At 51.1% G+C, this 115,343-nt stretch carries 107 protein-coding genes and 2 tRNA genes (2 of these 109 cut by a window edge); 77 read left to right on the top strand and 32 right to left on the bottom strand.

Annotated elements, in window-relative coordinates; translation table 11 throughout:
• Nucleotides 1-239, top strand: partial view of a type VI secretion system contractile sheath domain-containing protein gene (locus G006_RS0107195; protein WP_020482506.1) — the end only. Its footprint begins 1,120 nt before the window's first position; only the last 239 of its 1,359 coding nucleotides appear in the window; its start codon lies off the left edge, out of view; the stop codon is at nt 237-239.
• Here G006_RS0107195 and dctA read toward each other — a convergent pair.
• Together dctA and G006_RS0107185 are read right to left on the bottom strand one after the other, a co-directional pair.
• The gene (dctA, locus tag G006_RS0107190) at nt 222-1,532 is read right to left on the bottom strand and encodes a C4-dicarboxylate transporter DctA (RefSeq protein WP_020482505.1); all 1,311 of its coding nucleotides are present in this window, start codon (nt 1,530-1,532) and stop codon (nt 222-224) included. The genes G006_RS0107195 and dctA overlap by 18 nt on opposite strands.
• 223 nt (nt 1,533-1,755) lie before the next feature.
• Nucleotides 1,756-2,337: a hypothetical protein gene (locus G006_RS0107185; protein WP_020482504.1), complete on the bottom strand. Its 582-nt coding sequence runs from the start codon at nt 2,335-2,337 to the stop codon at nt 1,756-1,758.
• A gap of 272 nt (nt 2,338-2,609) precedes the next feature.
• Between G006_RS0107185 and G006_RS0107180 the strand changes: the two genes are divergently transcribed.
• The 10 genes from G006_RS0107180 (at nt 2,610) to G006_RS0107135 (ending at nt 12,217) form a co-directional block, all read left to right on the top strand.
• Nucleotides 2,610-3,122: a hypothetical protein gene (locus tag G006_RS0107180; RefSeq protein ID WP_020482503.1), complete on the top strand. Its 513-nt coding sequence runs from the start codon at nt 2,610-2,612 to the stop codon at nt 3,120-3,122.
• Nucleotides 3,123-3,406: 284 nt separating this feature from the next.
• On the top strand, nt 3,407-3,619 hold the full coding sequence (locus G006_RS0107175; protein WP_026146908.1) for a hypothetical protein: 213 nt from the start codon (nt 3,407-3,409) through the stop codon (nt 3,617-3,619).
• Entirely contained in the window at nt 3,612-3,899 is a 288-nt protein-coding gene (locus G006_RS0107170; protein WP_020482501.1) for a type II toxin-antitoxin system RelE/ParE family toxin, read from the top strand. Before G006_RS0107175 ends, G006_RS0107170 begins: the two co-directional genes overlap by 8 nt.
• A gap of 157 nt (nt 3,900-4,056) precedes the next feature.
• Complete coding sequence (locus G006_RS0107165) at nt 4,057-5,520, top strand: bifunctional ADP-dependent NAD(P)H-hydrate dehydratase/NAD(P)H-hydrate epimerase (RefSeq protein WP_020482500.1); 1,464 nt, start codon at nt 4,057-4,059, stop codon at nt 5,518-5,520.
• Nucleotides 5,520-5,990, top strand: coding sequence for a tRNA (adenosine(37)-N6)-threonylcarbamoyltransferase complex ATPase subunit type 1 TsaE (gene tsaE / locus G006_RS0107160; protein ID WP_020482499.1), 471 nt, complete (start codon nt 5,520-5,522; stop codon nt 5,988-5,990). Before G006_RS0107165 ends, tsaE begins: the two co-directional genes overlap by 1 nt.
• 35 nt (nt 5,991-6,025) lie before the next feature.
• Nucleotides 6,026-7,585: an N-acetylmuramoyl-L-alanine amidase gene (locus G006_RS0107155; protein WP_020482498.1), complete on the top strand. Its 1,560-nt coding sequence runs from the start codon at nt 6,026-6,028 to the stop codon at nt 7,583-7,585.
• 84 nt (nt 7,586-7,669) lie between these two features.
• Nucleotides 7,670-9,550, top strand: a complete 1,881-nt coding sequence (mutL, locus tag G006_RS0107150) for a DNA mismatch repair endonuclease MutL (protein WP_020482497.1) — start codon at nt 7,670-7,672, stop codon at nt 9,548-9,550.
• Nucleotides 9,551-10,489 (top strand): tRNA (adenosine(37)-N6)-dimethylallyltransferase MiaA, encoded by a 939-nt coding sequence (gene miaA, locus G006_RS0107145; protein WP_020482496.1) that lies wholly within the window; start codon nt 9,551-9,553, stop codon nt 10,487-10,489.
• The gene (locus G006_RS0107140; protein ID WP_020482495.1) at nt 10,482-11,081 is read left to right on the top strand and encodes a 5-formyltetrahydrofolate cyclo-ligase; all 600 of its coding nucleotides are present in this window, start codon (nt 10,482-10,484) and stop codon (nt 11,079-11,081) included. Before miaA ends, G006_RS0107140 begins: the two co-directional genes overlap by 8 nt.
• Nucleotides 11,078-12,217, top strand: coding sequence for a hypothetical protein (locus tag G006_RS0107135; RefSeq protein ID WP_020482494.1), 1,140 nt, complete (start codon nt 11,078-11,080; stop codon nt 12,215-12,217). Before G006_RS0107140 ends, G006_RS0107135 begins: the two co-directional genes overlap by 4 nt.
• A 22-nt stretch (nt 12,218-12,239) precedes the next feature.
• Here G006_RS0107135 and G006_RS0107130 read toward each other — a convergent pair whose 3' ends face one another.
• From G006_RS0107130 to G006_RS0107110, 5 genes are read right to left on the bottom strand one after another with little or no spacing between them, the layout of a single operon-like run.
• A complete protein-coding gene (locus G006_RS0107130; RefSeq protein WP_020482493.1) occupies nt 12,240-12,650 on the bottom strand; it encodes a hypothetical protein in 411 nt (136 codons plus the stop codon).
• A 5-nt stretch (nt 12,651-12,655) separates the two neighbouring features.
• Nucleotides 12,656-13,573, bottom strand: a complete 918-nt coding sequence (locus G006_RS0107125; RefSeq protein ID WP_020482492.1) for a methyltransferase domain-containing protein — start codon at nt 13,571-13,573, stop codon at nt 12,656-12,658.
• A gap of 56 nt (nt 13,574-13,629) precedes the next feature.
• Nucleotides 13,630-14,031, bottom strand: coding sequence for a hypothetical protein (locus tag G006_RS0107120; protein ID WP_020482491.1), 402 nt, complete (start codon nt 14,029-14,031; stop codon nt 13,630-13,632).
• Nucleotides 14,024-14,779 carry a tRNA threonylcarbamoyladenosine dehydratase gene (locus G006_RS0107115; RefSeq protein WP_020482490.1) on the bottom strand — a complete coding sequence of 252 codons (756 nt, stop codon included), beginning with the start codon at nt 14,777-14,779 and terminating at the stop codon, nt 14,024-14,026. Before G006_RS0107115 ends, G006_RS0107120 begins: the two co-directional genes overlap by 8 nt.
• Nucleotides 14,772-15,473 (bottom strand): TatD family hydrolase, encoded by a 702-nt coding sequence (locus G006_RS0107110; RefSeq protein ID WP_020482489.1) that lies wholly within the window; start codon nt 15,471-15,473, stop codon nt 14,772-14,774. The genes G006_RS0107115 and G006_RS0107110 overlap by 8 nt, the downstream gene beginning before the upstream one ends.
• Before the next feature lie 93 nt (nt 15,474-15,566).
• On the opposite strand from G006_RS0107110, the gene ettA reads away from it, so the two are divergent.
• The 7 genes from ettA to G006_RS0107075 all read left to right on the top strand — a co-directional run bounded on the left by ettA (nt 15,567) and on the right by G006_RS0107075 (nt 23,747).
• The gene (gene ettA / locus G006_RS0107105) at nt 15,567-17,231 is read left to right on the top strand and encodes an energy-dependent translational throttle protein EttA (protein ID WP_020482488.1); all 1,665 of its coding nucleotides are present in this window, start codon (nt 15,567-15,569) and stop codon (nt 17,229-17,231) included.
• Nucleotides 17,232-17,422: 191 nt separating this feature from the next.
• A complete protein-coding gene (gene hfq, locus G006_RS0107100) occupies nt 17,423-17,665 on the top strand; it encodes an RNA chaperone Hfq (protein ID WP_020482487.1) in 243 nt (80 codons plus the stop codon).
• A gap of 11 nt (nt 17,666-17,676) precedes the next feature.
• Nucleotides 17,677-18,942: a ribosome rescue GTPase HflX gene (gene hflX / locus G006_RS0107095; RefSeq protein WP_020482486.1), complete on the top strand. Its 1,266-nt coding sequence runs from the start codon at nt 17,677-17,679 to the stop codon at nt 18,940-18,942.
• A gap of 167 nt (nt 18,943-19,109) precedes the next feature.
• Nucleotides 19,110-20,303 carry an FtsH protease activity modulator HflK gene (gene hflK / locus G006_RS0107090; protein WP_020482485.1) on the top strand — a complete coding sequence of 398 codons (1,194 nt, stop codon included), beginning with the start codon at nt 19,110-19,112 and terminating at the stop codon, nt 20,301-20,303.
• Nucleotide 20,304: 1 nt separating this feature from the next.
• A complete protein-coding gene (gene hflC, locus G006_RS0107085; protein ID WP_026146907.1) occupies nt 20,305-21,159 on the top strand; it encodes a protease modulator HflC in 855 nt (284 codons plus the stop codon).
• A 71-nt stretch (nt 21,160-21,230) separates the two neighbouring features.
• The gene (locus G006_RS0107080; protein ID WP_020482483.1) at nt 21,231-22,427 is read left to right on the top strand and encodes an ATP phosphoribosyltransferase regulatory subunit; all 1,197 of its coding nucleotides are present in this window, start codon (nt 21,231-21,233) and stop codon (nt 22,425-22,427) included.
• A 24-nt stretch (nt 22,428-22,451) separates the two neighbouring features.
• Nucleotides 22,452-23,747 carry an adenylosuccinate synthase gene (locus tag G006_RS0107075; protein ID WP_020482482.1) on the top strand — a complete coding sequence of 432 codons (1,296 nt, stop codon included), beginning with the start codon at nt 22,452-22,454 and terminating at the stop codon, nt 23,745-23,747.
• Between the two features lie 128 nt (nt 23,748-23,875).
• On the opposite strand, the gene G006_RS0107065 is transcribed toward G006_RS0107075, so the two are convergent.
• Both G006_RS0107065 and G006_RS0107060 read right to left on the bottom strand, forming a co-directional pair.
• Complete coding sequence (locus G006_RS0107065; protein ID WP_026146906.1) at nt 23,876-24,721, bottom strand: sulfurtransferase; 846 nt, start codon at nt 24,719-24,721, stop codon at nt 23,876-23,878.
• A gap of 2 nt (nt 24,722-24,723) precedes the next feature.
• Nucleotides 24,724-25,701, bottom strand: coding sequence for an NAD(P)H-quinone oxidoreductase (locus G006_RS0107060; protein WP_020482479.1), 978 nt, complete (start codon nt 25,699-25,701; stop codon nt 24,724-24,726).
• A gap of 78 nt (nt 25,702-25,779) precedes the next feature.
• Here G006_RS0107060 and argC point away from each other — a divergent pair, with 78 nt between their 5' ends.
• On the top strand, nt 25,780-26,808 hold the full coding sequence (argC, locus tag G006_RS0107055) for an N-acetyl-gamma-glutamyl-phosphate reductase (RefSeq protein ID WP_020482478.1): 1,029 nt from the start codon (nt 25,780-25,782) through the stop codon (nt 26,806-26,808).
• A gap of 83 nt (nt 26,809-26,891) precedes the next feature.
• Here the strand turns inward: argC and xdp1 are convergent, their stop codons facing one another.
• The gene (gene xdp1 / locus G006_RS0107050; RefSeq protein ID WP_160167663.1) at nt 26,892-27,767 is read right to left on the bottom strand and encodes an exosortase-dependent surface protein XDP1; all 876 of its coding nucleotides are present in this window, start codon (nt 27,765-27,767) and stop codon (nt 26,892-26,894) included.
• Nucleotides 27,768-27,976: 209 nt separating this feature from the next.
• Nucleotides 27,977-30,778 carry an XrtA/PEP-CTERM system TPR-repeat protein PrsT gene (gene prsT, locus G006_RS0107040; RefSeq protein WP_020482475.1) on the bottom strand — a complete coding sequence of 934 codons (2,802 nt, stop codon included), beginning with the start codon at nt 30,776-30,778 and terminating at the stop codon, nt 27,977-27,979.
• Between the two features lie 207 nt (nt 30,779-30,985).
• Between prsT and G006_RS0107035 the strand changes: the two genes are divergently transcribed.
• From G006_RS0107035 to G006_RS28765, 23 genes are all read left to right on the top strand, one after another.
• Nucleotides 30,986-32,191: a sensor histidine kinase gene (locus G006_RS0107035; RefSeq protein ID WP_020482474.1), complete on the top strand. Its 1,206-nt coding sequence runs from the start codon at nt 30,986-30,988 to the stop codon at nt 32,189-32,191.
• On the top strand, nt 32,178-33,560 hold the full coding sequence (locus G006_RS0107030) for a sigma-54-dependent transcriptional regulator (protein ID WP_020482473.1): 1,383 nt from the start codon (nt 32,178-32,180) through the stop codon (nt 33,558-33,560). Before G006_RS0107035 ends, G006_RS0107030 begins: the two co-directional genes overlap by 14 nt.
• A gap of 55 nt (nt 33,561-33,615) precedes the next feature.
• Nucleotides 33,616-33,927 (top strand): flagellar hook-basal body complex protein FliE, encoded by a 312-nt coding sequence (gene fliE / locus G006_RS0107025; protein ID WP_026146905.1) that lies wholly within the window; start codon nt 33,616-33,618, stop codon nt 33,925-33,927.
• 18 nt (nt 33,928-33,945) lie between these two features.
• Nucleotides 33,946-35,697, top strand: a complete 1,752-nt coding sequence (gene fliF, locus G006_RS0107020) for a flagellar basal-body MS-ring/collar protein FliF (RefSeq protein ID WP_026146904.1) — start codon at nt 33,946-33,948, stop codon at nt 35,695-35,697.
• A complete protein-coding gene (gene fliG, locus G006_RS0107015; protein ID WP_020482470.1) occupies nt 35,690-36,700 on the top strand; it encodes a flagellar motor switch protein FliG in 1,011 nt (336 codons plus the stop codon). The genes fliF and fliG overlap by 8 nt, the downstream gene beginning before the upstream one ends.
• Nucleotides 36,687-37,391, top strand: coding sequence for a flagellar assembly protein FliH (locus tag G006_RS0107010; protein WP_020482469.1), 705 nt, complete (start codon nt 36,687-36,689; stop codon nt 37,389-37,391). Before fliG ends, G006_RS0107010 begins: the two co-directional genes overlap by 14 nt.
• Nucleotides 37,388-38,737 (top strand): flagellar protein export ATPase FliI, encoded by a 1,350-nt coding sequence (gene fliI, locus G006_RS0107005; protein ID WP_020482468.1) that lies wholly within the window; start codon nt 37,388-37,390, stop codon nt 38,735-38,737. Before G006_RS0107010 ends, fliI begins: the two co-directional genes overlap by 4 nt.
• Entirely contained in the window at nt 38,737-39,189 is a 453-nt protein-coding gene (gene fliJ, locus G006_RS0107000) for a flagellar export protein FliJ (RefSeq protein WP_020482467.1), read from the top strand. The genes fliI and fliJ overlap by 1 nt, the downstream gene beginning before the upstream one ends.
• A 27-nt stretch (nt 39,190-39,216) precedes the next feature.
• Nucleotides 39,217-40,581: a flagellar hook-length control protein FliK gene (locus G006_RS28770; protein ID WP_020482466.1), complete on the top strand. Its 1,365-nt coding sequence runs from the start codon at nt 39,217-39,219 to the stop codon at nt 40,579-40,581.
• A 141-nt stretch (nt 40,582-40,722) separates the two neighbouring features.
• Nucleotides 40,723-41,148, top strand: a complete 426-nt coding sequence (rpsF, locus tag G006_RS0106990) for a 30S ribosomal protein S6 (protein WP_020482465.1) — start codon at nt 40,723-40,725, stop codon at nt 41,146-41,148.
• A gap of 25 nt (nt 41,149-41,173) precedes the next feature.
• A complete protein-coding gene (rpsR, locus tag G006_RS0106985) occupies nt 41,174-41,404 on the top strand; it encodes a 30S ribosomal protein S18 (protein WP_020482464.1) in 231 nt (76 codons plus the stop codon).
• Between the two features lie 65 nt (nt 41,405-41,469).
• Complete coding sequence (locus G006_RS0106980; protein WP_235048839.1) at nt 41,470-42,333, top strand: hypothetical protein; 864 nt, start codon at nt 41,470-41,472, stop codon at nt 42,331-42,333.
• 46 nt (nt 42,334-42,379) lie between these two features.
• Complete coding sequence (gene rplI, locus G006_RS0106975; protein ID WP_020482462.1) at nt 42,380-42,826, top strand: 50S ribosomal protein L9; 447 nt, start codon at nt 42,380-42,382, stop codon at nt 42,824-42,826.
• A 5-nt stretch (nt 42,827-42,831) separates the two neighbouring features.
• Nucleotides 42,832-43,773, top strand: a complete 942-nt coding sequence (gene rfaD, locus G006_RS0106970) for an ADP-glyceromanno-heptose 6-epimerase (RefSeq protein ID WP_020482461.1) — start codon at nt 42,832-42,834, stop codon at nt 43,771-43,773.
• A gap of 138 nt (nt 43,774-43,911) precedes the next feature.
• Nucleotides 43,912-45,072 (top strand): nitric oxide-sensing protein NosP, encoded by a 1,161-nt coding sequence (gene nosP / locus G006_RS0106965; RefSeq protein WP_020482460.1) that lies wholly within the window; start codon nt 43,912-43,914, stop codon nt 45,070-45,072.
• Nucleotides 45,065-46,201, top strand: a complete 1,137-nt coding sequence (locus G006_RS26965) for a sensor domain-containing diguanylate cyclase (RefSeq protein ID WP_020482459.1) — start codon at nt 45,065-45,067, stop codon at nt 46,199-46,201. The genes nosP and G006_RS26965 overlap by 8 nt, the downstream gene beginning before the upstream one ends.
• Nucleotides 46,202-46,510: 309 nt before the next feature.
• Nucleotides 46,511-47,065 (top strand): sigma-70 family RNA polymerase sigma factor, encoded by a 555-nt coding sequence (locus tag G006_RS0106955; protein ID WP_020482458.1) that lies wholly within the window; start codon nt 46,511-46,513, stop codon nt 47,063-47,065.
• A gap of 86 nt (nt 47,066-47,151) precedes the next feature.
• Entirely contained in the window at nt 47,152-48,117 is a 966-nt protein-coding gene (locus G006_RS0106950; protein WP_026146903.1) for a FecR family protein, read from the top strand.
• Between the two features lie 95 nt (nt 48,118-48,212).
• A complete protein-coding gene (locus G006_RS0106945; RefSeq protein ID WP_020482456.1) occupies nt 48,213-50,648 on the top strand; it encodes a TonB-dependent siderophore receptor in 2,436 nt (811 codons plus the stop codon).
• Nucleotides 50,649-51,140: 492 nt separating this feature from the next.
• Nucleotides 51,141-51,350 (top strand): CopG family transcriptional regulator, encoded by a 210-nt coding sequence (locus G006_RS0106940; RefSeq protein WP_020482455.1) that lies wholly within the window; start codon nt 51,141-51,143, stop codon nt 51,348-51,350.
• Nucleotides 51,347-51,589 (top strand): hypothetical protein, encoded by a 243-nt coding sequence (locus tag G006_RS26600; protein WP_020482454.1) that lies wholly within the window; start codon nt 51,347-51,349, stop codon nt 51,587-51,589. Before G006_RS0106940 ends, G006_RS26600 begins: the two co-directional genes overlap by 4 nt.
• A gap of 208 nt (nt 51,590-51,797) precedes the next feature.
• Nucleotides 51,798-54,191: a phosphoenolpyruvate synthase gene (gene ppsA / locus G006_RS0106930; RefSeq protein WP_020482453.1), complete on the top strand. Its 2,394-nt coding sequence runs from the start codon at nt 51,798-51,800 to the stop codon at nt 54,189-54,191.
• A gap of 391 nt (nt 54,192-54,582) precedes the next feature.
• Entirely contained in the window at nt 54,583-55,491 is a 909-nt protein-coding gene (locus G006_RS28765; RefSeq protein ID WP_020482452.1) for a hypothetical protein, read from the top strand.
• A 476-nt stretch (nt 55,492-55,967) separates the two neighbouring features.
• On the opposite strand, the gene G006_RS27620 is transcribed toward G006_RS28765, so the two are convergent.
• Entirely contained in the window at nt 55,968-58,742 is a 2,775-nt protein-coding gene (locus G006_RS27620; protein ID WP_020482450.1) for a methyl-accepting chemotaxis protein, read from the bottom strand.
• A gap of 637 nt (nt 58,743-59,379) precedes the next feature.
• On the opposite strand from G006_RS27620, the gene waaA reads away from it, so the two are divergent.
• From waaA to G006_RS0106900, 3 genes are all read left to right on the top strand, one after another.
• Complete coding sequence (gene waaA, locus G006_RS0106910) at nt 59,380-60,639, top strand: lipid IV(A) 3-deoxy-D-manno-octulosonic acid transferase (RefSeq protein ID WP_020482449.1); 1,260 nt, start codon at nt 59,380-59,382, stop codon at nt 60,637-60,639.
• A gap of 97 nt (nt 60,640-60,736) precedes the next feature.
• A complete protein-coding gene (locus tag G006_RS0106905) occupies nt 60,737-61,948 on the top strand; it encodes an argininosuccinate synthase (protein ID WP_020482448.1) in 1,212 nt (403 codons plus the stop codon).
• 144 nt (nt 61,949-62,092) lie between these two features.
• The gene (locus G006_RS0106900) at nt 62,093-62,707 is read left to right on the top strand and encodes a hypothetical protein (RefSeq protein WP_020482447.1); all 615 of its coding nucleotides are present in this window, start codon (nt 62,093-62,095) and stop codon (nt 62,705-62,707) included.
• A 78-nt stretch (nt 62,708-62,785) separates the two neighbouring features.
• On the opposite strand, the gene G006_RS0106895 is transcribed toward G006_RS0106900, so the two are convergent.
• Nucleotides 62,786-63,121: a c-type cytochrome gene (locus tag G006_RS0106895; protein WP_020482446.1), complete on the bottom strand. Its 336-nt coding sequence runs from the start codon at nt 63,119-63,121 to the stop codon at nt 62,786-62,788.
• Nucleotides 63,122-63,328: 207 nt separating this feature from the next.
• Nucleotides 63,329-64,720, bottom strand: a complete 1,392-nt coding sequence (gene cysG, locus G006_RS0106890; RefSeq protein WP_020482445.1) for a siroheme synthase CysG — start codon at nt 64,718-64,720, stop codon at nt 63,329-63,331.
• Nucleotides 64,721-64,794: 74 nt separating this feature from the next.
• Here cysG and G006_RS0106885 point away from each other — a divergent pair, with 74 nt between their 5' ends.
• Nucleotides 64,795-65,025, top strand: coding sequence for a sulfurtransferase TusA family protein (locus G006_RS0106885; protein ID WP_020482444.1), 231 nt, complete (start codon nt 64,795-64,797; stop codon nt 65,023-65,025).
• A gap of 60 nt (nt 65,026-65,085) precedes the next feature.
• On the opposite strand, the gene G006_RS0106880 is transcribed toward G006_RS0106885, so the two are convergent.
• A complete protein-coding gene (locus tag G006_RS0106880; protein WP_020482443.1) occupies nt 65,086-65,742 on the bottom strand; it encodes an HAD family hydrolase in 657 nt (218 codons plus the stop codon).
• Nucleotides 65,743-65,895: 153 nt separating this feature from the next.
• Between G006_RS0106880 and G006_RS0106875 the strand changes: the two genes are divergently transcribed.
• Nucleotides 65,896-66,423: an RNA pyrophosphohydrolase gene (locus G006_RS0106875; protein ID WP_020482442.1), complete on the top strand. Its 528-nt coding sequence runs from the start codon at nt 65,896-65,898 to the stop codon at nt 66,421-66,423.
• Here G006_RS0106875 and cpdA read toward each other — a convergent pair.
• From cpdA to G006_RS0106830, 9 genes are all read right to left on the bottom strand, one after another.
• Nucleotides 66,420-67,208: a 3',5'-cyclic-AMP phosphodiesterase gene (gene cpdA / locus G006_RS0106870; protein ID WP_020482441.1), complete on the bottom strand. Its 789-nt coding sequence runs from the start codon at nt 67,206-67,208 to the stop codon at nt 66,420-66,422. The genes G006_RS0106875 and cpdA overlap by 4 nt on opposite strands.
• A gap of 3 nt (nt 67,209-67,211) precedes the next feature.
• On the bottom strand, nt 67,212-67,664 hold the full coding sequence (locus tag G006_RS0106865; RefSeq protein WP_020482440.1) for a GDP-mannose mannosyl hydrolase: 453 nt from the start codon (nt 67,662-67,664) through the stop codon (nt 67,212-67,214).
• 38 nt (nt 67,665-67,702) lie between these two features.
• Nucleotides 67,703-69,016 (bottom strand): amino-acid N-acetyltransferase, encoded by a 1,314-nt coding sequence (argA, locus tag G006_RS0106860; RefSeq protein ID WP_020482439.1) that lies wholly within the window; start codon nt 69,014-69,016, stop codon nt 67,703-67,705.
• A gap of 78 nt (nt 69,017-69,094) precedes the next feature.
• The gene (locus G006_RS0106855; RefSeq protein WP_026146902.1) at nt 69,095-69,922 is read right to left on the bottom strand and encodes an AlbA family DNA-binding domain-containing protein; all 828 of its coding nucleotides are present in this window, start codon (nt 69,920-69,922) and stop codon (nt 69,095-69,097) included.
• Between the two features lie 135 nt (nt 69,923-70,057).
• Nucleotides 70,058-70,822 carry a hypothetical protein gene (locus G006_RS0106850; protein ID WP_020482437.1) on the bottom strand — a complete coding sequence of 255 codons (765 nt, stop codon included), beginning with the start codon at nt 70,820-70,822 and terminating at the stop codon, nt 70,058-70,060.
• A 64-nt stretch (nt 70,823-70,886) separates the two neighbouring features.
• Nucleotides 70,887-72,734: a dihydroxy-acid dehydratase gene (gene ilvD, locus G006_RS0106845; RefSeq protein WP_020482436.1), complete on the bottom strand. Its 1,848-nt coding sequence runs from the start codon at nt 72,732-72,734 to the stop codon at nt 70,887-70,889.
• Nucleotides 72,735-72,828: 94 nt separating this feature from the next.
• Complete coding sequence (locus G006_RS0106840; RefSeq protein ID WP_020482435.1) at nt 72,829-73,467, bottom strand: TIGR04211 family SH3 domain-containing protein; 639 nt, start codon at nt 73,465-73,467, stop codon at nt 72,829-72,831.
• Between the two features lie 47 nt (nt 73,468-73,514).
• Nucleotides 73,515-74,414 carry an ornithine carbamoyltransferase gene (gene argF / locus G006_RS0106835; RefSeq protein ID WP_020482434.1) on the bottom strand — a complete coding sequence of 300 codons (900 nt, stop codon included), beginning with the start codon at nt 74,412-74,414 and terminating at the stop codon, nt 73,515-73,517.
• Nucleotides 74,415-74,416: 2 nt separating this feature from the next.
• Nucleotides 74,417-75,592 (bottom strand): acetylornithine transaminase, encoded by a 1,176-nt coding sequence (locus G006_RS0106830; protein ID WP_020482433.1) that lies wholly within the window; start codon nt 75,590-75,592, stop codon nt 74,417-74,419.
• 272 nt (nt 75,593-75,864) lie between these two features.
• Here G006_RS0106830 and G006_RS0106825 point away from each other — a divergent pair, with 272 nt between their 5' ends.
• Nucleotides 75,865-76,377 (top strand): hypothetical protein, encoded by a 513-nt coding sequence (locus tag G006_RS0106825; protein WP_152428819.1) that lies wholly within the window; start codon nt 75,865-75,867, stop codon nt 76,375-76,377.
• 165 nt (nt 76,378-76,542) lie between these two features.
• Entirely contained in the window at nt 76,543-77,190 is a 648-nt protein-coding gene (gene dhaL, locus G006_RS0106820; RefSeq protein WP_020482431.1) for a dihydroxyacetone kinase subunit DhaL, read from the top strand.
• A gap of 13 nt (nt 77,191-77,203) precedes the next feature.
• On the opposite strand, the gene dhaK is transcribed toward dhaL, so the two are convergent.
• Nucleotides 77,204-78,190, bottom strand: coding sequence for a dihydroxyacetone kinase subunit DhaK (gene dhaK, locus G006_RS0106815; protein ID WP_020482430.1), 987 nt, complete (start codon nt 78,188-78,190; stop codon nt 77,204-77,206).
• Between the two features lie 33 nt (nt 78,191-78,223).
• The gene (locus G006_RS0106810) at nt 78,224-79,045 is read right to left on the bottom strand and encodes an HAD-IIA family hydrolase (protein ID WP_020482429.1); all 822 of its coding nucleotides are present in this window, start codon (nt 79,043-79,045) and stop codon (nt 78,224-78,226) included.
• A gap of 192 nt (nt 79,046-79,237) precedes the next feature.
• On the opposite strand from G006_RS0106810, the gene G006_RS0106805 reads away from it, so the two are divergent.
• From G006_RS0106805 to G006_RS0106755, 11 genes are all read left to right on the top strand, one after another.
• Nucleotides 79,238-79,313 (top strand) — tRNA-Phe (locus G006_RS0106805).
• A gap of 23 nt (nt 79,314-79,336) precedes the next feature.
• Nucleotides 79,337-79,412 (top strand) — tRNA-Phe (locus G006_RS0106800).
• Nucleotides 79,413-79,965: 553 nt separating this feature from the next.
• Nucleotides 79,966-80,451, top strand: coding sequence for a ribosome maturation factor RimP (gene rimP, locus G006_RS0106795; RefSeq protein WP_020482428.1), 486 nt, complete (start codon nt 79,966-79,968; stop codon nt 80,449-80,451).
• Nucleotides 80,441-81,952: a transcription termination factor NusA gene (nusA, locus tag G006_RS0106790; protein ID WP_020482427.1), complete on the top strand. Its 1,512-nt coding sequence runs from the start codon at nt 80,441-80,443 to the stop codon at nt 81,950-81,952. The genes rimP and nusA overlap by 11 nt, the downstream gene beginning before the upstream one ends.
• A gap of 14 nt (nt 81,953-81,966) precedes the next feature.
• Complete coding sequence (infB, locus tag G006_RS0106785; RefSeq protein WP_020482426.1) at nt 81,967-84,675, top strand: translation initiation factor IF-2; 2,709 nt, start codon at nt 81,967-81,969, stop codon at nt 84,673-84,675.
• A complete protein-coding gene (rbfA, locus tag G006_RS0106780) occupies nt 84,675-85,091 on the top strand; it encodes a 30S ribosome-binding factor RbfA (RefSeq protein ID WP_020482425.1) in 417 nt (138 codons plus the stop codon). Before infB ends, rbfA begins: the two co-directional genes overlap by 1 nt.
• Complete coding sequence (gene truB, locus G006_RS0106775; RefSeq protein ID WP_020482424.1) at nt 85,091-86,008, top strand: tRNA pseudouridine(55) synthase TruB; 918 nt, start codon at nt 85,091-85,093, stop codon at nt 86,006-86,008. The genes rbfA and truB overlap by 1 nt, the downstream gene beginning before the upstream one ends.
• Before the next feature lie 110 nt (nt 86,009-86,118).
• A complete protein-coding gene (rpsO, locus tag G006_RS0106770) occupies nt 86,119-86,388 on the top strand; it encodes a 30S ribosomal protein S15 (protein ID WP_020482423.1) in 270 nt (89 codons plus the stop codon).
• Nucleotides 86,389-86,472: 84 nt separating this feature from the next.
• Nucleotides 86,473-88,551: a polyribonucleotide nucleotidyltransferase gene (gene pnp, locus G006_RS0106765; protein ID WP_020482422.1), complete on the top strand. Its 2,079-nt coding sequence runs from the start codon at nt 86,473-86,475 to the stop codon at nt 88,549-88,551.
• 205 nt (nt 88,552-88,756) lie between these two features.
• Entirely contained in the window at nt 88,757-90,412 is a 1,656-nt protein-coding gene (locus G006_RS0106760; RefSeq protein WP_020482421.1) for an alpha-keto acid decarboxylase family protein, read from the top strand.
• A 190-nt stretch (nt 90,413-90,602) separates the two neighbouring features.
• Nucleotides 90,603-91,496, top strand: coding sequence for a GNAT family N-acetyltransferase (locus G006_RS0106755; RefSeq protein ID WP_235048838.1), 894 nt, complete (start codon nt 90,603-90,605; stop codon nt 91,494-91,496).
• 104 nt (nt 91,497-91,600) lie between these two features.
• Here the strand turns inward: G006_RS0106755 and G006_RS0106750 are convergent, their stop codons facing one another.
• Nucleotides 91,601-92,665 carry an OmpA family protein gene (locus G006_RS0106750; protein ID WP_020482419.1) on the bottom strand — a complete coding sequence of 355 codons (1,065 nt, stop codon included), beginning with the start codon at nt 92,663-92,665 and terminating at the stop codon, nt 91,601-91,603.
• A 406-nt stretch (nt 92,666-93,071) separates the two neighbouring features.
• Between G006_RS0106750 and G006_RS0106745 the strand changes: the two genes are divergently transcribed.
• The 6 genes from G006_RS0106745 (at nt 93,072) to G006_RS0106720 (ending at nt 99,093) form a co-directional block, all read left to right on the top strand.
• The gene (locus G006_RS0106745) at nt 93,072-93,719 is read left to right on the top strand and encodes a uracil-DNA glycosylase (RefSeq protein ID WP_020482418.1); all 648 of its coding nucleotides are present in this window, start codon (nt 93,072-93,074) and stop codon (nt 93,717-93,719) included.
• Nucleotides 93,712-95,550: an excinuclease ABC subunit UvrC gene (gene uvrC, locus G006_RS0106740; RefSeq protein ID WP_020482417.1), complete on the top strand. Its 1,839-nt coding sequence runs from the start codon at nt 93,712-93,714 to the stop codon at nt 95,548-95,550. Before G006_RS0106745 ends, uvrC begins: the two co-directional genes overlap by 8 nt.
• Nucleotides 95,540-96,100 carry a CDP-diacylglycerol--glycerol-3-phosphate 3-phosphatidyltransferase gene (gene pgsA / locus G006_RS0106735; protein WP_020482416.1) on the top strand — a complete coding sequence of 187 codons (561 nt, stop codon included), beginning with the start codon at nt 95,540-95,542 and terminating at the stop codon, nt 96,098-96,100. The genes uvrC and pgsA overlap by 11 nt, the downstream gene beginning before the upstream one ends.
• Nucleotides 96,101-96,163: 63 nt before the next feature.
• Nucleotides 96,164-96,769 (top strand): TetR/AcrR family transcriptional regulator, encoded by a 606-nt coding sequence (locus tag G006_RS0106730; RefSeq protein WP_020482415.1) that lies wholly within the window; start codon nt 96,164-96,166, stop codon nt 96,767-96,769.
• A gap of 45 nt (nt 96,770-96,814) precedes the next feature.
• Complete coding sequence (gene tviB / locus G006_RS0106725; RefSeq protein ID WP_020482414.1) at nt 96,815-98,086, top strand: Vi polysaccharide biosynthesis UDP-N-acetylglucosamine C-6 dehydrogenase TviB; 1,272 nt, start codon at nt 96,815-96,817, stop codon at nt 98,084-98,086.
• A gap of 2 nt (nt 98,087-98,088) precedes the next feature.
• A complete protein-coding gene (locus G006_RS0106720) occupies nt 98,089-99,093 on the top strand; it encodes an NAD-dependent epimerase (protein ID WP_020482413.1) in 1,005 nt (334 codons plus the stop codon).
• A gap of 54 nt (nt 99,094-99,147) precedes the next feature.
• On the opposite strand, the gene G006_RS25100 is transcribed toward G006_RS0106720, so the two are convergent.
• From G006_RS25100 to G006_RS0106700, 4 genes are all read right to left on the bottom strand, one after another.
• Entirely contained in the window at nt 99,148-101,223 is a 2,076-nt protein-coding gene (locus G006_RS25100) for a sulfatase family protein (protein ID WP_081607895.1), read from the bottom strand.
• Nucleotides 101,224-101,267: 44 nt separating this feature from the next.
• Nucleotides 101,268-102,521 carry a putative O-glycosylation ligase, exosortase A system-associated gene (locus tag G006_RS25095; RefSeq protein ID WP_051067671.1) on the bottom strand — a complete coding sequence of 418 codons (1,254 nt, stop codon included), beginning with the start codon at nt 102,519-102,521 and terminating at the stop codon, nt 101,268-101,270.
• 58 nt (nt 102,522-102,579) lie between these two features.
• Complete coding sequence (locus G006_RS0106705) at nt 102,580-103,539, bottom strand: glycosyltransferase (RefSeq protein WP_020482410.1); 960 nt, start codon at nt 103,537-103,539, stop codon at nt 102,580-102,582.
• 171 nt (nt 103,540-103,710) lie between these two features.
• Nucleotides 103,711-104,340 (bottom strand): polysaccharide deacetylase family protein, encoded by a 630-nt coding sequence (locus G006_RS0106700; RefSeq protein ID WP_235048837.1) that lies wholly within the window; start codon nt 104,338-104,340, stop codon nt 103,711-103,713.
• A 372-nt stretch (nt 104,341-104,712) separates the two neighbouring features.
• On the opposite strand from G006_RS0106700, the gene G006_RS0106695 reads away from it, so the two are divergent.
• The 5 genes from G006_RS0106695 to sufD all read left to right on the top strand — a co-directional run bounded on the left by G006_RS0106695 (nt 104,713) and on the right by sufD (nt 110,194).
• Nucleotides 104,713-105,162 carry an SUF system Fe-S cluster assembly regulator gene (locus tag G006_RS0106695; RefSeq protein ID WP_026146901.1) on the top strand — a complete coding sequence of 150 codons (450 nt, stop codon included), beginning with the start codon at nt 104,713-104,715 and terminating at the stop codon, nt 105,160-105,162.
• A 14-nt stretch (nt 105,163-105,176) separates the two neighbouring features.
• Nucleotides 105,177-106,625: a Fe-S cluster assembly protein SufB gene (gene sufB / locus G006_RS0106690; protein WP_020482407.1), complete on the top strand. Its 1,449-nt coding sequence runs from the start codon at nt 105,177-105,179 to the stop codon at nt 106,623-106,625.
• 366 nt (nt 106,626-106,991) lie between these two features.
• Complete coding sequence (locus tag G006_RS26960; protein WP_152428818.1) at nt 106,992-107,681, top strand: hypothetical protein; 690 nt, start codon at nt 106,992-106,994, stop codon at nt 107,679-107,681.
• 477 nt (nt 107,682-108,158) lie between these two features.
• Nucleotides 108,159-108,908, top strand: a complete 750-nt coding sequence (gene sufC, locus G006_RS0106675) for a Fe-S cluster assembly ATPase SufC (protein ID WP_020482404.1) — start codon at nt 108,159-108,161, stop codon at nt 108,906-108,908.
• Nucleotides 108,905-110,194 (top strand): Fe-S cluster assembly protein SufD, encoded by a 1,290-nt coding sequence (gene sufD / locus G006_RS0106670; protein WP_020482403.1) that lies wholly within the window; start codon nt 108,905-108,907, stop codon nt 110,192-110,194. Before sufC ends, sufD begins: the two co-directional genes overlap by 4 nt.
• Here the strand turns inward: sufD and G006_RS0106665 are convergent.
• The gene (locus tag G006_RS0106665; RefSeq protein ID WP_235048836.1) at nt 110,189-110,761 is read right to left on the bottom strand and encodes a Uma2 family endonuclease; all 573 of its coding nucleotides are present in this window, start codon (nt 110,759-110,761) and stop codon (nt 110,189-110,191) included. The two genes, sufD and G006_RS0106665, sit on opposite strands and share 6 nt — an antisense overlap.
• 68 nt (nt 110,762-110,829) lie before the next feature.
• Between G006_RS0106665 and G006_RS0106660 the strand changes: the two genes are divergently transcribed.
• The 6 genes from G006_RS0106660 to prfB all read left to right on the top strand — a co-directional run.
• Nucleotides 110,830-112,053, top strand: coding sequence for a cysteine desulfurase (locus tag G006_RS0106660; RefSeq protein WP_020482401.1), 1,224 nt, complete (start codon nt 110,830-110,832; stop codon nt 112,051-112,053).
• Nucleotides 112,053-112,505 carry a Fe-S cluster assembly sulfur transfer protein SufU gene (sufU, locus tag G006_RS0106655; protein WP_020482400.1) on the top strand — a complete coding sequence of 151 codons (453 nt, stop codon included), beginning with the start codon at nt 112,053-112,055 and terminating at the stop codon, nt 112,503-112,505. The genes G006_RS0106660 and sufU overlap by 1 nt, the downstream gene beginning before the upstream one ends.
• A 61-nt stretch (nt 112,506-112,566) precedes the next feature.
• Nucleotides 112,567-113,286: a class I SAM-dependent methyltransferase gene (locus G006_RS0106650; protein ID WP_020482399.1), complete on the top strand. Its 720-nt coding sequence runs from the start codon at nt 112,567-112,569 to the stop codon at nt 113,284-113,286.
• Nucleotides 113,287-113,322: 36 nt separating this feature from the next.
• Nucleotides 113,323-113,637 (top strand): non-heme iron oxygenase ferredoxin subunit, encoded by a 315-nt coding sequence (locus G006_RS0106645; RefSeq protein WP_020482398.1) that lies wholly within the window; start codon nt 113,323-113,325, stop codon nt 113,635-113,637.
• A gap of 86 nt (nt 113,638-113,723) precedes the next feature.
• Nucleotides 113,724-114,512: a prolipoprotein diacylglyceryl transferase gene (gene lgt, locus G006_RS0106640; RefSeq protein WP_020482397.1), complete on the top strand. Its 789-nt coding sequence runs from the start codon at nt 113,724-113,726 to the stop codon at nt 114,510-114,512.
• 88 nt (nt 114,513-114,600) lie between these two features.
• Nucleotides 114,601-115,343, top strand: partial view of a peptide chain release factor 2 gene (gene prfB, locus G006_RS0106635; protein ID WP_026146899.1) — the 5' portion only. It continues 355 nt past the right edge of the window; 743 of the gene's 1,098 nt are visible here — the first part of the coding sequence; the start codon lies at nt 114,601-114,603; its stop codon lies beyond the right edge, outside the window.

The raw sequence follows: 115,343 nt of genomic DNA, 5'->3' as shown, positions 1-115,343 counted from the left end.
TGCCGGCCAGGGTGTTGCTTAGGGCAGCGCAGGACCAAACAACAGCGGAGCAATTCTTTTTTGCCGATGCGCCGGCGTTTAGCTACGAACTGGACGGCGAACAGCTACTGCAGCCGGCTACCGAAGTGGTGTTGAACGAAGCGCAAGCCAACAATTTACTAGCGCAAAACATCATGCCGGTGATTGGCTATCGGCAGCGTCAAGGCCTACGCCTGCTGGGTTTAGAAACTTTGATTTGACAGATCTGGATGTAATTGCGCCTGCATCTTTTCTCGGTCCAGTTCGCCTTCTGAATGCGACACCACTATCGTCGCCACTGCGTTGCCGACGATGTTGGTCAAGGCACGGGCTTCCGACATAAAGCGGTCTATGCCAAGGATTAACGAAAGCGCCGCGACCGGCACCGCAGGCACCACCGCCAAGGTTGCGGCCAGCGTGATAAAGCCGGCGCCGGTGACACCGGATGCGCCTTTGCTGGTCAACATCGCTACCAATAGCAAGGTCAATTGCTGCATCAGGCTTAAATCGACATTCAGGGCCTGAGCGACAAACAACGCGGCCATGGTCAGGTAAATATTGGTGCCGTCCAGATTGAACGAGTAGCCGGACGGTATCACCAAACCCACCACCGAGCGGGAGCAGCCCAGTTTTTCCAGCTTAGTCATCAGCGGCACCAGCGCCGATTCGGATGATGAGGTGCCCAGTACCAAGAGCATTTCTTCCTTGATATAACGCAGCAGTCGAAAAATATTGAAGCCGGTCAGCGCGGCGATACTGCCCAGTATCAAGACGATGAACAAAGCGCAGGTCAGATAAAAACTGCCCATTAGCGCAGCCAGCGGTTTTAAAGCAGCGACGCCGTATTTGCCTATGGTGAACGCCATCGCCGCGCCGGCGCCGAACGGCGCCAGTTTCATGATCACATTCATCATTGCAAAAAAGATATGTGAGCATTCCTCTATAAACACATATACCGATCTGCCGGCGCTACCCATTTGTTGCAAGGCAAAGCCGAAAAGTACCGCTACCAGCAATACTTGCAGCAAATCGCCGGAACCGGTGAAGGCATCGGTAAAGGTTTTGGGGATGATATGCAGCAGAAAGTCGGCGGTGCTTTGCTGGTTGGCTTGTTTCACGTAGCCGGACACCGCCTGCGCATCTAGCGTGGCCGGATCGACGTTAAAGCCCTGGCCGGGCTTGATCAGGTTAGCGACTAGCACGCCCAGCGCCAGCGCGAAAGTCGAGACAATCTCGAAATACAGCAAGGCTTTTACCCCAACGCGCCCGGCTTTTTTCATATCATCGGCGCCGGCGATGCCCAGCACGATGGTGCAAAATACCACCGGGCCAATCAGCATCTTGATCAGGCTGATAAAGCCGTCGCCGATGGGTTTTAGTGTCACGGCATGTTCGGCGTCCAGATAACCGAACACGCCGCCGGCAACGATAGCCAACAATACCCACAGATAAAGCCGGGCGGGGGGACTCGCAGGTTTTGGCGATAGCGGGGTACTGAGATCTTCCGAGTTCATGGTTTAGCACAGGTTTTGAGTGCAATATCGTTTAAAAGCTACGCATAACGCAAGGATAAGTTACGAGTCCAACAGCCCGGCTTACGATGGCAGTGAACCAGTCGCCGACATCTGTTCCAACTTAAACTACGAGGCTATGGCGGGCTCAAATAGCGGTGGATCCCGATTAAAAGGATACCAGAATCTTTTCAACTTCGACAAAGCGGCTATTAGCGCGTTCCGCTTATTTTTCTTCTTTCTTGTCAAACACCCCGCTAAAACTAAAACCAATATCGATTTTGCCGATTTCTTCGATCACTTTCTGGCTCAATTCAGCCGCCGGCTTATCGGAAAACACCGCGTAGCGCATCAGGTTTTCTGTATAGGTTTGCTTGTCTTTATACTGGCTATAAAACGCGAACATCAACGCCGCGATGCCGGTAACGGTGGTTTGCACTATCGCCGATTTATACCATTCGCGCTCGCCCAGGCGGTCTTTCATCAACACCCCTAGCGACGGCCACAGAAATACCGCCACCGCGGAAATCAGCGACAGCCAGAAAAATACTTTATTTAAAATCGCATAGCTTCTGGCTTTGGCATACAGATCATAAATCAACACTAGCTTGCGTTCTTCGTCTACTGTTGTAGGCTTTGTCGTGCCAGTTGAATCGGTCTTACAGACGGCGGTTTTGGCGTAATCCATCAGCAATTTCGCACTGGTTTGATTGGGATTAAGGATGTTGATGACATCCTTATCGCAGGATTCCGATGCGCACCCGCTTAGCGCAATCAGGGTCACGATGATCAACAGAAACTGACGCATGGTTTTGCTCCGTATCGATTTAGTGGGGTAATTGTGACATAAGCGGGATGATAGATTGTTCGTAAAATTATGTCCGGCGAGGATCGACAGAGTATTTTCCGGAAGTCTTCTTCTGCGATGGGATGTCAAGATTTCCTGGTGATCGATAATAAGCGGATGATCAGCTCAATTGATTGGATTGCTGCATCTGGTAATTTCCACGCCATGTTGCTTAGCGCTGATGATGTACATATACAATTGACTACCTAAATCCTTATTAAATCGAAAACTACATGCCGATAGTCTTCCGAATTATGTTGTTACTTTTACCCCTAGTGGCAGCACATGCCGATGAACTCCACAAACTAATCGGCTACAAATGCGATGCTGATCTGAATGTCCTTGTGCTCTCTTACGCGGCCGGCTATAACGAAGTTGGCGAAGAAATGATCAAGAACAAAAGCCTATTTCAATGGGACCCTTGGTCACTTCTTGTTACAGATGAGCGAGACACTCATATGTTTGTCATCGAGACCAAAACGGCGAAAGGTCAATGCAAGCTAAAAGATGGGCTCTACGAAATAGCTATTGGCCCAGTACCAGGTAATCACAATCTTGAAAGTCGTTGCGGTTCCTATATGTCAGTCTGGGCGGAGGTTAGACGGGGTGAGAAAATCATCTTGCCACCTTACCAGTTCGATCCACCATGCTTTGATGATGGGCCGATAACATCTGAGATCGTCATAAAATCCGGTAGCGACAAACCCGAAACAAAAAAGCTTTCTCCAACCGAATTTTATCAATGAGGTTTCATTCATATCTAACGTATTTTCTGCACCTGAGCAATTTCGGGGCTAAACCGACCACCAGGAGATATGCTGAGCAGGACCGGTTTTGTTAACCCGTTCTGAACGTTTCAACGATGTGTGAAAGTTTGGCAAAACTTTTGGAGCGGGTTGTACAACTCACCCGACCTATGTTCAGAATTGGCTATGCAATGGTTTGGCGTTATGCTTTACAAGCTTCCTTGGCCGGATGGGACAAATTTGGCCTGGAAAACAGTGCAATAACTGAATCTTTGGAATTCATCATGTTAAATATCGAAATCGATAACCCTGAGTTGGAAGCCAGCCTGCAGCAGTTGTTTGGCAATAATCAGCAGTCTATTGCCAGTGCCTTCGCCGAGTTTGTACAGCATCGTAAAATCAAGCAGGACATCGGCGTGTCGATTACTCAATTGGCTGCTGGCGAAGGCCTGCCGCTGCAAGAGGTGATGCAGGACATTCGCCGGAAATATGAGTGAGTACCGCATTGTCTTTTCGCCGCGCGCCGGACAGCGCTTGGCGGAAATAGCCGACTATCTTTATCGGCAAAACCTATCGCAGCGCTTTGTGCTGGATTATCTGCAACGCTTTGAAGATTGGCTGAATACCTTGCTGGTGCAGTTTCCCGAGTCGGGTACACCGATGCCGGAGTTTGGTGACAACATTCGCCGGGTGGTCTATCAGCAATACAGCTTTGTTTACCGTCTAAACGGCGACGCCATTGAGATATTAACCGTTTACCGTGAAAATCAACCCTGAACGCGGGTCGATTTTATCCAAACGGCAGTATGTTGGACTTTAGTTTGATTTGCCGACAGGCAATACATAATTGGCCGATAGGCGTTAGAGCAACCCCTTTAAGCAATCCCCTCAAGATCGGCGACAAGAATCCTATTGATTTCCCAAAGGCTAAGCCATGCAAACACCCGCAAGCAAGCTCTACTGCACCGCCCAAATCCGCGAGGCTGAACGTTATGCGATCGACGAACTGGGGATTCCGGGCCGGGAATTGATGCGCCGGGCTGCGTACGCGCTATTCGAGCAGTTAAGACAGCGCTGGCCGGAACAACAAGCAGTCACTGTGCTATGCGGCGCCGGCAATAACGGCGGCGATGGTTATGTGGTTGCGACGCTGGCTTTGCAGGCTAATTTTCAGGTAACCGTTTATGCCTTGGCCGATCCAGACGGTTTGCCGGGTGACGCTCTGAGTGCCTATCAAGATTTTTTACAGGCTGGTGGACGTGTCAGCGACTTCGAAGCCGGGCAATCCAAGCTGCAAGGTGTCATAGTCGATGCTTTGTTCGGGATCGGTTTGAGCCGTGAGGTCGGGCAAGATTACGCGTTAGCCATTAAGGCGATAAATGCCTCCGGCTGTCCGGTGATTGCGGTAGATGTACCGTCCGGCTTGCACGCCTACACTGGCTCGGTCCTAGGGTGCGCAGTCAAGGCTGATGTGACGGTGACCTTCATCGGTTTGAAGTGTGGCTTGTTTACCGGCGAAGCAGCCGAATATTGCGGCGAGATTATTTGTAGCACCTTGGAACTCCACGCAACAGTGTTGGCGGCGATGCCGCCAATCGCGCTATTGCTGAAAAAAATCGACTTGCCGCGCCGCGCCCGGGTTGCTCACAAAGGTCGTTTCGGGCATGTGTTGTTGATTGGCGGCAACCTGGGTTATACCGGGGCGATACGTTTGGCGGGCGAGGCGGCCTTGCGTTCCGGCGCCGGTCTGGTTAGCATCGCCACCCGCGCATCGCATAGCGGGTTGATCAACATCGGTCGACCGGAGTTAATGTGCCACGGCGTGGAATGCGGCGAAGCGCTACATGCCTTGCTGGAGAAGGCCAGCGTCATCGTGATCGGGCCCGGTCTGGGCCAGGACGATTGGGCCAGGGAGATGTTCGGCGCGGCGCTGGCCATTGATAAGCCGTGCGTGATCGATGCCGATGCCTTGAATCTGTTGTCCTTGCAACCCAAGCGGCGCGCGAATTGGATATTAACGCCACACCCCGGCGAAGCCGCGCGCTTGCTGGGCTGTAGCGCCGGACAAATCTCTGCTGACCGCTTTGCGGCGTTGGCGGATTTGCACAGTCAATACGGCGGCACTTGTTTGTTAAAAGGCGCCGGTACCTTGATTACCTGCGGCGATACGGTCTATGTCGGCACTACCGGCAACCCCGGCATGGCCAGCGGCGGCATGGGCGATGTGTTGTCGGGTTTGATCGGCGGCTTGCTGGCGCAGGGTTTGAGCTTGGATGAAGCGACGCGGTTGGGTGTGTATGTGCATGGCGAAGCGGCTGACAGTCTGGCTTTGGAATTTGGCGAGCGCGGCTTGCTGGCCGGCGATTTGCCGGCACGAATCAGGAAATTATTAAATTAATGAACATCACTCTGGAAACCTCCGAAGATACCGAAGCGCTGGGTGCCGCACTCTGGAAAGCACTGCCGGAAAAATGTCTGCTGTTTTTGTACGGTGAATTGGGTGCCGGCAAAACCACGCTGGTCAGGGGCTTGTTGCGCGCCGCCGGCCACGATGGCGCGGTAAAAAGTCCCACTTATACTTTGGTAGAGGAATACGAAGTCAACGGCCGGCGTTTGTTTCATTTTGATTTGTATCGGCTCAAAGACCCGGAAGAACTGGAATGGATGGGCATGAATGATTATCTGAATCAAAACGCGTTGTGCTGTATCGAATGGCCGCAAATGGGCGCGGGGTTTTTGCCTATGGCCGATCTGGAAGTAAGGTTGAATTATTTTCAGCAACAACGTACCGCTGAAATCAAGGTGTTAGCAAAAAATCGGCTAAGCGATATAAAACTAAACTGGAAAAACAATAACCTACTGCTATAATTTCAACGAAGTTGTCACTAGTGGAAATGTGGGGTATGCAGCAGATGTCTAAAATTTTCTGGATATGGGGTTTGTTATTGCCCACGTTTTCCGCATTCGCGGCTCAGACTGAACTGGGTGCGGTCACTTATTCATCGGCCAATCAACTGCTGGTCAATTTGCCGAGCACGGTCAAGCATCACGCGTTTGTGTTGAAAAGTCCTAACCGGTTGGTCGTGGATTTTGTCGATGCCAAAATGGCGCAGGGTTTGAATCAACCTGCCGCCGATCATCCTTTGTTCGGCTTTGCCCGGAGCGCGATGCGGAACAACAAAGATTTGCGTATCGTCGTTGAATTGAAAGCCGATGCGGACGCCAAGGTGGCGATGGTCGGCAAGAATTTGCAAATTGATTTGGCGGCAAAAGACCAGCCGGTGCAACCTCAGTTGGCAGCCAAGCCAGCGGAAAGAGCGTTTACTCCGGTTGCGGCGCTTAAAACTGAAAAGCCGGCAGCTACCCCAGTGGTTGCCGTTGCCGAAAAAGTCGATAAATCCAGCAAGAAATCGGAGACCATTGCCAAACCTGTCGCGGTTAAATCCGTATCCAAAGCCAAAGGTCGTAACATCATCGTTGCTATCGATGCCGGCCATGGCGGTAAGGACGTCGGTGCGCAGGGCGCAAACGGCACCCAGGAAAAAGACGTGGTCTTTGCAATTGCCAAGAGTCTGCAAGGTATGGTCAATAGCCAGCCGGGCATGAAAGCGGTGATGATTCGCGACGGCGATTATTTTGTGAAATTAAACGAACGCCGCCGCATTGCCCGAGCCGCCAAAGCCGATTTGTTCGTGTCCATCCACGCCGATGCGTTCAGCGATAGCCAAGCCCATGGCGCATCTGTCTATACCTTGGCCAGCAAGGGCGCTTCCAGCGCAGGCGCCGGGTGGTTGGCAGCCAGCGAAAACGCAGTCGATGGCGGCGGTGCCGGCGAGGACCGGGATGACACCTTGACCTCGGTATTGATGGACTTATCTAACAAAGCCGCAAAAGAAGCCAGTCAGAATGTCGGTAACAAGGTGCTGAAAAGCGTAAAAAGCGTTGGGCATCTGCACAGAAGTGCGGTGCAAAAAGCCGGTTTCGTGGTGTTGAAGTCTGCGGAGATTCCGTCAATTTTGGTGGAAACCGCCTTCATTTCCAATCCGGAAGAAGAGCGTCGCTTGAACACCAAGGCCTATCAAAACAAAATGGCATCGGCGGTATTTAGCGGTATTGTCGGCCACTTTAAACAATATGCGCCGGCCGATACGATGATGGCCCAGCTGAATCGTTCCGGCAAATCCAAAGCCGTGCAATTGGCTGCGTTGGATGTGGATGATAATGAACCGGTGGCTAAAGCAAAACCGGAACAAAAACCGGTGTTGGCGGCTAGAGAGCTGGATGCTGCTCCGACCATGGTGGCGAGCAATGCCGGCACTCATCATGTGATCAACCGCGGCGAAACGCTGTCCGGTATAGCGCAGCAATACGGCATCAGCATGCGGGCTTTGCGTATGGCCAATGCGATGAACGACGGCAACGTGCGCATCGGCCAAGTATTGCAGATTCCGCGAGACAGCTAATAATCCAATCTAAAACGGGGTGAATCATTTCGCCCCGTTTCATTTCCATCCGCTAAAATACGCGCTTTTCTTTGAGCGCAGCCGATGCGGATTCATGCTTTACCCACTCAATTAGTCAATCAAATCGCAGCCGGCGAGGTGGTCGAGCGCCCGGCGTCCGTGGTCAAAGAATTGGTGGAAAATTGTTTCGATGCCGGCGCCACTCAGATTCACATCGATGTGGAGCAGGGTGGCACTCGGCAAATCCGGATTCGCGACAATGGTTGCGGCATCGTTAAAGATGATTTGGCGCTGGCCTTATCTCGGCATGCCACCAGCAAGATTGCCTCCTTGGACGATTTGGAGCATGTGATCAGCATGGGGTTTCGCGGCGAGGCTTTGCCCAGCATCAGCTCGGTGGCGCGTTTGACTTTGATCTCTCGTACCGCTGACGCCGAATGTGCCTGGCAAGTCAGCGCCGACGGCACCGAGCGAAACTTTGATCCGCAACCCGACCCGCATCCGCCCGGCACGACTGTGGATGTGCGCGACCTGTTTTACAACACGCCGGCTCGCCGCAAGTTCTTAAAAGCCGAGAAAACCGAGTTTACCCACATCGAGAGCCTGATTCAAAAACTGGCTTTGGCGCGTTTCGATGTCGGTTTTGTGTTGAATCACAATCAGCGCGAAGTGCTGAACCTGAAGCCGGCGGCAACTCAGGAGGCTCAGGAAAAACGTATCGCTGCAATTTGCGGCTCGGCGTTTGTCGAGAACAGCGTAAAGATCGACTTTGCCGCCTCCGGTTTACATCTGCACGGCTGGGTCGGCTTGCCGACTTTCTCCCGCAGCCAGCAGGATATGCAGTTTTTTTACGTCAATGGCCGTTTGATCAAGGATAGGTTAGTCGCCCATGCGGTGAAACAGGCTTACCAGGATGTGTTGTACCATGGCCGGCATTCGGTGTTTGTGCTGTATCTGGAACTCGATCCGGCCTTGGTCGATGTCAACGCCCACCCGACCAAACTGGAAGTGCGGTTTAGGGAAGGGCGGATGGTGCATGATTTTCTGTTTCAGGCGCTGCATCGCAGCTTGGCCGATCAACGGCCCGGCGGGACGCAAGTTGCACAGCAGATCGAAACTGTGGGTGATTATTCGGCAGCGCAAACGCCGACAGCGCCGTTGCGGACACCTTTGAATCAACAAACCTCTTTACCGCTGACGATGCCTGAGTCGGGTTTGGATAGCGTGTCACAACGCGTGGCCCCCGAAGCATTCGACGCTTATCGCTACCCGCCCGAACGAGCCAACTTGTCCGACGTGGCCGAGCAAATCAAAGCTTACGGCAAACTGTATCCGCAAACCGACCATGCTGCCCCAACCCAGGCTGCTGTGGAATCAGCGATCCCACCCTTGGGCTTTGCGCTGGCGCATATTCACAATATTTATATCCTGGCGGAAACTGCCAACGGCATTATTTTGGTGGATGCCCACGCCGCCCATGAACGGGTGACGTATGAACGGCTGAAACAGCATTATCACAATCGCGCAATTGTTTCCCAGCCGTTGTTGCTGCCGATCAAGTTGCAAGTCACCGCTGCCGAGGCCGACTTGGCCGAGCAAGAACACGAGTTTTTCACGGGGCTTGGCTTTGAGATCAACCGTTCCGGCCCGGAAACGGTGGTGCTGAGAGCCACGCCGGCTTTGCTGGCAAAAGCCGATGTCGATCAGTTGGTGCGCGATATTCTGGCCGATCTGGCCACCCACGGCGTCAGCCACAAAGCCCAGGAAAGTCTTAACGCGATTTTGGCGACCATGGCTTGTCATAGCTCGGTGCGCGCCAAGCGCAAACTCAGCATCGAAGAAATGAACGCCTTGCTGCGGGATATGGAGCAGACCGAGCGCATCGGTCAATGCAATCACGGCCGGCCGACCTGGGTGGCACTGAGTCATCAGGATTTGGATCGATTCTTCATGCGCGGTCAATAGATGATTGACATAAATAAACCGTCGGCCATCCTGTTGATGGGACCGACCGCATCCGGCAAGACCGCGCTCGGCGTGGCGATGGCCCAAGCCTTGAATGCCGAGATTATCAGCGTCGATTCGGCCTTGGTTTATCGGGGCATGAACATCGGTACCGCCAAACCGACCCTCGCTGAGCGCGGCGGCGTGCCGCATCATTTGATCGACATTCTCGATCCCAGTGAGAGTTTTTCCACCGGCCAATTTCGCGACCGCGCTTTGGCCTTGATGCTGGACATTACTGCGCGTGGCAAGTTGCCGGTTTTAGTGGGCGGTACGATGTTGTACTTCAGCGCCTTGACTCAGGGTTTGGCGCAATTGCCGGCAGCCGATCCGGCGATTCGCCAGCGACTGGACGACGAATTGCAAACCCTGGGCAAAGACGTGTTGCATGCCCGCCTGGCGCAAGTCGATCCGCAAGCGGCGGCGCGGATCCACGTCAACGATCCGCAACGCGTGCAACGCGCTTTGGAAGTTTTTGAAATCAGTGGTCGGTCGCTATCCAGTTTTTTCGACACCGATCAGCAAGCCGAACATCCGTATAAGTTTATCAAGTTGATCATTGCACCGGAGCAGCGCAGTACCTTGCACGATAAGATTGCCGAGCGCTTCGATCTAATGCTAAAACAAGGTTTTCTCGATGAAGTCCAGGCTTTATGGCAACGCGGCGATCTGGACGAAAGCATGCCGTCGATTCGCTGCGTCGGTTACCGGCAGGCTTGGTCCTATCTCAACGGCGAATACGACCTGACAACAATGCGGGACAAAGCCATCATCGCCACCCGGCAACTGGCCAAACGCCAATTTACCTGGCTGCGCAAGGAGCAGGATGCCCAGCATTTGATCAGTGGCTCTGAAGACCTGCTTGGACAATCCTTGGCATATTGCCGTACGCATGAATAAACTCGAACAACGCCTAATTGCCTATGCGGCGCGTAATGCGCAGGCCGATAAGGATGCGGTCAGCGCCGAAATTTGCCGGCGTGTTTTAGAGCAGCCCTGGTATCAAGCCGCGCGGACGGTCATGTGGTATCTGCATTGCCGTTCCGAGGTGCGGACCCTGGCAACCGTCGTCGCCGAGCTGGATAGCGATAAACGCATCGTTGTACCTTATTGCGCGGTCGATGCCGAGGGCCAGAAGCAACTAGGACTCTGGCATTTGCAATCAATCGGCGAGCTGCAGCCCGGAATGTGGAATATTCTCGAACCGCCTCGCGAACGCTGGCTAGAGCCCGCAAAGCAAGTGGGCGCCGCAGAGCTGGATGTGATCATCGTGCCGGGTGTGGCGTTTGATAAGCAAGGCGGACGCTTGGGCAATGGTGCCGGTTATTACGACCGACTACTGCAAAAAGTACGTGCCGATACGATGTTAGCGGCGGTTTGTTACGAAGCGCAATTACTGCCGCAGGTCGAGATGGCTGCTCATGATGTGTTTATGGACTATGTGGTTACCGAGCGCGCGATTTATGCGGGCAACAGGCATGCTCGGCGATGAAGTGGGAAGAGTTAAAACGACAGATTCCAACCAGCCCTGCCTTGGTGTTGGACGAAGCGCGAATTCTTGCCAATCTAAAACCTCTGCAAACGATAAGGCAAGCAAGCGGCTGCAAAATTTTGTATTCGATGAAGGCGTTGCCTCTAGCGGCATTGTTGGCGCTGATAAAAGATCAAGTCGACGGCTTTTCGGTCAGCTCCCTGTTCGAGGCGCGATTGGCAAGCGAGGTGTTGGCAGATGCGGGGGCTAGCATCCATTTGACCACGCCGGGCATGCGCCCCGACGAGTTCGCTGAGTTGGGTCGACTTTGTAGTCATATCAGTTTCAACTCCTTGCCGCAGCATCAGCGGCTACAGGCGTCAGTCCGCGATTATTCGCCAGGGCTACGCGTCAACCCCAAGCTGTCTTTTGCCGATGATCAACGCTATGACCCTTGCCGGCCGCATTCCAAATTGGGGGTCGATATCGAACTGCTGCGGGATGGTTTGCCGGCCGATGTTGAAGGATTGCATTTTCACACAGTCTTTGCTTGCCGGGATTTTAAGCCCTTGCAACAAACGCTGGAAAAGTTGCGGCCCATTCTAAAATGCAGTCGGCTTAAGTGGCTGAATCTGGGAGGAGGGTATTTGTATAACGCCATCGCCGATCCCCAGGATGTTGCCGAGTTGATTAGGCAGGTGTGTGTCGAATTTGGCATTGATGTGTATGTGGAGCCGGGAAAGGGGGTGGTCGGTAATGCCGGTTATTTGTTGACCACCGTGTTGGATCGGTTTGTCAGTGACGGCAAGGATGTATTGATTTTGGATACCTCGGTGAATCATCATCCGGAGGTGTTCGAATACCAGATGAAACCGCATTTGCGCGAAGAAGATAGTGCCGGTGAACAGTCGGCAATTTTGGCTGGCTCGACCTGCTTGGCCGGCGATGTGTTCGGCGAATATCGGTTTGGTCGGATTCCCGAGGTTGGCGAGCGCTTAGTGTTTGCCGATGTGGGGGCGTATTCGCTGATCAAGGCCAACCGGTTCAACGGTTATAAGCTGCCGGATGTTTATGGCGTTAATCCGGCCCGCTGGGTACTGCAAAAACGTGACAGCTATGCCGATTATCGCCGGCAATGGACGAACAGCGGCGACTAGCGTTTAGTAGACTGCTTTACGTTTAAGGGTGGGCGTGCGGCGGCGCTGACTCTTGGTCCAGGCCACTCATTAGCGCTTCCATCTTCTGAATGCTGGCATCGCAGCCTTCGATGCTGGCTTGTACTTTGGCTTTAAAGCGCAAGCCCATGTGTTCGCCATCGCTTTCCCGTTCCGCGTATTCGTTCAACAGATGACAGGCATCGTGCATGGCTTGTTCGGTATTTTCGAAGTCCTCATTATCCGGCAATTGCTCGGCTTCACTGAGCATCATGAGTCGACTTAATACCGTGCTCTGGTGACGGAATACCGATTCGGCGTAGTCGGCAAAGCTGTCATGCTGGCTATTGGCTGGTACGCTGGCGCAACCGATTACGCCGCAGCTAACCAGTGTAAACAGAGTCAGAAACTTCAAACGTGGTAAGACCGTCGGCATCGTGTTTAAGCCTTTTGCGCAGTAAAAATGCAATATTCGGTGAGTTTTTCGGTAAACAACTGATGTTGGGCCAAGCCGACCAAATAGTTGGCGGTTTGTGCCTTGGAACGCAGTCCCAGCCATTGGCTGATGGTTTGTACCGGTTTCAGGCGTTTGGCAACTTTGTACATATGTTCGACGGATGCTTGGGTTTGCGCGGTGATGTCGTGGCAAATGATGTCTTGAAAACCTTGTTGTGCCAACAAGCCGCTGAATTCATCCCGCGCACACAGATTCGGCACGGCCCAACCGTTCAAACAGGTGACTACCGCCTGCCATTGCTGTTCGTTAAATTGCCGCTGCAATACAAAGCCGTCGCAGACCACAATCCGGCCGCCGGGACGCAATACCCGCCAAGCCTCGCGCAAAAAGTCGCCTTTGTGCAGCGCATGACATGAGCTTTCCAAAGCCCAGACTACATCAAATGAAGCGTCAGGAAATGGCGTGGAGCAAAAGTCGGCGACTTCGAAATCGACCCGTTCCGCAACGCCGTGGCGTTTAGCGTGTTGGCGGGCATAATCGGCTTGCTTGGCGCTGATGGTGATGCCGGTTACCCGGTTGCCATGCCGTTTGGCCATCCAGATGGTGCTGCCGCCGATACCGCAGCCGGCGTCCAGAACTTTATCGCCGGCTTGAATGCCGGCCTTTTCATAAAGAATCTGATTTTTGTTCAGCAAGGCTTGATGCTGATCGTAGGGCTTGGTCTCGTCCCAATAGCCGTAATGTAAGGCCAAATTGTCGCGGTTGCACCAGGCCACCAGATAATCGTTGTAGCAATCGTCGTAGTGTTTCGCGGCGTCCGCTTGCAGTTCGGTGCTGGATAATTCGGCGTTATCGCGCAGGCTTTGGTCGCGGTAATCTTGATTGGGTTCTAGGTTGTACATCGTAGCGGGAATCGAGGAACGGGACGACTGAGCGTAAGGCAAGGTAAACGGCCGGATTAGTTGGGTTGCCGGCCATTATAATTCAGATCGGCGATTCGCTTCATGCTAGCCGACAGATTGTTTAGTTGCGGGTGATTGATTTCCAGCGCGGCGAATAATTGTTTTATGGCTAACTCTTTGATTTGCTCGGGTTCCATGCCAAAGCGAATCTTGAACAAGCGCCGCTGTTTGCCGACCGGTAGCGCTGCCAGAATTTCGCTTAAACGTTGATCGATCAATTGACGAGCTAGAGCAAGTTCGGGACTTAAACCTTCGTCCTTGGCTTGGAAAGCGGGTTGGGTGGGCACGGGGATTGGCTGATTTGCCGTGGCCGCGCGCTGACGCATCTCCTGTAAACGCGAACTTTTGCCAGGATTGACCAAGAGCGAATCCGCTGGGCGGGTGGGTGATTTAGCCATGATGTTTGTGGTGGGTTGAATGCGCGGGATCGTGAATCAAATTGCGTATCACCACCGAGGCGCAGACGCCGCCGAAAGCTGCCGGCAAATAAGAAATGGTGCCGTATGCCGACTTTTTATAATTGCTGCCGTCGGTAAACATTAACGAATCCTTGTTGACCACTTCCGGGGAAAACACCACCTTCACACCGCGGCTGATGCCGTGTTTGCGCAAACGTGTGCGAATGAATTGCGCAAACGGGCAGTTATACGTTTTGGAGATGTCCACGACCTTGAGATGCGTCGGATCCATCTTGCCGCCGGCGCCCATCGAACTGACGATTTTCATGTTGCGGGCCTTGGCGGCGCGGATCAAAGTGATTTTCGGGGTCAGGCTGTCTATCGCATCGATCACGTAGTCGTAGTGCTGGCTCAACAGCTCGTCGGCGGTATCGGGGGTGATGAATTCGTGCTTGATCGTCAGTTTTAAGTCCGGATTGATCGCCAGTAAGCGCTCACCCATGATGTCAGCCTTTGACTGGCCGTGCGTGGTCGATAGCGCCGGCAACTGCCGATTGCGATTGCTGGGATCGACTACATCGCCATCGACGATAGTCATCTCGCCAACCCCGGCCCGGCAGATAAATTCGGCGGCAAACGAGCCCACGCCGCCCATGCCCACTACCAGCACATGAGATTGCTGGAGCTTGTCAAGTTTGGGCTTGCCTATCAGCAGTTCGGTGCGGGAAAGCCAGCTTAAATCAGTCATTAAGAAATACTCGTTTGAAATTGCTCAGGATTTGTTGGCGCAAGGTCGCGATGTCTAAGCCAAGCATTTTAGCCGCAGCGGCGTATATTGCGTCAATGGATACGTTTGCGGCGTCGGTTTCCAGGAACAAGTGATCAGCTGGCGTGCCGCTTAGCGCTTTGCCGGCATGGCTACGAGGATTCAGCAACGCCGCGCCAAAGGATAGATACACCCCGTGTCTTAGTAATTGTTCAGCCAAGGCAGGTTTGCCGTTAAAGCCGTGGATGATCCAGGGTGTCTCGGTGTTTGGTGTGGATTTTTTAATCTGTATCAGCTCATCAAAGGCGCGCACACAATGGATGATCAGCGGTTTGCCAAGTTGGCTGGCGAGCTTGATCTGGTGAATGAATGCTGGGATTTGCATGGCCAACGGCGTGGCAATAGCTTTATCCAGTCCGCATTCGCCGATTGCCAGTAGGTGTGGATCCTGGCTTGCCGCGCTGATTTTCCCTAAAGCTGTTTCGGCGTCTTCTTCGTCGAGATGCCAGGGATGTAAACCCAAGCTGTAAAAACTGTTGTGTGTTGCCGTGACGTCGAAATCCTGGGTGGTGATGCTGAGTATTTCAACGGTCTGAAGGGCGCCGGTTTGGTGGCAATGGATGTCAATGTAGGCATCGGCCAAGCTCAGCGCCTCGTTAGCTGTTTCAATTTTCACTGAATTACCATCTGTTACTCGATAAAAATTAACACCCTTAAAAAACCGTTATCGCACGGTATAATGCTATTTTATTTCTTCAGCAGAAAAACAATGGCGCAATATATTTTTTCGATGAACCGGGTCGGCAAGATCGTACCGCCCAAAAAGTACATCCTTAAAGACATTTCCTTATCGTTTTTTCCAGGCGCCAAAATAGGTGTGCTCGGTTTGAACGGCTCCGGTAAATCCACGCTGCTGCGCATCATGGCCGGCATCGACAAGGAAATCGAAGGCGAAGCGATTCCGCTGAAAGGCACGAAGATCGGCTATCTGCCGCAAGAACCGCAACTGGATCCGAACAAAACCGTGCGCGGCAATATCGAAGAAGCTGTCGCGGAAATAAAGGATGTATTGGCCAGATTGGATGCGGTCTACGCCGCTTACGCCGATGCCGACGCCGATTTCGATGCGCTAGCCGCCGAGCAGGCCAAGCTGGAAGATATTATCAACGCTTGCGACGGTCATAACCTGGATCGTACGCTGGAAGTCGCTGCAGACGCCTTGCGATTGCCGGATTGGGATGCCGATGTCACCAAATTGTCCGGCGGGGAAAAGCGCCGAGTGGCGCTATGCCGTTTGTTACTGTCCAAGCCCGATATGCTGCTGCTCGACGAGCCGACCAACCATTTGGATGCCGAGTCGGTGGCGTGGCTGGAGCGCTTTCTGCATGACTATCCTGGTACTGTGGTAGCGGTAACCCATGACAGATACTTCCTAGATAATGTGGCCGGCTGGATTTTGGAGTTGGACCGTGGCATGGGTATTCCGTGGGAAGGCAACTATTCGTCTTGGCTGGAACAAAAGGAAAAACGCCTGGAGTTGGAGGAGAAGCAGGAATCCTCTCGGCAAAAAGCCATGAAAGCCGAGTTGGAATGGGTCCGTTCAAACCAAAAAGGCCGGCACGCGAAGAGCAAGGCGCGTTTGGCGCGCTTTGAAGAATTGTCGTCAGTCGAAACGCAAAAACGTAACGAGACCCAGGAAATTTATATTCCACCAGGTCCACGTCTGGGCGATGTGGTGATTGACGTTGAGAACATCAGTAAGGGTTTTGGCGACAGACTTTTGATCAATAATTTGAGCTTCAAATTGCCGCCGGGTGGGATTGTAGGCATCATCGGTCCTAACGGTGCCGGTAAAACCACCTTGTTCAGGATGATGGCTGGTTTTGAAAAACCGGATGCCGGCGACATCAAATTTGGTCAAACCGTGCAGATGGCCTATGTCGATCAGTTGCGCGACGACATGGACAACAACAAAACGGTTTGGGAAGAAATCTCCGACGGCTTGGACATGATCACCGTCGGCAAATACGAAACGCCATCGCGGGCTTATATCGGCCGATTTAACTTTAAAGGCGGGGATCAGCAAAAACGTATCGGCGAACTATCTGGCGGCGAACGCAACCGGGTGCATTTGGCCAAGCTGTTGAAAAGCGGCGGCAACGTGTTATTACTTGACGAACCGACCAACGATTTGGATGTGGAAACCTTGCGAGCACTGGAAGAGGCTTTATTGGCTTTCCCCGGTTGTGCAGTGGTGATCTCGCATGATCGCTGGTTCCTGGATCGTATCGCCACGCATATGCTGGCATTCGAAGGCGATAGCGAAGTGGTCTGGTTTGAAGGTAATTATGCCGACTACGAAGCTGATAGGCATCGTCGATTGGGTACCGATGCCGATAACCCGCATCGTCTCAAATATAAAAAAATCGGCTAAGCTGAACTTAAGCAGCCGTTGGTATTTTTGCAACGGCTTTGCGATTAAAGATCTGATTGAACTTGAAATAGCGCAGACCAGTCCCAAACTCATTAAAAGTTTTTTATTGATCCGCAGCCCGCGTGTTGAAATTGGTGGGTGTAGCGGGTAATGTATTAATAGCGCACCGAACAATAATAAGGAGAAATAGGATGTCGAAAGCACAAAACTTGCAGGACAACTTTTTGAATGCCCTCAGAAAAGAACACACCCCCGTGTCGATTTTTTTGGTTAACGGTATCAAACTGCAAGGCCGCGTCGATTCTTTCGACCAATACGTGGTGATGCTGAAAAACACTGTGAATCAAATGGTTTACAAGCATGCCATATCCACTATCGTTCCCGGCAAAAATGTCACAATGCACCGTGATCCCGACGTTAGCGATGAAAGCTAAGAGGTTATTTTTTGTTTGAACGTCCCGATGCGGGTGAACGAGCCATTCTCGTTCACCTCAATTTGCAAGCTGGTCAAGAAGATCTCGACGAGCTGAAAGAACTAACCAAATCCGCAGGCGCCCAACCGACTTATGTAGTAACCGGAAGCCGGTATCGGCCTGATCCGAAATATTTCGTTGGCACCGGTAAGGTCGAAGAAATCAGGTCGGCGATCATCGAGCACGAAGCCAATATCGTTATCGTCAATCATCCGCTAACACCCAGCCAAGAGCGCAATTTGGAAAAAGCGCTGGAAGTCAGGGTGGTGGATCGTAACGGTCTAATCCTGGATATTTTTGCGCAGCGGGCGCAAACCTTTGAAGGTAAATTGCAGGTCGAACTGGCGCAGCTCAAACATCTGTCTACCCGATTGATTCGCGGCTGGACGCATTTGGAGCGGCAAAAGGGCGGTATTGGTTTGCGTGGTCCCGGCGAAACCCAGTTGGAAACTGACAGGCGGTTGTTGGCGGTGCGTATAAAGCAAATTCAACAGCGCCTGGGTAAGGTGGAAAAGCAGCGCCATCAAGGTCGTAGCAAACGCAAAAAAGCAGAAATTCCTACCGTATCTTTAGTTGGCTACACCAACGCCGGTAAGTCGACGCTGTTCAACACCTTAACCGGTGCCGGTATTTATGCGGCTGATCAATTGTTTGCGACGCTGGATCCTACCTTGCGGCAATTGTCGCTCAGTAATGGCGGCGAAATCATTTTGGCGGATACCGTCGGCTTTATCCGGCATTTACCGCATGAACTGGTGGCGGCATTTCGTTCCACTTTGCAGGAAGCCAGCGAAGCGGATTTGTTGTTGCATGTGATCGATGCGGCTGCCGAAGATCGTGAAGACACGATCTATCAGGTAAACCAAGTCTTGAGCGACATCGACGCCGCTAAAATTCCACAGTTGATGGTTTTCAACAAGATCGACTTACTCGAGGATGTGGCGCCGCACATTGATTACGATGCTGACGGGAAACCCGTCAGCGTCTGGATTTCCGCGCAAAACGGGGTAGGCTGTGATTTGTTGCAGCAGGCCTTGTCCGAGTTATTTGCTAGCAGCAAGGTGATTCGAAAATGCTATTTGCCAGCCGGCCAAGCGGGATTAAAAGCAAAGTTATTCACTTTCGTGAAAATAATCGACGAAGTCAATAACGATAGCGGCGATTGCGAATTGACGATAGAAATCGACAAAAAGCATTTGGGCTTGTTGAAGGGTATTGATGTCCATGAGCAGGTTTGATCGGCCGATTGCCGGAACAATCACCTAGTTATTTGCTCGGAAATGGCTAACTTACGATAGAATGGCGGTTTTTCGGATAGACAAGCCAACGCTTCGAGTCATCGAACAGGCTGTCCATACGAGATGCAGCTTTAGAGTTTTCAAATCCAATTTTTGGAGTGTTTGGTATGTCTTGGAATGAACCCGGCGGTGGTAAAAAAGACCCCTGGAGTGGTCGTAATGATAAGAATGATCCACCCGATTTGGACGAGGTAATTCGTTCGCTACAGGACAAACTCGGCGGTATTTTCGGCGGCGGTTCCAAAGGCGGTCTCGGCAGCGGGCCGTCAATGAAAGGCGTGGGTTTACTGGCTGCAGGCGCCGTTATTCTCTGGGGTTTGAGCGGGTTTTATACCGTGGACGAAGGTACGCGTGGCGTGGTCACCCGTTTTGGTGCCTATGTCAATACTACTCAGCCGGGTCTGAACTGGCATATCCCGTCGCCTGTAGAGCAGGTGGCGGTCATCAATGTCGAGCAACAACGCTTTATCGAAGTGGGTTACCGTTCCGGCGGTGGGCAGGGTATGGGCTCAGTGCCCAAGGAAGCGATGATGCTGACTAAAGACGAAAATATCGTCGACGTTCGTCTGGCTGTCCAATACCAAGTCAAAGATGCCAAGGATTATGCGTTTAACGTGCTGGATCCAGCCTCAACTCTGAAACAAGTCACCGAAAGCGTGCAGCGTGGCGTGATCGGTCGTAGCGACATGGATTTTGTGCTGACCGAAGGCCGTAGCGACATCGTGCTGGCGATCAAATCTGAAATTCAGTCGGTAATGGATGCGTACAAAACCGGCATATTGATCACTAGCGTCAACTTGCAAGACGCTCAGCCGCCCGAACAAGTGCAAGGTTCTTTCGAAGATGCCATCAAGGCGCGGGAAGACAAACAGCGCTTGATTAACGAAGCGGAAGCGTATTCGAATGACGTGGTGCCTAAAGCCCGCGGTGCGGCTTCGCGTATCGTGCAAGAATCCGAAGGTTACAAAGAAAAAGTAATTGCCCGCGCGAACGGTGATGTCAGCCGCTTCTCGCAATTGTTAACGGAATACAAAAAAGCGCCGGCGGTAACCAAGCAGCGGATGTATATTGAAGCGATGGAGTTGGTTTTGGGTCGCTCCAACAACGTACTGGTTGATGTGAAAGGCGGCAATAACATTATGTATCTGCCGCTGGAGAAGTTGGCGAATAAGGCCGTCGAGGACGCCGCGCCGGCACCAGTAATCAGCCATGAACCGGTTTCTTTGCCTTCGCAGCCTGTGAAAGAAATTAAAACCGATGTGCGCGCGTCAAGCCGTGAACGCGATGTGAGAGGACGCTAAGATGGGAAATAAGATTTTAGTCGCCGTTGGCGCAGTAGTAGTCTTGCTCTCGATGTCGGTATTTACCGTGGCCGAAACCGAGCGGGTAATTAAGTTTCAATTAGGCGAGATTGTAGGTGCGGATTTCCAACCGGGCATGCATTTTAAACTGCCGTTTATCAATAATGTTAAAAAGTTCGATGCGCGTATTCTGACCATGGATTCCACGCCGGAGCGCTTTTTAACGGCGGAAAAGAAAAATGTTATCGTTGATTCGTTTGTGAAATGGCGGATAGGTGATGTGAAGACCTTTTATACCACTGTTGCCGGCGATGTGAATCAGGCTAATATTCGTCTCGATCAAATCATCAAAGATTCCGCACGCAGCGAGTTCAGTAAACGCGAGATTAAGCAATTAGTGTCCACAGATCGTAGTGCGATTCGTGATGCCTTGATTACCAATGTGTCGCCGCATGCCGCGAAACTGGGTATCACTATCGTCGACGTGCAAGTCAAACGCATCGATTTGCCTGCGGAAGTCAGTACCTCTGTTTATCAAAGAATGGAAGCCGAACGGGCCCGGGTTGCTCGCGAGTTTCGTTCGCAAGGTTCTGAAGCCGCCGAGCGGATTCGCGCGGATGCCGATAAACAGCGGGAGATCATTTTGGCGAATGCTTACCGCGATTCCGAAGTGATGCGCGGCGAAGGCGACGCTAAAGCCGCCGATATTTTCGCCAAAGCGTATAGCGAGGACAGCGATTTCTTTGCTTTCTATCGCAGCCTGATCGCTTATAAGGAAAGTTTGGGTAAGTCTGGCAACATCATGGTGCTAGAACCCAATTCCGACTTCTTCAAATATTTCAAGAATCAGAAATAAACTCCTTTTGGATTATATATAGTCAAACGCCCCGCCACGCGGGGCGTTTGCTGTGTTTGAGATAGACAAAAATGCAAAAAAAAGACACCTGGCTGTTGCCGGAAGGGATTAGCGAAGTATTGCCGGAACAGGCAGCGCATCTCGAGACCTTGCGTAGAAAACTTTTGGATACTTTTGCCTGCTGGGGCTACCAGTTGGTTATTCCACCGTTCGTAGACTTTCTGCATTCCTTGCTCATCGGTTCCGGCCATGACCTGGATCTACAGACGTTTAAGCTGACCGATCAATTGAGCGGAGAAATGTTGGGAGTGCGGGCGGATATGACGCCGCAAGTTGCAAGAATCGATGCACATCACTTTCAGCACGATGGCCCGACCAGGCTGTGCTATGCCGGTACCGTGCTGCACACCTTGGGTGATCCGTTGGAAAAGAGCCGAAGCCCAATGCAGATCGGCGCTGAACTATACGGTCATGCAGGCCTGGAAAGCGATTACGAAGTCATCCAACTGATGCTGGAAATGTTGGCAATTAGCGGTTTGCAAAATGTGCATTTGGATTTAGGGCATGTCGCTATCTACCGGGCTTTGGCCGAACATGCCGGTCTTAATCCGCAACAGGAAGCCGAATTGTTCGACGTTTTGCAGCGCAAGGCTAGAACAGAATTGGCGGAATTGCTTGCCGAGTTTGAGATTGACGCACGCTACAAAGACATATTCAATGCCTTGCCGAAGCTGAATGGCGGTAGGGATATACTGGACAAAGCCAAAGCATTATTAACCGGTTTTGCCGGTGCAGATGAGATTGTCGGTGCTTTGGCCGATTTACAAGGTATATCCGATAAATTGCGTCGTGATTTTCCGGCGTTGACGGTGAGTTTCGATCTGGCCGAGTTACGTGGTTATCACTATCACACCGGCATGGTGTTCGCGGCTTTTGTGCCTGCTCTGGGCAAAGAAATCGCCCGCGGTGGTAGATACGATAATATCGGCGAAGTATTCGGCCGAGCGCGAGCCGCTACCGGTTTCAGCGCGGATTTAAAAGTATTGGCAGGCATGTATAAAGTCGATGATGAAGCGGCGCAGGTGGTGTTTGCCCCCTTTGCGGAAGATGCCGATTTGCGGGAAGCCGTCAGAGATTTACGCGCGCAAGGTGTGGCGGTGATTCAACATCTGCCGGAACAACAAGGCGGCGCCGAACAGCAGGGCTGCAACGCTATTTTAGAAAAACACAATCAACAGTGGGTCGTTAGATCAATAAGCTGTCGTTAAACCACTAGTTCAAGGTTAGATAATATGGGAAAGAATGTTGTTGTTATCGGCACGCAATGGGGCGATGAAGGTAAAGGTAAGCTGGTCGATCTTTTAACCGAACAAGCCGCTGCGGTGGTGCGCTTTCAAGGCGGCCACAATGCCGGTCACACCTTGGTGATTAATGGCGAAAAAACCGTGTTGCATCTGATTCCTTCCGGAGTTTTGCGCGAAGGCGTGCAGTGCATGATCGGCAACGGCGTGGTGCTGTGTCCGGAAGCGTTGTTGAAGGAAATCGAGATTCTGGAAAAATCCGGTGTTCCGGTTCGACATAGATTGCAAATCAGCGAAGCGTGCGCATTGATTCTGCCGATACACGTCGCTATCGATCAGGCCCGCGAAAAAGCCAGGGGTAGCAAAGCTATCGGTACTACCGGTCGCGGTATTGGTCCAGCTTACGAAGACAAGGTGGCCAGACGCGGCTTGCGAGCCGGTGATTTGCGCAACAGCGAGGAATTCGCCGCTCGCTTAAAAGAGCTGGTCGATTATCACAACTTCATGTTGACCCATTATTATCACGCCGAGCCTGTGGATTATGACGCGGTGCTGGCGAATACCTTGCGTTTGGGTGAGATCATCAAGCCGATGCTGACCGATGTTGGGGAGGCTATCTACAGCTATCAAAACCAAGGTGAGAACGTGCTGTTCGAAGGTGCGCAGGGCGCACTGCTGGACATTGACCACGGTACTTATCCCTATGTCACTTCGTCCAATACGACGGCAGGCGGCGCTGCCACCGGTACCGGCGTGGGACCTTTGGCGCTGGATTATGTGTTGGGTATTACCAAAGCCTATTCCACTCGAGTGGGCAACGGTCCGTTTCCAACCGAATTGCTGGATAACTATGGTGAGCATCTGGGCGTGAAAGGTCACGAGTTTGGTGCCACCACCGGTCGCAAGCGCCGTTGCGGCTGGTTCGATGCGGTATCGATGCGTAAATCGGCTCAATTAAATAGCTTGAGCGGCATTTGTCTGACCAAACTGGATGTGCTGGATGGCCTGGACAAAATTGGTATCTGCACCGCTTATAAGATAAACGGTCAGATTACGGAAACTGCTCCGCTGGGTGCTGATCAATACGCTGCGTGTGAAGCGGTCATTGAGGAAATGCCAGGTTGGACAGGCACTACGGCCGGTGTTACCGATTTTGCGCAATTGCCGGAAAACGCCAAAGCCTATATCGCCCGCCTCGAGCAGTTGGTTGGGGTAAAAGTCACGATTTTATCTACCGGTCCGGACCGGAACGAAACCATAGTCTTGGAAAATCCGTTCCAGGCTTAACGGTTAAGAAGCAATCCTGCATTAAAACGCTGAATATATTCGATGAATGTATTCAGCGTCTTTTCAAAGTTATGCTCAGCTATTAACTGGCTCATAGCAATTTCCCCAAATCCCTTATGATGATGTAATCAATCCGTTGCGACGGGTCTATTCCGATTGGTGATCCATTCGCTCCACGAGCCGGCGTAAAGTTTCGAGCCGCTTAATCCTGCGATTTCCATTGCTAACAGATTGTGACAGGCTGTCACGCCGGAGCCGCACATATGAACCACCTGCTCGGCAGGGCAAGGGGCTATCAGTTTGCTAAATTGCTGGCGTAGCTGGTCGGCGGGTAAAAATAAGCCGGATTTATCCAGATTTCTTTGCAATGGCCTATTTAAAGCTTTGGGTACATGGCCGGCTACTGGGTCTATCGGTTCTTGTCGGCCATGGAAGCGCTCTGGTGTTCTAGCGTCTATTAGCGCGATTTTTCGGGTCGCCAAACCGTCTGTTACTTGAGCGGCGTCCAGCCATTGCTGATTGTCCAGATAGACTCGGAATTGGCTGGTGGTAATTTTCGGAAGTGCGGTGGTGATCGGCAAGCCTTGTTTTTGCCAATACCCCAAGCCTCCATCCAACACTGCGATTTGGGTATGGCCTATAGTGCGTAGCAGCCACCACATCCGGCCGGCAAACGCGCCGCCGGCATCGTCATAAACCACGATTTGACTACGATTGTTAACGCCCCACTCGCCCAGCTTTTTGCCTAATAATGCAAAGTCCGGTAACGGGTGGCGGCCGGTGTAGGATCGCACAGGCGAAGACAAACCCTGGTTTAAATCAGCATAGCGCGCGCCGGGAATATGGCCTTGCCTGTAGGACTTATGACCGGCTGTCACATCGGCGAGCGAGAAACGGCAGTCGAATATCTGCCAATCCGGGTTGTTCAGGTTGGCAGCTAAAATGTCTTTGGAAACCAACGTGGTGTAGGACATGCTCATACCTCCAAAATAATTTTACCGATATGTTGGCTGCTTTCCATGCGTTCGTGGGCCTGGGAGGCCTGATCTAGCGGAAAAACCGAATCGATGATGGGTTTGAGTTGGCCGGATTCCAGTAGCGGCCAAACCTTTGCAAAAAGTTGTTGGGCTATTTTAGCCTTGAACTCGTCGTTGCGGGGGCGCAAGGTGGTGCCGGAAATGGTAAGGCGTTTCATCAGCACGGATGCTAGATTGATTTCGCTCTTGCCGCCGTTCTGGATGGCAATCTGTTGTAGTCGGCCGTCGATAGCCAGGCATTTCAAGTTACGGGGCAAGTAGTCGCCGCCGATTATGTCTAAAACGACATTAACGCCTTTGCCGCCGGTGTGATGCATAACGGCTTCGACAAAGTCCTGCTGTCGATAATTTATGGCCAGGTCCGCGCCCAGTTCTCGACAAAATTGACATTTTTCATCGCTGCCGGCCGTCACTATCACCTGGTTGCCAAAGGCTTTGCTGAGTTGAATAGCGCTGGTGCCGATACCGCTGCTGCCGCCATGCACCAATATACTTTCGCCGACTTGCAGTTTTGCACGGTCGAAAATATTACTCCAGACCGTAAAAAAAGTTTCAGGCAATGCGGCGGCTTGAATAAAACTCAAGCCTTTCGGTAATGGTAGGCAGCAACAGGCGCTTGCCAGGCAATATTCCGCATAACCGCCGCCCGTCAGTAAGGCGCAAACCGAATCGCCCACTTTAAATTCATTTACTTCGCTCCCTACCGCTTCGATGGTGCCGGACACTTCCAAACCCAGAACGGTGGATGCGCCTGGTGGTGGCGGATACAGGCCTTTACGCTGCATTAGGTCTGGGCGGTTTACCCCGGCTGCTACAACTTTTATCAATACTTGATCTGAGCCGGGAGAGGGTAGTGGCTGATCCGTTTCGACTAAATCGGTTAACTCTGCGGAGCGATAAATCTCGATGGCGCGCATGGTGTTAAGCTTTGCGGGAAGAGTGGCGTATTATATGCGCCGCATTGGACTAACAGTATTTTTTCAACGAGAGCATTCATGATACGTGCAGGTATTGTCGGCGGTACCGGGTATACCGGCGTCGAATTATTAAGAATTTTGGTGTTACATCCTCAGGTGGAGGTTAGCGTAGTGACTTCCCGAGCTGATGCCGGCTTGCGTGTGGATCAGTTGTATCCGAGTCTAAGAGGCTACTGCGATGTGAAATTTACGTTGCCGGAGTTGGATAATTTAAAAGACTGCGATGTAGTGTTTTTCGCCACGCCAAATGGCACCGCCATGCTGATGGCTGAGGCGCTGCTGGCACTCGGTATCAAGGTTATCGATTTATCTGCCGATTTCCGGATCAAGGACCAGCAGGAATGGGAAAAGTGGTACGGCATGCAGCACGCCAGTCCGGATTTGATCGCCGAAGCGGTGTATGGTTTGCCGGAAGTCAATCGCGAGCAAATCAAGCAAGCCAGTTTGATCGCTTGTCCTGGCTGCTATCCGACTGCCGTGCAGCTCGGCTTTTTGCCGTTATTAGAGTCTGGAGCGATAGATAAGCAGCACTTAATCGCCGATGTAAAATCCGGCGTCAGTGGCGCAGGACGCAAGGCGGAAATCTCTTCCTTGATGAGCGAGGCGGGTGAAAGTTTTAAAGCCTATGCGGTCAGCGGGCACAGACATTTGCCGGAAATCACTCAGGGTTTGCAAAATGTTGCCAAGCAGGCGATTGGTTTAACTTTCGTGCCGCATCTGACGCCGATGATACGCGGTATTCACGCGACGCTGTATGCGCGTCTAAACCGGAACCTGGATCTGCAAAAACTGTTTGAAGAGAAGTATCGCGACGAAAAATTTGTGGATGTGTTGCCGAGTGGCAGTCATGCCGACACTCGTAACGTGCGGGGCAGCAATCGTTGCCAAGTTGCGGTGCATCAACCGCAAGGCGGCGATACGGTAGTGGTGTTGTCGGTGATTGATAACTTGGTGAAAGGTGCGTCTGGGCAGGCGGTGCAAAATATGAATTTGATGTTCGGGCTGCCTGAGTATCAGTCTTTAGAGACCGTAGCTCTATATCCTTAGATTGCATTAACGCGTGGGACATAAAAAAACCGCCTTCCGGTTTTATTCGGAAGGCGGTTTTTTATTTTTGAGCCTAAGTCGTTTTAAGCGGCCAAAACTTGAGTTTTGCGATTCATTCTCCAGCCCAATATGCCGCCGGCGAGTAACAACAAACTGGTTGGCTCAGGAACGCTGCCGACGCCACCGCCACCGCCACTGGTAACCTTGTTGCCACCAATCCCGGAAATCTTGAAGTAGTCTGAATTTCCATCGACAGTCCCGCCAAATGCGGAAGACGCGGCAGTAATCAACCAATAACTTGACGATACATTGCCTGCGTTGATGTTGGTGTTGCCTGCACCATTAACAGTGGAAATGCTGTAGTTGCCAATCCACTGCCAACCACTGGTGATCAAGCTCGCCAGGGTTTGTCCTACCAGAGTAGCCGGTGTGCTCGGATTTCCGCCGGTAGGTTTGTAGGCCAATACCGATATATCTCTATCAGTCTGGCTCCAGCCAATCGCCACATTTTGCAGGTTTACATCTGTGCTGAATTTGAATAGGCCGACGTCGGTGCTGGTGTTATTGTCGAAAGCGTGTTCAGGAGCGTCTTGAATATTTCCGTCTACGGTGCTGGATGCGCCCAGGCCGCCACCGTAAAGTGCCAGAGTTGCAGTGCCCAGTGTGGTTGATCCGGAAAATGCAGAGACGTTAACGGTAGCAGCCAAACCAGAGGATTGATTGAACGTTTGGCTATTTCCTTTGCCGTTCGAGTCCACACCGGCAACATATTGGGAATCTCCTCCGGAAGGTTTAGTGTTGTCTAGATAACCTCCATTGGAACCGTCATTGACTAGTATAGGCTTACAGTTCGAAACACATGTGGCCGTGTTGGTGAAAGTCCATTGGTAGTCTACGGCTGCCTGGGCAGATAACGGTGCTAGCGCCAGTGGAAGAAGTAAATATCGTAATTTAAGCATTTTTGTCACCATTTTGTTGTTCTGGCCCAATTATCATGAGGTAGCTTGTTCCACACAATAGTACTTAAGTCTGGGTGTCAGGCGTTGGAATCATTTTTAATTAAGCAAATGGTGGGCCATGTTAAAAATATTTTTAAAAACAAATGGTTATGCGTCATTGGTTTGCCTTCCGCATGGCGAGTGTAAAAAAAGTCGACGGCTGATTTCACTCACTTTTTGAGCTTTTCCATTAGGGATTTAGCTTGATCTATCCCAGGAAAATTGCTGTTAGCATTCAGGGCCTTTTCAAGCTCTTGTTTTGCTTCTTCCTTACGCTGCAATTGATCAAGTGCAAAAGCAATGTGGTAACGGATTTCCGGGTTTTGCGATTGCCTGGAATGCGCATTTCGCAAGTAATTCAGCCCTCGTTCGGCCTGGCCTTGGTTTGCCAAAATCCAGCCAAGCGTGTCGTTGGTGCTCGCTTGGTCGGGGGCCAGTTTTTGCGCGTTTTCGGCCGTCGAGAGCGCTTTATCGTTGCCGGTTTGAAAATATATATTGGCCAGGTTGTTCAGGAATTGCGGATTGTCGGGGGTGATTGCCAGCAATTTTTCATACTGTTTCTCGGCTTCCTTTATTTTTCCCGCAACCAACAGCTCTTCGGCATAGGCGGCAGCCGGCGTAGCATCGCTCGGATTTTTTTTGATCCATCCCTCGAGTAGCGTAAATGCTTTCTGATTTTGGTTGCTCATCTTCAGTGCGCTGTATAGCTTCATAAGCGCGATGCTATTCGGCTCCAACGCAAACGCCGATTGAAAATGATCAGCAGCCAAGTCTGGTTTTTTGTCGCGGAGCGCAATATCGCCCAGCAGGTGGTGCGGGAATGCCTGTTGCGGATATTGCTTTTGCAGGGTTTCCGCGCGTTTTACCGCGAATACCGCTTCCCCATGATTCAATTCCATTTCGACAAGGGCCACTTGCGACGGGATGTGGTTTTCATCGACTAAAACCGCCCTTTTTAGGGTTTTTATGGCCTCATTGTAGCTGCCAAGGTCGATTTGATACCGCGCGGCCCGGAATAGATTATTAGCATTCAATTTCGCTTGTTCAGCCATTCGAATGGTTACCGCAAGCGCTTCGTCTTTGTTGTTGGCGGCCAAATGGCAACGGAGGAGCGCTTCCATGACCGATGGGTCATTCCGATTCAATCTTTCAGCAGTTCTGGCCAAGCTCAATGCCTCAAGCACTTTGTTGGTTTTCAGTTTTACGTCCACCAAAGCCAGCACGGGGGTTAGGGCATTTTGGTCTAATTTCTGGGCCCGCTCCAGCAATACGATTGCTTTGTCGTAGTTTCCGGCTGCTTGTTCGACGGTGGCCAATTCAGTGACTACATTGATTTCGTCGGGATATTTTTTCAGTAGAGTATCCAATCGGTTTCTGGCGTCATCGAATTTTTTTTCCGCAACATCCAATTTGCTCAAATTCAGATGACCAGTCAGAAAAGCCGGGTCGATCTCCACCGTGCTTTCGAAGCTTTGGCGCGCTTCTTTGAATTGTTTAGCACTGACTTGGGTCATACCTAACAGATTCAAAAGTGTAAGATTTCTCGACACTTTATCTTGCATGGCTTTGGCGACCGGCAGTGCCTTTTCCGATTCGCCGCGTGTGATGTATAACGCTACCAAGCGTATGCCGGCTTGAGTGTCGTCAGGGTTCTGCTTGAATGCGGCTTCCAGGTCTCGCAAGCCAGCCTGCTCCTGGCCCATGAACAAGCGGTTAAAACCGATTTCGGCTTGTAACGAACTGTCGCCGCCGCCCATTTTCATGGCCTTTTCGAACATGGCGTTTGCCATATCGTGTTTGCCTACCTGCATAAACGCGTTCCCCAGTATCAAGGCCAAACGCTGGTCCTGCGGATTGCGGATTTGGACCGGTCGAAGCAAGTCGATGGCCTGTTCCGGTTCGTTTTTCTGCAAAAGGATGGTCGCCAGCAATTTGTAGGGGCCGGGTTGTTCCGGGTATTGGTTGACGTACTGACGCAGGTATTCCGCGGCGACATCAAGTCTCTGCAGACTGTAGTTGACCAAGCCGGAAAGCATCAGGGTAGGCCCGTGCGCGGACAAATACTCGGGTTTGATGGAGGAAATAATATCACCAGCCACTTCCAATTCCTTGGTTGCCGATTCCTTCTGATTATTGCGTTCAAGTAAAACTGCGTGCAAATAGGCGGCTTTGGGTTCGAACGGGTAAGCCTTCCGCAAATATTCTAGATCTTGCCGTGCCCGTTCATCCTGCTTCAAGTCCATTAAAAGCCCGGCTCTGGCGAGTCGGGTGTCAACATGATCGGGATTCAGTTCAATTGCCTTGTCGTAAAACCTAAGCGCGTCATCTAATTCCATAGTGGCATGTTTGATTGAGCCTTTCACAAACCAAGCGCCTGGGTCGTTGGGTTGGATTTGCATAGCCTTTTCAGCTGCCTGATCGGCGCCTTTAATGTCACCACGTTTTAGCAATGCGTTGGCGCGCCCAATTGCGGCATCAATATGGTTAGGAGCAATTTGTAACGCAATGTCGAACTCGTTGAGCGCTTCGCTAATTAAGTTAGTTTGCAGGAACGCGTTACCACGGTACACGTGTAAAACCGGGCGTAACTCGGTAGCAAAAAGTACCGGATCGATTTCCTTGAGCAAGTCCTTGTAGCGAATTTGGTAGGTATATAGTTTGGCCAGATTTTCCACCAGTAAAGATGGATCCGCGCCGAGTTGTTTGGCCAAGCTAAGTTCAACTTCTGCTGCTGACAAAGATTTCTGTTGTAAATAAATGTCTCCTAGCAACAGGTGGGCTGCGACATACCTTTCATTTTGCTGTAACGCATTTTTTAAATTGATTATCGCTTCGGCGTTATTTTGACTTCTGTAAGCCTGTAACGCCTCTTCGTAAAACTTGCCGGCCTGGATGTCATCGGCAAAACTTATCTGCACGGGGTTAAGCGCCAGAATCAGCAGTAGTTTATTTAACGGGAAATTGGGTTTCATCGGATTTTTGCGCATAGCGAAGATGGGGTTGCTCAAGTGTGCACATAGCATAGTCGCAAAGCCAATTCGTCACCAGTCCGGAACTAGCAGCCGGCTTCTTGTCGTCAAAAACTTGACTGTGCGTATTTAAGCAGCTGTTTTTAAATGTAAATTTAAATGGTCTAAATTTTGCTTTTAGCGTCTAGACAATCAATTAGGCGACTAAATATGGGGACTATAGAGCTGCATCAACAACAAAAAACCGAGCGCTTAACGGATGCATTCCGGATCTTTAACGAACTTTCGGAGAATCTGGCGCATTCCTATCAGGGGTTGGAAGAGCAAGTAGCCAAGCTCAATCGCGAGTTGCAGGCCGCGCGTAGCGAGCGTCTGAACACGTTGATCGAGAAGGAAAAGCTCGCCAGCCGCTTGCAACAGATTCTGGCGGCCTTACCGGCGGCGGTGGTTGTGCTGAATGCGCAAGGAATGATCGTAGATTGCAATGTCCATTCCGTGGACTTTTTGGGCGAACCCTTGCTGGGCCAATTATGGTCGAGTGTGGCGGCGCGCAGTTTGCAACCGGTTTTCGAATCGCCGCACGAACGCCAACTCAGAGACGGCCGTAAAGTGAATATTACCCACAGCTCGTTGGGTAACGACGCGGAGCAAATCATTCTGTTGTCGGATGTCAGCGAACTGCGTTCCTTGCAAGATACGCTGGCGCAGCAAAAACAACTAAGCGCGATGGGGGAAATGGTGGCCAGTCTCGCGCATCAGGTCCGTACACCGCTGGCGACCGCGATTTTGTATGCATCACAAATGAGCAAACCCTCGATTCCCGACGAAAAGCGCCAACAGTTCTCCGAGAAAATTTTAGAACGTCTGCATTACCTGGAGCGCCAAGTTAACGACATGCTGATCTTTGCCAAACAGGGTCGGATGGCGATGCAAAGTTTTTCATTACAACGGCTGCTAATACATCTCGCCGAAGCGGCCGATAGTTTTGTGGGCGAATTTAGCATCGAAAACCGCATCAGCACCGATCAGTTGCTTGGCAATGAAGATGCATTGCGCGGGGCAGTATTGAACTTAATCAATAACGCGGCCGAGGCTGGCGCGCACAAAATTGCATTAACGGTCCGTCGGAGCGATTCAGGCTGCATAGACATCACCGTGACGGATGATGGGCCAGGTATCGTCGAAGCGCAGCAAACTAAATTATTCGAACCGTTCTACACCACCAAGTCCAATGGCACCGGCTTGGGTTTGGCGGTGGTCGATAGCGTGGCGCGCGCGCATGGCGGTAGCGTCAAATGTCGTTCGACGCCGGGGCAAGGTACAAGTTTTACCTTGAATCTGCCCTGTACCAGCCAATACACCCTCGGCTTGTCCGCCGGTATTGCCACAATGGAGCAAAATTATGAAACAGTATGATGTGCTTATCGTCGAAGACGACATGGCTTTGTGCGAGGCGCTCTGCGATACCTTGGAAATTGAAGGCTATCGGGTAATCTCCGCAAAAAACGGTATCGAGGCACTGAGCCAGTTGGCCAAATACCCGGTCAGGCTGGTGGTCAGCGATGTACAAATGCCGGTGATGGACGGTTTTCAGCTGTTGCAGAATATTCAGCAAAAATTCGAGCAGTTGCCGGTGTTGCTGATGACGGCTTACGGCACCATCCCCAAAGCGGTGGAAGCCATGCAGTCCGGTGCGGCTGATTATTTGATCAAACCCTTCGAAGCCGGAATGTTGGTCGATAAGGTAGCATCATTAATTACGCTGCAAGCCCCAGTAATTAACGAGCGGGTAGTGGCTGACGAGCGGATGAAAAAGCTTTATGCATTGGCCAGCAAAGTAGCCAAAACCGATGTGACCATGTTGCTGGAAGGCGAGAGCGGTACCGGTAAGGAAGTGCTGGCCCGCTATGTTCATCGGAATTCGCATTATCATGCGGGTCCGTTCGAGGCCATCAATTGCGCGGCGATTCCGGAAAACATGCTGGAAGCGATGCTGTTCGGCTACGAAAAGGGCGCTTTTACTGGCGCCATTCAATCGGCGCCGGGTAAATTCGAACTGGCACAGGGTGGTACCTTATTGCTGGACGAGATTTCCGAGATGGATATATCGCTACAAGCCAAATTACTGCGTGTGTTACAGGAAAAGGAAGTCGAACGTTTGGGTAGTCATCGCAAGATAGCCTTGAACGTCAGAATTTTGGCAACTACCAACCGCAAATTAAAAGACTATGTGCAGGATGGCCGGTTTCGCGAAGATCTGTATTTTCGCTTGAGCGTATTTCCGCTCAGAATTCCGCCGCTGCGGGAGCGGCCTGGCGATATTTTGCCGCTGGCGCTGGAGTTATTGAGCAAGCATAGTCCGGCAGGGAAAGCCGCTTGCAGCTTTGATGATGCGGCAATGACTAAGTTATCTGCATACAACTGGCCGGGTAATGTCAGAGAGTTGGAAAACGTGGTGCAGCGGGCGTTGATCCTGCAAAGCCGGAGTCTAATCGGCGCCGACGACCTGATTTTTGAGGAAGATATGTTGGTTTTGCCGAGTTTGCCCGCTGCTGTGCAAAGTCTTGCCGTAGAATCGCGGCAAACCGATAGCGACAATAGCCAATTCGAGCTCGGCAGCTTGGGCGACGGCGTGCGTTCGGCCGAGGAAAAAATTATTTTGCAAATGTTACGCGATGTCAGCGGCAGCCGGAAAACCACAGCCGCCAAGCTGGGTATCAGTCCGCGTACCCTGCGCTACAAAATTGCGCGGATGAAGGAAGCAGGAGTGATGGTACCAGGTTAAATCTTGGCTTGAAAAATGCTTGTGCTAAGCAAGGCAACCTAAAAGAGTCATTATCATGTCAGATATGAATGTTAACCAAGTGCTCGCGCAGATGCGGGCAATGTCCATAGAGGCCGGCGCCAAGCCACAGCCTAGCGACACGTCCGGCGATTTTGCCGCCATGTTGAAACAATCCATCGACGCCGTGAACAATACCCAGCAAACTGCCAGCGGTATGGCTAAATCCTTTGAGATGGGTCAGAGTGACGTCAGTTTGGCGGAAGTGATGATTGCCTCGCAAAAAGCCAGCGTTTCTTTTCAGGCCATGCTCCAGGTGCGTAATAAACTGGTGGATGCTTATAAGGACGTGATGGGCATGTCAATGTAGGCTAGCGGAATATAAGCCATGAGCGAACTAGACAGAAATCTACCGATGGAGGCCCATAGCCAATCAAGTATGGCAAACGCCGACAAAATGCACCCTGCTTTGAAAAGCCTGAGCAAAATGCCGATGGTGCGTCAGCTTGGTTTGATGTTGGGTTTGGCACTCAGCGTGGCGATTGGCGTGGCGGTGGTGTTGTGGTCGCAGGCCCCATCTTACGATTTACTGTTTTCCGGCGTGGCCGAAAAAGATTCCGCGGAAATTCTCGATGCGTTGACCAAGTTAAATGTCGATTACAAGGTCGAAACCGGCTCCGGCGCGATCATGGTGCCGGCGGATAATGTCCGGGAACTGAAATTGAAATTGGCCGCACAAGGCCTGCCGCGCAGCGCGAGCCTGGGTTACGAACTGCTGGATAAAGACAACGGCTTCGGCGCCAGCAAAAATGTCGAGCAAATGCGGTTTCAACGCGCATTGGAAGGCGAAATCGCCCTGACTATTCAAACTATCCAAAACGTCAAATCCGCGAAAGTATTGCTGGCTATTCCAGTCCAATCGGTGTTTGTCCGCGAACGTAAAAAGCCCAGCGCCTCAGTGGTGGTGGAGCTGTATCAAGGCCGCATCCTCGAAAAAGAACAAATCGAATCCATCATCCACTTGGTTGCCTCCAGCGTACCGTTAATGGAAGCCAGTCAAGTGACGGTCGTGGATCAAAAAGGTCGTTTGTTGAACAGCAAGGAAGGCGGCGAAGATATGTCCTTGTCCAGCAAGCAATTCGAATATAAGAAAAATATAGAAGAACACCTGCGGGGACGGATCGAAAACATCCTGACGCCACTGGTAGGCGGTGACGGCATGCGGGCGCAAATTTCCGCCGACGTCGACTTTACCGTCACCGAAAAAACCCAGGAAATGTTTAACCCGGATTTGCCGGCCCTACGTAGCGAGCAAACTCAGGAAGAAAATAACTCCTTATCCAAAGTGCAAGGTGTGCCCGGAGCCTTATCAAATCAACCTCCACCAACGGGTACCGCTCCGGAAGTCGCCAGCGGCCAGGAAAAACAAGCTGCCGCGGAATCCGGTTCCGGCTCGTCCAACAAAACCGCCACCCGTAATTACGAATTGGATAAAACCATTACCCATACTAGACTCGCCACCGGTGCCTTACGCCGCTTGTCGGTGGCGGTCGTGGTTGACGATAAAAAAGTGGTGCAAGCCGACGGTAAAGCTACGCTAGTTGCATACTCGCAAGAAGATCTGAACCAACTTCGCGATTTGGTCAAACAGGCAGTCGGTTATGATAATAGCCGTGGCGACCAAGTGACGGTTACCAACGTAGCATTCAGATTGCCCGATGCACTGGAAGAAGTCCCTTCCGAACCTATCTGGGAACAAGCCTGGTTTGCCAATGCGCTGAAACAGTTGGCTGCGGTTGCTGTCGTCTTGCTGCTGATCATGGGGGTGTTGCGTCCCGGTCTGCGCACCTTGATCGCCAAAGAAGAACAGTTAGAGGCACTTGAACAAGCCAAGGCAATCGCGGAAGCAACCGGCGGTGTGGTGCGTTTCGATGAGACCGGCAAGCCGGTGGCTGTCGCGGTGTCGGTCGATGAGGAAACCGGCGAAGTGCGCACCATCACCACTGGTGTGGAAGATTTATTGTTACTAGAAGCCCCACAAAGCTACGAAAAACGTTTGGAATATGTACAAAAACTGATCGACGAAGATCCTAAATTGGTCGCGCAAGTGATCAAAACCTGGTTAAAAGACGATGGCTGATCAAGAGAAATTAACGCATGCGCAACGGGCTTCGCTGCTGTTATTGGCGGTGGGACAGGATAGGGCGGCCTCGGTGTTGAAGCATATGGGACCGAAAGAAGTGCAATTGATCGGTTCGAACATGGCGCAGCTCGGGCCGATTAGCTCGGGTATGGTCGATGAGGTGCTGGAAGAGTTCATCATCGAAATCAAAAACGAAACCGGCCTGGGTCTGGATTCCGACGAGTACATCCGCAATATGCTGACCAATGCTCTGGGCGCGGATAAAGCCGGCAGCATCATTGATCGAATTCTACTGGGTGCGAACAGCAAGGGTATCGAACAGTTGAAGTGGATGGATACCCGTTCCATCGCCGATTTGATCCGTCTGGAACATCCGCAAATCATCTCCATTATTTTGTCCTTGCTGGATGCCGATCAGGCCGCCGACGTACTGACTTTGTTGCCGCAAAACATGCGTTCGGATATTTTGATGCGCATAGCCACTCTGGAAGGCGTGCAGCCCGCCGCCTTGCGCGAGCTGGACGACATCATGGAAAAACAGTTGACCGGCAGCGATGGGGTCAAATCCTCGCAAATCGGCGGTATCGACGCGGCGGCCAATATCCTCAACTTTATCGAAAGTGGTGTCAGCGATCCGATGATGCAAGACATCAACGAAGCCAACGCCGATTTGGGTCAACGCATCCAGGATAAAATGTTCGTGTTCGGCGACTTGATCAACGTCGATGATCGCGGTATTCAAACCCTGTTGCGCGAAGTGTCCACCGATCAGTTATTGCTGGCCCTGCGTGGCGTGGAAACCGGTTTACGTGACAAAGTCTTTGCCAATATGTCCAGACGCGCGGCGGAAATGTTGCGTGACGATTTGGAAGCCGCGCCGCCTGCGCGCTTGAGCGAAGTGGAGGCCGCGCAAAAAGATATTCTGGCGATAGCCAAACGCTTGTCCGATGCGGGTGAAATAGCTTTGGGCGGCGGTGGCGGTGGCGATGAGTTCGTCTAAGAGCAATAAATTTTCCGAGGCCGAACTTCAGGCTCTGGATCGGTGGACTAATCTGCAGGATTTCAGCACGCCGCGCTCCGAATCGGTCGAATTGGAAGAAGTCACCGAGGTGCTGACCGCCGAGCAGATTGAAGAAATTCAGAAACAGGCCTACGCAGAAGCCTTCGAACAAGGTAAGCAGCAAGGTTATGCGGACGGACAAAAAGCAGGCTTTGAGGCCGGGCGCAAACAAGGCTATGAAGAAAGCTTGCATTTGCTGCAAAAGCAGGCAGCCGAACTTACAACTTTGCTGGAAGCGCTCAGCGAGCCCTTCAAACAACTCGACGAATCGGTCGAGCAGGAATTGGTGAAATTAACTATTGCCATTGCCAGTCAATTGATTCGCCGGGAATTGAAGTTGGAACCCGGCGAGATCGTCGGCGTAGTCAGGGAGGCGATCAATGCCTTGCCGCTGGCGTCGCAGAAAGTCACCGTCAACTTACATCCCGAAGATGCGGCCTTGGTTCGCACCGCGTTAAAGCTCGATGAAAACATGCCGCCCTGGCGCTTGCAGGAAAACCCTTTGTTGAGTCGCGGCGGTTGCACCGTCGAAACCGAAATGTCCAGAATCGATGCCAGCGTCGAAAGCCGTGTGGCCGCCGTGATTGCCACGGTATTAGGCGGCGAGCGCCGCGAGGATTTTGGCCGATGATCCCCAGCGCTGACCGTTCCGATTTGTGGTTGGCGCGCTTGCAACCGTACCGGGAAAGACTGGCAGCCGATCCTTTGGAGTTGGTCGTTGAAGGGAAATTATCGCGCATGGTGGGTTTGACGCTGGAAGCAGAAGGCTGCCGGGCGGCCATCGGTTCGTTGTGTCAGGTGATTACCAAATCCGGCAAGATCATTACGGCTGAGGTCGTCGGTTTTGGCGGATCCCGCTTGTTTTTGATGCCGACCGGCGATACGCATGGTCTGGAACCCGGTTGCCGGGTGATTCCGATGGGTAAGAATAGTTTGGCCAACGTCGGTTTTGGTCTGTTGGGTAGGGTGCTCGACGGCGCGGGCAAACCCCTGGATAGTAAGGGTCCGCTGGATACCGATGCCAAAGTTTCCTTATCCGGTACCACCATCAATCCGCTCAGCCGCAAACCCATTCGCGAGGCCTTGGATGTTGGCGTGCGGGCGATCAATGCCATTCTCAGCGTCGGCCGCGGTCAGAGGATGGGCTTGTTTGCCGGTACCGGCGTCGGTAAGAGCGTGTTGCTGGGGATGATGACCAAGTTTACCAATGCCGACGTCGTCGTGGTGGGCCTGGTGGGTGAGCGGGGCAGGGAGGTTAACGAGTTTGTACTGAAAATCCTCGGTGAAGAAGGTTTGCGCCGAGCCGTAGTCGTTGCGTCGCCGGCTGACGATTCGCCGTTGATGAGGGTGCATGGCGCCTTGCTGGCGACCAGTATCGCCGAGTATTTTCGTGACCAGGGGCTGGACGTGTTGTTGCTGATGGACTCTTTGACTCGTTACGCCCAGGCGTACCGGGAAATTGCTTTGGCGATAGACGAGCCGCCGGCTACCAAGGGCTATCCGCCTTCGGTGTTTGCGAAATTGCCGCAACTCGTGGAGCGCGCCGGTAACGGCGATGAAGGCGGCGGTTCGATTACCGCGTTTTACACAGTATTGGCGGAAGGCGACGATACCAACGATCCGATTGCCGACGCGGCGCGCGGTGTGCTGGATGGTCATGTGGTGCTGTCGCGCTCCCTGGCCGAATCCGGTCATTATCCGGCAATCGACATTGAAGCGTCGATCAGTCGGGTGATGCCGGACATCATAGAGCCGGAACATCTGCAAATGGCGCGGGATTTGCGGCGTTTGTATTCCACCTACCAACAGAACAAGGATTTGATCAGTGTAGGCGCCTATCGGCCGGGAGCTGATCCGCGCATTGATAAAGCGATAGAAAAAAATCCGGCGATCATGGATTTTCTGCAACAAAGCATGGATGAATCGGTGGACTTGAGCCGGAGTCTGAGCGAGTTGGCGCAATTGTTGGCTAGTTGATGAAAAAGTCGCAGCGACTGAAAGTTATTATCGACCTGCATGCGCGTCAGGAACGTGACGCTTTGGAGGCTTTGGGTATCAGTCAGCAAAAGCTGCAAGAGCAGCAAGCTCAGCTCGAAAATCTACAAAGTTACCGTCTGGATTATTTAGGTAAATTCGCCGTCAGACAGCAGGCAGGGATCAATATCACTCAGTTGATGGAGTTCAGGGCCTTCGCCGACAAGCTTGATCAGGCTATCGAAAGCCAGCAGCAGACGGTAAGCAACCATGAACGCGAGGTACAGCGGGCCCGTAAGCGCTGGGAAGATGCACATCAGCGTACCAAAAGTCTGCAAAAAGTCAGTGATTTGGCGTTGGTCGAAGAAATGAAAGTCGAACAAAAACGCGAACAGGCCGAGCAAGACGACCGGGCTGCGCGATCAGGACGTAAGGATGGCACGGGAAGTGCTTGATTAAATAAAAATGTCAGGAGAAATGCCATGAATATCCAAGGTTTAAATCCGCTGTCTCTATTAGCCTCTGCCGATGGCGCCAGTGTTGCGACTACAGGTCTATTGGGCGAAGGTGGAGGTGCCGGCGTGTTTTCGGCGACGCTGCTTGAGCAACTGGCACAATTGCAGAATAGTTTATTGAGCAAGGGGGCGGCCGGTGACGCCGGTTTGGCGAATTTACAGCAGCTGGGCGGTTTGGGCGCGGACACCTTGAATAGTCAAAGCATGCAGGATTTTACCGCTCTGTTCGGCAAGAGTTTGCCGACGGCAACCAAGCTCGGCCAGGATATTAATCTGGACGATACCATGCAAGCCTTGGCGGATGTGTTGCAATATCTGCAAGGCTTGGAGGCCACCGGTGCCGGACAGCAAGCTGCGGTTTTACCGGTTACATCGGCCAAGCAAGAGAATCTTGCCGATATAGTGGCGGAAAATACCGAGGCCGCAAATGATGAGCAGGCGGTGAATGCAGCGATGTTCGCAGGCACGCAAGCTCAGCCCTTGCCGGTCGCGGATAGCGTGAGTGGCGTTAATGAGGTATTAAAATCCGCAGTAGCAACCAGTGAGGCGATGTCTGCCGTCAAAAACAGTCCGGAACTGTTGGGTATGGATGCTAAAAAAGAAGCGTTGACGGCATTGAACGGCACGGATGAAGGGCGGAAGGCCATGGCAGCGGAGAGCGGTTTTGCCAAAACCCTTGCCGCCGAAGAGGGCGCGTCCCAGCAATTTGCGCAAGACAACGCGGCCAATGCTTTTCAAACTGAGCAGAGCGACGTGCCGAAGCATCAAACTGGCGGTAGCGAGGCTGACGTGGGCTTGTCCAGAATGACGGCCGACATCGCCCAACTGAATAAATCGGTAAATAATGCCGGGCAAACGCCGGCGCCGGCGATAGAAAAACATTTAACTCATCCGGAATGGAACACCGACTTGGGCGAAAAACTGCTGTGGATGCATAAACAAGCGGTGCCTTCCGCCGAAATTCGCTTGAATCCCGAGCATTTAGGTCCCATTTCCATCAAGATTGATGTGAATCAGGATCAAGCCAGTGTGGTCTTCACCGCCCAGCATGCGGCGGTCAGGGACGCCATAGAGGCGGCTATCCCCAAGTTGCGGGAAATGTTGGGCGGACAAAACTTGAATTTGGCGGATGTTAACGTTTCCCAGCAACAATCCGAACAAAGACCGGGACGCGAGTCCTTTCAAACGGCCGGCGAGCAAAATCACGGCGGCAATAGTCAAGGCCAAGGCCACACCGACAGTGCGGCAACCGATACTTCCAACGCTATTCTCGATGAAATTGAAGCAGGCCGTGCCATCGCCAGCAATGGTTTATTGAGTCTGTTTGCCTAGTCAACTTTAGGCGCTGTTGAAAAATTGCTTTGCAAAAACAGCGCCTATTTCTATAATGCCCAGCTTTTTGGGGAATTTATCCCCGTCCCTTGCTTCACTGTCCAGTCGGATGGGAGGCTTTTAAACCCGTAAGGAGAAATCATGCGACATTATGAAATTGTCTTCTTAGTCCACCCTGACCAAAGTGCTCAGGTGCCGGCTATGATAGAACGTTATAAATCCACTGTTGAAGAAGCCGCAGGCAAAATTCACCGTTTGGAAGATTGGGGCCGTAGACATTTGGCCTACCCTATCAAAAAAATTCATAAAGCACATTACGTGTTGATGAATATCGAATGCGATCAAGCCACTCTTGAAGAACTGGAAAGCGGTTTTCGTTTCAACGACGCCATCTTGCGCAGCCAAACCCTGGCGCAAAAAGCGGCCGTAACCGAGCCTTCCGCGATTGCCGTCAGCGGTAACGACGGTCAAAAAGCTGGTAGCCGGGTTAAGGAAGAAGTCGAAGAAGAAACCGAAGAAGCTGAAGTAGAAGTCGTCGAGACTGAAGTCGTAGCGGATTCCGAATAATCAACATTGAACCAAGAGAATTGTGATGGCACGTAATAACATTAGACGCAAAAAAGGTTGCCGTTTTAGCGGCGAAGACGCGATCAAAATCGATTATAAAGATTTGGACTTATTGAGCGAGTACGTTACCGAAACCGGCAAAATCATTCCTAGCCGTATTACCGGTACCAGTGCTAAATATCAAAGACAGTTGACTTCTGCGATTAAACAAGCGCGGTTCCTGGCTTTGTTGCCGTTCTGCGACGCACACAAGTGATTTAGCGGGAGGGGTAGCGCGTGCAATTTCTGGCCACTTTCATTATGAAAGGACGGATGCAGGCCATGACGGTCGCATCCAGCCTAGCCTTGCTATCGCTACTGTTTCCTCCTGTCAGTATCGTAAGTTCAGCCGCTGTCTCATTGGTAACATTAAGGCGTGGGGCTAGTGAAGGCTTGTATGTGCTGATTTGCTCATGTCTGGCTGCCGCCGTATTAAGCACCTTATTGATCGGTAATTACCAGTACGCATTGCTTTACGGTCTGGCCTTTTGGCTGCCGGTTTGGCTGATTTCGATAGTACTGCGCGAGGGCCGTTATCTGACTCTGGCAATTGAAATTGCCGTATTGTTGGGTGTCGCGGTGGTGCTGGGTATATATACGATTCAGGAACAGCCGGTACAGCTTTGGCGCGAAGTGTTGAGCTTCATGCTACAGCCCATGCTTGAAGGTAAAACGGATGTGCCAATGGAGCAAATTAAGCAATCTGCGGAACTGTTGGCGCATTTCATGACCGGGGTTGCCGCGGCCGGCAGCGTTTACGGCTTGCTGTTCGGTTTGTTTTTGGCCAGATGGTGGCAAGCGGCGCTATACAACCCGGGCGGTTTCAGAGCCGAGTTTTTGGCGTTGAAAGGGCATGTGCATCTGACATTAATCACCTTCCTGGTGGCTGGCGTAGCGATGCTCACTTCCGGCAAGACTGCGGAGTTGTGCTGGAATGTATTGTTGGTGCTGTTGGTGACCTATACGATGATAGGCACCGCAGTCTTGCACGCCGCGTTCTCGGTCATGAAGGGTAGTCGTTTCATGGTGCCGTTTTTATACGTGACCTTGATGTTGATCCCGCATGTGATGGTGGTGATCGTGTTATGCGGACTGACCGACACCTGGCTGGACTTACGAAATAAACTAAAACCAAATGGGGCGTAAGCTCCCGATTTTTCGACAATCAAGTCGATCTAAGAGGTAGAAAACGATGGAAGTCATTCTTCTGGAAAAAACGGCGAACCTGGGTAACCTGGGCGATAAAGTAACCATCAAAGCGGGTTACGGTAGAAACTATCTGATTCCGCAAGGCAAGGCAGTCCCTGCTACGCCTAAAAAAATCAGAGAGTTTGAAGAGCGTCGCGCCGAGCTGGAAAAACAAGCGGCTGAAAAATTGGCTGCTGCCACTGCTCGTGGCGAAGCGCTTAGCAAATTGAACGTGTCCATCGCTCATAAAACCGGAGACGAAGGTCGTTTGTTCGGTTCGGTTGGTACGCAAAACATTGCCGATGCCATCACTGCTGCCGGCATTAAAGTCGAGAAACACGAAATACGTATGCCTAACGGCGTCATCCGTAACATCGGCGAATACGACATTGCTATCAATCTGCACACCGACGTCGTTATCACGCTGCCGGTAAAAGTGGTAGCCGAGTAAAGTCCGTGATCATCGTAACCGGTGGCGCCGGCTTCATCGGCAGCAATCTGGTATTGGGCCTGAATGCCCGCGGTTATGATGATATTTTAGTAGTCGACCATTTAAGCAACGGTATCAAATACCGGAACTTGGTCGAATGCAAGATAGCGGATTATCTGGACAGATGCACCTTTTTGGAACGACTGCAACAAGGTGCTTTCCAAGCAGAAACGATAGAAGCCATTTTTCACCAGGGCGCCTGCTCCAGCACGACTGAGTGGGACGGCCGTTACATGATGGACAACAATTATGAATACAGCAAAACGCTGTTTCATTATTGCCAAAGCCACAAAATCCCTTTTATTTATGCATCCAGCGCCGCTACCTACGGTGCCGATTTAACCTTTAAGGAAGAGTTGGCTTACGAAGGTCCGCTGAATGTCTACGGTTATTCCAAGTTTCAGTTCGACCAATATTTGCGCAGACAGCAAAATTTGACCGCGCAAGTGGTGGGTTTACGCTATTTCAATGTCTACGGTCCGCGCGAAGCCCACAAAGGCAGCATGGCCAGTGTGGCCTTTCATTTGAACAATCAGATCAAAGATTCCGACGAATTACGCTTATTTGAAGGTTGTGACGGTTATGGCGACGGAGAACAGCGCCGCGATTTTGTTTATGTCGGCGATGTGGTGGATATTAACCTTTGGTTTCTTGATAACCCCAAAGCATCCGGCATCTATAACTGCGGTACCGGGCGTAGCCAAACCTTTAATGACGTGGCAAATGCGGTGATTAAATTCCACCAGCGCGGCTATATCAAATATATTCCCTTCCCGGAGCACCTGAAAGGCTGCTACCAAAGCTTCACCCAGGCTAATCTCGATAATCTGAGAGCTACCGGCTGTCAGCATCAATTCAAAAGTGTCGAGCAAGGCGTACAACTTTATATGGAATGGTTGAACGGCTAGTAAGGTCAATTTCTATCATCGATCAAGATGATTTTTGTCAGTAAATCCCGACAATTTTCGATTTTTTCTACAGCATAGTCCAGAACCCGGTTGTAGAATATTCCTCTATTTCGTCAACAGTAACTGCCGAGAACGCAGATGAGTCGCCGCACGGCAATTCGCATTGCCCATTCCTGTTTATCCGACCCTCAGCGGGCGGTCGAGGAACTTGCTTTAGGCTTGCTCCACTCCGATACCACCTTGGTCATTTTCTTTTGTTCGAATAGTTATGACCGAACTGTGCTGGCTTCCGAAATAAGACGTCGATTTCAAGGTATGCATGTGATTGGCTGCACGACTGCCGGCGAAATAGGCGATGCAGGACTGAGTCAACAAAGTCTGGTAGGTGTCGGCTTTTCCGCGCCGGATTTTATTGCGACCAGTGGGCTAATCCCTAACTTGCAACAGTTTCAAATCGCCGAAGGGCATGCGCTTGCCAACGAACTATTGTATGGCTTGCAAGATACAGTTACGCATCTTAATGCCGAAAATTGTTTCGGTTTTTTGTTGATCGACGGCTTATCGGTGCGCGAAGAGCAGGTCACCCATGCGATACAAGACGCATTAGGCAATATCGCCATGATTGGCGGCTCGGCGGCCGACGACTTGCTGTTCCATAAAACATACGTTTATTGCGATGGTGACTTTCATGCGGACAGTGCCTTGTTGTTGCTGGTGCATACGTCGTTACCGTTCAAAATATTCAAAGCGCAACATTTTGTACCGACGGCGGAAAGATTGGTTGTAACACACGCCGATGCCAGACGGCGCATCGTACATGAAATTAACGGGCTACCGGCGGCCCCGGAATACGCCAGACTCATCGGGGTTATGGTCGAAGAATTGAGCCCTGAGCACTTTGCCGCGGCGCCGGTCGTGGTCGCTATCGATGGTAACTATTATGTGCGGGCTATTCGTAGTGCCAACGAAGATCAAAGTCTGACTTTTTACTGCGCTATCGAGGAAGGCTTGGTGTTGAGAGTCGCGCGAGGGGTGGATCCTATCGAAAGTCTACAGCAGGCGTTTGCCGAAGTTCGGGCACAGATCGGTCAACCTCAGGTCACGCTAGCTTGCGATTGCATACTTAGAAAGCTTGAGCTGGTACAGCGCGGGTTAACGGCGCAAGCGGAACAAATACTGAGTGATAACAAGGTGATAGGTTTCAATACGTATGGCGAGCAGTTTCGCGGAGTACATGTGAATCAGACCTTCGCCGCGGTTGCTATCGGTGCAGTTGATAGGTGCGGCGAGGATGATTGACACAGATACACTCGATACAGAGAGCGAATTAAGGGCGGAAATCGTTCGCCTGAATAAGGTCGTGGAAGCCCTGATGAATCGAGTGGAGCATAGTTCCACTCAACACTGTTCGGATTTTGATCAGTTTCAAACCACGATTATGCTGGAGAATTTGGTACGGGCTCGGACAAAGGAGTTGGAAGCGGCGTTGCGGGAGAACGAGAAGATCAATCGAGCGCTGCAAGAGGCCGAGGAAAAGTTTCACCGGGTTCTGGATCAATCCTTGGTTGGCATAACCATGATTATCGAAGACCGTTTTCATTACGTTAATCCTAAGTTTGCGGAAATCTTCGATTACGAGGTCGATCACCTCTTGAATATGGGCATGATGGAACTTATCAGCGATGTGGATCAGCCTGCCCTGCGTGAAGCAATGCAGAAAGTCTTAAACAAGGATCTTGCCAAAATTAATTTTATCGCCAATGCCTATCGCAGAAATGGTCAGTTGATTACTGTAGAAGTATCAGGTAGTCCGGCGATCGACATTGGCGGTAAACCTGCTGTGATCGCGGTGTTGGCGGATATTAGCGAACGTTTGCGGTCCGAGCGGCAAGTCAAAGCCTTGCACGAGCAGCTCCAATACCAGGCGATTCACGATCCCTTAACCGGCCTATATAACCGACTGTTCCTTAACGAAAATTTGGAGCGTGAATTGCTTTTGGCGGAACGACGAGGCTATGAGGTGAGTGTGGTGATGAGCGATCTGGATCATTTTAAAATGATCAACGATTGTTACGGGCACCAGGCTGGCGATGCAGTATTAAAAGCGTTCGCCGACATCATGAAGCGCCATGCGCGCGGTAGCGATTTGGATTGCCGCTATGGCGGCGAAGAATTTTTTCTGGTGTTGCCGGACACCTCGCAACAAACAGCCAGTGAGCGTGCCGAGTTGATACGTTCGGCGCTAGTTGCGCAGCCCATTGCCCTTGCCGACATCTGTATCGGTGTTACTGCATCATTTGGTGTAGCTACATATCCCGCAAACGGCCTATCTTCGGTGGCCTTGATCGGGGCGGCGGATAAAGCGCTTTATCTAGCCAAGGACGCCGGCCGCAATCAGGTCGTCGCAGCTGCCCAGCCCTCGCTGTAGGCGTTTTTTAGCTCACTACCGGAAGGAAAGCCTGACTCGGTTAGTTTCCGCTGTAAAGCGCTGGCCGGTTGCTCGCCGCTGCTGAGGTTGACAGCCTTATATTAGATCAAGCCCCAGCGTCGCCGTGTTTACGCGCCTTGCAGCCAATAGGGGATTCGCCGCAAACGGCTGCGGCATATCACTTATTTTTTCCGCCTGTCATTCCCGGTATGCGCCGGCGAAAAAACTTAATTGCCTGATTTCTATTTGCTTGTGCGATTGGGTGCGTATCGTGCTCGTAACATCTGGACAATAACGCAGCGATGACTCATGTCCGACCAAGTATTTTCCGCAAAACCTTCCGACAGCGGCGAACAATCCGAACCAAGCGCAGAGCAAATTGCGGCATTCATCGATAAACATCGCGATGAGCTCAGTCGTTTTATCGTGCGTAAACTGGGTTCGGAAGACTTGTCCGCGGACATACTGCAAGATGCTTATTTACGGCTGAGCCGCCAGCAAACGCAGGAAACTATCGAGAATCCGCGGGCTTTCGTGTTTCGGGTTGTCGGTAATTTGGTGATCGATTACCAGCGGCTTAGCGTCAATCGGCTCAAGCAGGATGTCGACGACGACACCTACAACGCCGTTCCCGAACAGTCGCCCGGCCCCGAGCAGCGTTATCAGCAGACCCAGCGCTTGCAAGCCATTCATCAAGCCTTGGCGGAATTGCCTGAAGACTGCCGTCTGGCTTTTTACTGGAACCGGGTCGAAGGCCTCAGCCATACCGAAGTCGCGGCCCGCCTGCGCATTTCGGAAAGCATGGTCGCCAAGCATCTGGCGCGGGCCATGCGGCATTGTCGGGACAGACTCAAGCAACATTGAAGCAAATTGCCGACCGCCCGGAAAATATCAGCAAGAACGGCCGCGTCATCCGTCATAATAGTTTCAATCGTCCAAACCTTATGCCGATGAGTAACGCACCCGTTTCCGAAATCACCACTTTGTCCGATCAGGCCATTGATTGGGTGATACGGCTGCGCGCCGGAAACGTCGGCGAGCAGGAGCGGCGTGCGGCCGCCGAATGGCAAAATCGCAGCCCCTCACACCGTCGCGCCTTTGCCGAGGCCGAACAACTGTGGCTGGACATGGGCGAGGGCTGGTCGGTAACGGATCTGCCGATACCGGCGCAAGCCATGGGCCGTCGGTATAGCCGGCCCGTCTGGCGCGGCTTGGCAGCGGCCGCTGTTGCCTTGGCGCTGGTTTTGCCTTTTTCCGGCCTTGGCGACCGCTGGTTCAGCGACTATTACACTGCTGTCGGCGAACAAAAAACCGTGACTTTGGCCGACGGCAGCCAGGTGCTGTTGAATACCGATACCGCATTGACGGTTGCCTATTCCGATACCGGCCGCAAACTGACATTGAAACACGGTCAGGCCTTGTTCAAGGTCGCCGCCGACCGTAAACGGCCGTTTGAGGTCGCCACCGATACTGTAGTGGTCAAAGCCTTAGGGACGGTCTTTGAAGTGCTGCAGCAAGACCACGCCGTCCGCATCACGGTGCAGGAACACGCCGTTGGTGTCAAAGGTCTGCACGCCCCGGATTACCCGCCCGACGCCCGCATTCAAGAAGGGCAACAAGCGGTTTACAGTGCCGCCAACGGCCTGCAAGCCGCAGTGGCGGCCGATTCGCAGCAAAACGCCGCCTGGCAACGCGGTAAACTGGTCTTTAAAAATCAAGCCCTGGCCGATGTGGTTGCGGAATTGGACCGCTATTTCCCCGGAAAGATCGTCATCAGCGATGCCAAACTGGCGGCGCTAAGGGTCAGCGGCGTTTTCCCGCTGGCGGACCGCGCCGCCACGCTGGCGATGCTGCAACAAATCCTCTCGGTAAAACTCAGTCAAATCACGCCTTGGTTGACCGTGTTGCACGGCTAACGCAAAAAAAATCCCGCCGCCATTACAAGATTTTTCCGGCCGTCCGTCTTAACCGGTACGCGGCAATGGTGCCGCCGCCACGTTAAGGATTACAGATGAATAAATCACTCGATACCGGCAGCGTCCATCCCGGCCAGGCCCGTATGTTTAAACCCATGCCTATTGCCGCATTATTGCTGCTCGGCACTATCAGCCTGACCGCGATGGCCGGCGACGCTGCGCAAGCCTTCAACATCCCGGCGCAAGCCCTGGACAGTGCCCTGACCGAACTCGCCGACCAGACCAACCTGCGCCTGCTCTATCCGGCGGAACTGGTCGGCAAACTCCGCTCCAGCCCGGTGTCGGGCCAATACACCCCGGAGCAGGCCATGCAGCGGATGTTGCAGAATTCGGGCTTGACTGTGCGGAAAACGGCGGACGATACATTTACGCTGGAACCAGCAGCGAACGCCGAGCCGCGCACGGCTACGACGATGCCGGCGGTGACGGTGATGGGGAAGGCGGTTTATGATTCGACTGACCCTTACAACCCGGATTACAGTCTACCCAACACGACAACGGCGACTAAAACCGATACGCCGATCATGGAAACACCTTATTCCATCCAGGTCGTGCCGAAACAGGTTTTGGAGGATGTGCAAGCCATAAGGCCGGGTGATGCTTTGAATTACGTCAGTGGTATCTATCAAGGATCGGCGAATTCCGGCGACTGGCTGGATTGGTCCAAACGGCGCGGATTTGATTCATTTCCTACCGGCGACTACCGTGACGGCGGTGCGTTTCCGCTAGCCAGTGCCTGGGGTGGGCGGGATTTGGCCAATATCGAGCAAGTCGAAGCGCTAAAAGGGCCTGCTTCGTTATTGTATGGTCAGGCCACACCAGGTGGTGTCGTCAATTACGTGACCAAGAAGCCGCTGGCTACACCGTACTATTCGTTGCAGCAACAATTCGGTTCTTACGATTATTACCGAACCACCTTGGATGCGACCGGACCGATTACCCAGGACAAAACCCTGCTATACCGCTTCAATTTGGCGTACAAAGATGCGAATTCATTTCGGGATACCGTCAGTAGCGACCGCATCTTTATCGCACCGACCGTGACTTGGATTATCAGTCCGCGCACCCGAATGAATTTTGAATTGGAATATGATCACGGGCATGCGGTATTAGATCGCGGTGTACCAGCGATTGGTGCGCGTCCGGCCAATGTGCCACGTAGTCGCTTCCTTGGCGAAGCCGACCCACAAAGCGAGTTCGAACGAATTTTGGCGGGCGTCAACTGGTCGCATGCCTTCAACGACGATTGGACATTGAGTCACCGTTTTACAGCGGTTTACAACGGGATTGAAACCCGTGCAGCAATTCCCACGGGTGTTGCCGCCGATGGAAGGACGGTGAATATTTTTTATAATTACGGGTCTCGGCCACCGGAAAACGACGCCAGTTATTTCAATACTGTCAATCTAACAGGGCATTTTGACACGTGGGGGTTGAAACATACCTTGCTATTAGGAGGCGATCATTTTCGTACTTTTCGCGATGGAATTGAAACAAACTTTACCTCAACCATCGACCTATACAACCCTATATATTTAGGCGCCAACTCGATTGAAAACAGAGCGGCAAATGTTCCGGTTTCAAGAGGTACGACATTAGAACAATGGTTTGGATTGTATCTGCAAGACCAAATTACACTGCCCTATAACCTGCATCTTTTGGCGGGGATGCGTTACGATAATTCGGAAAGCAAATCCACTCGCACAGGAAGAGCTGACAGCGTGAGTCCTATGACGGATAACCTGTCGCCCCGCGGCGGTTTGGTTTGGCAGCCAATTCCCGAGTTAAGCCTGTATGGAAGTTACTCAGAGAATTTCACTGGGATCAATGGCACGAATTTCGACGGGGCACTGCTGAATCCAGAAACTGCTCAACAATGGGAGTTCGGCCTCAAAACCGAACTCTTCGACAAGCGCTTTCTCGCGACGTTGGCCTGGTTTGACCTGACCAAACAAAACGCCAAATTCGCGGATCCCAGGGATACAAGATATTCAACTACCGTTGGAGAAGCCAACGTGGCGGGACTGGAGATGGATTTGAAAGGCGAAATTCTGACGGGCTGGAATATGATAGGCAGCTATGCCTATACTCCAGATGCCGTCACCACAATCGGCAGAGCCGTTGAAGTTGACAAACGGTTTCCCGGTGTTCCTCGTCACGGCGGTAGTTTGTTTACCACCTATGAGTTGCAGTCCGGCCTCATGCGGGGATTGAAATTCGGTGGCGGGGTGATAATCCGCAGTTCTCAACACACAGAATCGACCAATAACGATGTCGTATTGCCCGGCTACGCGACCGTTAATTTGCTGACCAGTTATTCCTGGAAAGTGGGGGCGAGCAAATTAACCACGCAATTAAACGTCAATAATTTATTGGATAAAGAATATTACCCCGCCTCAGCGTTCAGTCGAAACGGTATCGAGGTCGGCGCACCCAGAACGTTTATGGGCTCGGTGCGGATAGAGTATTGAGTAGTTAGATTCAGAGTGTTCACGTTCCCAACCTCTAGGTTGGGAACTTTGGCCTTGGAAGCTGCAGCTTTCTAGCTCTACAGGAAGCAGGAGCTTCCAAGTGATTGGTTCCCAAGCGGGAGCTTGGGAACCAGGGGGATTGTTTTCATTCCCACACTCTGCGTGGGAATTCAAAACCCGGCTGCGCTGCGGCGCGAAATTACCGTACCAAGTACGGTTTAGTTTTAGTCCCTAAGCTCAATGGTTCGGCTTCCGCCTGATGGTTTAAAACCCGTTTCACGCCCCGCCCGAAACCTTGCGGGCGGGGTTTAGGTCGGTGAGTTGGAAGCTTGGCTCATACTGTCCGGAAGCGGCTTGGCGTGGTTAAGTGTGCGACAGCCGATCAGGTTTTGAATTGATTAAACTCGACAGGCTGGAGCCCACGCATTCTGCTTGCCTGATGTGTAAAATATCTGTATAAAAAACACATCATTTAACCAAGAGGAGCTGCTCATGTCTGTACGTTTCAATGTTGTGTTGTCCGATGATCTGAATCGCGAACTGGATAAGGCCGCTGAGGAAGGCGAAACCAATAAAAGCGAAATTTTGCGCAAAGCGATCACCCTATATCTGGCGGCCAAAGATGGACGTCGGCGAGGGCTGAAAATCGGTTTGGTCGAACCTGAAACCCAAAAGCTGGAAACTGAAATTATCGGCTTATGAGCCATATCGATCTCAATAATCCGCCGCCCAATCATACGTTCAGCGTTTCGGTTGAGCGGCAGGAAACCGACGCCGAACGGAATGTCCGCTTATTCAAGGATTTAGCGCTATTCGTTGTTGCGCTCGGCTTTGTGGTTTTAATCGTCTGGTTGTGCTACGCCACCTTGGTGGCAACTACCACCAGCGCGGAAGAGAAAAAGTGGGCGATGTCGATCTTGTCCGCGGCGCAGGCGGGATAATCGGTTATCTGTTGCGTAAATAATTCACCGATTCTTGGCGGGGCGGGGAGTTATCCCCGACCTTCACAATCCACCCGCTTTAAAATTTCGCTAAAACCTCGCTTACCGGAATTACACCAGCCCTAGGCGACAGCTCCAGACCCTTGCCGATTACCGCCAACGGCGTATGCTTATAAGGACAAGCATAACAACAGCCAAGGAGCGCAACATGTCCAAGCACAATCAATACATCCGCTGGTTTGCAGAACTCACTATCAATGATATTCCGCTGGTCGGCGGTAAAAACGCCTCACTCGGCGAGATGTATCGCGAGTTGGCTTCGGAGGGTGTGATTGTCCCCAATGGTTTTGCGATTACCGCCGAAGCTTACCGTTATATGCTGGATCAGGCCGACGCTTGGCCGCATTTGCACGCTTTACTCGATGATGTCGATGCCGACGACGTCGCAGAGTTGGCGCGCCGCGCGCAACAGGCGCGTGATTTGGTTTACGCAGCGCCGTTGCCGGCCGATTTGCAACAGCAAATTCTGGATGCTTTCGCGCAATTACAACAGCAATATCAAGACGATTTAACCGTCGCGGTGCGCAGCTCCGCGACCGCCGAGGATTTGCCGACCGCCAGCTTTGCCGGTCAACAGGATACCTATTTAAATATTCGCGGCGGCCAATCCTTGCTGGATGCTTGTAAACGCTGTTTCGCCAGTTTGTTTACCGACCGGGCGATTCATTACCGACTCGATCAGGGCTTCGACCATTTCAAAATCGGTTTGTCGATAGGCGTGATGAAAATGGTGCGTTCCGATTTGGCGGCCAGCGGCGTGATGTTTTCGCTGGATACAGAGTCGGGTTTCAATGATGCCGTGTTCATCACCGGTGCCTATGGTCTGGGTGAAAACGTGGTGCAGGGCGCTGTCGATCCCGACGAATTTTACGTGCATAAGCCCACTTTCGCCCGAGGCTATCGGGCGGTATTGCGGCGCACGCTGGGTGCTAAAAAAATCAAGATGATCTACAGCGATGGTCGGACCCGCGAACCGATTCGCAATGTCGCCACCTCAAATCACGAGCGCCGGCAATTTTGTATCGACGATGCGGAAGTGCTGCAATTGGCCGATTACGCGCTGAAAATCGAGCGGCATTACGGCCGGCCTATGGACATGGAATGGGCCAAGGATGGATTAGACGGTAAGCTGTATATCGTGCAAGCCCGCCCGGAAACCGTGGCTTCGCAAAAGGTCGGCAATGTCTTGGAGCAATATCAACTCAAACAATCTGGCGAAGCCATCGTCAAAGGCCATGCCGTGGGCAGCAAGATCGCGGTGGGTCAGGCGCGGGTGATAGATAACGTGGCCAAACTCGGTAGTTTCAAGCCGGGCGAAGTGTTGGTGGCCGATATGACCACGCCGGATTGGGAGCCGGTGATGAAAACCGCCGCCGCTATTGTTACTAATCGCGGTGGCAGAACCTGTCATGCGGCGATCATTGCCCGCGAATTGGGCGTGCCGGCCGTGATAGGCTGCGAGAACGCGACGGCAGCGATAACCAGTGGCAGCGTGGTCACGGTATCGTGTGCGGAAGGCGATGTCGGCAAAGTCTATGCTGGCCGGCTGGATTTCGAGGTCAAGCATACTGATTTGTCTCAACTCCAGCGGCCAAAAACCAAGATCATGCTCAATCTGGGCAATCCTGAATTGGCGTTTAAACTCAGCTTTCTGCCCAATGATGGCGTCGGTTTGGCGCGGATGGAATTTATTATTACCGAATACATCAAGGCTCACCCGATGGCTTTGATTCACCCCGAAAAAGTCGAAGAGGCCGGCGAGCTGGAGCAACTTAAGCAATTGACCGAGGGCTACGCCAAGCCGGAAGAGTTTTTCATCCAGCGGCTGGCGGAAGGCGTCGGCACCATCGCGGCGGCGTTTTATCCCAAGCCTGTGGTCGTGCGGATGTCGGACTTTAAAACCAACGAATATGCGACCTTGTTGGGTGGACGTTGGTTCGAGCGCGACGAGGCTAACCCGATGATCGGTTTTCGCGGTGCCTCGCGCTATGTACACCCTGCATATGCCGAGGGGTTTGCCTTGGAATGCGCGGCGATGAAGCGGGTCCGCGAGCAGATGGGCCTCAAGAACGTGGTATTGATGATCCCGTTTTGTCGCCGAATTGATGAAGCCGAAAGGGTTTTGGCTTACATGGCGGAGCTGGGTTTGAAGCGCGGCGCTGACGGTCTGGAAATTTATGTGATGTGCGAGATACCGAATAACGTCATTCTGATCGACGAGTTCGCCAAATTGTTCGACGGTTTTTCGATTGGCTCCAACGATTTGACGCAATTGACTTTGGGTGTGGACCGGGATTCGGAAATCGTGGCCAACGACTTCGACGAGCGGGATGCCGGCGTGAAGACCATGATCAAATGGGCCGTGGAAGGCGCGCGCCGCAATGGCCGGCATTCCGGCTTGTGTGGACAGGCGCCGTCCGATTATCCGGAAATGGCCGAATATCTGGTCGAAATCGGCATTGATTCGATGAGTTTAAATCCGGATACGGTGTTGCAGACTACCCAGCGTCTGCTGGATTTGGAGCTTAGGTTGAGACGATAGCGAATTTGGGCTTTTGTTGCTTACCGCTTGATTGCCGACCAGTGTGGGTTAGGGCGAGAGACAAAAAGACTCGGATGGATTGCCGCTGATTTTTGCAATACAGCGTTACACCTAAATCGGTCTTGCTAAAGAACATAGCCCGGAAAAAGTTGTTCGAGTAAGGGGGAAATCTAAATTATGTTATTTCACCTGTTTTTCGTGAGCTAAATCACGGATTTTGATTAAGTGCTGAGAATAAGTAAATTCTAATTGTTTGTAATTAATACGTTTTATAGGTGGCATAAGGATTGCGTTATGGACGCAGGCGCCTGTCAGTTATGGCTTACAAGATTGTTAAGTCCTGGGCTCAAGGTGCTTTCTCCCCCTAACTTAAGATTTAAGGTAAAAACGTATGATCAAAACAAAATTGGCTAAAGCTGTTTCCATGGCGGTTGCCGGTGTCGCGCTTTCAGCAGGAGCATCTACCGCTTCGGCGCATGTCATGTACAACACCTTCACGACAGCTGCGGCCAGTGCAACCGATGGTTGGAACTACACTTACGACGGTCCCGATGCCGATACAGTTGCAACCGGCCCTGAGAGCGGTGGCTATCAAGGTACTCAAGTCCCTTGGCTTGGTACAGCAAATGGTGCGTTGCCGTTTGGATATACCGGTCGGGCGCATTTGAACTGGGCTGCTGCGATTCACGGGCCAGGAACCTTGGAAGTGTCTGCCGCCGACGCACTGGCTGACTATGGCGTGGCAGCGGAAATCGATACTGGCGCCGGTGCTTGGAAAGATAATGGTCTCGATGCTAATGGCGTGCCTACCGCAACAGGTCCAACCGGTTGGAAACACCAAATTGACATGGGTTTGATTAAATCCGACGTCTCTACTTTATTGAGGCTGAACCTGACCTCTCTGGGTACAATTAACGGTAATTTTGGGGTTACAGTGTTTAAAGGTATGGATACTACCAACTCAGTATCCTACAGCCACCATGGTAGCTGGAATAACGCCGGCAAGCCGGAAACTACCAGCAACCCATTCTACGCCGCAGGGGTTGGTTCCGGTATGGAGTACCTTACTCATGACGCTAGCGTAGACGCAGTTAACTACCTTGAGTTTTTCGCAGAGGCAGGCCAAGTTTATACCATTGCTCTGGGTGGTAATGGCGTTGGGAGATGGAATGCCAATGTCTCCGGCTATGAATTATCCATCGCCGCAGTACCTGTCCCTGGTGCTGTTTGGTTATTCGGCAGTGCGATGGCAGGTATGATCGGTTTTGGCGGTCGTCGTAAAGCGGCGGTAGCAGCTTAAGGCCGGAAATGCCGCGGCAAGTCTAAAAACTTGTAGCGTTAGGATTTGTTTTAGGGATGATCGCCAGGGATGGCGCACCTACCCCGGTGGCTTTCGAATGTCACCGGCTCAATCCATGAGCCAAAGCTGGTTGGTCTTGTCTACCCGTTGCTAATTGTTGGGCTGATACCCACGCCACGTTGTTGCTACCTCACGTCAAAGCGTACACGCATGTTCGGTCCGGTCCGCGGTATCTTAGCCAATTGCATCACCGATACCGTTTTGCCGATCAACCTAAAAATAGCCGTTGGGGGTAGACTGTTCGTGCTGAGCAAGGTCGAAGCATGGAGGGCCTGCAACATACTCTCCGCCGTGATTGAAAAATCCCGCTTGTCCTTCGACAAAGCTCTCAGGAAACAGTCTTTTATGCTTAAGACTTATTTATGGGGCAAAAATGTTAAAGGATTATCTACCCTGTCTCAGTCAATAACTAATCACTAGAATCGTTCGAAATGGTTAATATCGTACCCATCAGCATTGTCTGCGTGATTAATATGCGGAGCCGGTACTATTGCCTTTAGCGATTTAGGCGGTGTTCTTGTGGTATTGCGGGAAAGCGTTGGTTGTAAATCTTTGATTTTGAAAAAGCTCATCAGATTCTGTAATTGCAAGGCTTGGCTGGTCATTTCTTCTGCGGTTGCCGCCAATTCCTCGCTCGCAGAAGCATTTTGCTGCGTAATTTGATTCATCTGGCTCATGGCGATATTAACCTGCTTTACGCCCGCGGATTGTTCCTGAGAGGCCGCCGCAATTTCTTGCACCAGATCCGAGGTCTTAGCGATGCTGGGCACGATGGCGTCCAGCAATTGGCCGGCGCTTTCGGCGGTCTTCACGCTGTTCCCCGCCAGTTGACCGATTTCTTGTGCCGCTATCTGGCTCCGCTCCGCCAGTTTCCGGACTTCCGCCGCCACAACCGCGAAGCCTTTGCCATGATCGCCGGCCCGAGCCGCTTCAATGGCGGCGTTGAGGGCCAGCATATTGGTTTGATAGGCAATGTCATCGATGATGCCAATTCGGCTCGCGATGTCTTTCATGGCGGTCACCGTCTGTTTAACGGCGATACCGCCTTCGATGGCTTCCTGGTTGGCCTTGCCGGCTATACCGTCGGTGACTTTGGCGTTTTCCGCGTTCTGGTTAATGCTTGCCGCCATTTGTTCGATACTGGCCGTGGTTTCCTCGACGCCGGCCGCCTGTTCGCTGGATGCTTGCGATAAGGATTGTGAGGTGGCGCTGATTTGTCCGGAGGCATTTCCCAACTGATCGGCGGCGCTGACGACTTCGGCGATGGTTTGTGAAAGTTTGGTAATGGTATTGTTGACCGTATCTTTAAAGTCATTAAGCTGGCCTTTGTAGTCGCCTTTGACTTTCCGAGTCAGATCGCCTTGTTCAACCAATGTTAGGACTTCGACCGCTTCGTTGAGCGGCAGAATGACGCCGTCCATGGTATTGTTGAAGCCTTCCACAATCTTACGGAAGTCGCCCTGATGTTTGCCCGCGTCGGCGCGGGTTTGTAAGCGGCCTTCCACGGCGGCAATCGAGAGTGTGTCGGCATCGGATACCAAAGCCTGAACATTTCTTTTTAGCAGCATCAGCCATTCATGGATTTGGTCGTCGTTTGATGCCTTGCCCATTTCCGCGGTCATGTCACCGTTGGCGAGCTTGGTAACGTAAGCGATTAAATCCGATAGCCAGCTGTGTACGCCGTTAACGGCTTGTTTCATCTGGTCATGGTCGCCTTTACAGGCGATTTCCACGCGTTGGCGTAAATCGCCGCCCCTGATCATACGTAAAATGCGGTTGCCTTCGCCGATGGGAATCAGGATTGCATCCAGCATATCGTTGACACCGCTAATAATCTCGGCGTAAGCGCCTTTAAACTGCTCGGCTTTGCCTCTTTCTGAGAGTTCACCATTTCCGGATGCTGTGGTTAAACGGCGCAACTCTCTCTGCAGGCCTTGCAAGGTAATTGCCATATTGTTGACCGCTAATTTCATTTTTTCATGATCGCCCCGGTAAGTTTGCTCGATCAATTCGTCGATTTTGCCGCCGGAAATCTGCGCCAGGATGCGATTGCCTTCCCCGATGGGTAGCAGAATGGCGTCCAGCATCTCATTGACGCCGCCGATGACTTCGGCGTACGCGCCTTTAAATTGCTCAGCGTTGCCGCGTTTGGATAATTGTCCTTCTCTGGAAGCTTCTTGGAGTCTTTGTAGCTCTTTTTGCAGGCCCTGTACCGAGATGGCGACGTTGTTGACAGCCAGTTTCATTTTCTCGTGATCGCCTTGGTAGGTTTGTTCGATCAATTCGTCGATTTTGCCGCCGGAAATTTGCGCCAGAATGCGATTGCCCTCGCCAATCGGTAGCAGAATGGCATCCAGCATTTCATTGACGCCGCCGATGACTTCCGCATAGGCGCCTTTAAACTGTTCGACTTTACCCCGCTCGGTAAGCTGCCCCTGTCTGGAAGCGATGGTGAGACGTTGCAATTCATGTTGCAGGCCTTGCAAGGTGGTGGCGACATTGTTAACGGCCTGCTTCATTTTCTCGTGATCGCCCCGGTAAGTGTCGCTGATCAATTCATCGATTTTTCCGCTAGAAATCTGCGCCAGAATGCGATTACCCTCGCCAATCGGCAGCAGAATGGCGTCCAACATTTGGTTGACCCCGTGAATGACTTCGGCGTAAGCGCCTTTGAATTGTGCCGGGTTACCCCTTTCGGTTAGTTGGCCGTCTTTTGACGCCCCGGTCAGACGCTGGAGTTCGGTTTTCAAGTTCTGCTGCACATCAACGACTTTGACCAAGCTTTTCGCCAGAGCATCGTGTTCGGAACGAATATTGATATGAATAGAGAAATTCCCATCGGCAATGGCCTGGGCTGCGGTTGATTGCTGAGCGATAGCATCTATAAGCTGATTGAGGTGGTTTTTCAGTGTGTTGAAATCGCCTCGGTAATGATCGCTGATTTTAGCCGGAACGGCGCCGGTGGCGATTTGTTCGATGCAATCGGCAACTGCATTGAACGGTTGGGTAACGGCATCCAATATCTGATTAATCGCATGACCGAATTGCATGCTGTTCTCGGCAAATCCCGCAGTATTGACGCGTGCATCCCATTGCCCGGCGACGATGGCCTGGGCGACCCTTTCTATTTCGAGGGTGGTCTGTTTTTCCGCTGCTTGTTTATGGCTTGAAAACAAATGAGTTAACTTCATAAATCGATCTCCTCGGTTGGTTTTGTTCGAAATTAAAACATGGTTGCAAGATGCCGAATTACTCCTCTTGCTAGATGTAACGCACTTTCAAAAGCAAATTGGATCTGACTTGTTGTTTGGTCTCCGGGTATAAGGGGAAGAGCGAAGGCTATTTGGAAACCGCTGCGCTGCGATCTCGATTCAATGCCAAAACCAGAATTGAACATGAGCGTAAAAAATACTTTGCTGTCAGTTGAATCCAAAAGCCGTCTTTCGGGTATATAACCCTATCGCTCCAGTTAGGTTGACTGATGCGTGAGTCTCTGAGTAGCGAAATAAATTTACCTTGATGGGGCTGGTCCGACGATCAGTATAGACGGGAATAGCTTATATGCAGCGACTAAACAACTGTGTTAGCAATGTGGCTGCGCGACGTAGTTTCGATCCTGACTATGCTTTTAAATATCCGCGGAGCACTAGAGGCTGTCATGCTTGGCGGATGCTTCCGCAAATGAAGGATTGGATGCCAGGTCGTCGTTTTATCTGCACGCTTAAACGATTTCGATGTGGCTGTTAAAGGTAGTTTACGGGCGAAATTGGCCGGTTAATAGTTTAAGATTGCATTGGTTTAACCCAATAATTTGCGAGAACGGATGTAATGCGTAACCTATACACGCTGCTTTATGGATTGTTGTTGCCTGCTGTTTTATTGCGATTGTATTGGCGGGGCTGCAAGGCGCCGCAATACCGGCAACGCTGGTTAGAGCGCTTGGGCTTTTACAAAATGCCGTCCAGGCAGGGGGTAATCTGGATACATGCTGTTTCAGTGGGTGAGGTGGAAGCGGCTTTCCCGTTAATCGCACATTTTCGTCACAGCCATCCGCAGTTGCCGATACTCGTTACCACCACCACGCCAACCGGTTCTGCCAGGGTGCGGGCGGCATTGGCCGGTCAAGTCGAGCATGTCTATCTACCGTATGATCTGCCGGCTGTGGTTGAGCGTTTTTTGAAATGTTTTCGACCCCGACTTGCGGTCATGATGGAAAAGGAAATCTGGCCCAATTTGTTTGCCGCCTGCGCGGCGCAGAACATCCCGCTGTTTATCGTCAATGCCAGATTGTCGGCGCGTTCCGCGCGGTCTTATCGGAAAATTCCCGGATTGGTAAAGCCGGCGTTGGCTTGCGTTACCATGGTTGCTGTGCAAACAGAGGAGGACCGCTTACGATTTATCGAAATCGGCGCCGCTCCTCAGCAAGTTCAAGTGTTGGGTAATATTAAGTTCGATGTGACGATAGACGCCGCCGTGATCGCGGGGGGGCGAGCGCTCAAGCAGCAGTTATTCGCAAAACGCTGGGTTTGGATTGTCGCCAGCACTCATCAGGGCGAAGAAGAGATATTTCTAGCGCTTTATCCGGTTCTTAAAGTATCGATACCCGAATTGCTGTTATTGATTGTGCCGCGCCATCCGGAGCGCTTTCAAGCGGTTAAAAAGCTCTGCGAACAGCAGGGTTTGGCGGTGGTGATGCGTAGCGAGCAAAGGCAGTGTCACGAGCAAACCGATGTTTATATCGCCGACAGCATGGGCGAGTTAAAGATGTTGTATGCCGCTGCCGATCTGGCTTTTGTCGGCGGTAGTCTGGTGCCGGTAGGCGGTCACAACGTGCTGGAACCGGCCGCCATTGGCGTAACCGTGTTATTTGGCCCGGAAATGTTTAATTTTCAGGAAATTGCCGAGCGGATTTTAGCCTTGAAAGGGGCGATACAGTGCCGAGATCGCCAAGCCATAATTGATGCCGTGTTACGCGTCTATCGAGACATAGCGTTTAGAAAAAGATTGATCGATAACGGCAGATTGTTTGTAGAAAATAACCAGGGCGCTACAAAACGGGTGGCGGGATTGTTGGCGGAGTACCTGTAAGTTTTACGCTCGGGCTAGGGTGGATAGCGGGCAATTCATTGAGGTTTTCCGTTATAATTCGCCAGTTTTTTAATTTGTAAAAGGTGTGAAGCGCATTATGTCGGATATTAAAAAAGTGGTGTTGGCCTATTCCGGTGGTTTAGATACCTCGGTTATTTTGAAGTGGCTACAAGATGTGTACGACTGTGAAGTGGTGACATTTACCGCCGACATCGGTCAGGGCGAAGAGTTGGACCCGGCTCGCGCCAAAGCCACGGCGGCCGGCATCAAGGAAATTTATATCGACGATTTGCGCGAAGAATTTGCTCGCGATTTCGTATTTCCGATGTTTCGTGCCAATACGATTTACGAAGGCGAGTATCTGCTCGGTACCTCGATTGCCAGGCCTTTGATCGCTAAGCGCCTGATCGAAATTGCCAACGAAACCGGCGCCGATGCGATTTCCCATGGTGCGACCGGCAAAGGCAACGACCAGGTGCGTTTCGAACTGGGCGCCTACGCTTTGCGTCCGGACATCAAAGTGATCGCGCCGTGGCGCGAATGGGATTTGAATTCACGGCAAAAACTGCTGGACTACGCCGAGCAACACGGCATTTCAGTGGAAATGAAAAAAGGCAAAACCTCGCCTTATTCCATGGATGCCAACTCGCTGCACATTTCTTACGAAGGCCGTATCTTGGAAAATCCGTGGACGGAGCCGGAAGAAGATATGTGGCGCTGGACCGTATCACCGGAAAATGCGCCTGATCAAGCGACCTACGTTGAGCTCACCTATCAGAATGGCGATATCGTCGCCATCGACGATGTGCCTCACACGCCGCATCAAGTGATGGAAAAATTGAACAAAATCGCCGGTGCTAACGGGGTTGGTCGTCTGGACATCGTCGAGAATCGTTATGTCGGTATGAAGTCCAGAGGCTGTTATGAAACGCCAGCCGGCACCGTGATGCTGAAAGCACACAGGGCCATCGAATCGTTGACCCTGGACCGCGAAGTAGCGCATTTAAAAGACGAATTGATGCCGCGTTATGCGTCCTTGATTTACAACGGTTACTGGTGGAGTCCGGAGCGGGCACTGTTGCAAACCATGATCGATGCTTCGCAGGCCAATGTTAACGGCAAGGTGCGAGTGAAACTGTATAAAGGCAATGTGGTCGTGGTCGGTCGGGCCTCGGAAACCAATAGCCTATTCGATGAAAATATTGCTACTTTTGAAGAAGATGGCGGCGCTTATAACCAAAAAGATGCCGAAGGCTTTATCAAACTGAATGCCTTGAGAATGCGGATTGCCGCAAAAAAAGGCCGTTGATTGCGGTTTGTATAAAACAGGACATTTTTGATTTAGCTTGTATAATGCGCCGATGTATTTCCGTTGGGCATGGGGTGCCGTTTAGGCGCCGCGTGCTCTAGGTAATATCTATAGAGCTTCCCGATTAGCAACACTAAAAGAATAATGAGCGATATGCCTGAGATTAATCTGGATGATGTCAATACCGATAAGCATGAGATAGTCTATCTGCGCGCCCATCAGCATCAGGCGCTGATGAAGGCTAATCGCTTTTTGTTAATGCTGGTTCTGGCGTTGATGGCGGCGGTTTTTTTGTTGGGTTTTGTATTACTACCTAAACAAAATCTGTTGACCGAGATCCAAAAGCACCAGGCTATCTCGACAGCCTACGCTACCCAAAATCCGGTGCTATCCGCCGAAATTAGCGCCTTGAAAGGCCAGTTGTTCGGCTTGTTAAGCGGTTCCATCGACAGCAAACTAAGAGCCCTGGAAGAAAATATCAAAAAGGGTAGCGTCGCCGATTCCCTGGAGACCATTCAGGATTTGAAAGGCGATGTGAAGATACTGACGACTTATTCTGTTGATTCGCCGGCCAAGGTCGAAGGCGCGGCTGTCAATCAAGTTCTGATCAAAGAACTGAATGACATTAAGGATTTGGTCTATCTGACCTTTGTGTCTTGTGGATTGATGATTGCGGCGATTGCCGGAGTTTGGCTGCGCAACCGTTACCGGTTGACCCATCAACGTAGTCAACAGGCGTATCTCAGTAAACAAGACTAATAGGGCATATTATTTACGACATAAAAAAGCCGCTATCCGAAAGGGTAGCGGCTTTTTCTTTGCCCCGAAAGGCTACGATTATTTTTTCAGATATTCGTAAACGGCATCGATAGCTTGGTCTTCGGTGTAACCTGCTTTTTTCACAGGGCCGACTTCCATGATAGCTGCAACAGCTTTAGGCATACCGTTTTTGCCTTCCTTCAGAACTTTAGCGAACTGGTCTTTAGGCAGTTTGCCGGCGCTGATCAAAGCCGATAATTGTGGGTTGGAAGCGATGTCATGGCAAGCGCCGCAGCCACGACCGAAAGCACGCTCATAAATTTTCGCGCCGATTTCTTCCGCTTCGTTAGCTGCAACTTGTCCGCTGATAGCGATCAAAGCTGCGCCTACTAATAAACCGAATGATTTTTTCATATGATTCTCTCGTTGTGTTTAAAAAAAGAACTGCATATTGTTATTTGCATAGGCAGTTCATTGGGAAATTAAGCGGGTAAAGGATAGGGAACTTTAGCGAAAAATTCAATCGATTTTCTCTGTCGTTCGCGCCGTTATCGAGTTTGCGGGCTGATTTTTCCAGCTAAAACTTAACATCGTCTGAAATAGGGAAAAATTCATATACGCTTAGTTTTGATCGGGTTGAAACCATTCCAACTGTTTGCGCAGGCGCACCACAGTGCCGACTATGATCAAGGTCGGCGGTTTGATGTCTGCGTTTTCGACGCGTTTAGGCATATCCCCCAGGGTGCCGGTAATGACCCGTTGATGGCGGGTAGTGCCTTGTTGAATCAGCGCAATCGGCTGATCGGCGGGGCAGCCGTGTACTATCAACGATTGGCAGATAGTCTCCAATCCAACCAGACCCATGTAGATCACGATGGTCTGATTGGGCGAGGCCAGCTGGCTCCAGTTCAGGTTGATATTGCCGTCTTTCAAATGCCCGGTCACAAAGGTACAGGACTGCGCATGATCGCGATGCGTCAGCGGTATGCCGGCATAGCTGGCGCAGCCGGCTGCGGCGGTAATGCCGGGCACGACCTGAAATTGAATGCCTTGTTGCATCAGGGTTTCGATTTCCTCGCCGCCACGGCCGAAAATAAACGGATCTCCGCCTTTCAGCCGGGCGACGCGTTTCCCCGAGAGGGCCAGATTCGCCAGTAGTTCGTTGATCGATTCTTGCGGCAGGCTGTGATTGCTGCGTTGTTTGCCCACGTAGATTTTTTCGGCGTCACGGCGCGCCATCTCCAGTATCTCCTGGGACACCAGCCGATCATAGACAATTACATCCGCTTGCTGCATTAAACGCAGGGCTCGGAAAGTCAACAAATCCGGATCGCCGGGGCCGGCGCCAATTAAATACACTTCGCCGCGATTTTGCGTCTGCTCCGCTGCATCGAGTTTGGCTTGCAATTCTGTGGCAGCTTGCTCGCGGCGGCCGGAGAACACCAGTTCTGCGATATGGCCCTGCAAAGCATCTTCCCAGAACACGCGGCGGCGGTTGGGTTCATTTAGCCGTTCCTTAACCAACGCTCGAAAATCCTCGGCAAACTGCGCTAGTAGCCCGAACGCGCCGGGAATGGCGCTTTCCACCTTGGAGCGTAGCAAACGTGCCAGCACCGGGGAGACGCCGCCAGAAGACACGGCTACGATTAATGGCGAGCGATCAACAATCGCCGGAAAGATGAAACTGCACAAATCAGGATTATCGACCACGTTCACTGGAATATTCTGCGCTGTAGCCGCTTGAGCGACCGCTTCGTTGATCGTGCGCTGGTTGGTGGCGGATATAACCACGCGCATGCCTTTCACATCATCCGCTGCAAAGGCTTTTTCTTGGATAACTACGCGATTATCTTGGCCCATCTCTGCGACGCTGGCGCCAATTTCCAAAGCTACCACGGTAATTCGCGCCCCGGTTTTTGCCAATAGCTCGATTTTACGCGAGGCGATTTCGCCGGCGCCTACAACCAGGCATGGCTGGTCTTTTAGTTTTAAGAAAAGCGGGAAGTAATCCATGGTGCTTGATTTTCGTGGTCTGGGGTTGGTGTTATTATAAGCGTTGTCTAAAGAACAGTTGAGTGAACACCACTATGATCGAATTTGATTTGGAAGTCGATGCCAGCGGGTTGCAATGTCCGTTACCGTTGCTGCGTTTGAAAAAGGCGATTATGGAAGTGGAAAGCGGCAGGGTAGTCAAAGTGATTGCTACCGATCCGGCGGCCCATTTGGACTTTGGTGTCTATATCGATCAGGCCGGACATATCCCGCTGAAGATATTCAAGGAAGCCGACAAACAAGTGTTCTTTATACAGAAAAAATAGAAGCGATTCAATATTATAAAGGTTCAAAATGGCGCTTCTTTTGAACCTTGTCCGCAGCTTCTATTTCCTCAAGCTAATAATCGGCCAGTTTGCTTGCCGAGCAACTTCCCGTAGTTTTTCGTCGGGATCGACGGCAACCGGTTGATCGACCAAGTTCAATAGCGGCAAATCGTTATGCGAATCGCTGTAGAACCAACTGCCTGCCAGCGTTTCCGTGGAATTGGCCAACCAGTCGTTTAGCTGCACGACTTTTCCTCGCTGAAAGCAAGGCGTACCGTTGAATTTCCCGGTGTAGCGACCATCGACAAATTCCGGTGTGGTAGCCAGTAGGTTGTCGATACCGTAAAGTTTCACAATAGGTTCGGTGACGAAGCGATTGGTGGCGGTGATCACCAGTAAGGTATCGCCGGCCGCTCGATGCTTTTCTACCAAAGTCCGTGCGGCGTCGAGTGTGATCGGCTCGATCAGCGTTTCGACGAATTCCGCGCGCCAGCGGTACAGTTGCTCGGCGTCGTGCTGCGCCAGCGGCGCCAGTGAGAAATGCAAAAACTCGACAATATCCAACGTGCCCTGTTTGTAATCCTCGTAGAATTTTTTATTGGCCTGTTCATACTGCTCTTTGTCGACAATGCCGCGGTCGACCAAGAATTGGCCCCATAAAAAATCGCTGTCATCGGCGATCAGCGTGTTATCCAGATCAAAAATCGCTAAGCTCACGGCAAATCCGTCGTCATAAAGAAAAAAGTAGCGGCCTGTGGCGTCCGCCGGTTATTTGTGGAACAATTGCGCCATTCATTTTAATGGCCGTGCCGTTGTTAATTTTAACATCCAGGCATTAGCAACAGGGCGGCAAATAATACAGGTTTTTACATGATAGACTCGAAAGGATACCGGCCTAATGTCGGCATTATCCTTTGCAATGACGAGGGTCGTGTGTTCTGGGCAAAGCGCAAGGGCGCTAATTCGTGGCAGTTTCCGCAAGGCGGAATTGATGGCGACGAGGATCCGGAAACCGCGATGTATCGGGAGTTGTGGGAGGAAACCGGCTTGTGTGCAGAGCATGTGCAGTTGCTGGGGCGCACCCGTTATTGGTTGCGCTATAAATTGCCGGATCGGTATATCCGCAAAAATTCTACACCCTTGTGCATCGGTCAGAAGCAGATTTGGTTTATTTTGCGCTTGATGACAGATGAATCGAATGTCAGGTTCGATTGCGGGCACAAGCAGGAGTTCGATAACTGGAAGTGGGTGGAGTACTGGTATCCGCTGAAAGACGTGGTTTACTTCAAACGCCGGGTGTACCGCAAAGCGATGGACGAATTAGGAGCTTTGCTGATTGCCAACGATGTGGGCGTCAACGCCGAGAGTTATTTGTCCGGAAGATTGGCGTTTGGTTAGTAACTGTGCAAGTTGGTTTGTAAGTCGTTCATGCTGATGGGCAGGCGATAGCACCGGGATCGCAAGTCGCCGTCATCGCCCAATTCGAAGACCCTGTAGCCGGGTGCTAACTCGTCCAGTGCAAACTCGGTGGCAAACGGTTTGAACTGAAAACAGCTGGCCGGTGTGGCGAATATTGCTATTTGTTCATGATTAGTTTGCATTTCCTGATGTAAATGACCGCAGGTGATGGCTTTAACCTGCACAAAGCGTTCCGCTATTGCCAGCAATGCCTCACCGTTCTCTATTTGCATCGTATCCATCCAACTGCTCCCGCTGGCAACGCAATGATGGTGTACCGCCAGCAGGGCAGGCATGTCATTTGTGCTTAGCGTTTGCTGTAAAAATACCAGTTCTTCCTGTGATAAAAACCCAGCGGGGCTGCCCGGTTTTTGGCTGTTTAAAGCAATAATCTGCCAATTTTTTAGCAGCAGGTGTTTGCGGCAACTGACGAAGCCTACGTTCAGCTCGGTTTCCATCAGTTCCCAGTTGTCATGATTGCCCGGCAAACACAGGCAAGGTGTTTGATAAGTTTGCAGATGCTTGCAAATTCGCCGGTAGCTATCAGCGCTAGGGTCTTGGCCCAAATCACCGGTTAATAAAATCAGATCGAATGGGCCGTGAGTGGCATGCGCGTGGGCTAGGGTCTGTTGGAAATACTGTTCGGTGTCTATGCCGAGCATTTTATCGCCGGCATGCGGCAATATATGCAGGTCTGTCAGCTGCAATACTTTTAAGATTGCCATTGTTCAGCGCAGATAGGGATAGTAGGCTTGGCTGTTAGGATGAACTTCACTCAAGTCTTCATGTTTGCCAAACCAACGGTAATTAGAATGTTGTTGTGCCGGTAACTGATTAATATCGATATCCAGCTGCAATTGATAGCCCAAAACCACGTAATGGGTACTTATACCCGGCTGTTTGGCAAAATTAGTCTCATACAGATGGGTGAATGCACCGAGTAAATCAGCGCTTTCCATGCTGTAGGCAGTGCCCAATTCGGTTTCAGTGATTCTTTGAAACGCATCTTCCAGGGTTTCGGATTTAAAAATTCTGCCGCCGGGCACGAACCAATAGCCCGCCGCCGGTTCATTCACGCGCATGCCCATCAATATTTCGTCCTTGCTGGAACGTACAATTAAATCGATAGAGACTAAGGGGGTGTTTTTTACGACTGTCAGAAAATCCTGTTTATCGAGCATCCTATATTCCGCGGGCTGAGAGTGGGTGGAGGGTGATGTTAAACGTCTTTATACAATACCTTGGAATTGCGCTGATAGTTGTAAGCGCTTTTCATCGGCTCGGGCAAATCGTCGATGTCGCAGGGTGCAAAACCGCGTTCGACAAACCAATGCACGGTTTGTGTGGAACGCACGAACAAGCGGTGGATATGCTCGGTTTTGGCTTTATTGCCGAGATACTCCAGTAAGCTGTTGCCGCGCGCGCCTTTTTGATAGTCGGCATGCACCGCCAGACAAGCGATTTCCGCGCTGTTGCCGTCGTTCATTACGTGAAACGCCGTGCAGCCGATGATCAAGCCGTCGCGCTCGATGACGATGTAGTCGCCGATTTCCATTTCCAGTTTTTCTCGCGAACGCTTGACCAGGATGCCTTGCTGTTCCAAAGGTTTGATCAACTCCATGATGCCGCCGATGTCGTCCAATGTCGCCGGTCGTATGGTTTCGAATGCCGTCGAACTGATCAGCGTACCGATACCGTCGCGGGTAAACAGTTCAAGAAGCAGGGCGCCATCCACATGCCGATTGATCAAGTGCGCACGCTGTACGCCTTTTTCACAGCTTTGCATCGCGGCGCGCAGCGAGCGGGCAACTTCATCCGGCACTGTTGGCGCATCTTCCAATAGTGCTGAAACTTGAGCTGTGGTGAGCTGTTGGATGGGGCCATTATCACTGGGCGATACGCAGTTTTGTTCGGTCAACAAAATCAACTTTTCGGCTTGCAAGGCGATGGCTACTTCGGTTGCCACTTCCTCGGCCGACAGATTGAATACCTCGCCGCTGGGCGAATAGCCGATAGGCGAAATCAGTACTACGTTTTGTTGATCCAATTGTTGATGGATGGCTTGGGCGTCGATGCGCCGCACTTTGCCGGTATGGCAATAGTCGATGCCGTCCAATACCCCCAAAGGTTTGGCGGTAACAAAATTGCCGGACGCCACGCGTATCTTCGCACCAGCCATCGGCGAGCCGGAAACACCCATCGATAACAGCGCTTCAATTTCCACCCGCACGAGTCCTGCCGCTTGCTTCACATATTGTAGTGTGGTCGCATCGGTGATGCGTAAATGGTGGTGAAACTGCGGTGTGTTGCCATGTCCGGTGACTTGTTCGTCGATCTGTGGGCGAATGCCGTGCACCAGCACCAGCCTGACACCCAGGCTTCTCAGCAACGCGAAGTCGTGAATCAGATTGTCGAAATCCGGCTCCGTCACCGCGTTGCCACCGAAAAAAATCACAAAGGTGCGGTTGCGGTGCGCGTGGATGTAGGGCGATGAATTTCTGAACCAATTAACGAAAGTTGATTGATGTTCCATGGAGTGTTTACAAATCGTTTGCTATGTTGCCGGTTGCTTAGTTTAACTTTGCTGGCGTTAAAACCCAATCAGGGCAGATTATTTGGTTTTTTTCCAACGACTGGCCACATAATCCAGCGCTTCTTGAATGTTGAGGTCCCGAGTGCCGCCGCCGGTTCGCACGAAGAATTTGGGGGTGTTGCTCTGCGTCAGAAACACGGGCCGGTGCGAGGGGGAAACAATAACCCGGCACACATCACGGTCGGCCAATTTATGAAAAAGCACGTGGATCAGCGGGCACAAATCGGCCCCCAGATTGGTGGAGACCGCAGTCATCAGGGTTTGCTCGAAGCCGTCATGATCGGGTTTTTTCAGGGTTTGGAAGTCGGATTCCAGGCCGAGGATTTCGCCGTTGTCGGCCACGCCGATTAGCAAGGTGCCGCCAACCGGACTGTTAAAGAAACCGGCCAGGGTTTTCATAATCACGCCTTCCAGGGTCTTGTTAACGCGTTGCTCCTGAATATCCCAGCGCAGCGACGATTTAAACTCCAGCAACGGGCCTTCGCCTTGACGGATGATGGTCGGCAAATCCTTTTCCAGCTCGGTCTTCAGTGCGTCCAGGTCCACCAGTCGCTTGTGTAAAATCTGATAAAAACCCAGCGACAGCAGGCCCAGTATCGCGCCAATTTCGGCATAAAACAGGATCAAATTATTTTGATTAATTTGGCCGGTCATTACTTCGGTGAATTGGCCAAACACGAATTCGATCGATGACAGCGGGTCGGCGTTGCGCTCGCGCGAGCTAATGTAATCGTAACTGGGGGCTAACAAAAATATCCCCATCCCCGCACCTACCCAGCCGGCTATGAAGTAGATTTTTAGCTTTTGTTTCCAGATGTAGAACAGATGGAGGAGGAAGCGTTTCACGATAATTTAATGTGTAGGGTGTTTCCGAGGGCAAAACGCCGAAAATTCTCAACGTCTGGTGGATTGCCTAGCGACGAATCCAAATTAGGCGGGTTAACCTGAATGGCAGCGAAGCTTGAGTACGGTAACAATAATTTATTTTCTCAACAGCTCTGTGTATTCCAGGCCATCGAAGTGTTCGGCTAGCGATGAATTTAGAGCGGCTCGTAAAGCCACAGCTTCCTCATAGCCGGGATCGCTAGAATATTCAATTACGAACGAGACGGTGTTTTCAGGTGTGAGTGTATAAGTCATAGAAAGTGACTTCCCAAAATATCTTGCGAAATCTAACGGATACGTACCTTCACATCCGTAGCAACTAAGATCATGCTTTGCGGCAACATCAGATATAACATTCACTAATTCCTCACGCGGAATATTTGTAGAACTGGCTAAAGGCCGCACAGTGTATTCTTCCTGTATCGGTCGGGCTGACGTGCCCATAACGCCAAATAGCGTAACCACCGCGACAGGAACTGTCAGCATCTTTCTAAAATATTTCGACGCAATACGAAACCTGGACTGTTTTTCGGAAACGTGCAGGCAAACAGGCACGACCAACAGAGCCCACAGATCACTGTAGTCAACCACTCGTCCAATTCGCAAAATACTCAGACTATTCGCCAAGTGAATCATTGAATCCGACAGCGGACTTTTCCACCACAGAAAAGTAACCGAAATCAACAAACACAAGAGCCATTTTCGATGCGGCAATGCACTGAATGTCATTAAAGACACAACGGCTACTCCGGCGAAATCAGAAAGTTTTCCGGTAAATAATCCTGGATGAGCAGCCTTAAGCCACCAATCATTGGCAATCAGGGATACAAGGCAAATGAGGAACGGCCAAGTGGTCAGCATTCTAATAGCGTTATTACCCACTTCTGATTACCTCAAGCTCGGTAGGATGAGGTAACAGCCGAAGTTAATTCTCAAACTTTGATAAATCCCGCACCGCGCCTTTGTCGGCGGATGTAGCAAACATGGCATAGGCTTTCAGCGCCACTGACACTTTGCGTGGACGTGGCCTGGCCGGTTTCCAGCCCAATTTGTCCTGTTCGGTCCGGCGCTGGGCCAGTTCCTCGTCGCTGACCAGTACATTGATGGTACGGTTGGGAATATCGATGCGGATACGGTCGCCGTTGCGCACTAGGCCAATAGCTCCACCTGCCGCCGCTTCCGGCGAACAGTGGCCGATGGATAAACCGGAGGTGCCGCCGGAAAAACGGCCGTCGGTCAATAGCGCGCAGGCTTTGCCTAAGCCTTTGGATTTGATATAGCTGGTGGGATAGAGCATTTCCTGCATGCCTGGTCCGCCTTTGGGGCCTTCGTAACGCACCACCACCACATCGCCGGATTTGACTTTGTTATTGAGGATATTTTCCACGGCTTCGTCTTGCGATTCGACCACATGGGCGTTGCCTTCAAATACCAGCAGGCTGTCATCGACACCGGCTGTTTTGATCACGCAGCCGTCCAGAGCGATATTGCCATGTAATACCGCTAATCCGCCTTCCTGGCTGAAGGCATGGTCGATGGAGCGAATACAGCCTTCGGCACGATCAGTGTCTAGGCTTGGCCAACGGGTATTCTGACTAAACGCCACCTGAGTCGGAATACCGGCGGGGCCGGCCATATAAAAAGTCTTTACCGCATCGCTGGGGTTACTCATCACATCCCATTGCGTCAAGGCTTCGCCCAGGGTTTTGGCGTGCACGGTGGGTACGTCGGTATGCAGTTTACCGGCGCGGTTCAACTCGGCCAAAATCGCCATGATGCCGCCGGCGCGGTGCACGTCTTCGATGTGATATTTGTTGGTGTTGGGCGCCACTTTGCACAACTGCGGGACCACTTTGGACATGCGGTCGATATCCGCTAGCGTGAAATCGATACCGGCTTCTTGGGCAATCGCCAGCAAATGCAGAATGGTGTTGGTCGAGCCGCCCATCGCAATATCCAGTGCAATGGCATTTTCGAAGGCTTTGAAGCCGACCGCGCGCGGCAGTACCGATTCGTCGTTTTGTTCGTAATACTGTTTGGCCAGTTCGACGATACGCCACCCAGCTTGTTTGAATAACTGTTCGCGGTCGGCATGGGTGGCGACTACCGTGCCATTACCCGGTAATGACAGGCCCAGTGCTTCAGTCAGACAGTTCATCGAATTGGCGGTGAACATCCCGGAGCAGGAACCGCAAGTCGGGCAGGCGGAGCGCTCGACTTCTGCCAAATCGCTATCGGAGACTTTGCTGTCCGCCGCCATCACCATGGCGTCGATCAGGTCCAGCTTTTTGATGTCGGGACTTTCAGCCAAACGCACTTTACCGGCTTCCATCGGGCCGCCGGAGACAAATATCACCGGAATGTTGATGCGCATCGCCGCCATCAACATGCCCGGGGTGATTTTGTCACAATTGGAAATGCAGACAATGGCATCAGCGCAATGCGCATTGACCATGTACTCGACGCTGTCGGCAATCAAATCACGGCTGGGCAGGCTATACAACATGCCGTCGTGACCCATGGCAATGCCGTCGTCAACGGCGATGGTGTTGAATTCTTTGGCGACGCCGCCGGCCAATTCAATCTCACGCGCCACCAATTGGCCCAGGTCTTTTAAATGCACATGGCCCGGCACGAACTGGGTGAAGGAGTTGGCGATGGCGATAATCGGTTTATCGAAGTCGCCGTCTTTCATGCCGGTGGCGCGCCACAACGCGCGCGCTCCCGCCATGTTGCGGCCTTGAGTGGTGGTATGAGAACGATATGCAGGCATGGTGATTCCAGATGAAAGCAAAAGCGGCGCTTAAACTGCCGCGGGAACGGGCGTCATTTGAAGCAGGGCAGCCCTGCGGCTGATTCGTTTAAAACTAAAAACTATCCCAGCCGCTGGAACGGCGGCGCCAGCTGAGTTTTGGCAGAATAAAGCCCAGCAATACGCCGAATAAAGCCAAGCCGCCGCCGTATAAAAACCAGTCCTGGTTGCTGCTGTCGGTTAACGCCTGATTTTCGCGTTTCAGTTGCTGTAGTTCGCGATTCACGGCGACAACCTGTTCCTGTAATTGGTCGCGTTGTTGCTTGAGCTGGATGGCGTTCGCGGCGGTTTGTTGTAGTTCGCTGAGTTCGGCGCTAAGACGGTCACGCTCTTTTCCGGCTTCCTGCCCGCTGGTTTGAGCGGTTTTCAACAGTTTGTTTTCTTCTTGCAGCGCTTCCAATTTTTTGGTGGCTGCTTCCAGTTGGGTGCGGGCGCTGGGTTCGCCGGTTAGGTAGCGGCTGAGAATAAAGCCTTCCGCGCCGTTGCTGGTTTGTATATAGGTGTAGCCGTTTTCGGTACTTTCTTGCAACACGCTGACAGGGATACCGTTTTCCAACATTTTCACGATCTTGGTGCGCTCACTTTCGCCGCTGCGTAATGGCACCTCGACTTTGTCGGTGACGTAGGCGGTTCTTGCCATGGCAAGCGGGCTAATCAGCAGACAGGCAAAAATGTAGGCAAAAGATTTTTTCACAGTATCACTCTTCGTTCGGCGTAAAGAAAGCGGCGATTCTAGCGAAATTATCGGCAGATGAGAAATTCCAGTAACGCTTTCTGAGCGTGCAGGCGATTCTCGGCTTCCGGAAATATCACGCTTTGTGGGCCGTCGATCACCTCGGCTGTCACTTCTTCGCCGCGATGTGCCGGCAGGCAATGCATGAACAGCGCATCGGATTGGGCGGCAGCCATGGTTTTGCTGTTTACCTGAAAATCCTTAAATACGAATTCGCGTTTTTTCTGTTCCTCTTCCTGGCCCATACTGGCCCAGACATCGGTCACCACTAAATCGGCATGTTGCGCGGCTTGCTCCGGCGTATTGAAAAACGCTACTCGGTGCCCGGCGGCATCGACGATGCTTTGCTGCGGCCGGTAATCGACAGGGCAGGCTATGTTTAATTTAAAGTCGAATTGACGAGCCGCGTTGATATAGGAATGACACATATTATTGCCGTCGCCGATCCAGGCTACGGTTTTGCCGGCGATGTCGCCGCGCAATTCAAAAAAGGTCTGCATATCCGCCAGCAACTGACAGGGATGTAACAAATCGGTCAGACCGTTGATCACGGGTACCCGCGAGTATTTGGCAAACGTGGTCACCGTGTCGTGGTTGTTGGTGCGCAGCATAATACAGTCCACCATGCTGGAGATAACCTTAGCGCTGTCTTCCAGAGGTTCGCCGCGGCCGAGTTGCGTGTCGCGCGGCGACAGAAACAGTGCGGTGCCGCCGAACTGGGCCATGCCGGCTTCGAAGGAGATCCGGGTGCGGGTCGAGGATTTTTCGAAAATCATCGCCAGTACTTTGCCTTTGAAAGGCTGATAGTTCGGGTCGCGATGCGTTTTGAGTTGAATCGCCCGTTGAATCAGGTTGTGTAATTCGGCGCTGGACAAATCCAGCAGACTGATGAAGTGTCTGGGTTGCATGGTTATTGTCTGCTAAATTCCTGAATGAGCGCCGCCAAGGTTTCGGTCAGCGTTATTATTTGCGCGTCGTCGATAATCAGTGGCGGCAATAAGCGGATGGTGCTGTCCGCGGTAACGTTTATCAACAAGCCCTGTGCCAAGGCTTTGCCGACCAATTCGCCGCAAGGCCGATCCAGTTCAATGCCTATCATCAAGCCTTTATGGCGAATATCGACGATATGTGGGTTGTCGGCTAGTGCGTCTTTGAAAAGTTGGCAAATTTGCGCGCCCTTGGTTTGCGCATCGGCGATCAGTGTGCCGGTCGTCAATGTTTCCAGCACCGCCAACGCCGCGCTACAGGCTAGTGGGTTGCCGCCAAAGGTCGAGCCGTGATTGCCGGCTTGTAACACGTCCGCCGCTTTGCCCCGCGCCACGCAAGCGCCAATCGGCACGCCGTTACCCAGTGCTTTGGCCATGGTACATACATCCGGCAGGATGCCGTTATGTTGGTAAGCCAGAAAGCGCCCGGTACGGCCGGCACCGGTTTGGATTTCATCCAGCATCATCAGCAAGTTATGCTGATCGCACAGAACGCGAATTTGATTCAAATAATCCGCGGCCGGGATATTCACGCCACCTTCGCCTTGCACCGGTTCGACCAGGATAGCGACGATATTTTTGTCGGCCGCGAGTGCCGATTCTATGGCCGGAACATCGTTGTACGGCACATGAGTAAATCCAGCCAGCAACGGCGTAAAGCCTTGCTTGATCTTGGTGTTGCCGGTAGCGCTCAGCGTTCCCATGGTCCGGCCATGGAAGCTCTTTTCCATGGTCAACACTACCGGATTGTCGATGCCTTGTTGGTGACCGTATTTACGGGCGATTTTTATCGCCGCTTCGTTGGCTTCCGCCCCGGAGTTGCTGAAAAACACATTATCCATGCCGCTCAGCTCGATCAATTTATCCGCGAGTTGCGCCTGAAGTGCCACGCCGTAAAGATTGGAGGTATGCAGCAAGGTTTTGCTTTGCCGGCAGAGCGCTTCATGCACGGCCGGATGCGCGTGGCCGAGGTTGCACACGGCAATGCCGGCGACCGAGTCGAGATAGCGACGCCCATCGGTATCCCACAACCACGCGCCTTCGCCGCGTGCAAAAGTGACCGACTGGCGGGCATAAGTAGGCATGATGTGACTGGTCATTGTGCTAAGGCTCTGAAAGTGTTTTGAAAAACGCTATTCGCTCGAAAAAAGCGCGCGATTATATTTTTTTCATCTCATATAAGCAATAAATAGTTTTTCCTGAAAATCCGCTGATTTGCTCGACTAGTAAACCCTATTGGAGTGGCTTACAGGAAATTTTCGCGTGTCGGGGTGTTTGTTATAAATCTGTAACATTGATGCTTTAAATTCTCGCAAATTAAGCTGTTTCGACCGGTGTGAGTTTGCCGGCGATTACTCACAAAGGACTTGCGTTGAACGACAACGAACATCTTTTAGACGATAAAAAGCACATTGTTTCCATTCGGTTGAACAATTCCGACCGAATTGCCGTGCGTGCCATGGCGGCTCGGTTGTTTGTGCGCGAGTCCGAATTGTACCGGTTTGCGGTCTACCATTTGCTTAATCGTTTACACAAACTGCATGAAGACACGTGCGTCGGCAGCGATTTGTTACCGTTATTCATCGAGTTTAAAGATGAGCTCAATACGCATTTGGGCTTAAAAAAGCATCAGCTATTCAAGATTTTTAACGGCAAGAACCCTGATCCGGAAAAATTCGTGTCGATGGCCGATATTGAGTTGTTGTTACTGCCGCAACACGCGGTGCGTCAGCGCTTACAACAAATGAACGAGGCTGCCGGGCAGCGCAGAGCCGACACCAACGCCTGGCTTTTGGAATACTTGAAGGAGAAATACCGCTTCAGCGTGTATGACCCGGATGCAGAGTTGCCATTGCTGGATTCCCTGGTTCTGGAAAATAGTTAAATCGTAATTCATTTCAATTATGCCCAGCCGGTATTGGGCTAACGAATTCTGGCGTATTGCCATTTTTTTTAGTCCCGTATGCAGCGACAAATGCTGACAGCTGGACAGTAGTAGTGCGTTTTAGCTATGCTCCTCTGTCAAATTGTTTTGTTGTGCGGAGGCTGCATGTCATTGACCCCATCATTGTTTCCGGAATTGATTCAAGCACTGATCGATACTATCGATGCGCATGCCCAGGAAGTAACCGAACTGGATCAAGCGATAGGCGACGGCGACCATGTGTTTAATTTACAGCGTGGTTTGCAGGCCTTACGCGAGCATGCCGGTGAGATAGCGACACTCGACTGGGTTGCTGCGTGGCAGAAAATTGGTATGACGGTGATGGCTGCTGTCGGTGGCGCGTCCGGATCTTTGTACGCGACTTTATTCATCGCGTTGGCAAAGAATGCTAAGGACAAGCTTATCGATCTGGCTGGGTTTTCTGATGCATTTTTGCAGGCAGTCGAGGCTGTGAAGCAACGCGGCAAGTCTGATGTTGGTGAGAAGACCATGCTGGATGTGCTAGTGCCGGTCGCCAAGGAGTTGCGGGAGCAGGCGGCTGCGGGTAAGCCGCTGGCCGAGATTCTGGATAGCCTAAGCCTGGTGGCGGCAGAAGGCGTGGAAGCGACTCGGGACATGCTGGCTACCAAGGGCCGCGCTTCCTTTCTGGGCGAGCGCAGCAAAGGCCATATCGATGCCGGTGCCAAGACTGCGCAGCTGATGATCGCGGCGATAGCCGAGGTGTTGAAAAACGCCCAAGCGCAAGCCGCTTAGGTCGTTACCCGTTTCAACAACCCCAGCGCAACGCAGCGGTATTCACCGGTGCATCCCACAAACCCAGCATTTCTTCGTCCAGCATCGTCAGCGTTAGCGAACAGCCGGCCATATCCAGCGAGGTGGTGAAGTTACCGACCAAAGAGCGCTGGATGATTAATCCGCGTTTGCTGAAATATTGCCAGGCCAATTCGTAAATCAAATGTAGTTCGATCAGCGGTGTGGCGCCGAAGCCGTTCACATGCAGCAACACGGCTTGGCCTGAAGCCGGTTTCAATTCGTCGAAAATATGTCCGGCTAATTGTTCGACAATTTCGCTGGCGCTCGCCAGTTTCACCGTTTCGCGACCGCGTTCGCCGTGGATGCCGACACCCATTTCGATTTCGTCGTCCGCAATAGCAAAAGTTGGGTGGCCTAAGGCCGGCACCGTACAGCTGGTTAAGGCGATACCCATGGAGGCGGTAGCCCGATTGACACGTTTGCCCAGTGCCTTGCAGGCGGCTAAGTCAGCGCCGGATTCCGCGGCGGCGCCGACGATTTTCTCGACGATGGCGGTGCCGGCCACGCCTCTACGGCCAATGCTGTGGGTTTTTGGTAGGGAAATATCGTCGTCAATCAGGACGCTGGCGTTGGGTAAATCAAGCATCTCGGCGGTCATTTCAAAATTCATTACATCGCCGGCGTAATTTTTAACGATAAACAGCACGCCCGCGCCACCGTCCACGGTTTGTGCTGCAGCCAGCATTTGGTCCGGCGTTGGTGAAGTAAATACCTGTCCGGGGCAGGCGGCATCCAGCATGCCGAAGCCTACGAAGCCGCTGTGCAGCGGTTCATGGCCTGAGCCGCCGCCGGAAATCAGCGCGACCTTGCCGATTTTACGCACGTTGCGATATACAAATCGCGGCTCAGGATTGAATTGCACGATGTCGGCATGGGCTTTGGCAAAGCCCTGTAGGCTGGTTTGCAATAAGGTGTCCGGGCTGTCGATAAATTTTTTCATGATTCGTCTATGCTGTATTGGTCTGAGAAGAGCTTAAAGTTTGCTGTTACCCAACAGCTCGGTGATGTCGCGGATGTCCGGCACAATCCAGGTTGGACCGAAATCGGCTGCGGCGACGTCTTGTTCGCTGGATACGCCACTTAGGACCATCAGGCTGCGGATACCGGTGCGCACTGCGCCGAGAATGTCGGTGTCCAGCCGGTCGCCGATAGCGACAGTATAGGCCGGGTCGACATTCAACAGCCTCAATGCCTGTCGATAAATAATAGGCTCCGGTTTACCGATAATCATCGGCTTAATGCCGGTGGAAGCGGTCAAGCCTGCCAGAATGGCACCGTTGCCATGTGTTTCGCCGCGTTCGGTAGGTAGCGATAGGTCACCGTTGGTGCCGATGAAGTGCGCGCCCGCCCGCAGATTTAGAGTGGCGGTGGCCAGTTTGTCCCAGCTCAGTTCTCGGTCCATGCCGCAAACAACCAGATGCGCGCGCTGATCCGGCTCCGTCTCGTAAAGTCCGGTAAGTTTAAAGCCCAAATCCTGCAGCGGTTGCCGGGCACCGATGCCGCCAATCACAAATACGCGAGTCGTTTGTGGGTCATAGCGTTCGGATAAATACAGTGCGGTAGCCATGCCCGAGGTCAGGATTTCGTTCAACGCTACCGTTACGCCCATTTTCGCCAGTTTGTCGACGTATTGTTCTGCTGTCAGGCTGGCGTTATTGGTGGCCAGGATGAAAGGCAGCTTTAAATCGCGTAGTATCTGAAAAAACTCAACGAGTCCTGCTTGAGCTCGGTCGCCGTGCCAAAGGACGCCATCCATGTCTATTATCAGGGCGCGGATGTCGGTGAAAGCTTGCATAGGCGGTCTCGTGTGCTTGGGTTGTTTCAATGGGTGTTGTGTCTTCAAAGCCCGATATTTCATGATAAAAATGCCAGGAATTTGCGGTGCGCAAGAATTGCATAAATCGCCGCCTGCTGTCCAGCTAGCCGGCAATAACGGTATTTTCCTTGACTAATTGTTTATAACCTAGTTTAATGCGCGGCTCTTGACGCCCAGGTAGCTCAGTCGGTAGAGCAGAGGACTGAAAATCCTCGTGTCGACAGTTCGATTCTGTCCCTGGGCACCATTCTGGTTTTAGGTTAAGTCGCTGCCCAGGTAGCTCAGTCGGTAGAGCAGAGGACTGAAAATCCTCGTGTCGACAGTTCGATTCTGTCCCTGGGCACCACCTGAAACAACAACTCTCCTCGCAATACCGGTTGATCGGCTAAAGCCTCCCAAATTCGCGACGTTCCTTGTTTCAATTTACAGGCAACTGAGTAATTGCGGCGATCAGCTCAATGCTTTTCCTTTTTAGATTTCGCTGGCGAGCGAGCTTCCTGGCAATTTGCTGACTTTGTCTCCAATGTTATCTTTCTAAATTCGGTGCTAACGACAATTCTGTCGAGAGTGTAGGCTCCAGGATTTAGCCAATCTTGTCTGGTGGAGTGCAATGTCGATTTACTTCCTTGAAAGATATGGTTATAATTCGATTTTTAATTTTTCGCCGCAGTTTTTGAGGCGGGAAATTGTTTCCTGATAAGCGTGGTTTTTTGAGATAAGTGTCTCGATAAACGAGGGTGTTCTCCTCAATGCTGTTTCAGGCGTGGTTTTGCTAAGAAAGCCCCTTCAAGGGGTTTTTTCTTTTGTGGGCTTTCGAAAAACGCGAAGCCCATGGGTTTTGGTTGTTTATGGAAGAGCCTGAGGCTCTTTTTTTTTGGGTTTGAAAAGGCGAGGCGTTAATGAAACAGGCTCCTGAACATTTGGTGGATTTGATCGAGCCAATTGTGGAAGGTCTTGGCTATGAGTGTGTGGGAATAGAGTACAACCCGCATCCTACACACGGCATGTTGCGCATTTATATCGACAGCGAAAACGGTATTTTGCTGGAAGATTGCACCAAGGTCAGTCATCAGCTCAGTGGAGCGCTGGATGTCGAAGATCCGATTCAAGGCGAATATCAATTGGAAGTTTCTTCGCCTGGTGCGGATCGGCCTTTTTTCAAGCTCAGCCAATTTCAACGCTTTTTGGGGAGCACTGTACTGGTGAGTTTATTTAAACCCATCGATAAACGCCGCAAAATTACCGGGCAGATTAAGGCCGTCGAAGGCGAGACTGTTCTGTTGCAGGATGGCGAACAATTATTAAACATCCCGTTTCAGGCAATGAGCAAGGCACGCTTGGTGCCGGATTACTTACTCACTAAAGGAGGTCGCAGTGGCAAATAAAGAGATTTTATTAGTAGCAGACGTTTTTGCTAACGAAAAGGAAATAGACAAGGAAATTATCTTTCAGGCCATTGAGTCCGCTTTGGAAGCGGCGACTGTCAAGCGTTATGAAAACCCGATTAAAGCCCGAGTAGCCATTGATCGTCATACCGGCGATTATTCGACCTATCGTCGTTGGCTGGTGGTCGATGCCAATCCGGAAATCAACGGCGACGTCGAGCATCCAGGCTGGCAGGTGTTGCTGGAAGTTGCGCAATTCGATAATCCTAATATTCAAGTTGGCGACTATGTGGAAGAAGAGATCGAATCGGTCGATTTTTGCCGGATCGCGGCGCAAACAGCCAAACAAGTCATCATTCAGAAAGTTCGCGAAGCCGAGCGCAAGAAAATTGTCGAAGCCTATCAAGATCGGGTTGGCGAGTTGGTCACCGGCGTCGTGAAGCGCTTGGAAAAAGGCAGTGTTTACTTGGATTTGGGTGGCCATGTCGAAGCCTATATTGCCCGGGAAGATATGATCCCGAAAGAGCCAGTGAGAATGGGTGACAGGGTCCGTGGTTATTTGAAAGCTGTGCGCTCAGAGCCGCGCGGTCCACAGCTGTTTGTCAGCCGCACCGCGCCTGAATTATTGATCGCGCTGTTTCGTTTGGAAGTGCCGGAAGTCGGTGAAGGCTTGATCGAGATTTTGGCGGCGGCTCGCGATCCCGGTTCCCGCGCGAAAATCGCCGTCAGAGCCAACGACCCGCGTCTGGATCCCATCGGTGCTTGTGTCGGTATGCGCGGCTCCAGGGTGCAAGCTATCTCCAATGAGTTGGCTGGCGAACGGGTTGATATTATTTTATGGAACAGCAACGACGCGCAATTCGTGATTAATGCCATGTCGCCAGCGGAAATTCAATCGATTGTGGTCGATGAAGATAAGCACAGCATGGACGTGGCGGTTGCCACCGACAGTTTGTCGCAAGCTATCGGTCGCGGTGGTCAGAATGTGCGCTTGGCAACCGAATTGACGGGTTGGGAACTAAATATTCAAGACGCCGCGCAGGTAGATAAAAACCACGACGAAGCCGCGGCAAAATCCAAACAACAGTTCATGGAGTTGCTGGATGTCGATGAAGAAATCGCTAGCATCTTGGTTGATGTGGGATTGAATAATATCGAGGAAATTGCGTATATCCCCGTCGACGAAATGCTGGAGATCGAAGGCTTCGACGAAGAGTTAGTAGAAGCTTTGCGCACTCGCGCCAAGGACGCTTTGCTGATCAGTGCGATCGCGTCCGAAGAAAAAATTGAAACCGCCGTGCCTAGCGAGGAATTGTTGAGCATGGATGGGATGGACGAAGAGTTGGCACACCAAATGGCTGCCAAGGGCATTGTTACCTTGGACGATCTGGCGGAGCAGGCGATAGACGACATTATCGAATTTACCGGCATGACCGAGGAGCGTGCTGGTAAACTAATCATGAAAGCCCGCGAATCTTGGTTCGCAGAGGATAAGGGCTGAGGCAGGAGGATACTATGAGCGATAAAACAGTACAGGAATTGGCAGAGGTTGTTGGCATCCCTTTGGAACGTTTTTTAGAACAATTGAAGGAAGCCGGCTTGACAGCCAGCGCGCCCGACGATGTGATAAACGATGAAGAGAAAGTCAAATTACTCGCGCACTTGCGCAAGCGCCACGGCAAGTCGGACGCCGATCAAGAAGCCGCCGCCCCCAAACGCATTACCTTGAAACGCAGCACCAAAACCGAATTAAGACAATCCTCACCGCCGGGTACAGCTGTGAAAACCGTCAGTGTCGAGGTGCGCAAGCAAAAGACTTATATCAAGCGCAGCGATGCGTCCTCTGTTAACGACGAGCTAAGACAGGCCGAATTAGCCAAACAAGCTTTGGACGAACAGAGACGGCAACAAGCTATCGAAGAAGAAAAGCGTAAGCACTTGCATGAACAGAAGGCTGCTCAGTCTGTCCCAGAAGAGCAAGTAGTCAGTGCGGAAATTGCTCAGCCGGTTGAGGTGTCCGTGCCGGTTGTGACGGCAACCGCAGAACCGATTGCGGCAGAGCAGCAGGTGACTGAGGAGTTGCCGGTTGTTGCTGAAGCTCAGCCTGAAGTGCTTGCTAAGGTCGAAGCGCCCGCCCCGAGTGCCGCGCCGGAGATGACTGAAGAGCAGCGTCTGGAAAAAGAAAAGAAAGAAAGGTTGGAAGCTGCGGTGCAAAGAACCGCGGAAAAAGTCAAACAAAAAGCCGAAGCCAAGCAGCAACAAACCACGCTGCATAAGAAAAAAGCCGAATTCAAGCCCACTCGCGGCCCGGCTACCGATGGGGATATCGGTGGCGGCGGCGATGCCGCGCGTCGCGGCGGCAAAGGCAAAAAAGGCAAGGCGCCTTCGCGTCGGGAAAAGCCAGAATTCGAGATCGATGTCAATCAGGCCCGACACAAGTTCGAAAAGCCGGTTGCGCCGACTGTCTATGACGTAACCATTCCGGAAACCATCGTGGTTTCGGATTTGGCTGCAAAAATGAACATCAAGGCTGCCGAAGTCATCAAGCATTTGATGAAGCTAGGCATCATGTCCACTATCAATCAAACCATCGATCAAGAAACGGCGGTGATTTTGGTTGAGGAAATGGGCCACAAAGCCATCATGCAGAGCGAAGATGACTTTGAGCAGGAAATGCTGGCCGAGGTGCAAGGTGACAGCGACGAACGTAAAGTTCAACTGCGCGCGCCCATCGTCACCATCATGGGTCACGTTGACCACGGTAAAACTTCTTTGCTGGATTACATCCGCAAAACCCGGGTCGCTGCCGGCGAAGCGGGCGGGATTACCCAGCACATCGGTGCTTATCAGGTAAAAACCGACCACGGCGCGGTAACTTTCTTAGATACTCCGGGCCATGCCGCGTTTACCGCGATGCGGGCGCGTGGTGCGGAAGTGACCGACATTGTGATCGTGGTGGTTGCGGCTGACGATGGTGTTATGCCGCAAACCAAGGAAGCCATCGACCACGCGCGCGCCGCGAATGTACCGATCATCGTGGCCTTGAACAAAATCGACAAACCGGAAGCCAATCCGGATCGGGTGATGCAAGAGCTGGCTACCTTGAATGTGGTGCCGGAAGAGTGGGGCGGCGATGTGCAATTTCTGAAGGTATCGGCCAAAGTCGGTACCGGCATCGACGAATTGATCGAAGCGCTGATCGTCCAGGCGGAAGTTCTGGAATTGAAAGCGCCGGTTGACGGCATCGCTTCCGGTATTTGTATCGAATCGCGTCTGGACAGAGGTCGCGGTGCGGTTGCGACCATATTGATTCAGAAAGGCACTCTGAGCAAAGGCGAATTCGTCCTTTGCGGACACGAGTATGGCCGGATTCGGGCGATGTTCGACGAAAATGCCCACGCTATCAAATCCGCCGGTCCCAGTATGCCGGTAGAAATTCTCGGTCTCTCGGGTACGCCGGACGCTGGCGACGAATTTCTGGTGGTGCAAAACGAACGCGTCGCTCGCGAACTGGCCGCTCACCGAGAAGATCGCAAACGTTCCAACCGTCACGCTGCGCAACATGCTTCCAAATTGGACGATGTATTCTCGCGGATGTCCGCCGGCGAAACCTCCACGCTCAACGTCGTTATCAAAACCGATGTGCAGGGTAGTTTGGAAGCCTTGCGCGAATCTTTGGTCGGCTTGTCTACCGAAGAAGTGCAAGTTAAATGCATTTTCGGCGGTGTTGGCGGTATCAACGAAGGCGATGCTAACCTGGCATTGGCCTCCAGCGCGATTCTGATCGGTTTCAATGTCCGCGCCGATGCGGTTGCCCGTAAATTGATCGAAGAAAAAGACATCGATCTGCATTACTACAGCATCATCTACGAAGCGATCGACGAAGTGAAACGGGCGATTAGCGGGATGTTGGCGCCGGAGATTCAGGAAAAAATCGTCGGTCTGGCCGAGGTGCGCGACGTATTCCGTTCGCCGAAATTCGGCGCGGTCGCCGGTTGTATGGTGGTCGACGGTTTCGTCAAACGCAATCTGCCGATCCGCGTGCTACGTAACAACGTGGTGATTTACGAAGGTCAGTTGGAATCTCTGCGCCGTTTCAAAGACGATGTCAATGAAGTGAAAATGGGCATGGAATGCGGTATCGGCGTGAAAAACTACAACGACGTGCAAAACGGCGATCAGATCGAAGTCTTTGAACGTATCGAAGTCAGACGGGAAATCTAATGGCAAGAGAGTTCGGCCGCAGTCAGCGGGTAGCTTCGGAAATGCAGAAAGAATTGGCGTCGATATTGCAACGCGACGTCGACGACAGCCGTTTGGGTTTTGTCACGATCAACGATGTCGAATTGTCTAAAGATCTGGCGGTTGCTAAGATCTATGTGACGGTGTTGGATGCTCAGGATGAGGCCGGAAAACTTGCGAACGTGAAGGTGTTGAACGAGATTTCGCCGTTTATTCGGCATGAACTGGCTAGACGCATGCGTTTGCGGCATATCTCCGAGCTGCATTTTTACTACGACCATTCCTTCGATACCGGTATGCGCGTTGCCGAATTGCTTGGCGATTTGCATCACGAAGAAGGTAAGGACGCTGGTGCTGCACCGGAAGCAGGGACCGATAAACCACAGCAGGACGATTAATGGCAAAACGTAAGTCCGGGCGCGATGTGCATGGCATCGTGCTGCTCGACAAACGTTTGGGTGCGTCGTCCAATCAGGCCTTGCAGGAAGTCAGGCGATTATTTAATGCCAACAAGGCCGGACATACTGGCGCGCTGGATCCTCTAGCGACCGGCTTGTTGCCCTTATGTTTTGGCGAGGCGACCAAGGTGTCGGCCTTGATGCTGGATGACGATAAACGTTATCAGGTAACCGTGCAGTTGGGCGTGATGACCGATACCGGCGATAGCGAAGGCAAAATCGTCGCCGAAATGCCGGTGCCGGCACTGGATGGCGCGCGCATACAAGCTTGTTTGCAACACTTCACTGGCCCGATTGAGCAGGTGCCGCCGATGTATTCGGCGCTCAAGCATCAAGGCAAGAAATTGTACGAATTGGCCAGGGAAGGTAAAACCGTAGAACGGCAGCCCAGGGCGATCACTATTTATGAATTGCAGTTGTTAAATTTCGATGCCGAAGTAGGACAATTGACGCTGGATGTATTTTGCTCGAAGGGTACTTATATCCGTTCGCTGGCCGAGGATATTGGTCACTGGCTGGGGAACTGCGGTACGGTAACCGCGTTACGCAGAACCAAGGTGGGCATGTTCGATCTTGATCAGGCTCATACCTTGCAGCAGTTGCAGGCCATGGATTTTGCACAATTGCAGAATACCTTGATCGCGCTGGATGTACCCCTGGAAGCCATCCCGAATGTATCTTTATCCGCTGAACAGGCCGAAAAAATCAAGCTGGGTCAACGCATAGCCTTTAACGGCGGTATGGCCGGTCAGGTCAGAATATACTCGCCGCAGGCCTTTTTGGGGTTGGGGGAAATCCTATTGGATGGTAAACTAGCCCCGAAAAAACTGTTTCATTTGGAAGATCAAGCAACTTGATTATCCAGGAAAAAACCGCAAAGTTTCTACACCCTATTGTGGAAACAGCGGCTACACGGCCATCACACGGTGGCCTTTATTCAATCAAAATTAATCGATAGGGATTAAGAATGTCATTAACCGCAGAACAAAAGAAAGCCATCGTTGAAGAATATCGTTTGTCAGACACCGATACCGGTTCAACCGAAGTCCAAGTTGCCTTGTTGACCGCCAACATTAATCAACTGACTCCGCATTTTGCTACGCATAAAAAAGACAACCATTCGCGCCGCGGCTTGCTGCGCATGGTAAACCAACGCCGCAAATTGTTGGATTACCTGAAAAACACAGAAGTTGCGCGTTATCGCTCGTTGATCGAGCGTTTGGGCATCCGTAAGTAGCACCAAAACTGGAAACGGCGCATCGGGCGCCGTTTCTGCTTTAAGGCACATTTCAGCATAACCTTTAAACAAAGGAACCTTATAGTGAATCCTATCAGGAAAGAATTTCAGTACGGCGATCGTCTCGTCACGTTATCCACCGGTGAAATTGCCCGCCAAGCCAATGGCGCGGTGATGATTGATGTCGAAGGCACCTCGCTGCTGGTGACAGTGGTGGGTAAAAAAGAAGCTAGCGGCGGCGATTTTTTTCCGCTGACCGTTAACTACCAGGAAAAAGCATTTGCGGCCGGTAAAATCCCCGGCGGGTTTTTCAAACGTGAAGGCCGTCCTAGCGAAACAGAAACCCTGATTTCCCGCCTGATCGACAGACCAATTCGTCCGCTGTTTCCGGAAGGTTTCACTAACGAAGTGCAAATTATTGCCACTGTTGTGTCGCTGAATCCTGAAGTGGATACCGAAATTCCTGCGCTGTTGGGAGCTTCCGCCGCTTTGGCCGTATCCGGTTTACCTTTCAACGGCCCCTTGGGTGCGGCTTGCGTTGGATACAAAGACGGTGCCTATTTATTGAATCCTGACAAACCAGCACTGAAAGAATCACAGCTACAATTGGTAGTTGCCGGTACCCAGCATGCGGTTTTGATGGTTGAATCCGAAGCCGATTTATTGTCCGAAGAAGTCATGTTGGGCGCAGTATTGTTTGGTCACGAGCACATGCAAGTGGCGATTAACGCGATTAACGAATTTGCTGCTGCCGTCGGTACGCCGGCTGTGACCTGGACACCAGTGGAAACCAACGCTGCATTAAAAGCAGCAGTGGCCGCCGAAGCCGAGCAAAGTATCAAAGCCGCTTATCAAGTGGCGGAAAAACTGGTTAGACAGGACACGCTCAGCGCGATTAGAAGCGCGGTAGTTGAAAAACTGACTGCCGATGGCCTGTATAACGAAAAAGACATCCGTAACGTTATCGAGCATCTGGAATACGACATTGTGCGTGGTGCGATTCTGAACGACCGTAAACGTATCGACGGTCGTGATCTGACCACCGTTAGACCGATTACCGTCAGAACGGGCGTATTGCCTAGAACCCACGGTTCTGCGCTGTTTACTCGCGGTGAAACCCAAGCCTTGGTTGTTGCGACATTGGGTACCGAACGCGATGCGCAAATCATCGACGCATTGTCCGGCGAGTATAAAGACCCGTTCATGCTGCATTACAACTTCCCTCCCTATAGCGTTGGTGAAACCGGTTTTGTCGGTTCGCCAAAGCGTCGCGAAATCGGCCACGGCCGCTTGGCGAAACGCGGCGTAGCGGCAGTATTGCCTAACATGGCGGAATTTCCTTACGTGATCAGGGTGGTTTCGGAAATCACCGAGTCTAACGGTTCCAGCTCCATGGCCTCGGTCTGCGGTAGCAGCTTGGCGCTGATGGATGCCGGCGTGCCTATCAAAGCCCCGGTTGCCGGTATCGCGATGGGTCTGATCAAGGAAGGCGATAAATTTGCGGTATTGTCAGACATCCTGGGTGACGAAGATCACTTGGGCGACATGGACTTTAAAGTGGCCGGTTCCGAAAACGGTGTAACGGCGCTGCAAATGGACATCAAGATCGACGGTATCACCGCCGAGATAATGAAAGTCGCATTGGAACAAGCCAAACAAGGCCGTCTGCACATATTGGGCGAGATGAACAAAGCCTTGTCCAGCACCCGTTCCGAAATGTCCGACTTCGCGCCGCGTATCATCACTTTCAAAATCGATCCGGCTAAAATCCGCGAAGTGATCGGCAAAGGCGGCGTAACTATCCGCGCTATCACCGAGCAAACCGGCGCCAGTATCGATTTGACCGACGATGGTGTGGTCAATGTTGCCTCTGTCGACAGAGCAGCCGGCGAAGAAGCCAGACGTATGATCGAAGAAATCACCGCTGAAGTCGAAGTGGGTAAAACCTACGAAGGCAAAGTGGTACGTTTGATGGACTTCGGTGCGTTCGTGACCATTCTGCCGGGCAAAGACGGCTTGGTACATATTTCGCAAATCTCCGATGAGCGCGTTGAAAAAGTCAGCGACAAACTGTCGGAAGGCGATGTGGTAAAAGTCAAAGTGCTGGAAATCGACCGTCAAGGCCGCGTGCGCTTGAGCATGAAAGAAGTCGATAGCGAATAAGTTTAAATTCGTTCGACTCCGCATGAAAGGGCCGTAAGGCCCTTTTTTTGTGGCTGAAATTTTGTTGAGCTATGAATGTCTGTTGACTTTTTAGATGTGGCTTAGCAGTATTGACTCCTAATCGTCCTGTTAAACGGTTGAGCGGCATTGATCATTTACTCGTCAGTGCTCACGGTTTAATTTTATGCTGAGGTTCCAAAGCGCTATGAGCACTGCCAAATTCGACACGATTGGACAATACCTCCTCAAACGCCTATATCAGGCCGGTGTAAAAGACATCTTTGGTGTGCCTGGTGACTATGTGTTGGGCTTTTACGATCTGATGATAAAAAGTCAGGTTCGGCATATCGGCACTACCAGGGAAGATTCGGCAGCCTTCGCGGCCGACGGTTATGCGCGTTGCGTGGGCATGGGCGCTCTGGCGGTGACATACGGCGTCGGCGCCTTAAACACAGTCAATGCGATTGCCGGCGCTTACGCGGAATCTTCACCGGTGGTGCTTATCAGCGGCGCACCCGGCGTCAGCGAGCAAAAAGACGATCCGTTAATCCACCATCGTTTTGGGCCTTTTACGTTCCAGCGGGAAATTTTCGAACGGATTAGCTGTGCGTCGGTGGTACTAAACGATCCGGTGATCGCCTTCCGGCAAATAGATCATGCCATCGAGGCCGCGCGCCGTTTTTGTAAGCCGGTTTACATCGAACTGCCCCGCGACCTGGTGATGGCGGAAGGCTATCCGATGCCGACCGAGACCGTCGAAATATTTACCAGTGACCAAGCCGCTTTATCCGAAGCGATTGCCGAAACCATGATGCTGTTATCCAAGGCCGTGTCGCCAATGATCGTGGCGGGTGTCGAATTGCATAGACGCGGGCTGCAAGGCGCTTTGGCCAATTTTGTTGAACGTACCGGCTTGCCCGTGGTTGCCACGCTAACCGGTAAGTCGGTGATGTCCGAGCGGCATCCAGCTTACCTGGGGATTTACGAAGGTGCGATGAGTTCTGAGGCAGTGCGCGACAGAGTCGAAAAGTCCGATTTGCTGTTGATGTTGGGCGTGACCTTGAATGAAATCGATACCGGCATTTATACGGCAAAACTAAATTCCCATTCGACCATCCGCGCGGCTTTGAACGAGGTGGTGATCAGCGCGCATCGTTATCCTGGCATCGCCTTGGAAGATTTTCTCGGTGCCTTGGCCGGCTCGGTTGACACATCCAGCGTAGAAGGAGTGGTTCCCAGCCTGGAGCCGCCAGTAAGCATTGCGTTTCCCGAGCCCGACCGGCCAATTACTACAGCTCGATTGGTTGAGAGGCTAAATAGTGCGCTGAGCAACGACATGATAGTGGTGTGTGATGTCGGCGATTGCCTGTTTGCCGCTATCGATCTACGTGTCCACGAGCAAAGCGAGTTTCTGGCTTCCGCTTTTTACACCACGATGGGCTTTGCCGTACCGGCCGCGCTCGGTGCGCAAATCGCTCGTCTGGATCGGCGGGCATTGATTTTGGTTGGCGACGGTGCTTTTCAAATGACCGGGACCGAACTGTCCACCCACGCGCGCCTTGGTTTAAATCCCATCGTGGTGGTGTTTAACAACGGCGGCTACAGCACGGAACGCTGTATTCTCGAAGGTCCGTTCAACGATATTAATCCGTGGCGCTTCGATCGTTTGGGAGAACTCTTCGGTCCGTTGGCGGGCTACGAGGCAGCTACGGAAGCTGAATTCGAAGAGGCTCTGCTTAATGCTCTGGATAACCACGGTATGCCCAGTATTATTAATGTCCACCTGGCGGCCGACGACTCGTCCGAAGCGATGAAACGTCTTGCCGAGCATTTACAGTCGAAGATCAAAAGGGATGCGTGAGCGGCGAGTCTTTATCCCGGCAATCCGGTTTATCGGGTAGGCAATCATAATCGGCTTGCCGAGTCGAATTTTCGGCAGAGTGTATCTAAACTAAGCACTCCCCTTAATCATCCTCTATAACGCTATGCAAATCGCCAACTGTTATCTCGAACCAGCCAGCTACGCCGTTGATTTTGAGGATATAAGGTATGTGCGAAATTTGGTGTTTGTCGTCGAACAGCAAATACCGTTAGAGGTGGAATTTGACGAACTCGACCCGGATTGCCATCATTTTTTGGTGCGGGATCTTGATTACCGGCCCATCGCTACTTGTCGGCTCTCTCCGGAAGGCAAAGTGGGGAGGATGGCGGTTCTGTGCGAATGGCGGGGTCAAGGTGTCGGGGAGTCTTTGTTGCGTGCAACAATCGACAAAGCCCGCAACCTGGGGCTGACCAGTGTTACCGCCAACGCGCAACTGTCTGCGTTGGGGTTCTACCAAAGATTCGGCTTTGCCGCTGAAGGCGAAGTGTTTGGCGAAGCCGGTATTCCGCATCAGGCTATCCGGCTTATGTTGCAGCCGCGTGAGCAATCGGTGCGATCGATACCACCGGCCCGTGAGGTTTCCGTCGAGGCCGTCCGGCTGGAAACAGTCGAGTCGACCTCGGCCGCCACCCAGCAATTGATAATGGCCGCCCGGCGGCAGATTTATATCTACAGTCGGGATCTGGATTTTGCCTTGTATGGACAAAAAGACCTGGTCGAGGCGCTAAAACAATTTGCCCTCAGCAATCGTAACGCTAGCGTGCAGATCATAGTTCAGGATCCGACCAGTCTGCGTAATCAGGTTCATCCTGTCGTGGAATTGGCTCAGCGCTTGCCGTCGTATTTTCTGATTCGTGTGCCCGATGAAGCAGAAGATTTGCAATATGCCTCTGCTTTTGTAATCAACGATAGCGACGGTTATTTATTTCGCTTGCTCGGTAATCGTTATGAGGGGCATTGGAGTCCTAATTTGCCGGCACGTCATCGGCCATTGCGCGAAGAGTTTGAGCGGGTCTGGCAGCGTTCAAGTGCTTGCGCGGAATTTAGAGCACTGGGTCTGTGATTGATTTTGTCTGTGAAATTTAACCTTCGTGGCGCGCAGGCCATAAAAAACCCGCCTTTCGGCGGGTTTTGTGATTCTGAATCAATCAGATTGATCAGGTCTTCTTATTTTTTCAAAGGTTGTTGCGCTTTGCCGTCAACTTCCAATTGCACGCGACGGTTATTGGCGCGGCCTTCTTCAGTTTCGTTGGTGTCTATCGGTCTATCCCAGCTATAACCGTGTGAAGTGATATTCGGAGAGTGGCTGCCTTTGGTTAGGTATTTCTTAACCGCCAATGCCCGGCGCTCCGACAAGTCCAGATTGTGTTTGTAAGAACCGGTATTGCTGGTATGGCCTTGCACTTCAAACGCCATGTCAGGGTACTGTTTGATGCGGTCAACGACTTTATCCAGTTTTGGGAAATACTGCGGTTTGATAATATCTTTGTCGTTATCGAACTTGACGTCAACGATCCAGCAGCCGTAAATGCTGACTTCAACGCCCGGTAATGTAGTCGGACATTTATCAACACAGTTATTCACACCGTCTTTGTCGTCATCCATTTTTGAGCAATCGAGTTTAGCCGGCATCGGTGCTGGAGGTGGAGTCGGTTCAGCTTTGGCAACCACGGCTTTGGGTTTTTCGCCGAATGGAATCACGAAACCCAGATTGACCGTCATGTCATGAAACTCTTCGGTGCCAGGTTGCAGTTTGGCGTTGAAGTTGTTGTTGTAACGGTAGCGCACGTCGCTGCGAATCAGGAAGTTATCGTGTAGTTCATAAGTAAAACCCGCGCCCGCTTCGCCGATGAAGCCCGCGCCGCTGTCGCCATTGTGCGTAGAGTTTATGCCGCCCACACCGATCACGGCATAAGGCGAGAATTTATCTCTAAACAAATAATACTGCGCATCTACCGTACCACCGGTCAAATCCCAGTTGCCGTTGTTTTTGGCGCCTTCCAGGTTTTGGTATAAGCCTCTTACTTCGATGTTCAGATGTTCGTTGATGATCTTACCCAAGCCCAGACCGCCGCCCCAACCGCTGTGCGCATTACGATCACCGCCCGGTTGTACGAAGGTGCCGAAGGGTGCTGCGTACCATCTATCGTCAAGGAACTCGCCGGCTTGTGCCGTCGACACGGAACCGAGCGCCGTTATCGTGGCGATTGCCAGTAAACTTTTCTTCAACATAAAAACTCCTTTGTCATTTATAAAAATAGATAATTCGTTGCTCTTGAGAGGGAGTGATAAAGCCATGGTTAGAAAAATTAGGCTTTAAAAATCAAAGGGAATTGTAGATTCTGCCAAGCATGTTGTGAAAATACCACAATTTTATCAATTAGCAAACATTTAGGTTTATCCGGTGCTGGTATTTGCGGTATTCCAATCCAGCTGTTTCCGGGCTTGGGTTATTAGGATTTGGAAAGTCCGGACAAGAGTGCTTGCTGTTAAGCCGGCGCTTATTCTGTCCGGAGATGGTCATTCCGGCGAAGATGGCAGTAATGATGTTTTAGAGGCCAAGTTAATAACCAAAGCGAGCGACGCAAGAAACCTTGGGCTCAGGTAAAATTCCGCCAATTTGAGTGTTTATCGTTTTATGACTTATTCATCCTATTTCAAGCAAGACTGCCAGGCATGCCCGCGGTTAAGCGAATTTCTCGGCGAGGTGCGGGCTAAGTATCCTGCTTATCATGCCTTACCGGTGGCGCCGTTCGGCGATCCGGAAGCGCGCTTGCTGGTTGTTGGCTTAGCGCCGGGTATGCACGGCGCGAACGCCACCGGCAGACCGTTTACCGGCGACTATGCCGGCTTGTTGCTGTATCAGGCTTTGTACGATTTCGGTTACAGCAATCAATTGGCATCGACAAATTTGGCCGATGGTTTGCAGCTTAGCAATTGCCGGATTACCAATGCAGTGAAATGTTTGCCGCCGCAAAACAAACCCACCGGCGAGGAGATTAAACAATGCAATCCTTATCTGGCCGCGGAAATTAAAACCCTGCCGAAACATTCGGTGATATTGGCCTTGGGTAATATCGCTCATCAAGCGGTGTTGCGTGCTTATGAATTGAAGAGCAGCGCGGCTAAATTCGCTCATCACGTCAGCTTTCAATTGCCGGACGGCAACACGTTGGTTAGTTCTTACCATTGCAGTCGCTATAACGTGCAAACCAAGCGCCTGAACATGGAGATGTTGGCGGCGGTGTTTGTAACCATTCAAAATTTGCTGGCTGCCCGTGACTGAAACTCATCCGGGCGAATTCGACGCCAAAGCCTTTTTGAAGACGCTAACCCAGCGTCCCGGCATTTATAAGATGTTGGATGAGAAAGGCGAGATCATCTACATAGGCAAAGCCAAGAACCTAAAAAATCGGGTTTCCAGTTATTTCAGAAGTCAAAATGCTTCGCCCAAACAGCAGGCCATGGTGGCCAAGGTTGCCGGGATAGAAGTAACCGTTACCCATACGGAGGGCGAAGCCTTGCTGCTGGAAAGTCAGCAGATCAAACGCCACAAACCGCGCTACAACATCAGTTTGCGTGACGACAAGTCCTATCCCTACGTATTCATTTCTAGCTTTCATGATTTTCCGCAACTGACCTTTCATCGCGGGGCCAAGAAGCGCCGTGGCAAATATTTCGGGCCGTATCCCAGCGCCAGTGCGGTGAAGGAAACCTTGAAGTTATTGCAAAAAATTTTCCCGGTGCGGCAATGCGAGGATTCTTATTACAGCGCCCGCTCTCGGCCTTGTCTGCAACACCAGATTGAGCGCTGCACGGCGCCTTGCGTGGGACTGGTTAGCAAAGAGCAATATGCTAACGATGTGGAAAATACGATTCTGTTTCTGGAGGGGCAGGGCGGCTTACTGATTGATCGCTTGGTGGGCAAAATGGAAACTGCCGCCGCCCAGTTGGAGTTCGAGCAGGCTGCCGCTTATCGCGATCAAATCGCCCGTTTGCGCGCGGTGTTGGAAAAACATTGTGTGGAGGGTGAAAAAGGCGATGTGGACATTGTCGCGTGTGCGGCGAAAAACGGCGCGGCTTGTGTACAGGTGTTTTTTATCCGTAATGGCCAACATTTGGGCAACCGGCAGTTTTTTCCAAAAATCGGCGATGAAAACCAGCCCGAGGAAATCTTACAGGCTTTTATCGCCCAATATTATTTGGATAAAACCGTACCTCATGAATTGATCGTCAGTCATGCCTTGCCGGAATCCGCTTTGTTGGCCGAGGTGCTGGCCGAACAGGCTAAACATGCTGTAGCGATTGCCAATAACGTGCGCGGCGAACGGATGAAGTGGTTGCAAATGGCGATGACCAACGCCGACAGCGCGCTAAACGCCAGGCTGGCTGATCGGCAAGGTTTGCAAGGCCGCTTTATCAGTTTGCAGCAAGAACTGGGCTGCGACATCACACCAAGTCGCTTGGAGTGTTTTGATATTAGTCATACCCAAGGCGAACAGACTGTGGCGTCTTGTGTGGTGTTCGATAGAGAAGGGCCGGTGAAATCCGACTATCGACGCTTTAATATCGATGGCATCACTGCCGGCGATGACTATGCGGCGATTCATCAGGCGGTTTTTAGACGCTTCAGTCGATTGAAGAATGGCGAGCATCCAGCCCCGGACATCCTTTTAATAGACGGCGGCAAAGGCCAAGTCGCCGAGGCGGAAAAGGCTTTGGCTGAATTGGAGATAAACGATGTTATGATAGTGGGCGTCGCCAAGGGCCCTGATCGCAAAGCCGGAATGGAGAAAATTATTCTGGTCGGTAATAGGCAACCTTTGGACGTGACACCGGGTGCTTCCGCCTTGTTATTGATTCAACAGATTCGCGATGAAGCGCATCGTTTTGCGATAACGGGACACAGGCAGCGACGCGGTAAGGTTAACAAACAATCGGTACTGGAAGATATTGCCGGACTGGGGCCGAAAAGAAGACAGGTTTTGCTGAAACAGTTTGGCGGGTTACAGGGTGTGTCCAGCGCGGGTGTGGATGCTTTAGCCAGTATAGATGGCATTAGCCGACAATTAGCGCAGCGAATTTACGATACATTTCACCATCAAGATGGCCATTAGATTCACCATTCCGACCTATTTAACCCTGCTGCGGATCGCCTTGATTCCCTTATTGGCCGTTGTGTTTTACTTGCCGTGGCAATATTCCAATCTGGCCTGTACTGCAATTTTTTTAGTTGCCGGTTTCACCGATTGGCTGGACGGTTATCTTGCCAGAAAAATGAATATGCAAACTGCGTTCGGTGCCTTCCTGGATCCGGTGGCTGACAAATTGATGGTGGCGTTTGTGCTGGTATTGGTCGTGCAGGCGCAGGGCAATCCTTATCTTGCGGTACCGGCGGCTATCATTATCGGTAGGGAAATTGCGATTGCATCGCTGAGAGAATGGATGGCCGAAATCGGCCAGCGAGCCAAGGTCAAGGTTTCGCAATTGGGAAAATGGAAAACCACGGCGCAAATGACGGCAGTCAGTTTGTTGCTTTATCGGGATGATTTATTAGGCCTGCCTATCAATACCATGGGTTACTGGTTGTTATACTTGTCGGCGATTTTAACCTTATGGTCTATGGTTAATTATCTGGTCGCGGCGTTCTCCACCATCAACGAATAATAAAAGCAGTATCGATACTGCCACAACAGAGAGTAAACAGCAGGTAAAGCTGTATATAAGAGCATGGAACAAGAATTAGAACTAGAAAATAAACCGAATAAAACCATCAGTCAGGATGAAGTGTTGCAGGCCGCTTTAAAGCTGTTTGCCAAGAAAGGATATTTCAATACCTCATTAACCGATATCAAAGATGCAGCAGGTATAACAACCAGTACCGGCATTAGTCAGTATTTCAAAACCAAGCAAGCTATCGCTCAAGCCTTGTACGAAAATATTCTGGATAGTCTGAGCATATCGATTGATGATATTCGCCGCAGGAATCGTAAAGCTGCCGAGCAATTACGGGAGGTTGTCGATTTGCTCTTCAAATTAACCGACGACGCCCCGGAAATTGTCGAGTTTTTGTTATTTGTAAAAAGCGAAGAGTTTTTGGCGGAACCTAAGCCCCTGCTGGAAACGCCCGCATTTACTAAAATAAAACGGATTTTTCAGAATGGTGTCAAAGACGGCGAGATGAAGGCGCTGGATCCGTTATTGGCCTACACTTATTTCTTCGGCATTATCAATCATACTTTGGCGATGGTGTTGAGCGGCAACTTGCCGAAAACGGCGGAAAGTTATCAGGCGCAAGCCTGGCTGACGGCATGGGGCTGTATAGTTAAAAAGTAATTCAAGTCATTAAAACTCAGAGCGGGACGGAGGAGGATTTACTAGATGTTAGATAACATTAAAATCGGTATGATTGGGCTTGGTTACGTGGGGTTGCCGCTAGCCGTTGAGTTTGGGCGAAAATATCAAACCGTAGGTTTCGATATTAACCAGCATCGGATTCAGGAATTACGCGCAGGTCGCGACCATACTCTGGAAGTTAGTGAAGAAGAACTCGCCGACGCCAAGTTGCTGACTTACAGTGCTGATTTACAAGATATAGCCGATTGTTCGGTTTATATAGTCACAGTCCCCACGCCAATCAACGAACATAAACAACCGGATTTGACGCCGCTGCAAAAAGCCAGCGATTTGCTGGGTAAGGTTATAAAGTCTGGCGATATCGTCATTTACGAATCCACTGTTTACCCTGGTGCAACCGAAGAGGTTTGCGTACCGATTCTGGAGAAAGTGTCGGGTTTGACTTTTAACCGGGATTTTTATGTCGGTTATAGCCCGGAACGTATTAATCCCGGCGACAAGCAACACCGTGTCACCAATATTCTGAAGGTTACCTCGGGCTCTACGCCTGAAATAGCCGAAAAAGTAGATGCTTTGTATAAAAGTATCATTACTGCGGGCACGCACAAAGCCAGCAGCATCAAAGTCGCCGAGGCTGCTAAGGTCATTGAAAACACTCAGCGCGACGTCAACATTGCTTTAATCAACGAACTGGCTTTAATCTTCAATAAACTCGGAATAGATACCGAGGAAGTTTTGTTGGCTGCGGGTACTAAATGGAATTTTTTGCCGTTTCGGCCAGGTTTAGTCGGTGGGCACTGTATCGGTGTGGATCCCTACTACTTAACCCATAAAGCTCAAGCTATAGGCTACAACCCGGAAGTGATACTCTCTGGCCGTCGAATCAACGATGGCATGGGGGTATACGTCGTGTCGCAATTAGTAAAGTTGATGCTGAAGAAGCGTGTGCATGTCCAGGAAGCTAATGTGTTGATCATGGGCTTGACCTTCAAAGAAAACTGTCCGGACATTCGCAACACGCGGGTGGTGGACATTATTGCCGAATTGAAGACTTATGGCGTCAATGTCGAGGTTTACGATCCCTGGGTTAATGCCGAGGAAGCGAAACACGAATACGGTATAACGCCGGTAGTGAAACCGTCAGCGGGAAAATACGACGCGATTATTCTGGCTGTGGCCCATGATGAGTTCAGAAAAATGGCGATTTCAGACGTCAGAGCTTTAGGTACGCCGCAGGCCATTGTGTATGACCTCAAATACTTGTTTCCTACTGATCAAACAGACGCAAGGCTTTAAGAATGAAGATTATGGTGACCGGCACCGCCGGTTTTATAGGCAATCATTTGGCGCTGAGATTATTGGAGCGTGGTGACGAGGTCATTGGTGTCGATAATCTTAATGACTATTACGATGTTAACCTGAAATTGAGTCGCTTAGATCGAATCAAAGATTTTGCCGGTTATACCGATGTCAGATTAGATATTGCCGATAGAGACGGCATGGAGGCTTTATTTAAAAAGCACCAGCCGCAAAAAGTGGTTAATCTGGCGGCTCAGGCTGGTGTGCGCTATTCCATCGAGAACCCGCATGCCTATATCGATAGTAACATTGTCGGTTTCATCAATATATTGGAAGGTTGCCGGCATAATCAGGTGGAGCACTTGGTATACGCCTCCAGCAGTTCCGTGTACGGTGCGAACGAATCCATGCCGTTTTCCGTGCATGACAATGTCGATCATCCGTTGAGCTTGTATGCGGCGTCAAAAAAAGCCAATGAGCTGATGGCGCATACCTACAGCAACTTGTATCAATTGCCTACCACGGGTTTACGCTTTTTTACCGTGTATGGACCGTGGGGCCGCCCCGACATGGCATTGTTTTTGTTCACAAAGGCTATTTTGAATGGCGAGAAAATCAATGTATTCAACTACGGTAAGCACCGCCGCGATTTTACTTATATAGACGATATTGTTGAGGGCGTGATTCGGACCATGGATCATAACGCTTCGCCTAATCCGGACTGGAGTGGAGAAAAGCCCGATCCAGGCACTAGTAGAGCGCCTTGGCGGGTCTATAACATTGGTAACCAGAATCCAGTGGAACTGCTGTCTTATATCGAAACCTTGGAACGCTTTCTCGGTAAGACTGTCGAGAAAAATCTATTGCCGTTGCAGCCTGGTGATGTTCCCGATACGTTCGCCGATGTGGAGGCCTTGGTGGCGGATGTTGGTTATAAGCCAAACACGACTATTGAGCAGGGTATTGAACGGTTTGTTGCTTGGTATCTTCAGTACTATCAGTGAATAATTTTTAATACACCAATTGCACAGTTTTAAGCTGTGCAACAGTTTTTTATTTTAATTACCAGATTCAAACAAAGGGTCACTTTTGATGTGGCTATCCAATAGTTTTTTAAGCTCCGCAAATATATCGGGATGAGACTCTATTACATCCCGATATGGGTCGTTTTCTAAGTCGTATAGCTGATACACAGGCTTTGTGTAAGTCGCTATATAAATTAGTTTCCACTTTTCATTCTGTATGGAACGGCTTTTCGCGCGGATAACCGTGGGATAATGTTTTTCGTTGACTACCAGCGTGCCGGATTTTTTGTCAGGAATATCCAGTAATTCAACAATATTGGGATATAAAATTTGTTCGGGATGTAAACCGGGTATTTTTCCTAGCCAAATCCCTGTTTCTTGAAAAGCAAAAAGCTCAGGTGATGTTTGTGCTTTCACATAAGGAATCAAATTAACACCGTCGAGCTTTGTTGGAATGGGTATATTCAACAAATCTAGCAAAGTTGGCATCACGTCAATAGAGCGGGTAGTCGGCTTAAAGTTTACGCCATTAGGCACTCCAGGGCCTTTCATCACCAATGGAATTCTGCCGCTGGGGTCGTCTCCAATCAAGGTATTGCCCTGGCCCCAGCATCCGGTTTCAAAAAAATCCGCACCATGATCACTATATATGATTACGATGGTATTATCGGATAAATTGGACTTTTCAATATAATCAATTATTTTCCCCACTTCGTCATCGAATTGTTTGACGCAGCTGTCATATAAATTAATAATTTGCGGGATGTCGAAAAACTCCGATGTTTTTTCCTGTTTTTTGATAATTTCTTCCGCCGAGGCGAGTCTGGTCATAATAAACCGTGATTCACCTTTATAGTCTTTTGGGGTAAATAAGTTGTAATAGGGATACTCCGAATTGAACGGGACGTGAGTGGCAGAAGTGAACAAATTAATAAAAAAGGGCTGCGAGTTTTTCGCCGAACGGGCAATTAATTGGCGGCATTCGCGGCTCAAGCTTCGGATCAAGGGTACGCCGGCCAGGTAATAGAACTCGGGTAAGAAGCGTTTTCCTAATGCATTATTGGTGAATAGCGACAATACATTTCTGATTAAAGACGGGCCTTGCCTTAGTAGCAGTTTGATATTCCATTGATCTTCGGCGACGGAGATTTCCTTGAAGTTAAAACTTAATTTTGCGAAATCGGCTCCGCACCAATCGGAGATGCATGCAGTCAAGTAACCGTGCTCGTTTAATATGTCGATCAAAGACGGCTGCGGTAATTTACAGTCTGCCAGGGATGGATAGTTGTCGCGAATTTTATGGTTATGCGGCCATAATCCGGTAAATAGGGATGTAATACTTGGTGCCGTTCTGGCGACAGGGGTTATGCATTTATAAAGTCGTAAGCCGTTCGCGCTTAATTTATCAATGTTGGGGGTAAGATTTCTGTGATAGTTACTGCCGCCTAGTCTGTCATGGCGCAATGTATCGGAACCTATCATAATCACGTTGGGTTTTGTTTGGGACGTGGCTTTAGCGATAACTGGTTCGTTAACTATCGTTGCGTAATAGATGTAAGCATATAAAACGGCCAAGGCTACTATATAGATCACTAGTGGCGTATTATTTTCTTCGATAGCGAAAAATAGAGCGATTGCCGATGTTATAGACAGCGATAAAAGTAATGAAAACTTTATGCCGCTTATTATTTCGGGAGATAATATTTTCCAAATAACAAACAATCTGGAAAATCTATACTGGAAAGATAATTGAATGGTGCCCGGTGTATACAGGAGTTGGTGTAAAAAAAAGTAGGTGGTAATGAGTGCGGTTGATATTAAGCAGTAGGTTAAACCTGTGATGAAATTAAATTCCATCAATGCAGTGAGCTGTGATATTGAATAAGCTGCAATAGAGCCGGGTAAGGATGTCAGAAAAAATATGATAAATAACCAAACGGCTAGTCTGGTTAGGGCGAAAACCACATAATACCCAAACTTTTTTTCTATTTCTTTTTGGATGCCGGGTCCGGTACGAGAATAGTTGTGTAAGGTAAGAATGATTAATGTAATAGTAAAAAGCAGTGCGGCAGCGGATGAGCAGTAGAGGGACACCAGTATTTTTTCCATCTCTATTTTATTCGATTGGATGAGTATGAATGGTGGCTAAATTATTATATTTCGATTTTTTTGTACTGCTGTTCATTTAGGCGTGCTTTTTCCGAAAATTCTTGTAATGCGAATTTTTTAATTAACATCGATATAAAAACTAAATGATAAATCAAATCCCAATAGGATAAACCGAGGAAAGCAGTGCCAACCATATAGCAAATGATCGACGTTCTGACCATTAGGCTATAGTGGCGCACCCACTCCATGTCTTCTACTCGTTTAGCTTGTCTTGATAAACGGGTTAATCCAAAAACGCTACCCAGTATCAGTGAAATCCATAACCCGAATGCTATAAAGCCATGTTCAGCAAGCATTTCTACGTAAGAACTGTGCCAATCCCGCATCGTGACATGTATCCAGCCATCGAATCCCGCTCCGGTAAACGGGTGGCTCAGCACATGATTCCAGCCATCTGTCCATGCTTCTATTCGTGACATGGCGGAAAGGTCTTCCTCGTAAGTTTCCATGGTGTGCATACGTCCGAACCATTCTTCAGGCAAATAGGGGATGACAAAAAATGTACCGCCAATTACTAGAGGGATCATCAAGTATTTACGTTTGCTGTTTGAAATCAGCGTAAACGTTAGAGCGATCATGGTAAGTAATGCGCCTCGAGACCATGATGATAATGAAGCGGCATAGATGATCGGAATGGATAGTAATATTCCTTTTTTAAGCCAGCTCTTCTGCACTTCTTTTTCCCATACTAATAGCAGAGGCACCGCAATCAACATCGCAACGGCAAATAAATTGTTGTCCTCGAATTGCGTATTGGGAGGTCCATATACGCGGTGACCAAAGCCGGTTAAGATAGCAAATATACCACCTTTAACTGCAACAATGCCGATAGAGGCCCCTATGGTGGAAATCAGATAATAGAGTTTTTCCCTGGTATTGATGAGTACCCATGTGAAATAGAAGGGCACAAATACTTTAGAGACGAACAAAAATTTTTCCCAGGCAATATCCTGTAAAGGAGATTGGGTTGTGGTAAATATGAAATAGAACCAAAGTGTTATAAAAACTGAAATTCGCCAATCTTTAGGGATGGGCTGTTTATCTTTGGTGTTGAACGTGCTGACAACAACTACCAAAAATAACACATAGTATACCGGTAGCGAACGTACTGCTCCCCAGGCATAGGCGTGTGGATTCAAGTAGCTGAATATTGCTAACGATAGTACCCCCCACCATGGTTTTTTTATTGCGGCAACTATGCAGCATATCAGAAAAATAAGAACAACTATGTCGCGCACGGAGTTTAATTTAGTAGGTTTTAATGCACTTAACTAAGCTTTTAATGGTCGGCTTAATTTAATTATTTATTAATATTTTGTTTTTCCAGCGTGAAAAACAGCCACATATTTGCCCGAGAGAATAGCTGACATTCATTGCTTGGCGCAGGCTATGTTTTGCAGCGAATGCCAATGCAAGCCATTGCCAAGTTTGGCGGACAATTTGCGAGATCAAGAATGGCGGTATACCCAAGTAGGTGCGATGATAGACCGGAAAGTCATTAATTGCTCCTCGATAGCCGGCCAGAAAGTGAACATCTAAAAAGTAGCGTCGCCGGAGTCGCCATGGTTCGACGGCGTGAAGTATCGCCATGTCCGGGCGGTAACGTATTCGGCGCTTTTGCTGGAGTAGCACATTAAACATCATCACGTCTTCGCCTCCTCCTATGGTTTTACCTTTGCGGTCATATCTGCGATCAAAGCGCAATGCCGGATCGTTTCGGAATATCGCCATATCATATGCAATGTTGCCGGCCCAAACCGGTGTAGTGCTGTCTTCTATCCAGAAAGCTTGTTTACCGTGATCCAGCGCGCCTAGAAATCCCAATAATTCGTCCTCAAGCCATTCTGGACGCTTATGGTCTGTAAAGTCTATATCGATTCGTCCGCCAACGCATTCGGCGCCTTCGCTAAGGTATGCGTGTACAACTGTCTCCAAGAGTCCGCATAAAGGTAGTTCATCGTCGTCAATAAACACCAGAATGTCTGAATTGATTGCCTCTTGTATGGCTCTGTTGCGCGCTGCGACTATGCCTTGGTTGGGTTCATGCACCCAGCGGAGTGTCGGGCCTGGTAGTTGCTGAAGTTGTTTCAATACATCGCTTGTCGTGTCGCTACTATTATTATCGACAGCAAGAATTTCAAATGGAATCGGACAAGATTGCGCTCGCATGGCAAACACCAGATTCTCTAACCTTTCCGCACGGTTGTAGGTGCAAAAAGCGAATGTGAGCTTTTTAGAGGCTTTTTCCATGCTCATTGTCGATATCTAAATGTAGAGAGTGGTAAAGAGTTGCCGGGCAAAGTCATGTTCAGGGGGTTGGGTTTTTGAGCTCGGCGTAAAAGTTTTGAATTCTGGTGGTGACGAATTTCTGCGCCCTTAATCACTGTTGATTCATAGCTTCGCTAAAATCAGCAGTGGTATTTGCAATCAAATCGTATGAACCAGTTTATCCCAAACACGGTTCGCATAGTAGCGCGTCATTTTTTTCCAAGATACATCGTTATCCGCAAAGTTTAATTTGCGGGCTAGTGTGCTGACACCGTCGCCGGAGAATATGGCAATACGTCTAACTAGGTAAGGGTTTGGTTCGCTATCGAACCAGCCGGGGCGGGTGGTGCAAGCCATGCTATAGCCTGTCTGTTCGGCTATGGTGATTGAATCCGAGTTGAATCTGCCAAAGGGATAGGCCAGGCTGCTGACTTGGGTTGACAATAAATCTTCAAGAACAGCTTTGGCTTTTGAAAGTTCGAACTGTTGTTGGTCTGCGCTGAGTATCGATAGGTCTGGATGCGAGCAGGTGTGCGAAGCAACTTCCATTCCGGCTGCATGCATTTCAAGCAGTCGTTCCGTCGTTAGCATCCGTGTCTGAGTTGATGGTTTGCCTAGCCAATGGGCATGACCGCCGATGCAATCGGTAGCGATAAACCATGTGGCCTTCATCCCAAGTGCCATCAGAGGCAAAAAAGCCCCCGGATAGTTGTCTTCGTAGCCATCATCAAAAGTAATGACCACACTTTTTTCAGGTAGCGATTTGGCACTTTGCAAGTCTTTGAACAAAACCGTTGTCCAACCTTCTTGCTTTAGATACCGCAAATGCTTCGCAAACAAGTCCGCGCTTATGGAGTAATGCGACTCGGGTTGAGCGTCGGGCGTACCGTGGTACATCAAAACAATAGGGCTGCGAGTTTGGGTCATGGCTTTTTATCAAATGGAGTGTGTTTCGTTCTCTTAAGAAGTGTATTGCAAAAAAACAAGATTTTCAGGGAAAAGTTGTTGCAAGCTGTTTTTCCCCGATGCTGAACCAGATAACACCGTGTACGAGAACTCACAAGATAACGGTGTTCATGGGAAAATAAGATTTTTAATAACCAAGCTGTTTACTAAGGATTTAAATAAGACTAAAATAGTCCTAAATGTAAAAGGAGCGCGATGTTAAGGTTGAGCAAGCTAACAGACTATGCCACGGTGATCTTGAGCTACATGGCAAGGGACAGGAGTTGTGTGCATGGGGCTTTAGAAATTGCTGAGGCCACCGGCATCTCGCAGCCAACGGTAAGCAAGATCTTAAAGATACTGCTTAAGGCGGGTGTGTTGGTGTCTATGCGCGGGGCAAAAGGCGGTTACGCCTTGGCTAAAGAGCCTAGCCGGATTAGCGTGGCCACCGTGATTTTTGCTTTGGAAGGGCCGATTGCCCTGACTGAATGCACCGTGTCGCACAAGAGTTGCGATCAAGCCAGCGGTTGCCGGATTCAAGGCAATTGGCATTTGATTAACCAAAAAATCGCCAATGCGCTGGAATCGGTGACCTTAGCCGATCTGATTTTGCCGTTTAAACAGCCGGAAGAAGTCTCCATTCCGGTTAACCAGTTGTTTCGCTAATTACCCAAAAGATTATGTCTACCAGCGCACAAGAAATTGAACATTTGATCAGTCAGGAATATAAACAAGGGTTTGTGACCGAGCTGGAAGTCGATACGTTTCCGCCAGGCTTGGACGAAGACGTGATTCGCCGGTTATCCAAAGTCAAAAACGAGCCGGAATTCATGCTGGAATATCGGCTTAAAGCCTTCCGGCATTGGCAGACCATGCCATCGCCAGACTGGGCGCAACTTAAAATCGATCCCATCGATTATCAATCCATCAGTTACTACTCGGCGCCAAAATCAAAAAAAGCCGGGCCGAAAAGCCTGGATGAAGTCGATCCAGAGTTACTGGATACCTATAAAAAGCTCGGCATCCCGCTCGACGAACAAGAGCGTTTGGCTGGTATCGCAGTCGATGCAGTGTTCGACAGCGTGTCGGTAGCCACGACTTTTAAAGGCAAATTGAAAGATGCCGGGGTGATTTTCTGCCCGATTTCCGAAGCCTTGCAGGAACACCCGGAATTAGTGAAGCAATACCTTGGTAGCGTAGTACCAACCGGTGATAACTTTTTCGCTGCATTGAATGCCGCCGTCTTCACTGATGGTTCTTTTGTTTACATCCCCAAGGGGGTGCGTTGCCCGATGGAGTTATCGACCTATTTCAGAATTAACGCCGCCAATACGGGCCAGTTTGAAAGAACTTTGATCATTGCCGATGAAGGGTCCCATGTGTCTTACCTGGAAGGCTGCACCGCGCCAATGCGAGACGAAAACCAGTTGCATGCGGCGGTAGTAGAGCTGGTGGCAATGGACAATGCCCAGATCAAATATTCCACCGTGCAAAACTGGTATCCGGGCGATAAAGATGGCAAAGGCGGTATTTATAACTTCGTCACCAAGCGTGCCGAATGTCGCGGCCACAATTCCAAAGTATCCTGGACCCAAGTCGAAACCGGCTCCGCGATTACCTGGAAATACCCAAGCTGCGTGTTGCTAGGCGACGATTCGGTCGGCGAGTTTTACTCAGTGGCCTTGACCAATAACCTGCAACAAGCCGACACCGGTACCAAGATGATCCATATCGGCAAAAACACCCGCAGCACCATCGTGTCGAAGGGTATTTCCGCCGGTCGGGCGCAAAATACCTATCGTGGTTTGGTGAAAGTGGCCAAGTCCGCCGAAAACGCCCGCAACCATACCCAATGTGATTCGCTGTTGGTTGGTGATAAATGCGGCGCACACACGTTCCCTTACGTGGAAGTGAAACAGCCGACCGCGCAGATCGAGCATGAAGCGACCACCTCCAAGATCAGTGAAGATCAATTGTTCTTTTGCCAGCAACGCGGTTTGTCTGCGGAAGATGCGGTGTCGATGATTGTGAATGGGTTTTGTAAGGAAGTGTTTAAGGAGTTGCCGATGGAGTTTGCGGTTGAGGCGCAGGCGTTGTTGGGGATTAGCTTGGAAGGGGCGGTTGGTTAAAAAGGGTTTTTTCTGGTTCCCAAGCTCCGGCTTGGGAACGCGGTCTTGAAAGCTCTAGCTTTCATTGCTGTTTGAGGCGTCGCTAGCGCGACGGGGGGGTTTATATGTCGGGTCTCGGCCCGACAGCCGAGATACTTTCTTTTGCTTGGCCAAAAGAAAGTATCCAAAGAAAAGGCCACCCGGAATTCCGCCTTAATCCTGCGCTTCTCGCTTTTGGCGAGGGTTTTCGGAAGGGGCTTCCCAGCCCCTCCGAAAACGAGCGGCATCCCTGCCGCTCCCCTGCGGGCCGATCTTGCCAAAAGCTGCGGTGCTCGGGGCGGAATAATGGGAATAACCCCGTCGCGGGATTGAAGGCAGTGGGATATTTTGATTTGGGAAGAATTTTTAGGATGCTGCCGTCAGGCGCTCCGTTCAGCATGTGCTATGAACCGGAATCTGCTTTTTAAATTATTTATGGACAATTCGGATAAATCAACGAAATCAGATTCGAACGATATCAACACAAAATGGTTTGTAGCGTTTCTGTGCCTAATAGTTTCTATTGTATTTGGTTGTTATTTTTTTAATTTTAATGACCAATTATCGGATAAAAATGAAGTTTGGGGGACGTTTGGTGATTACGTTGGCGGAATACTTAATCCCGTAATTGCATCATTTGCTTTCTATTTAATAGCAAAGACTTACGAGTTGCAGAAAGATGAGCTAAAGAAGACAAGAGAGTTATTAAAAGTATCAACAGTCGCGCAGGAAAAACAATTGATACTTGCAGCTTTAACGACTTCACTAAGCTCGACTTTAACGAGGATTGGTGTGCTAAGTTCCGAGAAATATCAAATAATTTCTGAATTAGAGCCGGGATTAAAAGAGGTTATGTATAAGTTTTTAAAAAGTGGTAAAGCATTAAGTGACTTTTCGAGCAATATAAACAATAGTACTGTGTATGGCGGCTATTGTCTTCATATTGAAAGAATGTGCGACATTGAGCGTGAGATTAAACAGTTAACTGATAAAGCAGTAAAGCTAGAAAATAAAATAGAAAACTTTATGAATTTATAGGCTTTTTGCCGGGTAGGGTGGCATGGTTTAGTGCCCACGCAGGATGAAAGCCAATGGTGGGCAAAATTGCCCAACCTGCACGGGATGGTTTTTCTTCCCGTATGCCGCGCCGAGCACCGGAGCTTTTGAACGGAATAGCCCGTAGGGGCGATGCATGGATGCATCGCGTTGCCGAAGGGGCAGGAAGCCCCTTTCGGCAACCCCGCTCAAAAGCGAGGAGCGCAGGATAAAAGCGGCATCCGGGTCGCCTTTTCTTTGGATACTTTCTTTTGGCGATGCAAAAGAAAGTATCTCGGCTGTCGGGCCGAGACCCGACTTTAAAAAACCGTCGCGTTAGCGACACATAATTTAAATGCTGGGTTATTCAACCTAGCCAGGCTAATGGTGACGCTGGAGCGTCAAAAGCTGCGTTCCCACGCTGGAGCGTGGGAACGATTAGGTTCGGAATTATTTAAAAAAACTTAGGTGACCAAACGTATGCTCAGCATAAAAAATCTCCACGTAACCATCAACGACAAACCCATATTAAAAGGCCTAACCCTGGATATGAATCCAGGTGAAGTTCACGCCATCATGGGCCCCAACGGCGCCGGCAAGAGTACCTTATCGCATGTGTTGTCCGGTAAAGCCGGCTACACGGTCACCGAAGGCAGCGTAACTTATAACGGCAAGGACTTGCTGGAATTGGCCCCGGAAATTCGTGCCCGTGAAGGGGTGTTTTTGGCCTTTCAATATCCGGTGGAAATCCCAGGCGTCAGCAATATCTATTTGTTGAAAGCCGCGCTGAATGCGATGCGCAAGCATCAGGGGTTGCCGGAAGTGGACGCGATGGATTTTCTGACCATTGTCAAAAGCAAGGTCAAGTTGTTGCAGATGGACGAGAAGTTTTTGTACCGCGCGGTTAACGAAGGCTTTTCCGGTGGCGAGAAGAAGCGTAACGAGATTTTGCAGGCGGCGATATTGGAGCCCAAGCTGTGCATCCTCGACGAAACCGATTCCGGTTTGGACATCGACGCATTGCGCATTGTCTCCGAAGGGGTGAATTCCTTGCGTAACGCCGAACGTTCGTTCTTGATGATCACCCATTACCAACGTCTGCTGGACTATATCAAGCCTGATGTGGTGCATGTGTTGGCCGACGGCAAGATTGTTAAATCCGGTGGACCGGAATTGGCATTGGAGCTGGAAGAACGTGGTTATAGCTGGCTGGAAGGGCAAGCGGCATGAGCGGCGCAGCGTATTTAACGGAATATTCCGGCTTGGCGGCGAGTTTGCCGGGGCTGGATTTGCCTTGGCTGCAAGGCTTTAGAAAACAGGCCTTGCAGGCTTTTGGCGTCAGCGGCTTTCCTGGCAATCGCGAGGAAGAGTGGCGTTACACCAATTTGTCGGCGCTAAATAAAACCCTGTTCGCACCCAACTCCAGCCAGAGTGTCGATGAAGACTGGTTGAATCAGTACAGATTGGAGGATGCCGCCAGTGTCGTTTTGGTCAACGGACTGTTTTCGCCGTCCTTGTCGCGCCTGGAAGCCTTGGCAGGCAAAGTGTCTGTTTCCAGTCTGAAACAGGCTTTGCAAGATAATCCGGCTTGGCTGGAAAGTCGTTTGGGACAAGCTGTGACCAGTGCTGAACATAATCTGGTGGCGTTCAATAATGCCTGGTTCGCCGACGGTGTGGTGATCGAAGTGGCGGCTAAGCAGCAATTGGAAAAGCCTCTGCAGATTCTGCACGTGGTTACCCAAGCCGATGCGCTGGCAGCAACCCGGAATTTGTTTGTCCTGAATGAGCAAGCCGAAGCGGAAATTGTCGAAACCTATGTCGGCAGCATCGATAGCTATTTCACCGCCTCCGTCAATGAATGTTTGTTGGGCAACAATGCCAGTTTGATGCTTTACAAAGTCCAGCTTGAAAGCGAAAAAGCCCAGCATTTTGGTGGCACTTACGTTAAGCAAGCGCGAGACAGCCGCTTTGATCATCATAATTTTGCTTTGGGCAGCGGGCTGGCGCGCAGTGACATTCATAGCGATCTGGATACGGCCGCGGAGTGTTCTTTAAACGGTTTGTTCGTGGCCAGTAAGCGCCAACATATCGATAACCACACCCGCATCAATCACCTAAAACCGCACGGCATTAGCCGCGAGTTTTACAAAGGCGTATTGGATAACAAGGCACGCGGGGTGTTTCAAGGTCGGGTGATCGTGGCCGAGGACGCGCAGCGCACCGATTCGGAAATGAACAACCGTAACTTGCTGTTATCGGCGGATGCCGAAGTGGATACCAAGCCGCAGCTGGAGATTTATGCCGACGACGTAAAGTGTTCGCACGGCGTCACGGTGGGGCAATTGGAAGAAAAGTCGGTGTTTTATCTGCAATCGCGCGGTCTTGACGAGGCGTCGGCCAAAAATATTTTGACCTTTGCGTTTGCCAACGAGATGGTAGATAAGGTCGAAAATGCCGAGTTAAAAGCCTTGCTGCTGAAAGAGTTGTTAGAGCGATTTCCGGCGATCAGTTTATAAGATCGAAGCGACTGAGACTTGAATCTCCGGTAAAGCCACCAGATTGATACTATCGGCTTTTGTCAGTACCGATTTATCCAGATAGTCGCCGTCTTGGGGTTGCCGATACACTTCCAGGCAATTGTCGATCAGGTTGACGATCCAGTACTCGGTAATGCCGTGGGTGGCATAGAGGCGCAGTTTTTGAGTGCGGTCGAAGCGTAAGGTGCTGTCGGATACTTCTACCAGCAGCAGCACGTCCGTTGCTTCGGGATGGCGAGTGGTGTAGTCGTCGGCATCCGGCTTTACCAAAACTAAATCAGGTTCGGGTTCGGATAGATCGCCAAGTTGGATGGGGTTTTGAGACCGAATCGAAATGGTGTCATCCAACAAACGGAAGAAGTGGCGAGTTAACCGGGTAACATGTCCTGCATGATTAAATCCTATCGGCGCCATGTGTAAGATTTCTCCTTCGATGAGTTCCATACGGGTTTCCGGTGGGAAAATCCCGGCTTCGCCCATGCGGTGCCACTCGGCGATGTCAGTAAGGTGTTTTTGCGGAAAGACAGCGACCATAGTTTTATCCATTTATCGAATCGACTATCTCGATTCTAGTGTTTACTAAAGACGAAATCAATTAAACCAAACAGTTAGCGATGAGCATATTTCCAGTAGAACAAATCCGCGCCGATTTTCCTATCCTTGGCGAGACAATCCGTAACAACCCTTTGGTTTATCTCGATAACGCCGCCAGTTGCCAGAAGCTGCAGGCGGTAATCGACAGCATCGTGCATACCTACAGCCATGAATACGCCAATATCCATCGTGGTGTGCACACCTTAAGCGTACGGGCTACGGATAAATTTGAAGGGGCTCGGGAGAAGGTCAGGACGTTTATCAACGCTGCCAGTACTAAGGAAATCATCTTCGTGCGCGGCGCGACCGAAGCGATCAACCTGGTGGCGCAGAGTTACGGTAAATCGCAACTGCAAGCCGGCGATGAAATCGTGATTAGCGCGATGGAACACCACGCCAATATCGTGCCTTGGCAAATGCTTTGCCAGCAGATGGGGGCGGTTTTGAAGGTTGCACCCATGAGTCAACAAGGCGAGTTGCTGTTCGACGAGTTTGCGCAATTGTTGAACGCCAAAACCAAGCTAGTGGCCATCACCCAAATGTCCAATGCCCTGGGTACGATCAACCCGGTGGAAAAAATTATCGCTGCCTCCCACGCTAAAGACATTCCGGTATTGCTGGACGGCGCGCAGGCAATTCCGCATATGGCGGTGGATGTACAAGCCTTGGACTGCGACTTTTACGTGTTTTCCGGCCACAAGCTTTATGGACCGTCCGGCACTGGTGTGCTTTATGGTAAGCAGGCATTGCTGGAAGCCATGCCGCCCTATCAAGGCGGCGGCGACATGATTAGGCAGGTTACTTTCCAAAAAACCGAGTACGCCGGCCTGCCGCATAAGTTCGAAGCCGGCACGCCGGCCATTGCCGAAATCATCGGCTTGGGCGCGGCGATCGATTACGTCACTGCCATTGGCATGGATAATATCGCGGCCTATGAAGCCGAGTTGCTGGATTACGCTACCCAGCAAGCTGAGCAGATTAAAGGCCTCAATATTATCGGTCAGGCTGCGCATAAGGGTGGCATCTTGTCGTTCACACTGGATCGGATTCATCCGCACGACATCGGCACCATGCTGGACAGTTTGGGCATCGCCATTCGCGCCGGTCACCACTGCGCCATGCCGGTGATGGACTTTTACGGTGTACCCGCCACGGCGCGGGCCTCGTTTGCCATGTACAATACCCGCCAAGAAATCGATGTGTTGATGCAAGGCATCAAATCCTTAATAGAGGTGTTTGGCTAATGTTTGAAGATTTACGCGATCTATACCAAGAGGTCATATTCGACCACAACCGCAATCCTCGTAATTTTCGGGTGATGGAAAATGCCAATCGCCAAGTGGAAGGTTTTAATCCCTTGTGCGGGGATAGGCTGACGTTGTTTTTGAAAATTGATGATCACGTGATTAGCGATGCCAGTTTCCAAGGCTCCGGTTGCGCGATTTCCACGGCTTCCGTGTCTTTAATGACTGAAATCGTCAAGGGTAAGACTGAAACCGAGGCCGATACTTTGTTCAAGCAGTTTCATGAAATGACGACGGGTAAAACCGAAGATATTAATCTCGAAGCCATCGGCAAACTGGCTGTGTTGGCTGGGGTGCGCGAATATCCTGCCCGGGTGAAATGCGCCACACTAGCTTGGCATACTTTAGACGCTGCTTTGAAAAACGAAGCCCAGTCAATTTCCACCGAGTAATTTATCGCTCGTGGTGGCTGTGTTGGCACAAGGGGCAGTAGTCTATACCGATGACTCGGTGATGTCCGCCAGTCAGGCGCTAGCTGAGCGCTTGGCTTGGCCCTTGCTCGTTTTGTCAGAGCTACCTGGCGAATTCCTGCAAGGGTGTTTTCTTTGTTACCGCGACGGCTGCCTGAAACTGCTGGACAAGCAAACCTTGAAAAAAGGCGGCTTGATAGTCGAAATCGATCCACGTCCCGGCGAGCAACACTCCTATCCGGCCCCCAAAAAAGACTTGTTGGCGCAGGCGATCGGCAAGAAAACCAAAACCATTATCGATGCCACCACGGGCTGGGCGCAGGACAGTTTAGCCTTATTTCGTATGGGGTACGAGGTACAGTGCATCGAGCGCTCGCCGGTAATGGCTGAACTGATCAAGGATGGTTTTCAACGTTTGGCGCAAAAGGACTGGGTGCTAAATCGGCAGTTGCAAGCGCCCGCGCTAATGGTCGGAAATGCCATCGAATTACTGGGCGGTTTGTCGCAAGCGCCGGATTGCATTTACCTGGATCCGATGTTTCCTCCCAAACGTAAACAAACCGCAGCGACGCGAAAATCGATGGCGATACTGCGCGATATTTTAGGTGATGACCTGGACCGGGCAGACTTATTTGCCGCCGCCTGGCAGGCGACCGGCAAACGCGTGGTAGTCAAAAGCCCTGATTACGCGGAACCCTTAGGCGGCAAGCCCAGCGAAAGCTATCAGGGCAAATTGCTAAGATACGACGTTTATCTGAAATGAATTGGCAGACAAAACTTAAACCCAAACGAGGCAAGCATGAGCGATTGGATTGATGTGGTGGCCGAATCGGCACTGGCAAATGGCGAACATGTGCTGGTTGATGTCGACGGTACCGATGTGGCAATTTTTAAAATCGATGATCAATGTTATGCGATTGAAGACGTTTGCACGCATGACGGTGCTGAAATCGCCAGCGGCGAGCTGGATGGCGATGAAATTGTCTGTCCGCGTCACGGGGCGCGGTTTTGCGTTAAAACCGGCGCCGTCAAATGCGCGCCGGCTTACGAAGATGTCGCCACCTTTCCGGTAAGGATCGTCGACGGCAGAATTCAAGTAGCGGATTCAAGATGACCCGCGCAAGATAAACGGCGAAAAATCTCAGTCGGCGTTAGAATCGCCGCTCATTTGCTTAAACCGTACCTACTTTCCGCATAATCATGGAACATTTCATCTGGAATATTGACCCCATTCTTGTCGATTTCGGCTTTCTGAAAATTCGCTGGTACGGCTTGATGTTCGCATCCGGCTTTGTCGGCAGTTTTTTGACTATGCAATGGATCTATCAGCGCGAAGGCAAAAATATCGAAGAGCTTGATACGCTGCTTTGGTATATGGTGATAGCTACCATCGTCGGCGCGCGTCTAGGGCATACCCTGCTTTACGATCCTGCCTACTATTTATCTCACCCCTTAAAAATTCTGGCAGTGTGGGAAGGAGGATTAGCGAGTCACGGCGCCACACTGGGTATCATCCTGGCCTTGTATTTGTATCGGCGCAAATATGGTGATAGTTATTTTTGGTTGTTGGATAGAGTCAGTATCCCGACCGCCTTGGCCGGCGCACTAATCCGCATCGGTAATTTCTTTAATTCGGAGATTCTAGGTATTCCCACGGACTTACCGTGGGGGGTTGTGTTTTCGCGGATCGATCCGTTGCCTAGGCATCCAGTGCAGCTATATGAGGCGGCTTGTTACCTGATGATTTATCTGATTTCACTGGCGATTTACAAAAAACAGGCCAATAAGCCAGGGTTCGTGTTCGGCTGTTTCATCACCATGTTGTTCACTGTGCGTTTTTTCTTGGAATACTTCAAAACTGAGCAAGCCATGTACGACACCGGGGTAATGTTTACCACCGGTCAGCTACTGAGCGTGCCGTTTGTATTGGCCGGCATTGCTTGCATCGTCTGGTCTTTAAAAAACCGCCAGCCCAACCCGGTGGCGTAATCGTTTATAATCCACGGTTTTTTGAATGCGCCGGGCATCGCTCGGCGTCTCGTGCCCTGTGTGGGTATTGGCTTGGGTTTTGAGGTTCATGCAAGAAATTAATCCGATTAAATACAAGATAGCCGACCTGCGCGAACGGAGTGCCGGCCTAAAAAGCTATCTTGATTTTGAGAACAAAAGCGAGCGTCTGGTGGAGGTGCTGCGCGAGCTGGAAGATCCGGCTATCTGGAATAAACCGGAACAAGCGCAAGCCATGGGTAAGGAAAGGGCGATGCTGGAAGGCATCGTCAATACGATCATTGAGCTTGAACAAGGTTTGTCCGACGCCGAAGAATTGTTGTTGATGGCGGTAGAAGAAAACGACGAAGAAACGGTCGATACCGTGGCCCTCGATCTTGAAGAGTACGAAAAGAAAGTAGCGGCTTTGGAGTTTCAACGGATGTTCTCCGGCGAGATGGACGCCAATAACGCCTTCCTGGACGTCCAATCCGGCTCAGGCGGCACCGAAGCACAGGATTGGGCATCGATGATTGAACGGATGTATTTGCGTTGGGGCGAAGCAAAAGGTTTTAAAACCGAATTAATCGAAGAATCCCCGGGCGATGTGGCCGGCATCAAAAGTGCTACCATCAAATTTGAGGGGCCGTATGCCTTCGGTTGGTTGCGCACCGAAACCGGCGTACATCGTTTGGTCAGAAAATCGCCGTTCGACTCCGGCAACCGCCGGCATACTTCGTTTGCCTCGGTCTTCGTGTCGCCGGAAATTGACGATGACATCGAAGTGGACATCAACCCAGCCGATTTGCGCATCGACGTATACCGGGCCAGCGG

Origin of the sequence: Methylomonas sp. MK1 (genome assembly GCF_000365425.1) — a bacterium.
Taxonomy (GTDB): Bacteria; Pseudomonadota; Gammaproteobacteria; order Methylococcales; family Methylomonadaceae; genus Methylomonas.
Note: the sequence above shows the minus strand (reverse complement) of the source record. Positions and strands in the feature narration are given on the sequence as shown.

Bases quoted from the DNA above. Each gene is read 5' to 3' on its own strand.
- dctA (WP_020482505.1), bottom strand. From the start codon at position 1,532: ATGAACTCGGAAGATCTCAGTACCCCGCTATCGCCAAAACCTGCGAGT.
- G006_RS0107185 (WP_020482504.1), bottom strand. From the start codon at position 2,337: ATGCGTCAGTTTCTGTTGATCATCGTGACCCTGATTGCGCTAAGCGGG.
- G006_RS0107180 (WP_020482503.1), top strand. From the start codon at position 2,610: ATGCCGATAGTCTTCCGAATTATGTTGTTACTTTTACCCCTAGTGGCA.
- G006_RS0107175 (WP_026146908.1), top strand. From the start codon at position 3,407: ATGTTAAATATCGAAATCGATAACCCTGAGTTGGAAGCCAGCCTGCAG.
- G006_RS0107170 (WP_020482501.1), top strand. From the start codon at position 3,612: ATGAGTGAGTACCGCATTGTCTTTTCGCCGCGCGCCGGACAGCGCTTG.
- G006_RS0107165 (WP_020482500.1), top strand. From the start codon at position 4,057: ATGCAAACACCCGCAAGCAAGCTCTACTGCACCGCCCAAATCCGCGAG.
- tsaE (WP_020482499.1), top strand. From the start codon at position 5,520: ATGAACATCACTCTGGAAACCTCCGAAGATACCGAAGCGCTGGGTGCC.
- G006_RS0107155 (WP_020482498.1), top strand. From the start codon at position 6,026: ATGCAGCAGATGTCTAAAATTTTCTGGATATGGGGTTTGTTATTGCCC.
- mutL (WP_020482497.1), top strand. From the start codon at position 7,670: ATGCGGATTCATGCTTTACCCACTCAATTAGTCAATCAAATCGCAGCC.
- miaA (WP_020482496.1), top strand. From the start codon at position 9,551: ATGATTGACATAAATAAACCGTCGGCCATCCTGTTGATGGGACCGACC.
- G006_RS0107140 (WP_020482495.1), top strand. From the start codon at position 10,482: ATGAATAAACTCGAACAACGCCTAATTGCCTATGCGGCGCGTAATGCG.
- G006_RS0107135 (WP_020482494.1), top strand. From the start codon at position 11,078: ATGAAGTGGGAAGAGTTAAAACGACAGATTCCAACCAGCCCTGCCTTG.
- G006_RS0107130 (WP_020482493.1), bottom strand. From the start codon at position 12,650: ATGCCGACGGTCTTACCACGTTTGAAGTTTCTGACTCTGTTTACACTG.
- G006_RS0107125 (WP_020482492.1), bottom strand. From the start codon at position 13,573: ATGTACAACCTAGAACCCAATCAAGATTACCGCGACCAAAGCCTGCGC.
- G006_RS0107120 (WP_020482491.1), bottom strand. From the start codon at position 14,031: ATGGCTAAATCACCCACCCGCCCAGCGGATTCGCTCTTGGTCAATCCT.
- G006_RS0107115 (WP_020482490.1), bottom strand. From the start codon at position 14,779: ATGACTGATTTAAGCTGGCTTTCCCGCACCGAACTGCTGATAGGCAAG.
- ettA (WP_020482488.1), top strand. From the start codon at position 15,567: ATGGCGCAATATATTTTTTCGATGAACCGGGTCGGCAAGATCGTACCG.
- hfq (WP_020482487.1), top strand. From the start codon at position 17,423: ATGTCGAAAGCACAAAACTTGCAGGACAACTTTTTGAATGCCCTCAGA.
- hflK (WP_020482485.1), top strand. From the start codon at position 19,110: ATGTCTTGGAATGAACCCGGCGGTGGTAAAAAAGACCCCTGGAGTGGT.
- hflC (WP_026146907.1), top strand. From the start codon at position 20,305: ATGGGAAATAAGATTTTAGTCGCCGTTGGCGCAGTAGTAGTCTTGCTC.
- G006_RS0107080 (WP_020482483.1), top strand. From the start codon at position 21,231: ATGCAAAAAAAAGACACCTGGCTGTTGCCGGAAGGGATTAGCGAAGTA.
- G006_RS0107075 (WP_020482482.1), top strand. From the start codon at position 22,452: ATGGGAAAGAATGTTGTTGTTATCGGCACGCAATGGGGCGATGAAGGT.
- G006_RS0107065 (WP_026146906.1), bottom strand. From the start codon at position 24,721: ATGTCCTACACCACGTTGGTTTCCAAAGACATTTTAGCTGCCAACCTG.
- G006_RS0107060 (WP_020482479.1), bottom strand. From the start codon at position 25,701: ATGCGCGCCATCGAGATTTATCGCTCCGCAGAGTTAACCGATTTAGTC.
- argC (WP_020482478.1), top strand. From the start codon at position 25,780: ATGATACGTGCAGGTATTGTCGGCGGTACCGGGTATACCGGCGTCGAA.
- xdp1 (WP_160167663.1), bottom strand. From the start codon at position 27,767: ATGCTTAAATTACGATATTTACTTCTTCCACTGGCGCTAGCACCGTTA.
- prsT (WP_020482475.1), bottom strand. From the start codon at position 30,778: ATGAAACCCAATTTCCCGTTAAATAAACTACTGCTGATTCTGGCGCTT.
- G006_RS0107035 (WP_020482474.1), top strand. From the start codon at position 30,986: ATGGGGACTATAGAGCTGCATCAACAACAAAAAACCGAGCGCTTAACG.
- G006_RS0107030 (WP_020482473.1), top strand. From the start codon at position 32,178: ATGAAACAGTATGATGTGCTTATCGTCGAAGACGACATGGCTTTGTGC.
- fliE (WP_026146905.1), top strand. From the start codon at position 33,616: ATGTCAGATATGAATGTTAACCAAGTGCTCGCGCAGATGCGGGCAATG.
- fliF (WP_026146904.1), top strand. From the start codon at position 33,946: ATGAGCGAACTAGACAGAAATCTACCGATGGAGGCCCATAGCCAATCA.
- fliG (WP_020482470.1), top strand. From the start codon at position 35,690: ATGGCTGATCAAGAGAAATTAACGCATGCGCAACGGGCTTCGCTGCTG.
- G006_RS0107010 (WP_020482469.1), top strand. From the start codon at position 36,687: ATGAGTTCGTCTAAGAGCAATAAATTTTCCGAGGCCGAACTTCAGGCT.
- fliI (WP_020482468.1), top strand. From the start codon at position 37,388: ATGATCCCCAGCGCTGACCGTTCCGATTTGTGGTTGGCGCGCTTGCAA.
- fliJ (WP_020482467.1), top strand. From the start codon at position 38,737: ATGAAAAAGTCGCAGCGACTGAAAGTTATTATCGACCTGCATGCGCGT.
- G006_RS28770 (WP_020482466.1), top strand. From the start codon at position 39,217: ATGAATATCCAAGGTTTAAATCCGCTGTCTCTATTAGCCTCTGCCGAT.
- rpsF (WP_020482465.1), top strand. From the start codon at position 40,723: ATGCGACATTATGAAATTGTCTTCTTAGTCCACCCTGACCAAAGTGCT.
- rpsR (WP_020482464.1), top strand. From the start codon at position 41,174: ATGGCACGTAATAACATTAGACGCAAAAAAGGTTGCCGTTTTAGCGGC.
- G006_RS0106980 (WP_235048839.1), top strand. From the start codon at position 41,470: ATGACGGTCGCATCCAGCCTAGCCTTGCTATCGCTACTGTTTCCTCCT.
- rplI (WP_020482462.1), top strand. From the start codon at position 42,380: ATGGAAGTCATTCTTCTGGAAAAAACGGCGAACCTGGGTAACCTGGGC.
- nosP (WP_020482460.1), top strand. From the start codon at position 43,912: ATGAGTCGCCGCACGGCAATTCGCATTGCCCATTCCTGTTTATCCGAC.
- G006_RS26965 (WP_020482459.1), top strand. From the start codon at position 45,065: ATGATTGACACAGATACACTCGATACAGAGAGCGAATTAAGGGCGGAA.
- G006_RS0106955 (WP_020482458.1), top strand. From the start codon at position 46,511: ATGTCCGACCAAGTATTTTCCGCAAAACCTTCCGACAGCGGCGAACAA.
- G006_RS0106950 (WP_026146903.1), top strand. From the start codon at position 47,152: ATGAGTAACGCACCCGTTTCCGAAATCACCACTTTGTCCGATCAGGCC.
- G006_RS0106945 (WP_020482456.1), top strand. From the start codon at position 48,213: ATGAATAAATCACTCGATACCGGCAGCGTCCATCCCGGCCAGGCCCGT.
- G006_RS0106940 (WP_020482455.1), top strand. From the start codon at position 51,141: ATGTCTGTACGTTTCAATGTTGTGTTGTCCGATGATCTGAATCGCGAA.
- G006_RS26600 (WP_020482454.1), top strand. From the start codon at position 51,347: ATGAGCCATATCGATCTCAATAATCCGCCGCCCAATCATACGTTCAGC.
- ppsA (WP_020482453.1), top strand. From the start codon at position 51,798: ATGTCCAAGCACAATCAATACATCCGCTGGTTTGCAGAACTCACTATC.
- G006_RS28765 (WP_020482452.1), top strand. From the start codon at position 54,583: ATGATCAAAACAAAATTGGCTAAAGCTGTTTCCATGGCGGTTGCCGGT.
- G006_RS27620 (WP_020482450.1), bottom strand. From the start codon at position 58,742: ATGAAGTTAACTCATTTGTTTTCAAGCCATAAACAAGCAGCGGAAAAA.
- waaA (WP_020482449.1), top strand. From the start codon at position 59,380: ATGCGTAACCTATACACGCTGCTTTATGGATTGTTGTTGCCTGCTGTT.
- G006_RS0106905 (WP_020482448.1), top strand. From the start codon at position 60,737: ATGTCGGATATTAAAAAAGTGGTGTTGGCCTATTCCGGTGGTTTAGAT.
- G006_RS0106900 (WP_020482447.1), top strand. From the start codon at position 62,093: ATGAGCGATATGCCTGAGATTAATCTGGATGATGTCAATACCGATAAG.
- G006_RS0106895 (WP_020482446.1), bottom strand. From the start codon at position 63,121: ATGAAAAAATCATTCGGTTTATTAGTAGGCGCAGCTTTGATCGCTATC.
- cysG (WP_020482445.1), bottom strand. From the start codon at position 64,720: ATGGATTACTTCCCGCTTTTCTTAAAACTAAAAGACCAGCCATGCCTG.
- G006_RS0106885 (WP_020482444.1), top strand. From the start codon at position 64,795: ATGATCGAATTTGATTTGGAAGTCGATGCCAGCGGGTTGCAATGTCCG.
- G006_RS0106875 (WP_020482442.1), top strand. From the start codon at position 65,896: ATGATAGACTCGAAAGGATACCGGCCTAATGTCGGCATTATCCTTTGC.
- cpdA (WP_020482441.1), bottom strand. From the start codon at position 67,208: ATGGCAATCTTAAAAGTATTGCAGCTGACAGACCTGCATATATTGCCG.
- G006_RS0106865 (WP_020482440.1), bottom strand. From the start codon at position 67,664: ATGCTCGATAAACAGGATTTTCTGACAGTCGTAAAAAACACCCCCTTA.
- argA (WP_020482439.1), bottom strand. From the start codon at position 69,016: ATGGAACATCAATCAACTTTCGTTAATTGGTTCAGAAATTCATCGCCC.
- G006_RS0106850 (WP_020482437.1), bottom strand. From the start codon at position 70,822: ATGCTGACCACTTGGCCGTTCCTCATTTGCCTTGTATCCCTGATTGCC.
- ilvD (WP_020482436.1), bottom strand. From the start codon at position 72,734: ATGCCTGCATATCGTTCTCATACCACCACTCAAGGCCGCAACATGGCG.
- argF (WP_020482434.1), bottom strand. From the start codon at position 74,414: ATGCAACCCAGACACTTCATCAGTCTGCTGGATTTGTCCAGCGCCGAA.
- G006_RS0106830 (WP_020482433.1), bottom strand. From the start codon at position 75,592: ATGACCAGTCACATCATGCCTACTTATGCCCGCCAGTCGGTCACTTTT.
- dhaL (WP_020482431.1), top strand. From the start codon at position 76,543: ATGTCATTGACCCCATCATTGTTTCCGGAATTGATTCAAGCACTGATC.
- dhaK (WP_020482430.1), bottom strand. From the start codon at position 78,190: ATGAAAAAATTTATCGACAGCCCGGACACCTTATTGCAAACCAGCCTA.
- G006_RS0106810 (WP_020482429.1), bottom strand. From the start codon at position 79,045: ATGCAAGCTTTCACCGACATCCGCGCCCTGATAATAGACATGGATGGC.
- rimP (WP_020482428.1), top strand. From the start codon at position 79,966: ATGAAACAGGCTCCTGAACATTTGGTGGATTTGATCGAGCCAATTGTG.
- infB (WP_020482426.1), top strand. From the start codon at position 81,967: ATGAGCGATAAAACAGTACAGGAATTGGCAGAGGTTGTTGGCATCCCT.
- rbfA (WP_020482425.1), top strand. From the start codon at position 84,675: ATGGCAAGAGAGTTCGGCCGCAGTCAGCGGGTAGCTTCGGAAATGCAG.
- truB (WP_020482424.1), top strand. From the start codon at position 85,091: ATGGCAAAACGTAAGTCCGGGCGCGATGTGCATGGCATCGTGCTGCTC.
- rpsO (WP_020482423.1), top strand. From the start codon at position 86,119: ATGTCATTAACCGCAGAACAAAAGAAAGCCATCGTTGAAGAATATCGT.
- G006_RS0106760 (WP_020482421.1), top strand. From the start codon at position 88,757: ATGAGCACTGCCAAATTCGACACGATTGGACAATACCTCCTCAAACGC.
- G006_RS0106750 (WP_020482419.1), bottom strand. From the start codon at position 92,665: ATGTTGAAGAAAAGTTTACTGGCAATCGCCACGATAACGGCGCTCGGT.
- G006_RS0106745 (WP_020482418.1), top strand. From the start codon at position 93,072: ATGACTTATTCATCCTATTTCAAGCAAGACTGCCAGGCATGCCCGCGG.
- pgsA (WP_020482416.1), top strand. From the start codon at position 95,540: ATGGCCATTAGATTCACCATTCCGACCTATTTAACCCTGCTGCGGATC.
- G006_RS0106730 (WP_020482415.1), top strand. From the start codon at position 96,164: ATGGAACAAGAATTAGAACTAGAAAATAAACCGAATAAAACCATCAGT.
- tviB (WP_020482414.1), top strand. From the start codon at position 96,815: ATGTTAGATAACATTAAAATCGGTATGATTGGGCTTGGTTACGTGGGG.
- G006_RS0106720 (WP_020482413.1), top strand. From the start codon at position 98,089: ATGAAGATTATGGTGACCGGCACCGCCGGTTTTATAGGCAATCATTTG.
- G006_RS25100 (WP_081607895.1), bottom strand. From the start codon at position 101,223: ATGGAAAAAATACTGGTGTCCCTCTACTGCTCATCCGCTGCCGCACTG.
- G006_RS0106705 (WP_020482410.1), bottom strand. From the start codon at position 103,539: ATGAGCATGGAAAAAGCCTCTAAAAAGCTCACATTCGCTTTTTGCACC.
- G006_RS0106695 (WP_026146901.1), top strand. From the start codon at position 104,713: ATGTTAAGGTTGAGCAAGCTAACAGACTATGCCACGGTGATCTTGAGC.
- sufB (WP_020482407.1), top strand. From the start codon at position 105,177: ATGTCTACCAGCGCACAAGAAATTGAACATTTGATCAGTCAGGAATAT.
- sufC (WP_020482404.1), top strand. From the start codon at position 108,159: ATGCTCAGCATAAAAAATCTCCACGTAACCATCAACGACAAACCCATA.
- sufD (WP_020482403.1), top strand. From the start codon at position 108,905: ATGAGCGGCGCAGCGTATTTAACGGAATATTCCGGCTTGGCGGCGAGT.
- G006_RS0106665 (WP_235048836.1), bottom strand. From the start codon at position 110,761: ATGGATAAAACTATGGTCGCTGTCTTTCCGCAAAAACACCTTACTGAC.
- G006_RS0106660 (WP_020482401.1), top strand. From the start codon at position 110,830: ATGAGCATATTTCCAGTAGAACAAATCCGCGCCGATTTTCCTATCCTT.
- sufU (WP_020482400.1), top strand. From the start codon at position 112,053: ATGTTTGAAGATTTACGCGATCTATACCAAGAGGTCATATTCGACCAC.
- G006_RS0106650 (WP_020482399.1), top strand. From the start codon at position 112,567: ATGTCCGCCAGTCAGGCGCTAGCTGAGCGCTTGGCTTGGCCCTTGCTC.
- G006_RS0106645 (WP_020482398.1), top strand. From the start codon at position 113,323: ATGAGCGATTGGATTGATGTGGTGGCCGAATCGGCACTGGCAAATGGC.
- lgt (WP_020482397.1), top strand. From the start codon at position 113,724: ATGGAACATTTCATCTGGAATATTGACCCCATTCTTGTCGATTTCGGC.